114 protein-coding genes, 2 pseudogenes and 2 riboswitches (2 of these 118 cut by a window edge) are annotated in these 111,471 nt (G+C 69.7%); of the genes and pseudogenes, 54 read left to right on the forward strand and 62 right to left on the reverse strand.

Going from position 1 to position 111,471, the window contains the following annotated elements; all coding sequences use genetic code 11:
* On the forward strand, nt 1–423 hold the end of the coding sequence (locus AC069H_RS17295; RefSeq protein ID WP_478232968.1) for an APC family permease. Its footprint begins 1,023 nt before the window's first position; 423 of the gene's 1,446 nt are visible here — the last part of the coding sequence; its start codon lies beyond the left edge, outside the window; its stop codon occupies nt 421–423.
* Here the strand turns inward: AC069H_RS17295 and AC069H_RS17300 are convergent.
* Entirely contained in the window at nt 403–1,152 is a 750-nt protein-coding gene (locus tag AC069H_RS17300; RefSeq protein ID WP_478229589.1) for a GntR family transcriptional regulator, read from the reverse strand. The genes AC069H_RS17295 and AC069H_RS17300 overlap by 21 nt on opposite strands.
* 109 nt (nt 1,153–1,261) lie before the next feature.
* Here AC069H_RS17300 and AC069H_RS17305 point away from each other — a divergent pair, with 109 nt between their 5' ends.
* A complete protein-coding gene (locus AC069H_RS17305; RefSeq protein WP_478229590.1) occupies nt 1,262–2,131 on the forward strand; it encodes a Cgl0159 family (beta/alpha)8-fold protein in 870 nt (289 codons plus the stop codon).
* Nucleotides 2,132–2,151: 20 nt separating this feature from the next.
* A complete protein-coding gene (locus AC069H_RS17310; protein WP_478232969.1) occupies nt 2,152–3,636 on the forward strand; it encodes a CoA-acylating methylmalonate-semialdehyde dehydrogenase in 1,485 nt (494 codons plus the stop codon).
* Nucleotides 3,637–3,697: 61 nt separating this feature from the next.
* Here the strand turns inward: AC069H_RS17310 and AC069H_RS17315 are convergent, their stop codons facing one another.
* A complete protein-coding gene (locus tag AC069H_RS17315) occupies nt 3,698–5,086 on the reverse strand; it encodes an amino acid permease (protein ID WP_478232970.1) in 1,389 nt (462 codons plus the stop codon).
* A 170-nt stretch (nt 5,087–5,256) separates the two neighbouring features.
* Between AC069H_RS17315 and AC069H_RS17320 the strand changes: the two genes are divergently transcribed.
* From AC069H_RS17320 to AC069H_RS17335, 4 genes are read left to right on the forward strand one after another with little or no spacing between them, the layout of a single operon-like run.
* Nucleotides 5,257–6,162 (forward strand): glutaminase, encoded by a 906-nt coding sequence (locus AC069H_RS17320; protein WP_478232971.1) that lies wholly within the window; start codon nt 5,257–5,259, stop codon nt 6,160–6,162.
* A gap of 37 nt (nt 6,163–6,199) precedes the next feature.
* A complete protein-coding gene (locus AC069H_RS17325; protein WP_478232972.1) occupies nt 6,200–6,682 on the forward strand; it encodes an MSMEG_6728 family protein in 483 nt (160 codons plus the stop codon).
* Entirely contained in the window at nt 6,679–6,888 is a 210-nt protein-coding gene (locus AC069H_RS17330) for a hypervirulence associated TUDOR domain-containing protein (RefSeq protein WP_340688244.1), read from the forward strand. Before AC069H_RS17325 ends, AC069H_RS17330 begins: the two co-directional genes overlap by 4 nt.
* Nucleotides 6,885–7,211: a DUF3140 domain-containing protein gene (locus AC069H_RS17335; RefSeq protein ID WP_478229595.1), complete on the forward strand. Its 327-nt coding sequence runs from the start codon at nt 6,885–6,887 to the stop codon at nt 7,209–7,211. The genes AC069H_RS17330 and AC069H_RS17335 overlap by 4 nt, the downstream gene beginning before the upstream one ends.
* A gap of 1 nt (nt 7,212) precedes the next feature.
* Here AC069H_RS17335 and AC069H_RS17340 read toward each other — a convergent pair whose 3' ends face one another.
* The 3 genes from AC069H_RS17340 to AC069H_RS17350 are packed head-to-tail and all read right to left on the reverse strand — an operon-like array spanning nt 7,213 to nt 8,990.
* Nucleotides 7,213–7,629, reverse strand: a complete 417-nt coding sequence (locus AC069H_RS17340; RefSeq protein ID WP_478229596.1) for a hypothetical protein — start codon at nt 7,627–7,629, stop codon at nt 7,213–7,215.
* A gap of 29 nt (nt 7,630–7,658) precedes the next feature.
* A complete protein-coding gene (locus AC069H_RS17345) occupies nt 7,659–8,087 on the reverse strand; it encodes a winged helix-turn-helix transcriptional regulator (RefSeq protein WP_478232973.1) in 429 nt (142 codons plus the stop codon).
* 9 nt (nt 8,088–8,096) lie between these two features.
* A complete protein-coding gene (locus AC069H_RS17350; RefSeq protein WP_478232974.1) occupies nt 8,097–8,990 on the reverse strand; it encodes an MBL fold metallo-hydrolase in 894 nt (297 codons plus the stop codon).
* A 241-nt stretch (nt 8,991–9,231) separates the two neighbouring features.
* Here AC069H_RS17350 and AC069H_RS17355 point away from each other — a divergent pair.
* Nucleotides 9,232–9,786: pseudogene (locus AC069H_RS17355) on the forward strand (MBL fold metallo-hydrolase); the annotation flags it as partial.
* Here the strand turns inward: AC069H_RS17355 and AC069H_RS17360 are convergent.
* Genes AC069H_RS17360 through AC069H_RS17370 form a run of 3 tightly spaced genes read right to left on the reverse strand, consistent with a single transcriptional unit; the run spans nt 9,762 to nt 13,274 of the window.
* Nucleotides 9,762–10,535 (reverse strand): hypothetical protein, encoded by a 774-nt coding sequence (locus tag AC069H_RS17360; protein WP_478229599.1) that lies wholly within the window; start codon nt 10,533–10,535, stop codon nt 9,762–9,764. The pseudogene AC069H_RS17355 and the gene AC069H_RS17360 overlap by 25 nt on opposite strands.
* On the reverse strand, nt 10,522–12,057 hold the full coding sequence (locus AC069H_RS17365) for a vWA domain-containing protein (protein ID WP_478232975.1): 1,536 nt from the start codon (nt 12,055–12,057) through the stop codon (nt 10,522–10,524). Before AC069H_RS17365 ends, AC069H_RS17360 begins: the two co-directional genes overlap by 14 nt.
* The gene (locus AC069H_RS17370) at nt 12,054–13,274 is read right to left on the reverse strand and encodes a hypothetical protein (protein ID WP_478232976.1); all 1,221 of its coding nucleotides are present in this window, start codon (nt 13,272–13,274) and stop codon (nt 12,054–12,056) included. Before AC069H_RS17370 ends, AC069H_RS17365 begins: the two co-directional genes overlap by 4 nt.
* A gap of 171 nt (nt 13,275–13,445) precedes the next feature.
* Here AC069H_RS17370 and AC069H_RS17375 point away from each other — a divergent pair, with 171 nt between their 5' ends.
* Complete coding sequence (locus tag AC069H_RS17375) at nt 13,446–15,101, forward strand: glutamate--tRNA ligase (RefSeq protein WP_478232977.1); 1,656 nt, start codon at nt 13,446–13,448, stop codon at nt 15,099–15,101.
* 39 nt (nt 15,102–15,140) lie between these two features.
* Here the strand turns inward: AC069H_RS17375 and AC069H_RS17380 are convergent, their stop codons facing one another.
* The 6 genes from AC069H_RS17380 to AC069H_RS17405 form a co-directional block, all read right to left on the reverse strand.
* Nucleotides 15,141–15,854: a hypothetical protein gene (locus tag AC069H_RS17380; RefSeq protein ID WP_478232978.1), complete on the reverse strand. Its 714-nt coding sequence runs from the start codon at nt 15,852–15,854 to the stop codon at nt 15,141–15,143.
* A gap of 15 nt (nt 15,855–15,869) precedes the next feature.
* Entirely contained in the window at nt 15,870–16,703 is an 834-nt protein-coding gene (locus AC069H_RS17385) for a hypothetical protein (protein ID WP_478232979.1), read from the reverse strand.
* 180 nt (nt 16,704–16,883) lie between these two features.
* Nucleotides 16,884–17,117: a hypothetical protein gene (locus tag AC069H_RS17390; protein WP_478232980.1), complete on the reverse strand. Its 234-nt coding sequence runs from the start codon at nt 17,115–17,117 to the stop codon at nt 16,884–16,886.
* A 156-nt stretch (nt 17,118–17,273) separates the two neighbouring features.
* Entirely contained in the window at nt 17,274–17,570 is a 297-nt protein-coding gene (locus AC069H_RS17395) for a hypothetical protein (protein ID WP_478232981.1), read from the reverse strand.
* 114 nt (nt 17,571–17,684) lie between these two features.
* On the reverse strand, nt 17,685–18,263 hold the full coding sequence (locus AC069H_RS17400; protein WP_478233247.1) for a hypothetical protein: 579 nt from the start codon (nt 18,261–18,263) through the stop codon (nt 17,685–17,687).
* Nucleotides 18,264–18,341: 78 nt separating this feature from the next.
* A complete protein-coding gene (locus AC069H_RS17405; RefSeq protein ID WP_478232982.1) occupies nt 18,342–18,983 on the reverse strand; it encodes a TetR/AcrR family transcriptional regulator in 642 nt (213 codons plus the stop codon).
* A 112-nt stretch (nt 18,984–19,095) separates the two neighbouring features.
* Here AC069H_RS17405 and AC069H_RS17410 point away from each other — a divergent pair, with 112 nt between their 5' ends.
* Nucleotides 19,096–19,701 (forward strand): SRPBCC family protein, encoded by a 606-nt coding sequence (locus AC069H_RS17410; RefSeq protein ID WP_478232983.1) that lies wholly within the window; start codon nt 19,096–19,098, stop codon nt 19,699–19,701.
* A 26-nt stretch (nt 19,702–19,727) separates the two neighbouring features.
* Nucleotides 19,728–20,084 (forward strand): hypothetical protein, encoded by a 357-nt coding sequence (locus AC069H_RS17415; protein ID WP_478232984.1) that lies wholly within the window; start codon nt 19,728–19,730, stop codon nt 20,082–20,084.
* On the opposite strand, the gene AC069H_RS17420 is transcribed toward AC069H_RS17415, so the two are convergent.
* The 6 genes from AC069H_RS17420 to AC069H_RS17445 are packed head-to-tail and all read right to left on the reverse strand — an operon-like array spanning nt 20,017 to nt 27,541.
* Nucleotides 20,017–20,886, reverse strand: a complete 870-nt coding sequence (locus AC069H_RS17420) for an ECF transporter S component family protein (protein ID WP_478233248.1) — start codon at nt 20,884–20,886, stop codon at nt 20,017–20,019. The genes AC069H_RS17415 and AC069H_RS17420 overlap by 68 nt on opposite strands.
* A gap of 5 nt (nt 20,887–20,891) precedes the next feature.
* Entirely contained in the window at nt 20,892–22,487 is a 1,596-nt protein-coding gene (locus tag AC069H_RS17425; RefSeq protein WP_478232985.1) for an ABC transporter ATP-binding protein, read from the reverse strand.
* On the reverse strand, nt 22,484–23,596 hold the full coding sequence (locus tag AC069H_RS17430) for an energy-coupling factor transporter transmembrane component T (protein WP_478232986.1): 1,113 nt from the start codon (nt 23,594–23,596) through the stop codon (nt 22,484–22,486). The genes AC069H_RS17425 and AC069H_RS17430 overlap by 4 nt, the downstream gene beginning before the upstream one ends.
* The gene (locus AC069H_RS17435; protein WP_478232987.1) at nt 23,593–24,525 is read right to left on the reverse strand and encodes an ABC transporter substrate-binding protein; all 933 of its coding nucleotides are present in this window, start codon (nt 24,523–24,525) and stop codon (nt 23,593–23,595) included. Before AC069H_RS17435 ends, AC069H_RS17430 begins: the two co-directional genes overlap by 4 nt.
* Complete coding sequence (locus AC069H_RS17440) at nt 24,522–25,100, reverse strand: flagellar hook-length control protein FliK (RefSeq protein WP_478229613.1); 579 nt, start codon at nt 25,098–25,100, stop codon at nt 24,522–24,524. Before AC069H_RS17440 ends, AC069H_RS17435 begins: the two co-directional genes overlap by 4 nt.
* Nucleotides 25,097–27,541 carry a hypothetical protein gene (locus tag AC069H_RS17445; protein ID WP_478232988.1) on the reverse strand — a complete coding sequence of 815 codons (2,445 nt, stop codon included), beginning with the start codon at nt 27,539–27,541 and terminating at the stop codon, nt 25,097–25,099. The genes AC069H_RS17440 and AC069H_RS17445 overlap by 4 nt, the downstream gene beginning before the upstream one ends.
* 89 nt (nt 27,542–27,630) lie before the next feature.
* Nucleotides 27,631–27,698, reverse strand: a riboswitch (cobalamin riboswitch).
* A gap of 112 nt (nt 27,699–27,810) precedes the next feature.
* A riboswitch (cobalamin riboswitch) is annotated at nt 27,811–27,937 on the forward strand.
* Nucleotides 27,938–27,969: 32 nt separating this feature from the next.
* Between AC069H_RS17445 and AC069H_RS17450 the strand changes: the two genes are divergently transcribed.
* Nucleotides 27,970–28,974: a peptidase gene (locus AC069H_RS17450; RefSeq protein ID WP_478232989.1), complete on the forward strand. Its 1,005-nt coding sequence runs from the start codon at nt 27,970–27,972 to the stop codon at nt 28,972–28,974.
* A 185-nt stretch (nt 28,975–29,159) separates the two neighbouring features.
* Here AC069H_RS17450 and AC069H_RS17455 read toward each other — a convergent pair whose 3' ends face one another.
* Together AC069H_RS17455 and AC069H_RS17460 are read right to left on the reverse strand one after the other, a co-directional pair.
* Nucleotides 29,160–31,526, reverse strand: a complete 2,367-nt coding sequence (locus tag AC069H_RS17455; RefSeq protein ID WP_478232990.1) for a helix-turn-helix transcriptional regulator — start codon at nt 31,524–31,526, stop codon at nt 29,160–29,162.
* A gap of 47 nt (nt 31,527–31,573) precedes the next feature.
* On the reverse strand, nt 31,574–32,170 hold the full coding sequence (locus AC069H_RS17460) for a QsdR family transcriptional regulator (protein ID WP_478232991.1): 597 nt from the start codon (nt 32,168–32,170) through the stop codon (nt 31,574–31,576).
* Between the two features lie 141 nt (nt 32,171–32,311).
* Here AC069H_RS17460 and bdeA point away from each other — a divergent pair, with 141 nt between their 5' ends.
* Genes bdeA through AC069H_RS17490 form a run of 6 tightly spaced genes read left to right on the forward strand, consistent with a single transcriptional unit; the run spans nt 32,312 to nt 37,887 of the window.
* On the forward strand, nt 32,312–33,169 hold the full coding sequence (gene bdeA / locus AC069H_RS17465; protein WP_478229617.1) for a bis(hydroxyethyl) terephthalate hydrolase: 858 nt from the start codon (nt 32,312–32,314) through the stop codon (nt 33,167–33,169).
* Between the two features lie 59 nt (nt 33,170–33,228).
* Entirely contained in the window at nt 33,229–33,999 is a 771-nt protein-coding gene (locus AC069H_RS17470) for an ABC transporter ATP-binding protein (protein WP_478232992.1), read from the forward strand.
* Entirely contained in the window at nt 33,986–34,690 is a 705-nt protein-coding gene (locus tag AC069H_RS17475) for an ABC transporter ATP-binding protein (RefSeq protein ID WP_478232993.1), read from the forward strand. Before AC069H_RS17470 ends, AC069H_RS17475 begins: the two co-directional genes overlap by 14 nt.
* Nucleotides 34,691–34,701: 11 nt before the next feature.
* On the forward strand, nt 34,702–35,580 hold the full coding sequence (locus tag AC069H_RS17480) for a branched-chain amino acid ABC transporter permease (RefSeq protein ID WP_478232994.1): 879 nt from the start codon (nt 34,702–34,704) through the stop codon (nt 35,578–35,580).
* A 1-nt stretch (nt 35,581) separates the two neighbouring features.
* Nucleotides 35,582–36,583, forward strand: coding sequence for a branched-chain amino acid ABC transporter permease (locus tag AC069H_RS17485; RefSeq protein ID WP_478232995.1), 1,002 nt, complete (start codon nt 35,582–35,584; stop codon nt 36,581–36,583).
* Nucleotides 36,580–37,887: an ABC transporter substrate-binding protein gene (locus AC069H_RS17490; RefSeq protein WP_478232996.1), complete on the forward strand. Its 1,308-nt coding sequence runs from the start codon at nt 36,580–36,582 to the stop codon at nt 37,885–37,887. Before AC069H_RS17485 ends, AC069H_RS17490 begins: the two co-directional genes overlap by 4 nt.
* Nucleotide 37,888: 1 nt before the next feature.
* Here AC069H_RS17490 and fahA read toward each other — a convergent pair whose 3' ends face one another.
* The 3 genes from fahA to AC069H_RS17505 form a co-directional block, all read right to left on the reverse strand.
* Complete coding sequence (gene fahA, locus AC069H_RS17495; RefSeq protein ID WP_478232997.1) at nt 37,889–39,064, reverse strand: fumarylacetoacetase; 1,176 nt, start codon at nt 39,062–39,064, stop codon at nt 37,889–37,891.
* Entirely contained in the window at nt 39,061–39,903 is an 843-nt protein-coding gene (locus AC069H_RS17500; RefSeq protein ID WP_478232998.1) for a hypothetical protein, read from the reverse strand. Before AC069H_RS17500 ends, fahA begins: the two co-directional genes overlap by 4 nt.
* A gap of 80 nt (nt 39,904–39,983) precedes the next feature.
* Entirely contained in the window at nt 39,984–40,517 is a 534-nt protein-coding gene (locus tag AC069H_RS17505; protein WP_340688211.1) for a MarR family winged helix-turn-helix transcriptional regulator, read from the reverse strand.
* A gap of 518 nt (nt 40,518–41,035) precedes the next feature.
* Here AC069H_RS17505 and AC069H_RS17510 point away from each other — a divergent pair.
* From AC069H_RS17510 to AC069H_RS17520, 3 genes are read left to right on the forward strand one after another with little or no spacing between them, the layout of a single operon-like run.
* Nucleotides 41,036–41,650, forward strand: coding sequence for a DUF1989 domain-containing protein (locus tag AC069H_RS17510; protein ID WP_478232999.1), 615 nt, complete (start codon nt 41,036–41,038; stop codon nt 41,648–41,650).
* Nucleotides 41,647–42,768, forward strand: coding sequence for an oxidoreductase (locus tag AC069H_RS17515; protein WP_478233000.1), 1,122 nt, complete (start codon nt 41,647–41,649; stop codon nt 42,766–42,768). Before AC069H_RS17510 ends, AC069H_RS17515 begins: the two co-directional genes overlap by 4 nt.
* Nucleotides 42,765–43,634 (forward strand): polysaccharide deacetylase family protein, encoded by an 870-nt coding sequence (locus AC069H_RS17520; protein WP_478233001.1) that lies wholly within the window; start codon nt 42,765–42,767, stop codon nt 43,632–43,634. The genes AC069H_RS17515 and AC069H_RS17520 overlap by 4 nt, the downstream gene beginning before the upstream one ends.
* On the opposite strand, the gene AC069H_RS17525 is transcribed toward AC069H_RS17520, so the two are convergent.
* Nucleotides 43,622–45,181 (reverse strand): helix-turn-helix domain-containing protein, encoded by a 1,560-nt coding sequence (locus AC069H_RS17525; protein WP_478230118.1) that lies wholly within the window; start codon nt 45,179–45,181, stop codon nt 43,622–43,624. The genes AC069H_RS17520 and AC069H_RS17525 overlap by 13 nt on opposite strands.
* 117 nt (nt 45,182–45,298) lie before the next feature.
* Here AC069H_RS17525 and AC069H_RS17530 point away from each other — a divergent pair, with 117 nt between their 5' ends.
* Genes AC069H_RS17530 through AC069H_RS17540 form a run of 3 tightly spaced genes read left to right on the forward strand, consistent with a single transcriptional unit; the run spans nt 45,299 to nt 47,771 of the window.
* A complete protein-coding gene (locus AC069H_RS17530; RefSeq protein WP_478233002.1) occupies nt 45,299–46,501 on the forward strand; it encodes a serine/threonine-protein kinase in 1,203 nt (400 codons plus the stop codon).
* 56 nt (nt 46,502–46,557) lie between these two features.
* Nucleotides 46,558–47,184 carry a ClpP family protease gene (locus AC069H_RS17535; protein ID WP_478233003.1) on the forward strand — a complete coding sequence of 209 codons (627 nt, stop codon included), beginning with the start codon at nt 46,558–46,560 and terminating at the stop codon, nt 47,182–47,184.
* Complete coding sequence (locus tag AC069H_RS17540; RefSeq protein WP_016335566.1) at nt 47,181–47,771, forward strand: ClpP family protease; 591 nt, start codon at nt 47,181–47,183, stop codon at nt 47,769–47,771. The genes AC069H_RS17535 and AC069H_RS17540 overlap by 4 nt, the downstream gene beginning before the upstream one ends.
* 51 nt (nt 47,772–47,822) lie before the next feature.
* Here the strand turns inward: AC069H_RS17540 and AC069H_RS17545 are convergent, their stop codons facing one another.
* Both AC069H_RS17545 and AC069H_RS17550 read right to left on the reverse strand, forming a co-directional pair.
* Nucleotides 47,823–48,155: a helix-turn-helix domain-containing protein gene (locus AC069H_RS17545; protein ID WP_478233004.1), complete on the reverse strand. Its 333-nt coding sequence runs from the start codon at nt 48,153–48,155 to the stop codon at nt 47,823–47,825.
* Between the two features lie 45 nt (nt 48,156–48,200).
* The gene (locus tag AC069H_RS17550) at nt 48,201–49,145 is read right to left on the reverse strand and encodes a GlxA family transcriptional regulator (RefSeq protein ID WP_478230120.1); all 945 of its coding nucleotides are present in this window, start codon (nt 49,143–49,145) and stop codon (nt 48,201–48,203) included.
* A gap of 71 nt (nt 49,146–49,216) precedes the next feature.
* Between AC069H_RS17550 and AC069H_RS17555 the strand changes: the two genes are divergently transcribed.
* Entirely contained in the window at nt 49,217–49,552 is a 336-nt protein-coding gene (locus AC069H_RS17555) for a cupin domain-containing protein (protein WP_478233005.1), read from the forward strand.
* On the opposite strand, the gene AC069H_RS17560 is transcribed toward AC069H_RS17555, so the two are convergent.
* The 4 genes from AC069H_RS17560 to AC069H_RS17575 form a co-directional block, all read right to left on the reverse strand.
* Nucleotides 49,537–49,806, reverse strand: coding sequence for a dienelactone hydrolase family protein (locus AC069H_RS17560; RefSeq protein ID WP_478233006.1), 270 nt, complete (start codon nt 49,804–49,806; stop codon nt 49,537–49,539). The genes AC069H_RS17555 and AC069H_RS17560 overlap by 16 nt on opposite strands.
* Nucleotides 49,803–50,462, reverse strand: a complete 660-nt coding sequence (locus AC069H_RS17565) for a pentapeptide repeat-containing protein (protein ID WP_478233007.1) — start codon at nt 50,460–50,462, stop codon at nt 49,803–49,805. The genes AC069H_RS17560 and AC069H_RS17565 overlap by 4 nt, the downstream gene beginning before the upstream one ends.
* Nucleotides 50,463–50,555: 93 nt before the next feature.
* Complete coding sequence (locus tag AC069H_RS17570) at nt 50,556–50,732, reverse strand: CsbD family protein (RefSeq protein WP_340688199.1); 177 nt, start codon at nt 50,730–50,732, stop codon at nt 50,556–50,558.
* Nucleotides 50,733–50,991: 259 nt separating this feature from the next.
* Nucleotides 50,992–52,263: an MFS transporter gene (locus tag AC069H_RS17575; RefSeq protein WP_478233008.1), complete on the reverse strand. Its 1,272-nt coding sequence runs from the start codon at nt 52,261–52,263 to the stop codon at nt 50,992–50,994.
* Between the two features lie 89 nt (nt 52,264–52,352).
* Here AC069H_RS17575 and AC069H_RS17580 point away from each other — a divergent pair, with 89 nt between their 5' ends.
* The 3 genes from AC069H_RS17580 (at nt 52,353) to AC069H_RS17590 (ending at nt 54,396) form a co-directional block, all read left to right on the forward strand.
* Nucleotides 52,353–52,760 carry a helix-turn-helix transcriptional regulator gene (locus tag AC069H_RS17580; protein ID WP_478230125.1) on the forward strand — a complete coding sequence of 136 codons (408 nt, stop codon included), beginning with the start codon at nt 52,353–52,355 and terminating at the stop codon, nt 52,758–52,760.
* 87 nt (nt 52,761–52,847) lie between these two features.
* On the forward strand, nt 52,848–53,375 hold the full coding sequence (locus tag AC069H_RS17585) for an EF-hand domain-containing protein (RefSeq protein ID WP_478233009.1): 528 nt from the start codon (nt 52,848–52,850) through the stop codon (nt 53,373–53,375).
* 94 nt (nt 53,376–53,469) lie between these two features.
* Entirely contained in the window at nt 53,470–54,396 is a 927-nt protein-coding gene (locus tag AC069H_RS17590; protein ID WP_478233010.1) for a hypothetical protein, read from the forward strand.
* 82 nt (nt 54,397–54,478) lie between these two features.
* Here the strand turns inward: AC069H_RS17590 and AC069H_RS17595 are convergent, their stop codons facing one another.
* The gene (locus tag AC069H_RS17595) at nt 54,479–55,114 is read right to left on the reverse strand and encodes a helix-turn-helix transcriptional regulator (RefSeq protein WP_340688194.1); all 636 of its coding nucleotides are present in this window, start codon (nt 55,112–55,114) and stop codon (nt 54,479–54,481) included.
* Nucleotides 55,115–55,196: 82 nt separating this feature from the next.
* Nucleotides 55,197–55,448 carry a hypothetical protein gene (locus AC069H_RS17600; protein ID WP_478230128.1) on the reverse strand — a complete coding sequence of 84 codons (252 nt, stop codon included), beginning with the start codon at nt 55,446–55,448 and terminating at the stop codon, nt 55,197–55,199.
* 277 nt (nt 55,449–55,725) lie between these two features.
* Here AC069H_RS17600 and AC069H_RS17605 point away from each other — a divergent pair, with 277 nt between their 5' ends.
* The 5 genes from AC069H_RS17605 to AC069H_RS17625 all read left to right on the forward strand — a co-directional run bounded on the left by AC069H_RS17605 (nt 55,726) and on the right by AC069H_RS17625 (nt 65,603).
* Nucleotides 55,726–57,789: a BTAD domain-containing putative transcriptional regulator gene (locus tag AC069H_RS17605; RefSeq protein WP_478233011.1), complete on the forward strand. Its 2,064-nt coding sequence runs from the start codon at nt 55,726–55,728 to the stop codon at nt 57,787–57,789.
* A 60-nt stretch (nt 57,790–57,849) separates the two neighbouring features.
* Nucleotides 57,850–61,503, forward strand: a complete 3,654-nt coding sequence (locus AC069H_RS17610) for a BTAD domain-containing putative transcriptional regulator (protein WP_478233249.1) — start codon at nt 57,850–57,852, stop codon at nt 61,501–61,503.
* Between the two features lie 20 nt (nt 61,504–61,523).
* Nucleotides 61,524–62,783 carry an ABC transporter substrate-binding protein gene (locus AC069H_RS17615; protein ID WP_478233012.1) on the forward strand — a complete coding sequence of 420 codons (1,260 nt, stop codon included), beginning with the start codon at nt 61,524–61,526 and terminating at the stop codon, nt 62,781–62,783.
* An 11-nt stretch (nt 62,784–62,794) separates the two neighbouring features.
* Nucleotides 62,795–64,156 (forward strand): GH1 family beta-glucosidase, encoded by a 1,362-nt coding sequence (locus AC069H_RS17620; RefSeq protein ID WP_478233013.1) that lies wholly within the window; start codon nt 62,795–62,797, stop codon nt 64,154–64,156.
* 211 nt (nt 64,157–64,367) lie between these two features.
* Nucleotides 64,368–65,603 carry an HNH endonuclease signature motif containing protein gene (locus AC069H_RS17625; protein WP_478230132.1) on the forward strand — a complete coding sequence of 412 codons (1,236 nt, stop codon included), beginning with the start codon at nt 64,368–64,370 and terminating at the stop codon, nt 65,601–65,603.
* A gap of 250 nt (nt 65,604–65,853) precedes the next feature.
* On the opposite strand, the gene AC069H_RS17630 is transcribed toward AC069H_RS17625, so the two are convergent.
* The 8 genes from AC069H_RS17630 to AC069H_RS17665 all read right to left on the reverse strand — a co-directional run bounded on the left by AC069H_RS17630 (nt 65,854) and on the right by AC069H_RS17665 (nt 73,475).
* On the reverse strand, nt 65,854–66,681 hold the full coding sequence (locus AC069H_RS17630; protein ID WP_478230133.1) for a carbohydrate ABC transporter permease: 828 nt from the start codon (nt 66,679–66,681) through the stop codon (nt 65,854–65,856).
* A gap of 2 nt (nt 66,682–66,683) precedes the next feature.
* Nucleotides 66,684–67,577: a carbohydrate ABC transporter permease gene (locus AC069H_RS17635; RefSeq protein ID WP_478233014.1), complete on the reverse strand. Its 894-nt coding sequence runs from the start codon at nt 67,575–67,577 to the stop codon at nt 66,684–66,686.
* Nucleotides 67,574–68,335 (reverse strand): DeoR/GlpR family DNA-binding transcription regulator, encoded by a 762-nt coding sequence (locus AC069H_RS17640; RefSeq protein ID WP_478233015.1) that lies wholly within the window; start codon nt 68,333–68,335, stop codon nt 67,574–67,576. The genes AC069H_RS17635 and AC069H_RS17640 overlap by 4 nt, the downstream gene beginning before the upstream one ends.
* 147 nt (nt 68,336–68,482) lie before the next feature.
* On the reverse strand, nt 68,483–69,664 hold the full coding sequence (locus AC069H_RS17645) for an RNA polymerase sigma factor (protein WP_478233016.1): 1,182 nt from the start codon (nt 69,662–69,664) through the stop codon (nt 68,483–68,485).
* A 5-nt stretch (nt 69,665–69,669) separates the two neighbouring features.
* A complete protein-coding gene (locus AC069H_RS17650) occupies nt 69,670–70,023 on the reverse strand; it encodes a YciI family protein (protein ID WP_478230137.1) in 354 nt (117 codons plus the stop codon).
* A gap of 27 nt (nt 70,024–70,050) precedes the next feature.
* Nucleotides 70,051–71,871: a glutamine--fructose-6-phosphate transaminase (isomerizing) gene (gene glmS / locus AC069H_RS17655; RefSeq protein ID WP_478233017.1), complete on the reverse strand. Its 1,821-nt coding sequence runs from the start codon at nt 71,869–71,871 to the stop codon at nt 70,051–70,053.
* 42 nt (nt 71,872–71,913) lie between these two features.
* Nucleotides 71,914–72,186 (reverse strand): hypothetical protein, encoded by a 273-nt coding sequence (locus tag AC069H_RS17660; protein WP_478230139.1) that lies wholly within the window; start codon nt 72,184–72,186, stop codon nt 71,914–71,916.
* Nucleotides 72,187–72,398: 212 nt separating this feature from the next.
* The gene (locus AC069H_RS17665) at nt 72,399–73,475 is read right to left on the reverse strand and encodes a M20 family metallopeptidase (RefSeq protein ID WP_478233018.1); all 1,077 of its coding nucleotides are present in this window, start codon (nt 73,473–73,475) and stop codon (nt 72,399–72,401) included.
* A gap of 50 nt (nt 73,476–73,525) precedes the next feature.
* On the opposite strand from AC069H_RS17665, the gene AC069H_RS17670 reads away from it, so the two are divergent.
* Nucleotides 73,526–74,713, forward strand: coding sequence for a cytochrome P450 (locus AC069H_RS17670; protein ID WP_478233019.1), 1,188 nt, complete (start codon nt 73,526–73,528; stop codon nt 74,711–74,713).
* Nucleotides 74,714–74,717: 4 nt separating this feature from the next.
* Here the strand turns inward: AC069H_RS17670 and AC069H_RS17675 are convergent, their stop codons facing one another.
* Together AC069H_RS17675 and AC069H_RS17680 are read right to left on the reverse strand one after the other, a co-directional pair.
* Nucleotides 74,718–76,283, reverse strand: coding sequence for an adenylate/guanylate cyclase domain-containing protein (locus tag AC069H_RS17675; RefSeq protein ID WP_478233020.1), 1,566 nt, complete (start codon nt 76,281–76,283; stop codon nt 74,718–74,720).
* Nucleotides 76,284–76,343: 60 nt separating this feature from the next.
* On the reverse strand, nt 76,344–77,144 hold the full coding sequence (locus AC069H_RS17680; protein ID WP_478233021.1) for a class I SAM-dependent methyltransferase: 801 nt from the start codon (nt 77,142–77,144) through the stop codon (nt 76,344–76,346).
* A gap of 115 nt (nt 77,145–77,259) precedes the next feature.
* Between AC069H_RS17680 and AC069H_RS17685 the strand changes: the two genes are divergently transcribed.
* Nucleotides 77,260–77,514 carry a hypothetical protein gene (locus AC069H_RS17685; protein WP_478233022.1) on the forward strand — a complete coding sequence of 85 codons (255 nt, stop codon included), beginning with the start codon at nt 77,260–77,262 and terminating at the stop codon, nt 77,512–77,514.
* Nucleotides 77,515–77,727: 213 nt separating this feature from the next.
* Here AC069H_RS17685 and AC069H_RS17690 read toward each other — a convergent pair whose 3' ends face one another.
* Entirely contained in the window at nt 77,728–78,438 is a 711-nt protein-coding gene (locus AC069H_RS17690) for a MerR family transcriptional regulator (RefSeq protein ID WP_478233023.1), read from the reverse strand.
* Between the two features lie 62 nt (nt 78,439–78,500).
* Between AC069H_RS17690 and AC069H_RS17695 the strand changes: the two genes are divergently transcribed.
* From AC069H_RS17695 to AC069H_RS17705, 3 genes and pseudogenes are all read left to right on the forward strand, one after another.
* A complete protein-coding gene (locus AC069H_RS17695) occupies nt 78,501–78,971 on the forward strand; it encodes a DUF6194 family protein (protein WP_478233024.1) in 471 nt (156 codons plus the stop codon).
* A 21-nt stretch (nt 78,972–78,992) separates the two neighbouring features.
* Nucleotides 78,993–79,743, forward strand: a pseudogene (locus AC069H_RS17700) (TioE family transcriptional regulator).
* Nucleotides 79,744–79,931: 188 nt separating this feature from the next.
* Nucleotides 79,932–81,089, forward strand: coding sequence for a S1 family peptidase (locus AC069H_RS17705; protein ID WP_478230148.1), 1,158 nt, complete (start codon nt 79,932–79,934; stop codon nt 81,087–81,089).
* A gap of 49 nt (nt 81,090–81,138) precedes the next feature.
* Here the strand turns inward: AC069H_RS17705 and AC069H_RS17710 are convergent, their stop codons facing one another.
* Genes AC069H_RS17710 through AC069H_RS17725 form a run of 4 tightly spaced genes read right to left on the reverse strand, consistent with a single transcriptional unit; the run spans nt 81,139 to nt 83,708 of the window.
* The gene (locus tag AC069H_RS17710; RefSeq protein ID WP_478233025.1) at nt 81,139–81,621 is read right to left on the reverse strand and encodes a DinB family protein; all 483 of its coding nucleotides are present in this window, start codon (nt 81,619–81,621) and stop codon (nt 81,139–81,141) included.
* Nucleotides 81,622–81,667: 46 nt separating this feature from the next.
* Entirely contained in the window at nt 81,668–82,639 is a 972-nt protein-coding gene (locus AC069H_RS17715) for an alpha/beta fold hydrolase (protein ID WP_478233026.1), read from the reverse strand.
* A 14-nt stretch (nt 82,640–82,653) separates the two neighbouring features.
* A complete protein-coding gene (locus AC069H_RS17720; RefSeq protein ID WP_478233027.1) occupies nt 82,654–83,118 on the reverse strand; it encodes a DinB family protein in 465 nt (154 codons plus the stop codon).
* Nucleotides 83,115–83,708: a class I SAM-dependent methyltransferase gene (locus AC069H_RS17725; RefSeq protein WP_478233028.1), complete on the reverse strand. Its 594-nt coding sequence runs from the start codon at nt 83,706–83,708 to the stop codon at nt 83,115–83,117. Before AC069H_RS17725 ends, AC069H_RS17720 begins: the two co-directional genes overlap by 4 nt.
* Nucleotides 83,709–83,776: 68 nt before the next feature.
* On the opposite strand from AC069H_RS17725, the gene AC069H_RS17730 reads away from it, so the two are divergent.
* Nucleotides 83,777–84,346: a helix-turn-helix domain-containing protein gene (locus tag AC069H_RS17730; RefSeq protein WP_478233029.1), complete on the forward strand. Its 570-nt coding sequence runs from the start codon at nt 83,777–83,779 to the stop codon at nt 84,344–84,346.
* Here AC069H_RS17730 and AC069H_RS17735 read toward each other — a convergent pair.
* Complete coding sequence (locus tag AC069H_RS17735; RefSeq protein ID WP_478233030.1) at nt 84,343–84,945, reverse strand: response regulator; 603 nt, start codon at nt 84,943–84,945, stop codon at nt 84,343–84,345. The two genes, AC069H_RS17730 and AC069H_RS17735, sit on opposite strands and share 4 nt — an antisense overlap.
* Nucleotides 84,942–86,045 carry a sensor histidine kinase gene (locus AC069H_RS17740; RefSeq protein ID WP_478233250.1) on the reverse strand — a complete coding sequence of 368 codons (1,104 nt, stop codon included), beginning with the start codon at nt 86,043–86,045 and terminating at the stop codon, nt 84,942–84,944. Before AC069H_RS17740 ends, AC069H_RS17735 begins: the two co-directional genes overlap by 4 nt.
* Before the next feature lie 118 nt (nt 86,046–86,163).
* Between AC069H_RS17740 and AC069H_RS17745 the strand changes: the two genes are divergently transcribed.
* From AC069H_RS17745 to AC069H_RS17755, 3 genes are read left to right on the forward strand one after another with little or no spacing between them, the layout of a single operon-like run.
* Nucleotides 86,164–87,045: an ABC transporter ATP-binding protein gene (locus AC069H_RS17745; RefSeq protein ID WP_478230154.1), complete on the forward strand. Its 882-nt coding sequence runs from the start codon at nt 86,164–86,166 to the stop codon at nt 87,043–87,045.
* 15 nt (nt 87,046–87,060) lie between these two features.
* A complete protein-coding gene (locus AC069H_RS17750; protein WP_478230155.1) occupies nt 87,061–87,780 on the forward strand; it encodes an ABC transporter permease in 720 nt (239 codons plus the stop codon).
* Between the two features lie 23 nt (nt 87,781–87,803).
* A complete protein-coding gene (locus AC069H_RS17755) occupies nt 87,804–89,228 on the forward strand; it encodes an alpha/beta hydrolase (RefSeq protein ID WP_478233031.1) in 1,425 nt (474 codons plus the stop codon).
* Nucleotides 89,229–89,602: 374 nt separating this feature from the next.
* Here AC069H_RS17755 and AC069H_RS17760 read toward each other — a convergent pair whose 3' ends face one another.
* The 4 genes from AC069H_RS17760 to AC069H_RS17775 are packed head-to-tail and all read right to left on the reverse strand — an operon-like array spanning nt 89,603 to nt 92,765.
* Nucleotides 89,603–90,391 (reverse strand): ABC transporter permease, encoded by a 789-nt coding sequence (locus tag AC069H_RS17760; RefSeq protein WP_478230157.1) that lies wholly within the window; start codon nt 90,389–90,391, stop codon nt 89,603–89,605.
* Complete coding sequence (locus AC069H_RS17765; RefSeq protein ID WP_478233032.1) at nt 90,388–91,338, reverse strand: ATP-binding cassette domain-containing protein; 951 nt, start codon at nt 91,336–91,338, stop codon at nt 90,388–90,390. The genes AC069H_RS17760 and AC069H_RS17765 overlap by 4 nt, the downstream gene beginning before the upstream one ends.
* Nucleotides 91,339–91,349: 11 nt before the next feature.
* Complete coding sequence (locus AC069H_RS17770) at nt 91,350–92,195, reverse strand: DUF4097 family beta strand repeat-containing protein (RefSeq protein WP_478230159.1); 846 nt, start codon at nt 92,193–92,195, stop codon at nt 91,350–91,352.
* 51 nt (nt 92,196–92,246) lie between these two features.
* Nucleotides 92,247–92,765, reverse strand: coding sequence for an Arc family DNA-binding protein (locus AC069H_RS17775; RefSeq protein ID WP_478233033.1), 519 nt, complete (start codon nt 92,763–92,765; stop codon nt 92,247–92,249).
* A gap of 402 nt (nt 92,766–93,167) precedes the next feature.
* Between AC069H_RS17775 and AC069H_RS17780 the strand changes: the two genes are divergently transcribed.
* Nucleotides 93,168–93,737, forward strand: coding sequence for a helix-turn-helix transcriptional regulator (locus AC069H_RS17780; protein WP_478233251.1), 570 nt, complete (start codon nt 93,168–93,170; stop codon nt 93,735–93,737).
* Nucleotides 93,738–93,743: 6 nt separating this feature from the next.
* On the opposite strand, the gene AC069H_RS17785 is transcribed toward AC069H_RS17780, so the two are convergent.
* Nucleotides 93,744–94,379 (reverse strand): helix-turn-helix transcriptional regulator, encoded by a 636-nt coding sequence (locus AC069H_RS17785; protein ID WP_478233034.1) that lies wholly within the window; start codon nt 94,377–94,379, stop codon nt 93,744–93,746.
* A gap of 93 nt (nt 94,380–94,472) precedes the next feature.
* On the opposite strand from AC069H_RS17785, the gene AC069H_RS17790 reads away from it, so the two are divergent.
* The 3 genes from AC069H_RS17790 to AC069H_RS17800 all read left to right on the forward strand — a co-directional run bounded on the left by AC069H_RS17790 (nt 94,473) and on the right by AC069H_RS17800 (nt 98,251).
* A complete protein-coding gene (locus AC069H_RS17790; protein WP_478233035.1) occupies nt 94,473–96,746 on the forward strand; it encodes an ATP-binding protein in 2,274 nt (757 codons plus the stop codon).
* Nucleotides 96,743–97,390, forward strand: a complete 648-nt coding sequence (locus tag AC069H_RS17795) for a TetR/AcrR family transcriptional regulator (RefSeq protein ID WP_478233036.1) — start codon at nt 96,743–96,745, stop codon at nt 97,388–97,390. The genes AC069H_RS17790 and AC069H_RS17795 overlap by 4 nt, the downstream gene beginning before the upstream one ends.
* 195 nt (nt 97,391–97,585) lie before the next feature.
* Nucleotides 97,586–98,251, forward strand: a complete 666-nt coding sequence (locus tag AC069H_RS17800) for a helix-turn-helix transcriptional regulator (protein ID WP_478233037.1) — start codon at nt 97,586–97,588, stop codon at nt 98,249–98,251.
* 295 nt (nt 98,252–98,546) lie between these two features.
* Here the strand turns inward: AC069H_RS17800 and AC069H_RS17805 are convergent, their stop codons facing one another.
* Entirely contained in the window at nt 98,547–99,128 is a 582-nt protein-coding gene (locus AC069H_RS17805) for a TetR/AcrR family transcriptional regulator (RefSeq protein WP_478233038.1), read from the reverse strand.
* Nucleotides 99,129–99,209: 81 nt separating this feature from the next.
* On the opposite strand from AC069H_RS17805, the gene AC069H_RS17810 reads away from it, so the two are divergent.
* Together AC069H_RS17810 and AC069H_RS17815 are read left to right on the forward strand one after the other, a co-directional pair.
* The gene (locus AC069H_RS17810) at nt 99,210–100,781 is read left to right on the forward strand and encodes an MDR family MFS transporter (protein ID WP_478233039.1); all 1,572 of its coding nucleotides are present in this window, start codon (nt 99,210–99,212) and stop codon (nt 100,779–100,781) included.
* Nucleotides 100,782–100,788: 7 nt separating this feature from the next.
* The gene (locus AC069H_RS17815) at nt 100,789–101,250 is read left to right on the forward strand and encodes a universal stress protein (protein ID WP_478233040.1); all 462 of its coding nucleotides are present in this window, start codon (nt 100,789–100,791) and stop codon (nt 101,248–101,250) included.
* Here the strand turns inward: AC069H_RS17815 and AC069H_RS17820 are convergent.
* On the reverse strand, nt 101,164–102,132 hold the full coding sequence (locus tag AC069H_RS17820; RefSeq protein WP_478233041.1) for a DMT family transporter: 969 nt from the start codon (nt 102,130–102,132) through the stop codon (nt 101,164–101,166). The two genes, AC069H_RS17815 and AC069H_RS17820, sit on opposite strands and share 87 nt — an antisense overlap.
* A 72-nt stretch (nt 102,133–102,204) precedes the next feature.
* On the opposite strand from AC069H_RS17820, the gene AC069H_RS17825 reads away from it, so the two are divergent.
* Nucleotides 102,205–103,119 carry a LysR family transcriptional regulator gene (locus AC069H_RS17825; protein WP_478230168.1) on the forward strand — a complete coding sequence of 305 codons (915 nt, stop codon included), beginning with the start codon at nt 102,205–102,207 and terminating at the stop codon, nt 103,117–103,119.
* Nucleotides 103,120–103,397: 278 nt separating this feature from the next.
* Here the strand turns inward: AC069H_RS17825 and AC069H_RS17830 are convergent, their stop codons facing one another.
* Both AC069H_RS17830 and AC069H_RS17835 read right to left on the reverse strand, forming a co-directional pair.
* Nucleotides 103,398–104,555, reverse strand: coding sequence for a serine hydrolase domain-containing protein (locus AC069H_RS17830; RefSeq protein WP_478230169.1), 1,158 nt, complete (start codon nt 104,553–104,555; stop codon nt 103,398–103,400).
* A 93-nt stretch (nt 104,556–104,648) separates the two neighbouring features.
* Nucleotides 104,649–105,008, reverse strand: a complete 360-nt coding sequence (locus tag AC069H_RS17835; protein WP_478233042.1) for a nitroreductase family deazaflavin-dependent oxidoreductase — start codon at nt 105,006–105,008, stop codon at nt 104,649–104,651.
* Between the two features lie 62 nt (nt 105,009–105,070).
* Here AC069H_RS17835 and AC069H_RS17840 point away from each other — a divergent pair, with 62 nt between their 5' ends.
* Nucleotides 105,071–105,712, forward strand: a complete 642-nt coding sequence (locus AC069H_RS17840; RefSeq protein ID WP_478230171.1) for a TetR/AcrR family transcriptional regulator C-terminal domain-containing protein — start codon at nt 105,071–105,073, stop codon at nt 105,710–105,712.
* 1 nt (nt 105,713) lies between these two features.
* Here the strand turns inward: AC069H_RS17840 and AC069H_RS17845 are convergent, their stop codons facing one another.
* Nucleotides 105,714–106,349, reverse strand: coding sequence for a TetR/AcrR family transcriptional regulator (locus AC069H_RS17845; RefSeq protein WP_478230172.1), 636 nt, complete (start codon nt 106,347–106,349; stop codon nt 105,714–105,716).
* A gap of 77 nt (nt 106,350–106,426) precedes the next feature.
* Between AC069H_RS17845 and AC069H_RS17850 the strand changes: the two genes are divergently transcribed.
* Both AC069H_RS17850 and AC069H_RS17855 read left to right on the forward strand, forming a co-directional pair.
* Complete coding sequence (locus AC069H_RS17850; RefSeq protein ID WP_478233043.1) at nt 106,427–107,383, forward strand: zinc-dependent alcohol dehydrogenase family protein; 957 nt, start codon at nt 106,427–106,429, stop codon at nt 107,381–107,383.
* An 82-nt stretch (nt 107,384–107,465) separates the two neighbouring features.
* On the forward strand, nt 107,466–108,527 hold the full coding sequence (locus tag AC069H_RS17855; RefSeq protein ID WP_478233044.1) for a hypothetical protein: 1,062 nt from the start codon (nt 107,466–107,468) through the stop codon (nt 108,525–108,527).
* A 10-nt stretch (nt 108,528–108,537) separates the two neighbouring features.
* On the opposite strand, the gene AC069H_RS17860 is transcribed toward AC069H_RS17855, so the two are convergent.
* Entirely contained in the window at nt 108,538–109,125 is a 588-nt protein-coding gene (locus AC069H_RS17860) for a TetR/AcrR family transcriptional regulator (RefSeq protein ID WP_478233045.1), read from the reverse strand.
* Between the two features lie 75 nt (nt 109,126–109,200).
* On the opposite strand from AC069H_RS17860, the gene AC069H_RS17865 reads away from it, so the two are divergent.
* Together AC069H_RS17865 and AC069H_RS17870 are read left to right on the forward strand one after the other, a co-directional pair.
* Nucleotides 109,201–110,028: an arylamine N-acetyltransferase family protein gene (locus AC069H_RS17865; RefSeq protein ID WP_478233046.1), complete on the forward strand. Its 828-nt coding sequence runs from the start codon at nt 109,201–109,203 to the stop codon at nt 110,026–110,028.
* Between the two features lie 28 nt (nt 110,029–110,056).
* On the forward strand, nt 110,057–111,471 hold the 5' portion of the coding sequence (locus tag AC069H_RS17870; protein ID WP_478233047.1) for a phytoene desaturase family protein. Its footprint extends 169 nt past the window's final position; only the first 1,415 of its 1,584 coding nucleotides appear in the window; it begins with the start codon at nt 110,057–110,059; its stop codon lies off the right edge, out of view.

Here is a 111,471-nt window from a genome sequence, read left to right on the forward strand (position 1 = left end):
CAGTTGGTCTTCGGTTCGTTGGTGGCGCTGGCGTTCCGGCTCGCCGGGCTCGACCCGGTCGCCGATCTCACCGCGAGCATGACCGGCTTCGGCACGCTCGGGATCCTCACTCTGCAGTTGTTCGCGGCGGTGGCGATTCTGGTCTACTTCCGCCGGACGCGGGATCACCGGGTCGCGAAGACGCTGATCGCCCCCGGGCTGGGCGCGGTGGGGCTCGGGCTGATCGTGACGCTGGCGATCCTCAACTTCCCGACACTCGCCGGCTCGAGCAACGGCGTCGTCCCGCACCTGCCGTGGCTGCTCCTGGTGGTCGCGCTGGCCGGGCTCGCGCTCGCCGGCTGGCTGCGGCGGTTCCGTCCTTCGGTGTACGCGGCCTTGGAGACCGACCTGGAACGCGAACCGTCAGACGTTGTTGGTCAGTGAGAGGTTGAACGAGTAGCGCGACGCGCGGTAGACGTGCCATCCGTACTCCACGACCTTGCCCGAGTCGTCGTAAGTGGTGCGGCGCATGGTGAGCAGGGCCGCGCCCGGCTCCTCGTCCAGCAGTTCGGCGTCCTCCTCGGTCGCCTGCCGGGCCCCCACGTTCTGCTGGGCGGCGTGCAGACGGACACCGGCCGAGCGCAGTAGCTGGTAAAGGCCCTTGTCCCGCAGTTCGTCGTCGGCCGGGGCGATCAGGCCGTCGGGCAGGTAGTTGTTCATGATCGCCAGCGGCTCGCCGCCCGTCGAACGCACCCGCTTCAGCCGCCGGACGTGGGTCAGGCCCGGTGTCTCGAGATGCTCGATCGCGTCGTCGCCCGCGGGTTCGATCCGGTTGACGAGGACGACGGACTCCGGCTTGTCGCCGAGTTCGCTGAGGTCGTCGAAGAGGCTGCTCAGCCGGAGCGGCCGCGCGACCTTGGTGCGCACGACCTGCGTGCCGACACCGCGTTTGCGGACGAGCAACCCCTGGTTGACCAGTGACTGGATCGCCTGGCGGATGGTCGGCCGCGACAGGTGCAGACGCGCGGCCAGATCGAGCTCGTTGTCGAGCCTGGCGCCGTTCGGCAGCCTGCCGTCTTCGATGGCGGCGCCGATCTGCCGGGCGACCTGCGAATACAGCGGCTCCGGACCGTTCGGATCCACCACGATCTCGCCGGGCGCCCAGGGTTTCATGCGCGGAGCCTACCGCGACCGGCCACTATGACCTTATGTCCATATGTCTTGACAAAGTCTCACGCCGCTTGCGATGGTCGCAGGACCACGCGAGCCGGGAGGTACGAAGTTGTCGGACACAGTGCGCCGGATCGTCACCGCGCGGGTGCGCGATCCGGGGGCCGTCGCGGTGGCCGCCGCGACCCGCGTCCGGGCGAAGTCGCCCTTCAACGACAAGGGCCGCACGATGATCATCGCCGCGGACCATCCGGCTCGCGGCGCGAACGGAGTCGGCTCCGACCCGCTCGCGATGGCCGACCGCGGCGAACTGCTCGACCGCCTCGGCCTGGCGCTGGAACGTCCCGGGGTCACCGGCGTGCTGGCGACGCCGGACATCCTCGACGACCTGCTGCTCCTCGGCGCCCTCGACGGCAAGACCGTCATCGGCTCGATGAACCGCACCGGACTCGCGGGATCGAGTTTCGAGATCGACGACCGGTTCGCCTGCTACGACGCCGAAACGATCGAGCGGATGCGGTTCGACGGCGGCAAGACGCTCACCAGGATCTGCCTGACCGACCCGGCGACGCCGAGCGTCCTCGAGAACACCGCGAAGGCGGTCAACGACCTGGCCGACCGGAAACTGATCGCGATGGTCGAGCCGTTCCTCGCGGACTGGGTCGACGGACGGCTCCGCACCGACCTCTCCCCCGACTCCGTGATCCGCTCGATCACGATCGCCTCCGCACTCGGCCGCTCGTCAGCCTATACGTGGCTGAAACTCCCGGTGGTGAAGGACATGGAGCGCGTGCTGGCCGCCTCGACGTTGCCCGCCGTCCTGCTGGGCGGCGAGGTCAAGGATCCCGACGCCGCGTTCGCCGCCTGGCAACGCGCGCTCGCGCTGCCGACCGTGCAAGGCCTCGTGGTCGGCCGGTCCCTGCTCTACCCGCACGACGGCGACGTCGCCAAGGCCGTCGACACGGCCGTCGGACTGCTGTGAACACCTGTGGAGGACAACGCGTGAAGACCATCGACCACTGGATCAACGGCGCCGCGACCACGGCGGGCTCCACCCGGACCTCCCCGGTGTACGACCCGGCAGCGGGACGCGCACGGGCGGAGGTGCTTCTCGCGGAACCGTCCGATGTGGACACCGCGGTGGCCGCCGCGGGGAAGGCGTTCGAGTCGTGGGGTGATTCGTCGTTGTCACAGCGGACGAAAGTGATGTTCGCCTTCCGCGAGCTGCTGGTGAAGCACGAGGACGAACTCGCCCGGATCATCTCCGCCGAGCACGGCAAGGTGATCGACGACGCGCGCGGCGAGATCGTCCGCGGGCGCGAGATCGTCGAGTACGCCTGCGGGATCGCCGACGCGCTGAAGGGCGGATTCTCCGACCAGGTCTCGCGGGACGTGGACGTGCACGAGTTCCGGCAGCCGCTCGGGGTGGTCGCCGGGATCACGCCGTTCAACTTCCCGATCATGGTGCCGCTGTGGATGCACCCGATCGCCATCGCGGCGGGCAACACGTTCGTCCTCAAGCCCAGCGAGCGGGTCCCGTCCGCGTCCCGGCTGGTCGCCGAGCTGTACGCCGAGGCGGGGCTTCCGAACGGCGTGTTCAACGTGGTCAACGGGGACAAGGTCGCGGTCGACGCGATCCTGGAGCATCCCGATATCGCCGCCGTGTCGTTCGTCGGGTCCACCCCGATCGCCAAGTACGTCCACGAACGCGCGACGGCGTCCGGCAAACGCGTGCAGGCGCTGGGCGGGGCCAAGAACCACGCCGTCGTCCTGCCCGACGCCGACCTGGAATACGCCGCGAACCATCTCACGGCGGCCGCGTTCGGTTCGGCCGGGCAGCGCTGCATGGCGATCTCCATCGGTGTCGCCGTGGGGTCGGCCGGTGACGGGCTGATCGAGATCCTCGAGCGCAAGGCAGCCGAGATCAAGGTCGGTCCCGGCCACGAGGCGGGCAACGACATGGGCCCGGTGGTCACGGAGGCCGCGCGACGACGGGTGATCGACTCCGTCACCCTCGGCGCGGAACAGGGCGCGACCGTGGTCGTCGACGGGCGGGAGCTGCGGGTCGCCGGGCACGAGGACGGGTTCTTCGTCGGACCGTCCCTTTTGGACCATGTGACCACCGAGATGGCCGCCTACCGCGACGAGATCTTCGGCCCGGTGCTCGGGATCGTGCGGGTGTCCACGCTGGACGAAGCGATCGCGCTGATCAACGCGAACCCGTACGGCAACGGGACCGCGGTGTTCACCGGCAGTGGCGAGGCGGCGCGGCGGTTCCAGCGGGAGGTGAAGGTCGGGATGATCGGGGTGAACGTGCCCATCCCGGTGCCGATGTCGTACTACTCCTTCGGCGGCTGGAAGGACTCCCTCATCGGGGACAGCCCGATCCACGGCCCGGCGGGCGTCCGGTTCTACACGCGGGCGAAGGTCGTCACGACGCGGTGGCCGCACTCCGCCGCCGGTTTCCACTTCCCGACCTCCAGCTGATCACCGCATTTCGTCCTCTGAATGCGGCAACGCATTCAGAGGACGAAATGCGGGTCATCAGTCAGCGCACCTCTTGCCGCTGTCGTTTCCCGACGATCCGCCAGCCGACCGCCAGCACCACGACCAGGACCGGGATCGAGTAGAAGGCGATCTTCTCGGCACCGTCGGAGAAGCCCATCAGGACGACCACCAGCGCGAGGAAGCCCAGCGTCGCCCAGCCGCTGTAGGGCGCCCAAGGCATCCGGTAGGACGGCCTTTCCAGCTCGCCGCGCAGCGCCGCCTGACGCAGCCGCATCTGGCAGAAGATCAGGGTCGCCCAGGTGGTGATCACGCCGAGCGAGGCGATCGCGATCGCGATGTCGAAGGCGTCCTTCGGCACCAGGTAGTTGAGCACCACGCCCAGCACGTACGCGCCCGAGGTGAACAGGATGCCGCCGTACGGCACGTGGCGGCCACTCATCCGGCCGACGAACTTCGGCGCCTCACCCTTGTCCGCGAGTGCGCGCAGGATGCGGCCGGTCGAATAGAGCCCGGAGTTGCAGCTGGACAGCGCGGCGGTGAGCACGACCGCGTTCATCACGTCGCCGATGCCCGGGATCCCGAGCCTGCTGAACACGGTGACGAACGGGCTCTCGCCGCCGTTGTAGAAGGGCCACGGCAGGAGCATCGCCAGCAGCAGCACGGATCCCACGTAGAACACGCCGATCCGCCAGACGACCCCGTTGATGGCCTTCGGCAGCACCTTGCGGGCATCCTTGGTCTCGCCGGCGGCGATACCGACGACCTCGATCGCCGAGTACGCGAAGATGACCGCCTGCAGGGTCATCAGCGCGATGCCGATGCCGGCCGGGAAGAATCCATTGTGGGCGGTCAGGTTGTGCACGCCCGCCGTGGTGCCGCCGATGTCGGCGCTGGTGAGCACCAGGCCGGCCGCGGTGACCAGGAAGACCACGATGGCCAGCACCTTGACCACCGAGAACCAGAATTCCAGCTCGCCGAACAGTTTCACCGAAAGCAGGTTCACCAGGATCAGCACACCGAGCGCGACCAGGGCGGTGATCCACTGCGGCACTTCGGGCAGCCACTTGTGCACGTAGATGGCCACCGCGGTGATCTCCGCGATCCCCGTCATCGCCCAGTTCACCCAGTACATCCAGCCGGAGGCGAAACCCGCCCACGGCCCGATGAACTTGCGGGCGTAGGTGACGAAACTGCCGGAAGTCGGCTCGTGCAGCACGAGCTCACCGAGAGCGCGCATCACGAAGTACGCGGCGATACCGCAGAGCGCGTACGACAGGACCAGAGACGGCCCGACCTGGTGGAGCTTGCCACCGGCACCGAGGAACAGCCCGACGCCGATCGCGCCGCCGATGGCGATCATCTGCACTTGGCGGTTGCCCAGTGCTTTTGAGTAGCTTTCACCTTTTTCGGTGAGCAGCGAGGAATCCATGGTTGCCAGACGCTAGAGCGTGTGCGGCAGGTCACCAACGGTGCTAAGGAAGACTTAAGGTGTGCGGACCGTCACTCTGGTGGTTTTACCGGAATTTCCCTTTTCGATTTGACAAGTTCGCCGGCGAACCCCGACCTTCGCGCGCGAAGGAGCGCTTCTACGCTACAGCCGTGGACCTCGCAGCGCTGCTGGACCGGATCGCCGACGACGTCGCGCCGGAGATCGGCCGCGGCTTCGTCGCGGACTACATCCCCGCCCTGGCCAGGGTCGAACCCGGACGGTTCGGCATGGCGGTGGCCGAAGTGGACGGTGGGGTGCACGGCGTCGGCGACTGGGAGACGCCGTTCTCCATCCAGAGCATGTCGAAGGTCTTCACCCTGGCGCTCGCGCTCTCCCACGGCGACGGGGTGTGGGAACGGGTGGGCCGCGAGCCGTCCGGCAACCCGTTCAACTCGCTGGTCCAGCTGGAGAACGAGGACGGGATCCCCCGCAATCCCTTCATCAACGCCGGCGCGCTCGTGGTGACCGACGAACTGGCGCACCACGGCGACGCGGCGGAGACACTGCTTCGGTTCCTCCGCGAGGAAAGCGGCCGCGCCGACATCGGGATCGACGCCGAGGTGGCCGCGTCGGAGGCCGCCCACGCCGACCGCAACCGCGCGCTCGCGTATTTCATGGCGTCGTACAAGAACATGCGTCATCCGGTGCCCGCCGTCCTCGATCAGTACGTGCGCCAGTGCTCGATCGCGATGAACTGCGGCGACGTCGCGCGCGCTGCGGTATTCCTCGCCCGACACGGCGTGCGCAACGACGGTTCCAGGCTGCTCGAGCGGAGCGCGGCCAAGCGGGTCAACGCGGTGATGCTGACTTGCGGCACCTACGACGCCGCGGGCGAATTCGCCTATCGTGTCGGGCTTCCCGGCAAAAGCGGGGTCGGCGGCGGCATCGTCGCGATCGTCCCCGGCCGGTGCGCGATCTGCGTGTGGAGCCCGGGACTGGACCCGCGCGGCAACTCCGTGGCGGGTGTCGCGGCGCTGGACCGGTTCACCACCCTGACCGGCTGGTCGATCTTCTGATCGGTTTGAACCCGCGACGACGCGGGAAGCCGCCGGTGTGCAGACGTTTCTCCCGTTCGCCGACTTCCGGGCCTCCGCTTCCGTCCTCGACCAGCGGAGGCTCGGAAAGCAGCGGGTCGAGACGATCCAGGTGCTGCGCGCGCTGACGGTGCCGGGGTACGGCTGGCGGCACCATCCGGCCGCGGCGATGTGGGCGGGCTACGAGGAAGCGCTCGTCCGGTACGGCTTGGACATCTGCGAGGTCTGGTGCGAGACCGGCCGCCAGGACACCTGCCGCGAAACACTGCGGCTGGATCTGCTCCGCACCACCGGACTGGACCGGATCCGCGCCCAGGACCGGCTCGCGGAGGCGAAAGAGCTTCCACCCTGGCTCGGCGACACGGACTTCCACCGCAGCCACCAGTCCGCGCTCGTCCGCAAACAACCCGAGCACTACCGCGCGAGTTTCCCGGACGTCCCCGACGACCTGCCCTACGTCTGGCCCGCGTCGGACCGTCCACGACGAGAAGGAGTGCGATGACCGAGCGATTCCGCAAAGGCGACAAGGTCCGCTGGAACAGTCACGGCGGGCACGCCGAAGGTGAAGTCCTGAAGGAGATCACCTCCGACACAGAGGCGGGCGGCCGCACCGTGCGCGCGTCCAAGGAGGAGCCGCAATACCTGGTGCGCAGTGACAAGAGCGGCGGCGAAGCGGTGCACAAGCCCGAGGCACTGGAGAAGCTGTGAGCGAAGACAAGGACATCCGGACCGAGTTCGGCGAAGCGGTCAACATGACCGCGGCGGAACTCGAGAAGTGGCTGACGACCGACGAGTCCCGCCGAGCGGGGCAGCACAAGGACGGAGGCGAGTCGGTCGGCCACGAGTCAGGCCGCCGGATCGTCACGATCCTGCGCACCAAGAAGGCGGAACTCTCCGAAAAGGACGAACAGCACATGCGCAAGGTGGTCGGCTACGTGCACCGGCACCTCGCGCAGCGACCGTCCGGCGACGTCGAGAACACGACCTGGCGGTATTCGCTGATGAACTGGGGGCACGACCCCTGCAAGTAGTTCAGCCGCTCGGCCGCCCCATCTCGTGGCCCGGCCGTCCCTCGGTGCGCCGTCGCCGCTTGATGCGTTCTTCGTGCAGGTGCCGCCGTCCGCCGGTCAGGTCGTCGGCGACGTCGCGCGTCATCCCCCGAAAAGCCGCGTAGTAGCCGTCGTCGTACTCCTCGATCAGCTGAAAGGTCCACCGCTCCGGCAAGACGTTGAGCCCGATCAGCTCGGTCTCGATCCGCTCCGCCCACTCGGCGTGCCCGGCCTTGCGGAGGCCCTCGACGGCCTCGCCGAGCGCGAAGTCGGCTGTCCCCGTGAGGTGATGGAAGGCGTACAGGTGACCTCGCGCCTGCTCGACCGTTTCGAGGGCGAAGACCAGCTTTCCGACGGCGTCGACGGTCGCGTCGTCGGGTTCCGAGGATGAGTCCGGCATGCCCGATGAATGCCCCGGAGCCGGTGTTTCTACACCTCGGCGTCGTACCGCGTCCTGGCGTCGTTGATCTCGTTGATATGGGATTCGGCCCAGTCCCGGATCACCGCCAACGGCGCGGTGAGAGTGCGGCCGAGCTCGGTCAACGTGTACTCGACCTTGGGCGGCACCGTCGGATGCACGGTGCGCGTGACCAACCCGTCGCGTTCGAGGCCGCGCAGGGTCTGCGTGAGCATCTTCTCGCTGACCCCGTCGATCGCGGCGCGCAGTTCGCTGTAGCGCTTGGTCCCCATGGAGAGGCAGCCGACGATGAGCGCGGTCCATTTGTCCGCGATGCGGTCCAGCACCTGTCGGGAGGGGCAGGGCGCGCTGTACACGTCGGCGGGCCGCCCGTCCGGCAACCAGGCCAGAACTTGGCCTGGAGTGCCTGGACGGGGACGGCGGCGTGGTGGTTCCGGCATGCCGCGACGCTATCCGGTGGCCGGGCCGGCGGCCCGGATCCGGCGCATCGCGGGCGGCAGGACCCGGCCGAACACCTGTCCGGCGAAATGCCCGCCGGCGAGGATCGTCCGGTCGTCCTCGATCTCCTTCAGCAGGTGCTCGCGGGTGGCGACGCCCTCCACTGGATCGACGTCGAACGCGAACGTCCAGTGGCTTTCGGTGATCTGCACCTGGCAGTGCATGACGTCGCCGAGCACGACGACGCGGCGGGGATCCTCCTCGGCCGGATCGGTGACCACGAGGCTGCTGTGGCCGGGCGTGTGCCCCGGCGTGGCGAGTATCCGCACCCCTGGCGCGATGTTGTCGCCGTCGCCGAAGAAACCGATCACCTCGGCCAGCGGACGCTGCACCGCGAGCGGATCCGGACCGACCGGGTCGTTCTTGCCGGACCAGTGCGCCCATTCGCGCTCGCTGACGAGATGCCGCGCCGCCGGAAAGGTCAGCCCGGTCACCGGCCCGCCCGCGCCGTCCGGTGTGGGCGGAACGTTCGTCGTCCAGCCGACGTGGTCGTGGTGCAGATGCGTGTAGATCACGGTGTCGACGTCTTCGGGTGTCAGGCCCTCCGCGGCCAGGGCGTCGAGCAGACCGCCGCCGTGGAACTCGGCGGCACCGGGCAGGGTGAACTCGGCCGCGCCGAGCCCCAGGTCCACCAGGATGGCCCGGTCTCCGACGCTGATCAGGAAGGAGCCGATGCTGACCGGGAACCAGCCGCGTTCGTCGAGAAACGCGTCGTGGGCCGCCCAGCCGGACGGGACACTCGACGGCAGGAAAACGGCGGGGTTGAGCCAGGCATGCCCGTCAGGCAGGTAGGTGACGGTGGTCCGGCCGACCTGGATCCGGGACCTGGCAGCGGGTCTCGACATGAAGTGGACTCCCTTGTGGATGGTGAGCGAAGCTGTACTCACTTTCGGGGAGCGGCTCTCCGGAGGGAAGTACGCACTTGCAAGTGCGGTCTAGCGGTGGCTTTCCACGGCGATCCGCGCGAACGAGCGGATCAGCGGGTTCTCCTGCGCGGTCACCCAGGCGACGACCAGCGGACTCGGGGGCATGTCGGTCAGCGGCACCCAGGTGAGCCCGTCGGGCAGTGCGTGCCCGAGGGGCGCGCTCGGCGCCCCGGTCGCACGGGCGCTGGACGGCGTCACCCTGGTCACCCCGGACGTGGTCTACGACGACGCGTACGAACTCGACCTCGGCGGACGGGTGGTGCGACTGGAGGCCACCGGACGCGCCCACAGCAAGGGCGACCAGGTGGTGACCGTGCCCGACGCGGGCGTGCTGTTCACCGGGGACCTGGTCGAGGCGGGCCAGTTCTCGACCTTCCCGTGGTTCCCGGCGTACGACACCGACGTCTCGGGACCGCGCTGGATCGAGGTCCTGCGACGGCTGACCGCCGCAGGGCCGGACATCGTCGTCCCCGGCCACGGTGAAGTCTCCGGACGCCGGATCGTCACCGACGTCCGCGAGTACCTCGAACTCCTGCGCGACGAGACCTGGACGCGGCGCGACTCGTCCCTCCTCGAAGAGACCATCGCCGCGGAGATCGAAGCGCTGATGATCGAACGCCACCCGGAGTGGGAAGGCCGGGACTGGATAGCGAAGGGCGTCGGGTGCTTCTGCGCCGACGCCGGGGAAGATCATTTGAAGATCGCGATGGGGTGAACGACGAGCTCACCGGTTTCGGGGTCCCAGTCCTCGACCTTGCCGAGACACCGCGCCCGGAACGCACCGGCGGGCGCGGTGTCCCGCAGGTCGCTGGTGACGCAGGTGAAGCGGATCCGCCTGCTGCGCTCCGGATCGTCCGGATTGCCGTACGGCGCGACGAAAACCGTCTCGGTGTCGGTCTGGGAGCGTTTACGGAACAGGCCCTTCACGGAGACGAACGCCTCGACACCCCTCAGCCGGGTCTTGAGCTGCCGGGTGCTCTCGGGGCCGTCGGCCCAGCCGAGTTCCTTCACCAGCGCCCGGTTGTGGACCAGTTCCTGCTTCGCCAGATCCACGTAGATGATGTCGTGGTGCTTCTCCAGCACCTTCATCACGATGCCGATCACGGTGATCGGCTCGGCCTTGCGGATGTACCGCCGGAACTCCTCGTCGGTGTCGGTGCGCTCCGATTCCCCTTTGAGCGGGCCGAATCCGGTCGAGCCCCAGAACCGCCAGCCGCGGCTCTTCCGCTTCTCCACCTCCTGTTCCAGCGCCTCGTTGTAGCGATGCAACTGATACAGGCCCATCACGGATTTCGTGTGCAGGTAGAAGCCGATGCCCCGGATCATGCCCTGATCGCCATCGGAACGCGCACGGCGCCAGTGCCGCACGAAAACGACGACCGCGACGAGGAAGGCGACCGCGGTCAGCACCCAGACCGCGAGCCACAGTCCCCAGACGTCCCACCACAGATTATCGGCAGCCACGGATCTCCTTGAAGGCCTTGAGCAGGGATGTCGCGTTCGCGTCGACCATCCGGCCACCGGTGGCCACGGCCGCGCGCTCCAGTTCGGCGGGATCGGCCTCGCCGTACCGGATGGCGTACGTGTGCACGCCCGGATCCCTCGGCGCGCGCAGGAATTCTTCGATGCCCGGCCCGGTGTTGCTCTCGCCGTCGGTCATCAGCACGATCGAGACGCTCCGGTCCGGTTCGGCACGGCGATGGGCGCCAGCCTTCGCGTAAGCCTCTCCGAGCGCCGACCAGACCGCGGTGCTGCCGTCGAATTCGTCGGCGGCGATGAAGGCCCGCAGCGCGTCGAGATCCTGGGGTCCGCCGACGGTGAACTCCCTGTCCCCCAGTATCTTCCCGCCGAAACGCAGGACCGTGAGCCGCTCGCCGCGGTAGAAGCGGTCGAACCCGCCGTCCGGTCCGCCGCTCAGCCCGGCGAAGGTCGCCCGGAGCGCGGCGATCCTCGGTCCCTTCATCGAACCGGAGAAGTCCAGCACGAAGATCACCCGCCCGGGAGCGCGGCCGGCGGTGGCCACGTAATCGGCGAGGAGTTTGTCCACGACGGCCTGTTCGTCGGGGAAGTACAGCGAGTTCCCGATCGAGGCCGGCAGCCTCGGATCCAGCCCCACGTCGCCGGTGATCGGCCGCCGGAGGGTCCTTTCCATCAGTTTCTTCTGCGTCGCCGGGCTCCTGAGCCAGGAGACGACCTTGTCGTACACCTCCCGCTTGGCCGGGTCGAGCAGCAGGACCGGGTAGTCGGACTGGACGATGCCGTCACGCGGGTACACCAGCTCCAGCGGCGTCTTGAGCCTGCCGCTCGCGTTGAGCGAGAGCAGCGTGGACTCGTACCCGATGATCGCGTCCACGTCCTGGCGCTCGGCGAACCGCTCGGCCACCGCGGCCGACGTGTCCGCCGTGAGCGCGTGCCCGGTGCGGAAGCCCTGGAGCTTGTCGCATTCGACGTCCTGGAGGCGCAACGCGGCACCGGTGCCCGCGGCGGCCGTCGCCACCCCCACGAGCGAGGTGAGCCCGCTGGTCGACTTGGCCGGATCCGCCATCGCGAACCGGAAGCCGCCGCCCGCGGCCGCGTCCGCCAGATCCGCCCACGAGAGCTTGCCGTCCGGTTTGCCGCGGCGCAGTTCCGCCGCCTTCGCCGGGGTGATCCCGACGATGACCGGCGACACCATGGTCTTGGTCGCGAGCGGCCGTTCCCCCTTGTCGCCCGATTGCCGGTACTTGAGCTGGAAATACCGGTCGGTGGAAAGCCAGGCGAGATCGTGCGTCGCCTTCCCCGGCGTGAGGGAACTGCTCGCGTCGACGGTTCCCCGGAAATCCATTTCCAGTTCGATTCCCGTTTCCCCGCGAAGGTCGTCGAGAATCGGGCCGAGGTCGGCCAGTTCGGAACTGGCCAGCACGCGCAGTTTCACCTTCTGGCCGCCGCTCGTACAGGCGGCGACCACCAGGAGCAGGCAGCACAGGACCGCGAGCAGCCGCTTCACGGGCAGTCCCCGACCGTCTTGATCATCTCTTCCAGCACCAGATTGTCCGGCAGCGGCGTGGTGCTGTCGTTGTCCGCGATCTCCGGGGTCGGCAGGCCCTGTCCGCGCAGGAAGTCGTACAGCCGCGCGCTCTTCGTGCTGCCCGCGGGGGTCGCGACGCCGAAGCCGAGCTCCATCGCGCGGCGCTGCAGATCGGGATCGAAGGTGATCAGTTCGCCCAGCCGCTCCGCTTCCGGCTTCAGGGCGAGGAACTGCGGTTTCGTCAGGATGTTGTCCTTCGGGTACAGCAGCACCCGGTCGTGGTCCGGCTGCCCGCTCTGCGCCTTGGCCCGCAGCTGCATGGCGAGGTACTGATGCTCGTAGATGACGACGATCGGCTTGTCGCCCTCGGCCAGGTTCGCGTAGGACTCCGACAGATCCGCCGACGGGAAGCCTTGCGCCGCCACGAGGGGTTTGACCCGGGCGGCCAGCTCCTTCGCGTTCGAAAGGTTCGGCGGCCCGGCCGGCCGCGGATCGACGACCGGGACCTGACGGCCGTTCTCCAGGAACGCCAGCAAGATCAGGTACGTCGCGCCCGAATTCGAGTCACAGATGTTCGAGGTCTGCGCCAGCACCCGGTTGCCGTTCGCGGCGCCGTGGTCCCGGACGCCCAGCGAATCCCAGGTCTCACCCCGCTTCATCACCTGGATGAACTTGTCGGTGTCCAGCGTGTAGTAGAGGTCCTGACCTGGCGGCTTCGCCGCGATCCCTTTGCCCAGCAGCGTTTCCGCGTAACGACGGTACGTTGCGAGGACGATCGGGCTGGTGAACGGCTGCCGTGCGCTGCCCGTCCACTCGTTGGCCCTGGACCGCCGGACGAGGCTCGCGGCGGGCTCGCCCGACAGGAACACGAAGTCGTACTGGCTGAGGTCGTGCGTGGCGATGTCCCGCGATCCCGTCCTGGTCACGTGGACCCGGATGTGGTGACGCATCAGGATTTCCTGGACTTTCGCGTCCTCGAAGAGATCCGATTTGGAGCCCATCTTGCCGCGCAGGACCAGCGTCTGCTGGAACGGCACCACGACGGTGCCGCTCACGAGCAGGACGATCAGGCCGCTGACGGCCAGTACCAGCGCGGGCCCGAAAGTGCGGAGAAAACGACGGCGCAGAAAGAACGCCGAGGGCTTTGGTCGGATGGTGAGCTGGGGTTCTTCACGAAGCGAGCTATCGGTGGTCACCGATTTCCTCCCCGAATGTCCGGCAAGGCCTATTTTACCGGGGTGCACCGACGGAAAAGCACGTCTCGATCCGGCTTCGGGACCACCCTCACCAGGCCGGAAGGCCGGGCGGTTAGGCTCTTCGGTGGCGAAAACCGCCATGCACCACGACGCCGGGAGATCTGAACCGCCATGCTGGACCGAGCAGTCATCGACGCCCTCTTCCCCGCCGACCTGCCCGAGCCCGAGCACTGGGAACAGCGTTATCCCGCCCGCGCGCTCCCCGAGGGTGCCCTGGTCACCCGTTTCGGCCCCTCGCCGACCGGCTTCGTCCACATCGGCGGCGTCTACGTCGCCACCATCGACCAGGACGTCGCCCGCCGCAGCGGCGGCCGCTACCTCGTCCGGGTCGAGGACACCGACCGGTCCCGCGAGGTCGAAGGCGCCATCGACCAGTTCGAGCGCGGGTTCGCCTACTTCGACCTCGTCGCCGACGAGGACATCCACCGCGGCGGCGACTACGGTCCGTACCAGCAGTCCGAGCGCGAGCAGATCTACCTGACCTACGTCCGTCACCTGCTCCGCGCCGGCCGCGCGTACCTCGACTTCGCCACCAAGGACGAACTGGCGGCGATCACCGCCCGGCAGCAGGCGACGAAGCTGCCGACCGGCTACTACGGCTCGTGGGCCATCTGGCGCGACGCCGACCCCGCCGACGTCCAGGCCAAGCTCGACGCCGGAGACCCGTACGTCGTGCGCTTCCGCGCGCCCGACGACACCGGCGCCCGCGCCCGCTTCACCGACGCCATCCGCGGCCCGCTGGAGGCCGAGGCCAACCGCAACGACGTCGTCATCCTCAAGAGCTCCGACCAGAGCCCCCGGCTGCCGACCTACCACTTCGCGCACGCCGTCGACGACCACCTCATGCGCGTCAACCTGGTCATCCGCGGCGACGAGTGGATCTCGTCGGTGCCGGTGCACCAGCAGTTGTTCGACGCGCTCGGCTTCGAGCCGATCACGTACGCGCACATCGCGCCGCTGATGAAGCAGGAGGGCGGCAGCAAGCGCAAGCTGTCGAAGCGCAAGGACCCGGAAGCGAGCGTCGACTTCTACATCGAGTCCGGCTACCCCACCAAGGCCGTCCTCTACTACCTGCGTGGCCTCGCCAACGGCCGTCTCGCCGAGATGCCGCTCGACCAGGCACTGGCCGAGCCGATCAACCTCGACGAATGCGGTGTCGCCGGCCCGCTCGTCGACCTGGTCAAACTCGACGACATCTCGGCCGACCACATCGCCACGCTGACCGGCGCCGAGATCCTCGAAGAGGTCCGCGGCTGGGCGGAGCGGTTCGACCCCGAGCTACGGGCCGTCCTCGACGCCGAGCCGGACCTCGCGCTCCGCGCGCTCGCCGTCGAGCGTGACGGCGCCGAGAACCCACGCAAGGACCTGAAGAAGTGGAGCGAGTTCCGCGCCGTCTACGGCTTCTTCTTCCCGCAGCTGCACGCCGCCGTCGCGAGCGCTGACGACGAGCGGATCGCCGCCCTCGGCGTCGACTCCGAGGTCGTCCGGGCCGTGGCACGGGACTTCGTCGAGAACTACCAGCAGCTCGACGATGGTCAGGAATGGTTCCAGCAGATCCGCGAGGTCGCGGCGAAGCACGGTTTCGCGAAGAACGCCAAGGAGTTCAAGAAGAACCCCGAAGGCTTCCCGGGCTCCATTCGCGAGGCCTCGCAGATCATCCGGATCGCGATCACGGGCTCGACCCGGAGCCCGGACCTGCACGCGATCACCCAGGCGCTGGGGCGCGAGGAGACGCTGGGCCGGTTCTCCGGTCTCGTTGGCGAGTGACTCGTGAGTGGTAAGGACGGTTAGAACCGTCCTTACCACTCACGAGGAGGTCAGGAACTGATCGTAGAACGCCGTCTTGACCGCGACGACCGCCTGCTCCGTCTCCCGGAACCGCTCCCGTGCCTCGCTCGAATCGATCAGCTGCACGAGCCGCAGCCCGAGCTGATCGGAATGGGTGAGCGAAAGCGGCGACGCGGCGGCGAGCGGGCGGGACTTCGCGTCGTGCACATGGTGCGGGTAATAGAAGACGGACTTGTCGCCGAGCACCGGACCGATGCGGCGCCACAGTTCGCCGTATTCGACGGAGACCAGCACCTCGCCCCAGAAGCGCAGGATGGTCAGCAGTTCGACGTCGGAGTGCTCCGAGTCACCCGCCGAGGCGATCAGCTCCATCGTGGTGTCGACGCAGGCCGTCGTGGCCAAGGACCTCCGCGACCGCACCAGCGCTTCCCGCGGGACGCCCAGCGCGAGGATGTCCGCCATCATGTCCTCGCGGTGTGAAGGAGTGCTGCCGGGCGACGCGTTGTCCGGGTACTCCTCACGGATGATGACGCGGGCGATCCGCTTGGACTGCTCGTCGGTGAGCAGGTCGATCGCCAGGTCGTAGGCCATGGTGAAGGCCAGCGACAGGAAACGCCGCTGCAGCAGGACGGTCTGCAGGTCCTCCGGTGAGAGCTCGGTGACGCCACGCAGCGCCGGGTGATTCCGGAACCGCTCGATCAAACCGTCTTCGAACTCGTCAAGTTCGCGCATCACTACACCTCTTGCTCAGAAACGGATCATGTCGATGCTTCGGTTCCAGTCGCCGAGGTCCACGTCGCGGCCGATGTCCCACAACGTGTCGAGCTCGCGCTGGATCTGTTCGCCGAGCACGGTGTCGTGCGTGCCCTCGATCTCGAACTGCGGTGAATCGATCGCCAGCTGGCCGTGCAGGAACATGCTGACCAGGTAGCGCCCGTCCGCCCGGTACACCGAAACCGAGGCCTGCGAGTTGAACACTCGCACCTTCAGGTTGGCCTGACGCTTCGCCAGCCGCCGGTGCAGGCGGGCGAGGGTATCCAGGCACTCCACGATCCCCGTGCTCACGAAGGTCTTGCCCGCGCCGTCGCTCCGGTGCAGCGCCGCTTCCCTTAGCCCCACCAGCATCGAGTTCGGGTGCAGCAGCATGATGCGCACTTGGGCGCGCCGGTCGACGATCGCGGCTTCCAGTTCCTTTTCCAGGCGTTGCAGGTTGGGGATCCAGGTGTTCAGGATCGTCACCTGCTTGGCCTTCGCGATATGCGCCGCGAACTCGTCGTCCGGAAAGCGTTTGTGCACTTCGACCACGCCGCCGTAGTGCGAACGGCGCCGGCTCGCGGCGATGGTGTCGATGTCGAGGCCGGCGAGACGATCGCGGATGTCTTCCAGCGCGCGCAACGGGGTCAGCTCGACGAGCAGCACCACGACCACACCGCTGACCATGATCAGCGTCAGCGTGGAGATGCCTTTCGGCGCGACTTTGTCCAGCAGGCCGAGCTGTTCGGAGATCCCGACCGCGAAGCCGACCACCGCCAACCCGCCGAGACTGAGCAATTCGAGCCAGCGACGCATTCTGCGGAGCATTCACCCTCCGGGATCCGGCGACCTCGACCCTCATGTTCTCACGATGAGAGAGGTACCTGTGATCGGGGTCACCGCCTTTGGTGTGACGCCATCCCCTTCCACGGAATTCACGAAAAGAATCGAATCCGGCGCGGGAATCCGCAGCGCGGAGAGTGCGCGGCACAAGGCCGGCATGACTCCCTACTCGTCGCCCGCCCGGTATTTGCGCTGGAACTTCTCGTCCTGCTCACGCGGCGGCTTTTCCGTCCAGCGCCCGTGGACGAGGTCGTTCTCCGTGTAGTCGGCACGCCGCGAGGCCCAGCCCGGCAACATGATCTTGCGCGTCCCGCCCCGACCTCGATCGCGCAGATCGGTGACGACGGCGACGCCGATCACCAAGGCGAGCGTTCCGAGGGCTATCCAGATTCCGACCATGGTCCGCTCCCCCGCAGATCAGTCAGTTTCGCCAAGACTAGCGGCGAACGACAGTCGGCCGGGCCTCATTTTTCCCGGCACCCGAACGCCGGAACGGGGTACCACGACATGACGGTCTCCCCGGTATCCACGGGATACCGGGGAGACCGGGGGCGGTCAGCCCCGGGCGTTCGGGTCGATCACGTCGCCTGCCAGCCCGGTGGCGGCGTCGCCGAGGGCACCGGCGGAGTCGACGACGCCCTGACCGGCCGCGGTGGCCGAGTCGACGGCGTCCTGGCCCGCGGTGGTGGCGCTCTCGGCGAGCCCCTGGCCGGTCTCGGCCAGTCCGCCGGCCGACTGGGTGACCTGGTCGGCGGCACCGGAAAGGTCGACGCCGGTCAGTTCGCTGACCTTGTCGCCCGCGCCACCGAGAAGCTCGGCGGCCTTTTCCTTCAGCGAGTCGAACAGGCTCATCAGGGGTACTCCTCGGATCGGTCGTCCGCAGGCGGCTGAATGTTCACCGTACAGGACAAAACGGGCACGGTGCGCGACATCGCCGGCTCCGGACAGGTGAATACCGAGGAGTGGTCAGAGACAGGGCGGCCGGTAGCGATCGATCGAGAGGCCGCGGAAATCGAGTTCGTTCGGGGTTTTGCCGACGAAGACCAGGCCTCGCGCCTCGGTCAGCGCCGAGGCGAAGGAGTGGCCGGGCGTCCCCAGCTCGGGCAGCGTCGTCCAAGCCTCGGGCTTGAAGCTGAAGAACTTCTTCACCCTCTTCCCACCGGTCGACGGCACCTTCGTGAGCCACTTGTTCCCGCCGCTCCACTGCGAGGCTGGACGCAACTGGACGTAGAGGTCGTCGGTCGCGCTGTAGGTCATCCAGAAACCGGCGGATTCCGAGAGATCGGCTTGCGCTTCGAACCGGTTCCCCAGCCAGAGGACGACCACATGCCATTCCGCGTTGAGGAAAGTCACTTTGGCCGCGTAACCGCCGCGTTCGCGGACGAGCAGGCTGCCGGTCGGCGGCACCGTGGTGCCCTCACCGGAGGCGAGCCAGTGCTGCAACCGGTCGATCGACGGAGTGGCGCATTCACAGCCGTGCCGGCCGGAGGCGTTCGCGACGGCCCCCGGGCCGATCAGCGAGGACAGAAGCACCGACGCGATCACGGCGAGCGTACGACCGAAAGGAACCCTGGATCCTTTGCGCATCCCCGGAAGTTAGCACAGCGGGCGACGATGCCCCGTTCAGCGGGAATTGTCCTTTGTGGACAATTGCTCGAGTTCGGCGGCGAACAGCCTGCCGGGGTCGAACCCCATACCGGCGAAATGCCCGGCCAGCTCCAGGGACAGGACGCCGTGGATCCGGATCCAGAACGTCACGGCACGACGAAGTACCGCTGCGGACACCGGCAGCCCGCCCGCCCACTCGCGATGCTCGTCGAGATGGCCGTCGAACGCCGCCGGCCGCCCGTCATCCGGAGCCGTCGCGTGCACCCTGAGCAGCACGGCCATGATCTCGTTCGAGATCTCCGTGGTGTCGCCGGGTGCGCGATAACCGGGGATCGGCGTTCCGCAGACGAACAGGTATCGCTGCGGATCCGCCAGCGCCCATTCCCTGATCGCGTAGGCGACTTCGGCCACGCCACCGGCTTCAGCCGCCGCCCGGACGACGTCGGCGAGGCTTCGATAGGCGTCACGGACGAGGTCCGTGATCAGGTCGTCGCGATTGGGGAAGTACCGGTACAGCGCGGGTCCGCTCATGCCCACGTGTTTGGCGATCCCATTGAGGGACAGCGCGGAGACGCCGGTCGTGCCCAGCTGCTCCCACGCGCACCGCTTGATCTCGTCGCGCACCTGGGCCCGGTACCGCTCACGCGAGGTCTTCACGGCGACTCCTTCCAGGCTCGTTCAGTTAGAGGCTATCACTTTCACTATTGACACTCACCGACTTCTGGTTATAGCTTCTAACTATCGCGATCACCGATAACAAGGAGTTCACGTGACTCTCCGCCGCACCGTCGCACTCGCTCTTCCTTTGGTGTTCGGCCTGCTGGGCGGCACCGTGACGCCCGCGCAGGCCGCCACCACCTCTCCCGCCCCGCTGTCGTGTCAAGGCAAGACCATCGACACGAAGGCTCCGATCCACTACCGGAACGAGACCCTGATCAAGGCGCCGCTGAGCAAGATCTGGCGGCTTCAGACCGACGTCGAACGCTGGCCGTCCTGGCAGGAGCCGGTGCTGAGCAACGAACGCCTGGACCTGGGCCCGCTCCGCGAGAACTCGCGGTTCCGCTGGACCACGCCGGCGCCGCCGACGGCCACGAACCCCGCCACCACGCTGTCGATCACCTCGACCGTCCACCAGATCCAGCGCGGCAAATGCCTCCGCTGGAGCGGGCCCGCGGTCGGCGAGGGCCTCAGCATCGACAACGGCGTCCACGTCTGGACCTTCACCGAGGTCAAGGGCGGCGTGCTGGTCCGCACCGAGGAGAACTGGGCAGGGGCCCAGGTGGACGCCGACGTACCCACCGCGACCCAATACCTCGGCTGGGGCCTCGAAGCCTGGCTGAAGGACCTCAAAGCCACCGCCGAATCCCACTGCTGACCGCATTTCGCGACCCGGAGGAACCGATGTCCACCCACACGCTCGACCGCGAAACCACCGTCCGCCACGCGCCGCGTTCCGTCCTCGTCTCGGCCTGGGCCGTGCCGGTCATGATCGTCGGCCAGTTCGCGATGCTCGCTGTCGTCCCGGTCGCCCTCGTCCTGATCGGCACTCTGCGCGGCACCCGGCTCAAGGCGCTCCGCTGGGGCGCGATCGCCCTCACCGCGGCCTACGCCACGCCCTTGGCGCTCTGGGCGATCGGCCCCGAACGCGCGCAGAGCCTGTCCAAGGACATGCATCCCGTCTTAACCGCGATCATCGTGGCCGTGGGGGTGGCGTTCGCCGTGGCGTGCCACGTCCTGCGCCGGAAGCAGGCTCGGTAAAGGAAGGAATCACCCCGAAGGAAGCCTTCCGCGAAGCCCGGCGCAACGTCGCGAGCACGGCGGGGCCCAGCACCAGGATCGCCACCGCGTTGGTGATCGCGCGGCCCGTGTCCCAGCCCGCCGTCGAGGTCAGCAGGGTGAACACGGCGAACCGGTGCAGGTTCTCCAGCAGCGGGGCGCCGGGCACGTAGGAGATGTGCCCGTCGTGGTACGGCACTTCGGCGTCGGTGATGAACGGCCAGAACCACAGGTTCATCAGCAGTCCGAAGACGTACGCCACGAGGATTCCGTACCCCACCAGCATCGCGATCTCGGCTTTGCCGGTGACGCGGCGCGGCAGCAGTCCCGCGCCCATCCCGATCCACGCCGAGCACATCATCTGGAACGGCAGCCACGGTCCCACCCCGGCGGTCAGCAACGCCGAAGCGAACATCGACGTGCAGCCCAGCACGAAACCGAAACCGGGACCGAGCACTCGCCCGGCCAGCACCAGCAGGAAGAACACGGCTTCGATGCCCGCGGTCCCCGCGCCGAGGGGCCGCAGGGCGGCGTTCACCGCGGAAAGGACGCCGAGCATCGCGAGGGCCTTGGAATCCATGCCCGCTTCGGACATCTCGGCCAGCACGATGACGATCAGGATCGGCAGGATCCCGATGAACACGAACGGCGCGTCCGGGCCGTGCTGCATCGACTGCGGCTCGACGCGGACCAGGAGCGGCCAGACGAACATCATCAGCCCCGCGAGCGACGCGAGGCCGAGCACCGTCGCCGAGCGCGGGCCGAGCCGGACCGCCGGTGCCATCGTGGTCACGGGACCTCCTGCGGAAGCGCCGACCGGACCTCTTCGACGGTGAGCCAAGGCTCGCCGAGGATCTTCGCGATCTGCGTGGCGAACGCCGGGGAACCGCCGAGCACCTCGCGCGTCGGGCCGTCCGAGACGACCTCTCCCTCCGCCATCACGATCACCCGGTGCGCGATCGTCGCGACGAACTCGACGTCGTGGGTGGCCACCACGATCGCCTTGCCCTCGGCCGCCAGCGAAGCGATCATCCGCGCCAGCGCCGCCTTCGCGGTGTAGTCGAGGCCGCGGGTCGGTTCGTCCAGCAGCATGATCTGCGGGGCGGCCGACAGCTGCACGGCGAGCACCAGCGCGAGACGCTGGCCCTCCGACAGGTCACGCGGATGGGACGCGGGATCGATGCCCGGAGCGAGCCTTTCGAGCAGGTTCCGGCAATGCCCCGGCTCCGCACCCGATTCCGCGTCGGCGGCTTCGCATTCGGCGGCGACCGTCTGCAGGTACAGCAGGTCGCTCGCGGTCTGCGGCACCATGCCGACCAACGCGCGGGCCTCGGCACTGCTCAGCGTCTTCGGGTCCTTGCCCTCGACGGTGACCTTGCCGCCCTGCCGGGGCCCGGAGCCCTGCACCGCCCACAGCAGCGACGACTTGCCGGAGCCGTTGCGCCCCATCATCGCCAGCACTTCGCCGGCACGCAGGGTCAGATCGACCTCCCGCACCGCGACCTTCGGCCCGTACCGCACGACCACACCGGACGCAGTCAGCAGCTCCTCGCCGACGGCGGTGCTCCGCACGGTGGGAGCCCCGAGTGTCAGTGACGAAGCGCGCCGCCGGGCGTCACGCACCGACATCGGCAGCGGATCCCAGCCCGCCAACCGTCCCAAGTGGACGATCGGCGGCGCGATCGGCATGTCCTTCAACACTTCCGGCGGTGTCCCGTCGACCACTCCGCCGCTGCCCGGGACGTGGATCATCCGGTCCGCGAACGGGATCACGCGTTCCATCCGGTGCTCGGCCATCAGCACCGTCGTGCCGAGGTCCTCCACCAGCCTGGCCAGCGTCGCGAGCACTTCCTCGGCCGCGGTCGGGTCCAGCGCGGACGTCGGCTCGTCCAGCACCAGCACCTTGGGATGCGTCGTCAGCACCGAACCGATGGCCACCCGCTGCTGCTGCCCACCCGACAGCGTCCGCAGCGCGCGCCTGCGCAGTTCCGCGATGCCGAGGAGATCGAGGGTCTCTTCCACCCGGCGTCGCATCACCTGCGGGCTCAGGCCGAGCTGCTCCATGCCGTACGCGAGTTCGTCCTCGACCGTGTCGGTGACGAAGCCCGCGAGCGGGTCCTGCCCGACGACGCCGACCAGATGCGCGAACTCACGAGGCGGCCGGGAACGCGTCGTCACGCCGTCGACGGACACCGTGCCCTCGAGATGCCCGCCGGTGAAATGCGGGACGAGACCGTTGATCGTGCCGAGCAGTGTCGACTTGCCCGCCCCCGTCTGGCCCGCGAACAGCACGAGCTCGCCCTCGCCGATGGACAGCGTCACGTCGGACAGCACTGGTTCGGTGCGGCCGTGGTAGGTGAAGGAAACGTGGTCGAGTTCGATCATGCGCGGACTTCTTCTTCGAGTGCGGCGTACGGGGGTTCGGGGGCCGGGGTCAGGAACGCGGGCACCACGCCGAGCAGCACCCCGAGCAACGGCCCCCAGGACAGCGCCGGCCAGGACAGGTCGATCAGGGACGGGTTCATGTTCATCGGGTTCACGCTGGAGGTCACGAACAGGGTCACCGCGACCCCGATCCCGCTGACGGCGACGACGATCTCCGGCAGGTGCCAGCGATCGGGCCGGTAACGCGTGCACCGGACCCGCTTTCCCGCCGACCAGAAGCCGATCAGCCCGACCACGACTCCCACCGCGAGCACCGGCCCGGCGAGGTATCGGGGCGTGGAACCGTCCAAAGTGGAGTAAACGCCGACGCAGACACCGAGCAGGCCGGCGATCATCAGCGTTCCCGTGATCAGCCTGGTCCGCGCCTCGACCAGCCCCGCGCGGCCGTAACCGCGCGAGTCCATCGACGCGGCCAGCTGCAGTGAACGCGAAAGCGCGTCCTCCAGCACCGGGATGAGCACCGTGTGGAGGGCCTTCATCTTCTTCTTGCCCGAACCGCCGCGCAGTTTGCGGGCCCGCCGGACCCGCAGCACGCTCTCGGCCAGCTGCGGGAACACCGACAGCGCGACGATCACCGCCGTGCCCACCTCGTACAACGCCGGCGGCATCGCCTTGAGCAGCCGTTTCGGGTTCGCGAGCGCGTTGGCCGCGCCGAGGCAGATCACCATCGCCGCCAGCCGCATCCCGTCGTAGAGCCCGCCCAGCAACGATTCCGCGGACACGTCGCCGAAGAGGCGGATACCCGCCGCCCATTCCGGCAGCGGGATCTCGGGCAGCCGCAGGATGATCGTGGATCCCTCGGCGCCGCCGAACACGACGCGGAAGAACACGCGGATCGCGACGATGAACGCGCCGAGGTACAGGTAGAGCCGGAACGCCAGCGCCCACGGCGCCTCACCGCGCCGGGCCACGACGACGTATCCCGCGACCGCCACGATGGTCAGCAGCAGCCACGGGTTCGTCGTTCGGGTCGCCGCGACGGCGAGCCCCAGCGCCCACACCCACCACGCGGCCGGATGCAGGTCGCGCGGCAGGAAGTAGGACGTCATCGAACTCCTTGTGCGCGTTTGCGTCTGCGGGCCACCAGGAATCCCGCCACGCACAGCGCCAGTATCGCGGCGCCCGCCGCCCAGGGCGCCCAGTCGCTGGCTCCGGACTCGCGTTCGATCACCGCGTTGACGTCCTCGGCGTTCTCACCGCCGGTGAACGCGACGTTCGACGACGGGTCCTGCGCCTTCGGCCGCGCCGAAGCGCTCGGACGCGGTTTGGGCGGCGGCAGCGCACCGGAAGCCGGCCCCTCGGCGGGGACGTCCCCGGCGCCCGGTTCCGCACCGGCCGCCGGCCCCGGACCATCGGCCTGACCACTCCCCGGCCGCGGCCGCTGTTGCTCGCCGGGATCGCCGGTGACCGGCTTGGCCTCCTCGCGCGGCACGCACGGCTGTCCCTCGGTCCCCGGTCGCACGGCGGAGACCCGCGGGACCGGGTTGTTCCGAGCGGTGGCGTTCAGGGAGAACGACCAGCCCTCGAACCCTCCCGGGGTGAGGTCCCGGTTCTTGAGCCCCCACTGGCTGTAGTCCCACGCGCAGTTGTTCGAGGCGTGCCAGTAGGACCAGTAGGCCTGCGCGGGAGGCGTGTCGACACACTGCTCCCGGTACGTCTCGCGGCCGCTGACCGGGATGTTCTCGGCCGCGGAAGGACGATTCTCGACCCGGCAGACGAACGACTCGCCCCAGCGCTGCACCCCGGCGATCTGGAAACCGGCGCCCTTGAGCGCGTCCAGTCCGGTGCCGCGCGTGGTCTGGGGATTGCAGCGGACGATGGCCGTGCCGCCGAGCTGCTGGAAGTCCACCACCACGGTGACCCCGGTGGCGTCCTTGCAGAACCCGGGATACCCCTTGCTCTGGTCGACGGCGTGCGCGGAGGGTGCCGTGGCGGCGATCAGGAAGACCGCCGCCACCGCGGGAAGAACCCTCCTCACGGGATGGCCGGGTTCCTCGGCGTGACACCGGGCGGCGGGTTGGTCGACGCCGACTTGTTCAGCGAGAACGACCAGCCCTCGAAGCCGCCGGGGGTCACGTTCCGGTTGACGGCGCCGGAGGTGCTGTAGGTCCAGGTCGAGCCGGAACCGTCCGCGTGCCAGTAACCCCAGTACGCGCCGGTGGGCGGAGTGGTGACGCACGCCTCCTTGTAGTTCGGGTTGGTCGACAGCGGGAGGGTCTCCGTCGCGGACGGGCGGCCTTCCACGCGGCAGACGAAAGCGAGCCCCCAGCGTGCGGTGCCGGCGACCGCGATCCCCGCGTCCTGCAAGGCCTTGATGCCCGTGCGGGCGGTACCCGGCGAGGCGTTGGGCGAGCAGCGGGTGATCGTCGGCGCGGCGGTCCCGCCGTTGCCGTCCAGTTCCTGGAAGTCGACCACGACGGTGACCCCGGTGAGCGCGTCGGCGCCGGTGCAGATCCCGGCGTAGCCCTTGGTCGTGTCGACCGCGTTCGCGGGTGCGGCGGAAAGCCCGATCAGTCCGATGAGGACGGACGTCACGGCCAGCATTCTCTTCATGGTGTTGCCCCCTTTTTCTTGGTGAAACGGCGAAGTACGAAAACCAGTGCGATCACGGTGAGCAGCAGCAGGACGGCCAGCCCGGCGAGTCCCCAGATCAGCCATGACGGCGGGGAGCCGGACTGCTCCGCGGCCAGTACCGGTGCGCCGGACGGATTCGCCTCGGTCAGCGGCAGCCGGATCGCGGGCGAGAGCGGCGAATCAGGTGCGGTCAGCCACGATCGGCCCGCGACTCCTTGCGCCGCGGCCAGACTGGTCGGGAAATCGGTCGCCCCGGCGGATCCCTTGGCTAGACCGCCATCGGCTTGGACCAGTTCGCCCAGTGACCGCGCCGTTCCGCTCGCGTCGAGGCCGGCGGTCTGCCGCGCGGCGGCGACGGCGGCGCTGAGCGCGACGTCCGGCTCTCCGCCCTCTCCAGTGACCATGCCCTCGCCGGTCGGCCGGACGCCGAGCGCGCCCACCGCGGAGACGAACGCCGACACGCGCCGCTCGCTCCAGCCGTCCGGGCGCCTGGACGGGGGCGCGGCGTCGGTGTGCGGACGGGCGGCGAGCGCGGTGACCGCGGCGGCGGTCGCGGCGAGGTCGCCGGAGCCGCACTCCACGGTGTCGAGATGCTTCGGGAAGGTTCCGTCGGCGCACTGGCGCGAAAGGAGCAGTTCGACCGCAGGACCGGGATCGGCCACGGTGGCGAGCACCGCCCAAGCGTGCCGCTCCACCGTCTCGTCGGCGTCGGCGAACGATCCGGTGTCGGTGAACTTGCCGTCGGTGCCGCGCAGCTTCACCAGATCGGAGCGCAGTTGCCCGGCGACGTCGGCCTTCGCGAACTCGGCGACGAGCACGAGTTTCGCGAGCGGTTCGGCATACGACGCCTCACCTTGCTCGTAGGGCGCGCCGTGGGCATAGGCCCGTACGGCTTCCGGCTTCACCAGGAACTGCGACGCGCGGGCGACGGAGTCCGGCTGCTGGTCCAGCGCTCGCAGGGCCAGCACCACGTCGGCGGTGGCGTCGTAGTCGACGTAGGTCTTGCCGTCCTCGGTCACCTCGACGTGGTCACCGCCGGTGAGCCGGTTCGCCAGGTAGGCGCCGAGACGGGCGGCCGGTGTCGCCGTATCCGGGGTGGCGATCGTGGCCGGTGGCTGGACGACCGTGGACGCCCTGGTCGTGCCTGCATTCCTGGGTCTGGGCGGCGGCGTCACCGACTTCGTGATGGTGGTCGTCGTGGGAGCCGGGATGCTGCTGGTAGGCGGCTGAGTTTTGCCCTTCGCGAGCGCGTAGAAGCCGATCTGGGACAAGCCGAGCGAAGCCTGGGCACCCGCGCGGATCCAGGTGTCGACCCCGCTGATACCCGAGGTGCGCGCGTCCTCGTAGGCGGCGGGGTTGTAGGCGATCGCGCCGATTTCGCCCGCGAGCCTGGTGCCGGAGTCGGCGGCGTTCGCCTGCGCGGATTTGAGGTACCGCACACCCTTGTCCACCGCCGCGTCCGCGCCGCCCGCGTCGGCGAGCGCTTGGACGATCATGCCGGTGCTGTTGGTGTTCGGTGCCTCGGTGCTGACGCCGCCGCCCCAGCCGCCGCCGGGATCCTGGTCCGCCTTGAGCCAGGAGACGGCTTTGGCGATCGGGGCGTCGAGTCCGGTCGCGCCAGCCTTCCGTGCGGCCAGCAGCGCCGAGAGCGCGAGACCGGTGGCGTCACCGTCGGTCGGGGAAAGGTCGAGCGGCTTGCCTTCGTCGCAGGTCGAAACCTTGTCGCCGCTCGGGGTGACATGGTCGCCGGTCTCGTTCGTGGGGATGTATTTGAACTCAAGGCGGAAGTAGCCCTCGGAACACTGCTGGGCCAGCAACCTGTCGATGGCGATCCGGTCGTTCTCGCCCGCCGCGGCGAGCCCGATGACGCCGAGCGCCTGTCCGAACGTGTTCGCGTCGTTGTTCACCGCGCCGGCGAGGTCCGGATCTTTGGAGTAGTCGCTGATCCGGCCCTTGTCGGGGCCCTTGCGCATGATCGCGGCATGGGTCTCGGCGACCAGGTCGTACCCGTCGACGTGTCGCGGGTCCCTGCCGGAAACCTGGGCGGCGACCAGCGTCTTGGCGAGCGAGCCCCCGACGATGACCTTGTCGTATCCGGCACCGGGGACCAGTCCGTCCCAGGTGAAGTAGTCGGTGGCGTGGCCTTCGTCGTCGAGGAACCTCATGATCGGCTCGGCCTTGGCGCCATCGCCCGACGCGTACAACGCGAAAAGCACGTCGAGCATCAGGCCGTGGTCTGGCAATGCGGCCCCGTTGGGGTTCTCGAGCGTGCCGTCCGGCTTCAGCTTCGTCGCGAGCCAGCGGGAATTCGCCTTCGCAGCGCCAGGATCGTTCGCGGCGGTGGCCGTCCCGGTGAGCAGCGCGGCGACCACGCCGACACTGACGGCGAACGCCACTGCGGCGAGGGACCGGCGGCGCATGACTCCTCCTTGCGGCATGACGGAGGACAGGCGCGGACGCCGCGGTCACCCCTGTTTATCGCGACAGTGGTTCGTTCATCCGCCCGTTCGGTATCCCGGCTCGCCCTGGTGAAGGGCCCACGGTTGCGCGACAGCGCCGGATTTCGACCGGCTTCCCCGTCACGGGCGGCGGTGTGCAGTTGTCGAGCCGATCGAGGTTAACACTCGATCACCTCCGGCAGGCACCGCTGACCAGGTCGGTTGCCAGGATCACATCGAAACTCGCGCTCTGGCGGTACTCTTCGGTTCGTCCGATTCAGCGCGGTCGTGGGGGAAGTCCGGTGAGAGTCCGGCGCTGTCCCGCAACGGTGTGCCCTCCAGGCGAGCCCGGTCACCCACGTCGCGCGGTGTCACCGACTCCTGTCGTGGAAATGCGGGAAAGGGTTCTCATGAGACGTTTGGTTTTCGCTGTCGCCCTGCTGTGCGGCATCGGGCTGGTCGCCGCTCCGGCGGCGGCCGCGGCCACCCACAACAAGGCGGACGCCGCCGCGGGCTGGCTCGCGAGGCAGCTGGCCGACGGGGAAAGGTTCGAGGCCGACTTCGGCGGCCAGAAGTTCCCCGACCAGGGTTTGACGATCGACGCGATCTTCGCGTTCGCCGCGGCCGGGGTGTCGGACACGAACGCGGGCAAGGCGATCACCTGGCTGGCGAAACCGGAGATCACCACGGGCTACGTCGGCAGCGGCACCGAGGCGTACGCGGGCGCGCACGCCAAGCTGTTGCTCGCCGCGCAGGTTCGCGGCAAGAACCCGGCGTCGTTCGGCGGCGTCGACCTGAAGGCGGGCCTGCTCTCGCTGCTGACGCCGTCCGGGCGGTTCTCCGACCGGTCCGAATACGGCGACTACTCCAACGCCCTCTCGCAGTCACTCGCCTTGCTGGCGCTGGACCGCACCGGCGACGTCCCGGCGCAGGCCGTGACGTTCCTCGCGGGCACCCAGTGCCCCGACGGCGGTTTCCCGCTGAACTTCGGCGAAGCGACGTGCACGAGCGACGTCGACGCGACCGCGACGGTCGTGCAGGCCTTGCGCGCCACCGGTGACCCGGTGAACGCCGGGGAGGGCACCTCCTGGCTGGTCACCAAGCAGCACCCGAACGGCGGCTTCGGTTTCTCCACCAACGCGCCGAACGCGAACAGCACCGGTCTCGCCGCGCAGGCGCTGGCCGGGCACCGCCCCGCCGCCGCCATCAAGGCGCGGGAATTCCTGCGGTCACTGCAGACCGGCTGCGCCGGCGCCGAGGCGGACCGCGGCGCGATCGCCTACGACGCCACGGGCCTGAACCCGTCGACCGCCCCGCGCGCGACCGCGCAGGCGATCCTCGGCCTGGCCAGGGTTCCGCTGAGCGACCTGCACGGCGGCGGGCGTCCGCAGGCCCCGGTCCTCGCCTGCCCGTGACGTGAGACTGGCCCCGTAACTCGCGTGCTCAGAGACGGAACACGCGTGCTTGAACGCCGAACTCGCGTGCTCAGAGGCGGAACTCGCCGCGCGGACCTCCACGCGGCATATTCCGCCTCCAGGCACGCGAGTTCCGCCTCTGAGCACGCGAGTTCCGCCTCCAGGCACGCGAGTCACGAGCAGCGTCACTCGCCGGCGGCGACGCGGCGCGCGAGTTCCACCCGGGACCGCACACCCAATGCCGTGAAGATGTTCCGCAGGTGGTGATCCACCGTGCGATGGCTGATCACCAGCCGCCGCGCGATCTCCTTGTTCGTCTCCCCCGCCGCCACCAGGCGGGTGATGGCGTCCTGCTGCGGTGTGAGGCCGGCGAGCGATCGGTGCGGCGAGTCGACGGTCTCGCCGGTCGCTCGCAGCCCGGCCCTTGCCCGTTCGGCGAACCGGGTCGCGCCGACGTTTTCGAAGCCCCGCAAGGCATCGCGGAACTGGTCGCGGGCGTCCCGGGTCCGCCGATGCCGTCGCAGCAAGGTGGCGTAGGCGAACCGGGTCCTGGCGAGTTCCATCGCGCCGCCCGCCCGCCGGTGCGCCTCGATGGCCAGGACGAAACGCCGTTCCGCCACACCGGGATCCGGCGCGGTCAGCGCGTGACAGCGGTGGCTCAGCGCGAGCCAGCAGGGTTCCGCGCCCGCGAGGGTCCAGCGGTCGAACGCCTCCAGCGCGGTCAGTGCGCGTTCGGGCCGTCCGGAACAGACGGCCGCCTCGACGAGTTGCGGGGTGGCCAGCACGCGGATCACCGGCTGGTCGCCGGAAACACCCGAAGCGAGGTCTTCGAGCCTGCTCAGCGCGTCGTCGGGCCGGTCTTCGGCCAGGTCCAGACAGGCGTTCGCCCACGCGGCGACCGCGGCGGGCCTGCCGAGACCGCGTTCGGCGATGCCTTCGGCCGCCTCGTCCAGCTCCGGTACGCGGTCACCGAGCAGTGCGGCGGCCAGCCCCAGCAGCGTCAGATGCTCCATCCGCAGGTTGTGCGGTGCCCGCAGGCCGTCGCGGGACGCCGCCCGCGCACAGGGGATGCGGTCGAGCGCGATGGCCGAGAGCGACAGATAGATCAGCGCCCACGGCAGTTCCGCGTGGCGTTTGCCGAGCCGCGCGCGGCTCACGGCCGCGGCCGCGTATTCGTGCGCCCGTTCGGCATGCCCGCGGGCGAAGGCCGCTTCGGCGGCCCAGACGGCCCCGGCGACGTCCGAGCCGGCCATCCCCTTGGCGACAGCGTCCTTCAGCGGAGTGACGGCGTCCTCGTGACGTCCGGCGTAAACCGAGGTCAGACCGTGGAAATGCGCGGAGACCAGCTCGTCACCCGCCGGGACCGTCCTGGCGAGGGCCCGGTAGCCGCTCAGGTCACCGCCGAGCCTGCGCGCCTCGCCCGCCAGCAGGAGCGCGCCCGCCGGATCGGGCAGCAGTTCCGCCGCCGCGCCCAGTTCGTGGGTGGCGACGGCGGGATCGCCGTCACGCAGCTCGATCTCCCCGTGCAGCAACGCCACCGCGCCCGGTTCAGCGTCCACTCTGGACAGCAGCAGCCGTGCCCACCCAGGTCTGCCCGCCTGCCAGGCCGCGTCCGCCGCGGCCAGCAGCCGGGTCGCCCGTGTGGCCGGATCGGCGGTCAGGGCGGCGGCGCGTTCGAGCTGCCGGGCCGCGGCCGCGTGATCCACCGCCGGTGCCGCGGCGAGTGCGTCCGCGAGGGGCTCGGACGGCATCACCGTCGCCATCGCGCGATGCCAGAGCGCGTCGGGCCCCTCCTCCGCGGAGGCCAGGCGCGCGTGCGCCGCCCTGCGGTCGGCCGGGGACGCCGCCGCGTACCAGGTCGCCTTCCTCGCGGAAGAGTCCATACAAGTGGCGAGAAAACGGAGACGTTCGTCGACCCGCATCGCTTCGAGCTCGGCCGTGTAGCGAGGCAGACGCTCCCGCAGGATCGGCGAGACCGGCTCCCGCCCGGCCGCCTGCGCAGGCGTCAGCGAAGCCGCCAGCGCGACCAGGTCGGCGGGGTTCCCGTCGCCGAGTTCGACCAGCTGCGGGCGCACCCCGGCGGGCACGCCGCGGTCACGCAGCACCTGATCGGCGGCGGAAACGGGCAACGGCGGCAGCTCGACGGAGTCGAATTCGTCGGATCCGGATCGCGAGGCGAGCACCATCCCGACCGGCGCTCCCGCCAGTCGCCTGGCGGCGAACCCCAGCGCCGCCAAGGACTCCGGATCGACCCAGTGCGCGTCGTCGACCCAGCAGATCGTCGGCGCCGAAACAGCGCCGAGCCGGTCTCGTGTCTCCGCGCCGCTGGAGACCGGCGCGCCGAACATCCGCTGCAGGGCGCCGTAGGGCAGCTCGCTTTCCGCTCGCAGGCCCCGCACACCGACGAGGCGAACGCCGAGGGTGGCGCGCAGCTCGGTGAGCAGGGCCGATTTGCCCAGGCCTTCCGCACCGCGGACCAGCACGGCACGCCCGGCGACCGACCTCAGCCCGCCGAAGAGGTCGTCCCTCCCCCGCAGCGGGTACACAGGCATCGGCGCCTCCTCCAGATCCTCTCGATGAAACACCAGGCGCAAGTGTTTCACAAGGTCCTGCTCGGCACCCGTCCTTCCACGAGCGCTCCGAGCAGCGTCGACGCCGCTTCGAGATCGGGGGTCCGGGAGGCAAGGACGTCCGAGTACAGGAACGCCTCCCCCAGCCGCACGATGGCGTAACAGAGGCTGTCCAGGCTGACCGCGGGCACGAAGCCGCCGTCCTCGACGTCGCGGCGAAGGAGCTCGACGTGTGCCGCGATCACTCGCGGCTGGACTCGGCCGTCCGGGTCGGTCAGCAGCCGGATCGCCAGCACCGGCTCGTCGTCGAGGAAGCGCCGGAACCCGGCACTCGCCGCCAGTACGGACCGGTACTCGCGCATGATCGAAAGACAGCGCAGTTCACCGGCCGCGTTGCGCACCACGTCGCCCTCTTCGCGCTCCCAGGTGCGCGCGGCGGTCGTCAGGGTGCGCTCGGACAGGTAGTAGAGGGCATCACCGAGCAGGTCTTCCCGGTTTCCGACGCGGCGGAACAGGGTGCTGCGCGAGATGCCCAGATCCTGGGCGAAGGCGGAGGTGTCGACGCGGACGCCGCGATCGATCCACCGCGCCGCGGTGCGGACTATGTCCTCGGCTGAGGGGTTCACGATCGCCGATCGTACGGGCGACCGGCCCGGCGGGAACTCCTCGCGGATCAAGACTGGCGATTTCACCGATGCAGCCCACTCCGGCCGTTTGCCACAGTCCATCACCACGGACCGTGTTCAACGGCGAACGGAGACGGCACCATGCGTAGTACGACCCGGATCCTTTGTGGACTGGCCACCGTCGCGGCACTCACTGTCGCCCCCGCGGCCTACGCCGCCGAGAACCCCTACGAACGAGGACCCGACCCGACGGAAAGCAGCATCGAAGCCTCCCGCGGCTCGTTCGCGGTATCCCAGACTTCCGTGTCGAGACTGGCCGTCACCGGCTTCGGCGGCGGAACCATCTACTACCCCACCAGCACCGCGCAGGGCACGTTCGGCGCGGTCGCCATCTCGCCGGGGTTCACCGCGACCCAGTCGAGTATCGCGTGGATGGGCCCGCGGCTGGCGTCGCAGGGCTTCGTGGTGTTCACGATCGACACCAACACGATCTACGACCAGCCCGACAGCCGCGGTGACCAGCTGCTGGCCGCGCTCGACTACCTGACCCAGCGCAGCACGGTCCGGTCCCGCATCGACACCACGCGGCTCGCGGTGGCGGGCCACTCGATGGGCGGCGGCGGTTCGCTCGAAGCCGCGCAGGACCGGCCGTCGCTGCAGGCCGCGGTGCCGCTCGCGCCGTGGAACACGCAGAAATCCTGGTCCTCGCTGAGGGTGCCGACGTTCATCATCGGCGGCGAGTCCGACTCCGTCGCGCCGGTGGCGTCGCACTCGATCCCGTTCTACACCAGCATTCCCGCTTCGGCGGAGAAGGCGTACATGGAGCTGGACAACGCGAGCCACTTCTTCCCGAACACGGCGAACACGACCATGGCCAAGTACACGCTCTCGTGGCTGAAGCGGTTCGTGGACAACGACACCCGCTACGAGCAGTTCCTCTGCCCCGCCCCGGACGACCGCACGATCAGCGACTACCGGGACACGTGTCCGCACGCCTGAGTGTCACCGGTCCCGGCGCGCCCGCGCCGGGACCTCCTCTCTCCGTTGGGAGTTCTTGCGTGACCCTGTCGACCTTCGAGATGTCCGGCGTGTCGGTGACCTTCGGTGGTCTCGTCGCCCTGTCGGACGTCTCCCTGACCGTCGCGCCGGGCCGGGTGCTCGGGGTGATCGGCCCGAACGGGGCGGGCAAGACCACGCTCTTCAACGTCGCGTGCGGTTTCGTCCGCCCGGATACCGGCACGCTGACCTGGCGCGGCACGGAACTACGACGGCTGCGCCCGCATCATCTCGCCGGCCTCGGCATCGCCCGCAGCCTGCAGGAACTCGGCCTGTTCGACCGGATGACCGTGCTGGAGAACGTCCTCGCGGGGGCGGGCAGGCACGCGAAATCCGGCTTCTGGTCCTCGTTGCTGGGGTGGGCGAAGGACGAGAAGGCGCTGACCGAGCGCGCGATGATTCAACTGGATGCCTTCGACATCGCCGACGTCGCCCATCGCTATCCCGCGAGCCTTCCTTACCCGGTACGGAAGCGCGTCGCGCTGGCGCGAGCGCTGGTGAGCGAACCCGACCTCCTGCTGCTCGACGAACCGGCGGGCGGCCTGTCGTCGGCGGAGATCGCCGAGGTCGGCGAATTGGTCCGCGGGCTGACCGAACGCATGTCGGTGATGCTCGTCGAGCACCATATGGATCTGGTGATGGGCGTCTGCGACGAGATCGTGGTGCTGGACTTCGGCAGGGTCATCGCCCGCGGCACCCCGGACGAGATCCGCGCGGATCCGGCGGTCCAGGCAGCCTACCTCGGCGAGGAGGTGGCCGGTGCTGACCGTTGAGAACCTTTCGGCGAACTACGGTCCGGTGCGCGCACTCGATTCCGTGAGCCTTTCGGCCGCGGAAGGCGAGATCACCGCGGTGCTCGGCGCGAACGGCGCGGGCAAGACCACCTTGCTGCGCACCATTTCCAGACTCGTGCCGCCGTCGGGCGGCGGTATCTCGCTCGCGGGCCGGGACCTGAGCCGGGTGTCCACAGAGGACCTGCCGGCGCTCGGGCTCGCGCACGTCCCCGAGGGCCGCGGCGTGCTGGCCGAACTGACCGTCGAGGAGAACCTGCGGCTCGGCGCGCTCGGGGCACGCGGGCGCGCGACGGCGGCCGACCTCCGCCGGATCTACGACCTCTTCCCGGCGCTGGCCGACCGCAAGAACGGACTCGCGCACGTCCTTTCCGGCGGGGAACGGCAGATGCTGGTCATCGGCCGCGCGCTGCTCTCCCGGCCGAAGGTGCTGCTGCTGGACGAACCGTCCTTGGGGCTCGCGCCCCGGATCGTGGCACGGATCTTCGGCCTCCTGCGCGGTCTCGTGCACGACGAAGGACTGGCCGTCGTGCTGGTCGAGCAGAACGCGCGCAGCGCGCTGTCCATCGCCGACCACGGCGTCGTGCTCAACCTCGGGCAGGTCGTCGTCCGGCGGGACGCCGCCACGCTCGTCGCGGACGACGCCCTCCGGCACGCCTACCTCGGATTCTGAAAGGGAGCCCTGTGCAGCAACTGCTGACCACCGCGCTCACCGGCCTGACGCTGGGCGTGGTCTACGCCGCCTTCGCGCTGGCGCTCGTGCTCATCTGGCGGGCGACGCGGATCGTGAACTTCGCGCAGGCGCCGATGGCGATGATCACCACCTACCTGGCGCTGGTCCTGATCGACGCGGGCTGGTCGTACTGGGCCGGTTTCGCCGTGGCCCTGGCCTCGGGACTCGTGCTCGGCGCGCTGGTGGAACGGTTCGTCGTCCGGTTCGTCGACGGCAAGGCCGAAATCAACGCCGTCATCCTCACGCTGGGGCTGTTCATCGTGTTGCACGCGCTGGCGGCGCTGGTGTTCGGCTCACGGTACCGGTCGTTCCCGGCGCCGTTCGGGCTCACCGGGTTCCGGGTCGGCGACACGACGATCGCGCTGACCGGGTTCGGCGTGTTCACCATCGCCGCCGTCGGCGTCGTGCTGATCGGGCTCGTGCTGTTGTTCCGCGGTACCGATCTGGGCCTGCGGATGCGGGCCGCGGCCTTCGACCGGGAGGTGGCCCGCCTGCTCGGCGTGCGGGTCGGGCGGATGCTCACCCTGGGCTGGGCGCTGGCCGCGCTCGCCGGTTCGCTGTCCGGTCTGCTGATCGCCGGCGGCGGTCTCGTCCATCCGTCCTATATGGACGGTGTGGTGGTGTACGGCTTCGTCGCCGCGGTGCTCGGCGGGCTGGACAGCCCGGGCGGCGCGGTCGTCGGCGGCGTCGTCCTCGGCCTGTCGTTGAGTTTGGTGAGCGGCTACGTCGGCTCGGAACTCGTCCCGCTCGCTGCGCTGGCGCTACTCATGGTGGTGCTGCTCCTGAAGCCCGGTGGCCTGTTCGCGAGTGTCCGTGAACGGAGGGTCTGACGTGCCACGCCGCTCTCTGCTGGGCGCGCTCGCCGCGCTGCTCGTCGTCGTACTGGTACTGGAGAACTCCGGGCCGTTCTTCACCTCGCAGCTCACCACGATGGCGTACTTCGCGATCGCGGCGGGCGGCCTGACCGTCCTGACCGGACTCAACGGGCAGCTGTCGCTCGGGCACGGCGCCTTGATGGCCGTCGGCGCCTACTCGACAGCGCTCCTGTTGAAGTCGGAATTCCTTCCGCTGCCGGTGATCCTGGTGCTGGCGATGGTGATCACGCTGGCCGTCGGAGCCCTCGTCGGCGTCGCCGCGGCCAGGCTGCACGGGCCGTATCTCGCCGGCGCGACACTCGCGCTCGCCGTCGCCGTTCCCGGGATCCCGTTGTTCTTCGGTGAAGTGCTCGGCGGTGAGCAGGGCTTGCCCGTGCGCATGCCGGAAATCCCCGGCTGGCTGGCGGACGCCGCGTACTTCGTCACCGGGAAGGAACTCACGTCGATCCGTTATCTCGCCTACCTTTCGTGGCTCGCGGTGATCATCGTGTTCGTGCTGCTGGCGAACCTGTCCCGCGGCCGGGTCGGACGCGACTGGCGAGCGGTACGTGACGAGGACGTGGCCGCCGAACTGGCCGGGATCGACCTCGGCCGCACGCGGGTGCGGGCGTTCGTCGTCAGCTCGGGATGCGCGGGGCTGGCCGGAGCGCTGATGGCGTTGTCGGCGCGGCTGGCGGCGCCGAGCGGGTTCGCGCTGACGTTGTCGCTGCTGCTGGTGTCCGCGGTGGTGCTCGGCGGTCTCGGGAGCCTGACCGGAGCGCTCGCCGGCGCCGCGCTGCTGACCTTCCTGCCGCCTCTGGTGACCGGCGCGGGAACGGATCTTGGCCTCTCCGACGTGCAGGCCGCGCATCTGGCGCCGTTGATCTACGGCCTGGTCACCGTCCTGATCGTGCTGCTCGCACCCGCCGGTCTCGCCGGCGGGCTGCGGAAACTCATCCATCGGAGGAGAACTTCATGAAACGCTGGACCAAGGCCGTGGCCGTCTTCCTGGCCGTCACGGTCACCTCCGCCTGCGGCGCGGGCGGCAGACCCGAGGGCGAGCAGAAGGGCTCGACGATCGGCGTCACCGACACGACCATCAAGATCGGCGCGCATTTCCCGCTGACCGGCGTCGCCGCGCCGGGCTACAGCGAGATCCCGAGCGGTCATCAGGCCTACTACGACTATGTGAACGCGAACGGCGGCGTCAACGGCCGCAAGATCGAGTTCGCGGTGAAGGACGACGGCTACAACCCGACCACCACGAGCGCGGTCACCGACGAACTGGTGCTCAAGGAGGAGATCTTCGCGATGGTCGGCGGCCTCGGCACGCCGACGCACAGCGCCGTCGTCGACTTCCTGAACAACTCCAAGGTGCCGGACCTGTTCGTGTCGTCGGGTTCGCTGCGCTGGGGTGATGATCCGAAGAAGGCGCCGTTCACCTTCGGCTGGCAGCCGGACTACGAGATCGAAGGCAAGATCATCGGCGACTGGGTGCGGAAGAACCTGCCGAACGCCAAGGTCGGCCTGTTCCTTCAGGACGACGACTTCGGCCGCGACGGCGAGAAGGGCGCCCGGCGGTACCTCGGCCAGCAGATCGTGGAGGTCGCGAAGTACTCCCCGGGCAACACCGACATCGCGCCACAGATCGCGAAACTCAAGGCCGCGGGCGTGGATCTGGTGCTGGGCTTCACCGTTCCGTCGTACACCGCGCTTTCCCAGCTGGCGTCGCTGAAGATCGGTTTCAAGCCGAAGTGGGTCTACAGCAACGTCGGCTCCGATCCAGCGCTCGTCGGTTCACTGCTCGCGCGGTTCTCCGAAGGCAAGGTCACCAACGGCGCGTCGCTCATCGACGGCGTGGTCACGACCGAGTACCTGCCGGGCGTCGACGCGCCGGACAACGCGTGGACAAAGCTGTGGCAGAACGTCTGGAAGGCGCACGGCAAGGGCGGCGACCTGACGAACTACCGCATTTACGGGATGGCGCAGGCGTACACGTTCGTCCAGGCGTTGCAGGCGGCCGGGAAGGACCTGACGCGCGAGCGCCTCGTCGACGTGATCCAGCAGTCCGGGAAGACGTTCGAAGGACCGGGTCTGGCGCCGTTCCGCTACTCCGGCGACAGCCACCTCGGCATCTCCGGAATGTCGGTGGTCGAGCTCAAGGGAGGCGTCGGCAAGGATCTGACGCCGGTCCTGGTGACCGACCTCGGCGACGCGCCCATCAAGGCGGACGACTCCGCCGCGAACGACGGGCCGCCGCCCAACGGGATTCCGGGCAGCTGAGTCACTTCGCCGGCAGAACGCGCCCCCGCACCTCGCCGAACCCGATCCGCGAGCCGTTCGCGCCGGGCGCGGTGGCGGTGATCACGACCTCGTCGCCGTCCAGCAGGAAGGTGCGCTCCTCCCCCTTGACCGTGAGCGGTTCCTTACCGCCCCAGGACAATTCGAGGAACGCGCCGCGCTGGTGCTTCTCCGGCCCGGAGATCGTGCCGGAACCGTACAGGTCGCCCGTGCGCGAGGAAGCGCCGTTGACCGTCAGGTGCGCGAGCATCTGAGCGGGCGACCAGTACATCTCGCGGAACGGCGGGCGGCTGACCGCCTCGCCGTTCCATTCGATGACGAGGTCGATGTCGAGTCCCCACGGGTCGCTTTCCCGCAGGTACGGCAGCGGCTCCGGATCCGTTTGGCCGGGCAGCGGGATCCGCGCGGCCTCCAGCGCCAGGATCGGCACCACCCAAGGGGAGATCGACGTCGCGAAGCTCTTGCCGAGGTGCGGGCCCAGCGGGACGTATTCCCACGCCTGGATGTCGCGGGCCGACCAGTCGTTGAGCAGGACCGCGCCGAAAACGTGGCGGGGGAAGGAATCCGGGGTGATCGGGGTGTTCAGCGGGGTTCCGGTGCCGACGATGAAGCCCATCTCGGCCTCGATGTCCAGCCGCGTGCTCGGCCCGAACACCGGCGCCGCTTCGGCCGGGGCCTTGCGCTGACCGCTCGGGCGCACGATGTCCGTACCGGAGACCAGGACGGTGCCGGACCGCCCGTGGTAGCCGACCGGGAGGTGCTTCCAGTTGGGCAGCAACGGTTCCGCGTCGGGACGGAAGAGCCTGCCGACGTTCGAAGCGTGGTGTTCGGAGGCGTAGAAGTCGACGTAGTCCGCGACCTCGATCGGCAGGTGCAGGGTCACCCGTTCGATCGCGTGGACCGCGCCATCGGGGATCTCGCCGGCGACCAGGTCGCGGATCCGTTCGCGGACCGCCACCCAGCGGTCGTATCCCTGCGCCATGAACGGGTTCAGCGTCGGCGCGGCGAACACGTCGTCGCCGAGCGCCGCGGCCAGGTCGAGAACGGAGTCGCCGACGCGCACGCCGACGCGCGGGGAATCGCCGTCGACGGAGAAGACGCCGTACGGCAGGTTGTCGATCCCGAACAGCGAGCCTGCGGGGATGTCGATCGTGGTCATGCCTCTCCTCGGGGCGCCTCGAGCAGGCCGAGTCCGGCCAGTTCGGTCAGGGGGTCGGTGATGCTGCAGGTGCCGAACGACGTGAAAGCCGCGCGGAGGGCGGCGACGCGATCCGCGTCCAGCTCCCGAAGCCGTCCGGCGATGACGGCGCCGTTTCGTTCGGCGAGAACGGCTTCGGCGTCGCCATCGGTGTGGACGGCGTCGGTGGCGAGCATCAGGTTGAGGAAGCCGTGCTGTTCGAAGCCGGTTTCCGGATCGGTGTTGCGGAGGGCATGGTGCAGCCCGGCGGTGGCCTTGAACGGAACGCCCGCCCCGACGGCCGCCTGGACCGCGGCGGCGAGTTCCGCTTCGCCGGGGTACAGATCGGCTCGGACGCCACCGGTGCGGAACTTCGCGTGGTGACCGGTCCCGGAAAGAGCGGTCAGCAGCGGGACACGTCGGTCGTCGCGCGGGATTTCGACGAAAACCGGTGCGGTGGCACGGGAAATCGCGGCGAGCACCTCGTCCGGGCCCATCCCCTCCGGGACGGCGATCTCGAGCGCGTCGAGTTTCACCGGGAGCTTCTCGACGGCGTCGAGCACGCCGTCGAGCTGCGCGGGCCCGCCGGGCAGGGTCACCGAGACCGGCAGCGGAGTCGCCCGGTCGCCCAGCACTTCGGCGAGGTCGCCGAGCGCGGTGGCGGCGACCACCAGCGGCCCGACGAGGTCGGCGTACCAGGCGGAGACGTGTTCGTCGTGCGCCGCGACGGCGTCCGGCAACGGGGCCAGCCCCGGCGGGAACACCGCGGCGTCGTCGCACAGCCCGGCGAAGAGCGCGGGAATCCGTCCGCCGTCCACCATGGTCTCCTCCTCGCCGATTTAGTTCACGCTTTTACTATCCATCGAGCAGCGTAGTCCGGTCTTCCTCGCGGCGGGAAGGCCTACTTGCGGCTCCGGGTGCCGAACTCGGCGCGGCTCGTGATCAGCTTGCCCAGCAGCATGACGAGGATGCGCTGTTCGGTCTCGGTCAGCGCGTTCGTCCAGCCGAATTCGCGCTCGTTGTGCTCGCGGAACACCGAGACCATCTCCTCGTGCCCCGCCTCGGTCAGCGACAACTGCACCGAACGGCCGTCCCGTTCGTCCGGGACGCGGTGGAGCATCCCCTCCGCGACCAGCGTCTTGACCAGATTCGACACCGCCGCCCGGCTCATCCCGGTCAGCCGGGCGGCACTGGTCGGTTCGAGCGGACCGGCGAGCCAGACCACGAACAGCAGCCGGAACGCCGACCACGACCGGCCGCGCGGCCGGTGCACCGCGGCTTCGAGATCGTAAGTCACCAGGTCGGAGGCACGATTGAGGGTCAGCAGGACCTCGGTCGCCAGCTGGTGCCGGAAGCCGTACTCGTGCGCGAGCCGCCGGTTCGCCAGCGCCACGAACGACCAGAAGTCCAGTCCGGCCGCGTCCACGTCTTCCATCGCCGAACACTAACCCCGCACCGCGAAAATGGTCAAAGTCGAAAGTATCAAAGCGTAGTCGACCAGTGACTCAGCATCGGTACAGCTGGTCGTGAGTGGCGATTCGGGTCAGGGCCGAGAGCGTCTTGGGTGCCTGCTGGATTTGGCTGGGGCTGATCATGTGTCCGTGAAGGCCTCCTTGCCTACCCTGAAGGTAGTGAAGGAGGCCTTCACGGACCTTCAGGGTCGCTGCTCTCGTCCCAGATACACCAGCGGCCACAGCAGGCACAGCGGCCGCGCGTGAAGGACCCCTTCCCTCGACTCAGCCGAGGGAAGGGGGCCTTCATGTACTTCAGGCGGGCACGGGCGCCGGTGCCGAGTGGGTCACCGGGGTCGTGAGTGGCGATTCGGGTTAGAACCCGAATCGCCACTCACGACCATCTGTACCGACGCACTCCTGGAGACTCCTCCAACCATGCTGCTTGATCCTGGAGACTCCTCCATAGCGAGCCATCGGCCCGCCCCTGTTTGCTGGTGGCATGAGCAGAACGGAAGTGCCACCGGGGACCGCCAAGGCCGTCCGGGTGGCCGCGGGGGATCTGGTGCGGGTGATCGACGTCGACGGCGGTCAGGTCGGCGACGTGTTCGCCTTCGCGGGCAACGGGACCGAACTGTCCGAGCACCACAGCGCGGCGCACACCCGCGCCGGGATCGACAGGCTGTTCCCCGCGGTGGGCGAGTCCTTCCTGACCGACCTGCGCCGCCCGATCCTGACGCTGGTCGACGACACCTCACCCGGCGAGCACGACATGCTCATCCCGGCGTGCGACCCAGCCCGATACGCGGCGCTGGGCGCTCCGGGCCACCGGTCCTGCGCCGCGAACCTGCGTGAGGCGCTGGCGGACGAAGGCCTCGGCTTCACGGGCCCGACGCCGCAGCCGATCAACGTCTTCATGCGCGTCCCGGTCGGCGAGAGCGGGCGGCTGACGTGGCTGACCGCGAACTCGCGGCCCGGCGACGCGGTGACCCTGCGCGCCGAGATGGACTGCGTCGTCGTGGTCTCCGCCTGCCCGCAGGATCTGGTGCGCATCAGCGACGCCGGACTCTCCCCGCTCGCCATCGAAACCGTCCACAATGGAGGAACCCGGTCATGACGACCACCGTCGAACACCCCGCACTGGCCCCGATCGCGCTCGGCGGCCTCGCCCTGCGCAACCGCTACGCCGTCGCCCCGATGTCCCGCGTCTCGGCCGGCCCCGGCGGCACCCCGACCGGCGAGATGGCCGACTACTACGCCGAATTCGCCCGCGGCGGCTTCGGGCTCGTATTCAGCGAGGGCACCTACCCCGACACCGCGGCCAGCCAGGGCTACCTCAACCAGCCGGGCCTCGCGCGGGACGAGCACGTCGCGGGCTGGCGAGTCGTCACCGCCGGAGTCCGCGCGGCGGGTGGCCGGATGATCGCCCAGCTCATGCATGCCGGGGCGATCTCCCAGGGCAATCCGCACCAGGACCACACCGTCGCTCCTTCGGCCGTCCAGCCGCGAGGGGAGATGATGCGCGCGTACGGCGGCTCCGGGCCGTGGCCGGTCCCCCGCGAACTCACCACCGCCGAGATCGACGACGTCGTCGATGGTTTCGCGGCCGCGGCCGTGCGGGCCCGTCAGGCCGGGTTCGACGGCGTCGAGGTGCACGCGGCGAACGGGTACCTCCTCGACCAGTTCCTCACCGATTACACCAATCGGCGCACCGACTCCTACGGCGGACCGGTCGCGAACCGGATCCGGCTGACCGCCCGCGTCGTGACCGCCGTCGCGGAGTCGGTGCCGGAACTGGTGACCGGGGTGCGACTGTCGCAGACGAAGGTCAACGACTTCACCTACCGCTGGCCCGGGAGCCGCGACGACGCCGAGGTGATCTTCGCCGCGGTCGCCGAGGCGGGCGCGCAGTACCTCCACATCGCCAGCGAGGGCCGGAACTGGCTCGAGACGGCGAAGCTGGCCGACGGCGGCACCATCACCGCCCTCGCCCGGCAGGTCACCGGGCTGCCGGTGATCGCCAACGGCGGGATGCACGACCTCACGCAGGCGCGGGAGGTGCTCACCGGCGGGCACGCGGACCTGCTCTCACTCGGGCACGGCGCGCTGGCCAACCCCGATCTGCCCGCCCGCGTCGCCGCGGCGGAACCCCTGGCCGAGTTCGACCGGGCGATGGTCTCCCCGACGGTCACGGTGGCGAACGCGCGCCGCTGGCGGGAGAGTCGGCAAGCGTGACTGAACCCAGCTGGCACGGCGGCGCGGCCGCGGTGGCGACCCTGACCTTCGACGTGGACGCGGAGTCCCCGATCCTCGCGCGAGGACGGGGCTACGCCGGCCACCTCTCGACCATGTCCCATCAGGCGTACGGACCCCGGGTCGGGGTGCCGCGCATCCTCGACCTGCTCGACGAACTCGCCGTACCCGCGACGTTCTTCGTGCCGGGCTGGGTCGCCGAACAGCGGCCCGGCCTCGCCGCCACGATCGTGGAACGCGGGCACGAGGTGGCCCACCACTCCTACAGCCACCGTCCGCCGACCACGATGACCGCTGCCGAGCACCGTGCCGATTTCGAGCGGGGCATGGCGGTCTTCGCGGCACAAGGCATCGAGATCAGCGGGCATCGTGCGGCGGGCTGGGAGTCCACTTGGGACACTCCGGCGCTGGTGGCCGAGCACGGGCTGAGCTACGACTCGTCGCTGATGGCCGACGACCGGCCGTACCTGATCGACACCGGGGCCGGCCGGATCGCGGAGCTGCCGGTGCACTGGTCGCTCGACGACTGGGAGCAGTACGCGTTCCTTCCCGCGCCGCAAGTGGGCTCGGTGATCACGTCCCCGGTGCGGGTGCTGGAGATGTGGCGCGCGGAGCTGGACGCGATGCGCCGCTACCGATGCCTGTTCAACCTGTGCCTGCACCCGTTCCTTTCGGGCAGGCCGGGACGGCTCGCGGCGGTGCGCTCGCTCATCGAGTTCGGGCTCGGCCTCGGCGACGTCCGGTTCGCCCGGTGCCGAGACGTGGCCGCCGCGGCGCTGGCCGACCCCGCCTTGCCCGCGGAACCCTTGCGGCGCCTCGAAATCGACCCGGCGGTCTACCCGGACTGAGCCGCCTCCAGTGCCAGGAACAGGTCGACCCGGTCCGCGGTCCGGCCGACGTCGCGGCCGGTCAGCTCGGTGACCTTGGCCAGCCGGTTGCGCAACGTGTTGACGTGCACGTACAGCGCCGCGGCGGTGGCCGCCCACTGGCCGTCGTGGTCGAGGAACGCCCGCAGGGTCGTCTCCAGGTCGCCGTCGCGGACGCGGTCGTGCTCGCGCAGCGGGCCGAGCAGGGCGTCGGCGAAGGTCTGCCGCCACTGCTCGTCGTGCGACTCCAGCAGCAGGCGATAGCTGCCCAGCTCCGCGAAACTCGCCGCGACCGGGCCGCTACGCCTGCCCCTGAGCGCGCGGCAGGCTTCGCGGCTGCGTGACAGCGGCACCCGCAGTTCGGCCGCGCCGGGCACGGGATCGGCGAGCCCGACGACCACGCGCCCTCCGGCGAGGCGGTGCGACACCGCCGCCGCCAGCCGGGGCGCGAAGGCGGCGGGCGACTGCCGTCCCGAACGGAACGGCAGCACCGCGACGACGTCCTGGCTGCCCGCCGCCACGACCGCGGGCAGCCCGTCCGCGAGCAGGAAGTCCGTCACGGCCTCCGCCATCCCCGGCGGGGTCGCGGCGTCGTCACCGGCGAACGCCAGCGCGATCACCGCCAGCGGCCCGTCAGGGTCGACGCCGAAGGCACGCAGCCTGCCGGGTACCTCCGCGGCGCGCTGCGCGCCGGACAGCACCATGTCCAGCAGTTCGACGGCGAACCGCATCTCGATCGCCTGCACCGCCTGATGCCGGGCCACCTCCAGGCTGAGGTAGCGGGCGGTCTGCTCCAGCGCGTCCCGCTCCTCGCGCGTCAGGTCGGCCACGGGCCGCAGGCACAGCAGCGCGGCGTCCGCGTCGCCGATCGCGCCCACGGGGAACAACGCCACCCGCGTCCCCGCGCCGAGATCCGCCTCCAATGGCGGTGGATGCCCGGCCAGCGCCTCCGCCGCGGCGCGCGACTGCCCGGCGTCCAGCCCGGCACCGGCCGACGCGAGTTCCCGGCCCATCCGGTCCACGACGGCCAGCGGAAGCTCGTGCTCACGACGGAGGACCGCGAGCACCCCGGACGCGCCCGCGCCTCGCGACAGCGCCGAGGTCAGCTCGTCCCCTCTGCGTACCAGAGACAGTAAAGCGTTCTGCCGGTCAGTGGCCTGGATCGCCGCCGCGGCACGGGTGACCGCCGTGAACGGCACCGCCACCGAGATCTCCAGCAGGGGCAACCCGGCTTTCCGGCAGGCGTCGGCGAGCTTCGGAGGAGTGTCGCGTTGCTCCACCCGCAGGCCGAAGATGATCCCCGCCGCTCCGGCGCCGGCCACTCGCGCGACGAACTCCGCCGGCTCGACGCGGTCCAGCCACAGGCCGTTGGTCAGCACGACCTCGTGTTCGCGCACGTACGGCCCGGGGTCGGGAAGCTCGGTGTTGTGCACCCACAGCACCTGTTCGGCCAGTGCCCCGTCGCGGCCGGGGACGACCACCCGCAGTTCGAGCGCCGGGTCGTCGGCCAGGGCCGCCAAGGTCAGCATGACTGTGAATATATCCAGCCGGGTACGTCCTTTATGGATGAACGGCCATTTCATCGTTTTGTCATGAGCGCTGGTTAGCGTCCCTCGAAGACCCTTCAGGATTCGAGGAGAACCACTGTGACGGCAGTTTCCCGCACGATCGCCGAGCGCTACACCCTGCTCGAGGAGCTGGGTCGCGACGGGACGGCCGTGCTGTGGCGTGCCGAGGACGGGCCGGACGGCCGCCAGGTCGCGATCAAGGAGCTGCGGCTTCCCAGCCACGAGCCCGCCCTCGTCGAGCGGCTCCAGCGCGAAGCCCGTGTCGCGGTTGGTCACCCGTCGGTGGTGCCCGTCCACGAAGTCGTGGTGACGGACGGGACGGCGTTCATCGTGATGGGCCCCGTGGAAGGGCGGACTCTGGAGGACGTCGCGTCCGCGGGTCCGCTACCGCCGCGGTTCGTGGCGGACATCGGCGGACAGGTACTGGGCGCGCTCGCCGCCGCGCATACGGCGGGCGTCGTGCACGGGGACGTGCGGCCCGCGAACATCCTGGTGGCTCCCGACGGCACCGTGAAACTGACCGGTTTCGGGATCGCCAAGGCCCTCGACCCGGCCGGCACCCCCGCGTTCCTCGCCCCCGAAACGATCGCGGGGCACGAAGCCGCTCCCCATTCCGATCTCTGGTCGCTCGGCGTGACGCTGCTCAGCGCGAGCGAGGGCGGGAACTTCTTCCAGCGGGCGAACGTCGCGGCCACGCTGTACGCCGTCGTCAACGAGCAGCCGCCCTTCAACCGGACCCCCGCGCCGCTCGCGGACGTCCTCCGCGGGCTGCTGGCGAAAGCGCCGCAGGCACGCATGCTGCCGGACCAAGCGCTCCCGCTGCTGGCACTGGCCGCGAGCGGGGTCGAAACCCCGGTGCCGCAGCCGCCTTCTCCCGGGCTCGAAACGCCTTCGATGCCCGCGATCCTGGCCGGCGTGGCGAGCATCCTGTTCGGCTTCTACGTCCTGACCGACGCGATGATGATCCACCAGGCGTACCTGTTCGACGTGTTCTGGCCGCCGATGCTGCTCGCCCGCGTCGGCATCGTCCTGGCGGGCGTGTTTTCGATCGTCGGTGGCGGTCTCCTGTTCGCCCGCGTCCGCCGCGGGCAGGTCATGACCGCCGTCGGCGCGGGGCTGACGTTACTCAGCCTGCTCCTGCTTCAGACGTTGGACGAACGGGAATACCTGGGCATTCCCCTGTATCCGGGGCTCGCTCTCGATCTCGTCGCCCTCGTCTTCGCCGCCGTGCTGGTCATCGGCGTGTGGCTGGTTCCGGCCAAACGCCCTGCTGTGGGCTGATCCGCTCACAGCAGCGAAACCGGCGGGCGGCCGCGCCCCGGCGGCATGGTCGGGGCATGACCGACAACGAGAAGCAGCCACTCTTCGACCAACGGCTCCGGGAACGGTTCTTCAGCCAGCGTGTGCTGGTCCTCGACGGCGCGCTCGACGACGACAACGGCACGGTCCTCACCACCCAGCTCCTGTCACTGGCGAGCGAGGACCCGCGCAAGGACATCGCGTTGTGGATCCATTCGCCGGGCGGTTCGGTCCCCTCGATGCTGGCCATCCGCGACGTGATGCGGCTCGTACCGTGCGACGTCGCCACTCTCGCGCTGGGACTCGCGTGCAGTGCCGGGCAGTTCCTGCTTTCCGCGGGCACCCCGGGCAAACGGTTCGCCTTGCCGCACGCGCGGATCCTGATGCACCAGGGTTCGGCGGGCATCGGCGGGTCGGCCGTCGAGGTGGAGGTGCAGGCGGACGACCTGCGCTACACGCGGGACACGGTGCTCGGCCTCATCGCCGACGACACCGGGCAGCCCATCGACCGGATCTTCGCCGACTCGCTCCACGATCGCTGGTTCACCACCGAGCAGGCGCGCGAATACGGCTTCATCGACCACATCGTCGAGAGTCTCGACCAGGTCGTCCCCGTCCGCACGCACAAACTCGGCCTCGGCACGGAAAGGAGTGCGGGCGCATGAGCACCTACACCATCCCCAACGTCATCTCCCGCAGTCCCGCCGGCGAGCGGATCATGGACGTCTACTCGCATCTGCTGTCGGAGCGGATCATCTACCTCGGCACCGCGATCGACTCCGGGGTCGCCAACGCGCTGATCACCCAGCTGCTGTACCTGGAGGCGGACAACCCCGAGCAGGAGATCAACCTCTACATCAACACCGAGGGCGGCGACCCGTCGGCGATGCTCGCGTTGTACGACACCATGCGCTTCATCAAGGCGCCGGTGGCCACGACCTGTGTCGGCCAGGCCGTCGCGGCGGGCGCGATCCTGCTGGCCGCGGGCGAGGCGGGGCACCGGTTCGTGCTGCCCCACACCCGGGTGGTGCTGCACCAGCCCGCCGCGCAGGGCCGCGGCACCATCCCGGACCTCATCCTCCAGGCCGACGAGGTCGTGCGGGTGCGGACGCAGCTTGAGGAAATCCTTTCCGCGCACACCGGCCGCGCCGTCTCCGATCTCCGGCACGACACCGACCGGGACCGCGTGTTCGACGCTGCGGGCGCGGTCGCGTACGGGCTCGCGGACCGCGTTCTCGACGAACGAGCTTAGGCGCTGTCCGGTGAGTCTGTTCGATGGTCTTCGTGACTTGCCGGACAGCACCTAGGCGGCCATGAGCACGGGCCCTCGCGGACGGCGGCCGACCGCGAGACCCGTGCTGCCGCCATGGCTGATCGTGCCCGCGATACCGAAGAGCAGATCCGCCAGGTCGATCCCGAGCGCGCCGGTGACCGCGGCGATCATCTCGCTGGACGGTTCCTTGCGGCCGCGTTCGATCTCGGACAGGTACTGCGGCGAGATCCCGGCGCGTTCCGCGACGTCGACGAGGCGGCCGCCCTGGTCCTCCCTCGCGGCGCGCAGGCTCTTCCCCAGCACGTCACGCCACAGCGGCTCCGGTTCGGGACGCTTCTGGTGGAAAGGGAGGATGTCCGCCATACGATCATCGTGACATTCCGCCAGGGCGCGCGTGCGCCGTTCCGCTCAAGGCGAAACCGAGCCCCGGAAGGCGCGCCGGTACGCGCCCGGCGTCGTGCCCACCTGATCGCGGAAACGCCGCCGGAGGTTCACGGCCGACGTCAACCCGACTCGGGTCGCGATCACCTCCACCGGCAAGCCGGTCTCCTCCAGCAGGGTGCGCGCCTCGGTCACGCGCCGCGTCAGCAGCCATGCCCCCGGTGTGGTCCCCAACTGGTCGGCGAAACGCCGGGCGAGCGTGCGGGGCGAGACATTCAGGTGCGCGGCCAGATCGCCCACCGACAACGGTGTCCCGAGGCGTTCGCCCGCCCACTCGAGGAGGCCGTCCAGTTCGTCGCCGGGCGGCGGCGCCGGGACGAACTGCGCCTGACCACCGTCGCGGTGCGGCGGCATCACCATGTGCCGGGCGACGAGGGCGGCGTGCGCGGCCCCGTGGTCACGCCGGACGAGGTGCAGGCAGAGATCGATCCCCGCGCCCGCCCCGGCACTCGTGGCGACGTCGCCGTGGTCCACGTAGAGCACATCCGGTTCCACGCGTACCCGCGGGAACTCTTCCCGCAGCCGGGAAGCACGCGCCCAGTGCGTGGTCGCCGCCCTGCCGTCCAGCAGTCCGGTGCGGGCCAGCGCGAAAACGCCGGAGCAGATCGTGACGAGCCGCGCTCCCCTGGCGTGCGCGCGCAGGAGCGCCCTGCGCACGGGGGCCGTCAAGGGTGCCTCCACCGGCGACCAGCCGGGGATGAGCACCGTGTCGGCGCCGGCGAGCGCGGACAGGCCCCGGGTCACGGACATCGCGTACCCGGCCGTGGTGGGCACCGGGCCGGGTTTCTCCGTGCAGACGTCGAATTCGTAGTACCGCGGCACCCCCGGGCGCTCCGTGCCGAAGACCTCGGCGGCGATCCCGAGTTCGAAGGTCGACTGCACGGGCCGCACCAGTGCCATCACGCGATGCATGGCAGGAAAGTACCCCATGGTGTCTTCCCTGACACTGTCCGGCGGCAGGGCGGTCGCGGCACGATGAAGTCATGCACCCCGAGATCCTCGCCCAAGAGGGCTACACTTCCTTCCCCGTCAAGGAATCCCCGGTTCGCGAGCTGTTCCCCGGGATCCGTCTTCGTCCACTGTGGACAGGAGCCGACGGCGCGCACGCCAACGTACTGGAAATGGATCCCGGCACCTCGTGGCCGCACCGCGACGTCCACGAACCGGGCCCCGAAGAGGTGTTCGTCGTCTCCGGCACCTTCAACGACGGTGCTCGCGACTATCCGGCAGGGACCTTCCTGCACGCTCCGGCCGGTTCGTGGCACGTGCCCGCGTTGGCGACCGGGTGCACGCTCTTCCTCTTCTACCCGGAGGGCTGAATCTCCAGGAACTCCAGAACCCGTTGCCAGGTCAGGGTCGCCGCGTCGAGCCAGCCGGGGAGCGCGCGGGTGGCGACGGTGGACCACCCGATCCGGTCCTTCAGCGTGAAACCGTCTTCGAGCGTGGACGCGGTCTCGCCGCGGTAGAGGTCCGGGGTGGTGACCTCGTGACCGGCGGCGCGCAGCCGCTCCGCCGCGTCCAGCTCCGCCTGCCGTAACCCCAGTACCGAGTGGAACAGCACGACGTGGGTCATCCGACGACCGACAATCCACTCTCGGTCGCCAGGATCCCCGCGACCGAGACGGCTTGTTCGCCGGTGATCTTCGCGCCGCGCAGGGTCACCAACCCACGGACACCGGACAATCGCGAGCCGCGGAGATCGCAGTCCAGTGCGCCGGTCGCGGCGAATTCCGTGTCCGTGAACTCACAGTCCACAAAGGTCAGCCGGGACAGGTCGCCGGAGAACACCGTCTCCCGGAACGAACAGCCGGAGAACACGACCGAACCCTTCACCCGCTCGACCGTCACCGACGCGTAGTCGAACCGCGCGTTTTCGACGTAGAGATCGACGGCCGACGTGATCGCCACCCCCAGCCCGATCGCCCGGCAACGAAGGATTTCGACCCGGCGCGCGGTCAGTTCGCGGATCGCCGCGTTCGACAGGTCGGCCCCTTCGAGGATCACGTCGGAGAGCGCCAACCTGTCGAGGCGCGCGTTCGCCAGGCTCACGTCGGAGACGAGGGAATGCGCGATCTCGCCGCCGCCACGGACCCCGTCCTGGTCGCCGCCGTCGAGACGGACCGAGTCGAAGTCGAACTCGCCCCGGAACACGGCGGGTTCGCTGTCGAGGCCGTCGCCTTCGACGGAAGGGCGCCGCACCTTGATGCCGTCGAAATCCCGGAAGTCCATGATCCGGACCGTACCGCAGCCCAGCGCGTGAAGGCCCCCTTCCCTTCGCTGAGCCGAGGGAAGGGGGCCTTCACGTGCTGGGCAGGCCGTAGGTCAGTCCCGGACACCCTTTACGGCGTCCTTGATCTTCTCGCCGGCCTGCTTGACGTTGGCCTTGCCCTGCTCGGTCTTGCCTTCGGCCTGCCACTGCTCGTTGTCCGTGGCGTCCCCGGCGGCTTCCTTGGCCTTGCCTTTGAGCTCTTCGACCTTGTTCTCGGCCTTGTCGTTCATCAGGGCCTCCCTTCGTTGTCCGCCGCCTCCGGATACCCCGCTTCCGCCTCCGGAAACGGCGGATCCGCTGTTCACCGGCCGTTCGCGACGGCCCCGGTAGGGGCGAACCGCTCCGCAGAGGGCGATGACCCGCTCACCGAGGCCGGGGTCCGGATTGCAGACAGGACAGCAGGCGTGGGCCGCCCGTTCGATTTCGGCCGTCATCCGCCACCTCCAGGTTCGGCTTGGTGTCCGGCCCTGTAGGTCGTTATACATACTTTCAGTCCTTTTCGCCGCAGGGCGGTACGGCATCGGATCCGAGTGCGACGCGTCCGCCGTCCCGAATCCTCCGCAAAGGGTTCACGAGGACGAATACCGCGCCACAGCAGATGATCCCGGCCGACAGCACCAGTCCGGTCAGCGTGCCGAAGACCGTGCCGACGAAGCCGGCGGCAAGGCCACCCAGGGTTCCGGTGCCGAAGACCACGGAGAGCGCGGTCCCGTTGACCCTGCCCATCAGTTCCGGTGGCGTGATGCGCTGAACCAGGCTGAGCACGTGGATGTTGAAGACCGAGTCGGCGAAACCGATGAGGAACTGGCTCACGATCAGCGTGGTCAACGCGGCTTCGTTTCCACCGATCGGCAACAGCAGGAAGCCCGATCCGGTCAGCAGGATCGAGGTGGCCAGCGTCCGGCCGAGGGTGATCCTGCGGGCGATCGCACCGGACGACACCGCGCCGAAGATCAGGCCGACCGTGCCGATCGCGAACGCGAGACCGACGGCCCCCGGGCTCAGCTTTCCGTCCCCGTAGGCGAAGACCAGTACTAGGGCGTTCCCCGTCGCCACGCCGAGATTCACCGTCGTGCTCGCGAACATCAGATTGCGCAGCCGGGCGTCCGACAACAGCATCGCCAGGCCCTCCCTGGCCTCTCTCAACGCCGATCGCGGCTCCCCGGCCCTCGCCGGGGGCGGCTCGCGGTGGCGCATCAGCGTCAGTGTCAGCAACGAAGCGAGAAAGGACAGGGCGTCGGCCAGGATCGCCAACGCGGTGCCGAGGATCTGCATCAGCCCGCCCGCGGCGCCCGCACCGCCGACCTCGGCGACCGCGCGAGAGGTTTGCAGCCGTTCGTTCCCCGCCACGATGCCCTCAGGTCCGGCGAGTACCGGCAGATAGGACTGGACGGCGATTTCGAAGAAGACCGTCAGGACGCCGACCACGCCGGCGACCACGAACAATTGGGTGAGGGTGAGAACGTCGAACAGGTAGGCGACCGGGATCGACCCCATCGCCACCAACCTGCCGGCGTCGGCCCCGATCATGGTCTCGCGAAGCGGCAGCCGGTCGACCCACACACCCGCCAGGGTGCCGATCAGCACGAACGGCAGAAATCTCAGCGCGGCCAGCAGTCCGACGTCCCATGCGGTCCCGCCGAGCCCGAGCAAGGCGGCGGTCGGCAACGCGATCCGCGAAACCTTGTCGCCGAACGCGCTGATCGTCTGGCCGATCCACAGGCGCCGGAAGTCGCCGGGGAACGCGAAAGATGAAGGCATCGAAATCCGATCACTGGAAGGAAAATCGAGCCTAAGATCCAATAGACGTCAACGCCGGGTCGGTTATTCGAAGTCGAGGAGAGCGGGAAATGCCCCAGCGGCCGGTCGGTTCCGGGGGAATCGCGGGAATGATCCAGCTGCACCAGGCGGCGCCCCTGATCGAGCGACAGCACGCGATCATCGAGCTCCTGCGGGTTCGGGCGCCGCGCCGGGTGACGGGCGCGAGGCTCGCGGAGGGCACCGGGGTGAGCCTGCGGACCGTGGAACGCGACATCGCCCGTCTGCGCGAAGCGGGCGTTCCCATCACCATTCACCGCGGGCCGCGCGGCGGCTACGGCATCGACGCACGACCCGTGCTGCCGCCGATCTCTCTGACGCCGGGCGAAGCCTCGGCGCTCATAGCCTCCTTGGTCGCCGTCGGTCCGTACACCTCGGCGGTGGCACAGTCCGCGCTGGGCAAGATCCTCGAAGCGCTCACCGGAAATGACCTCCGGTAACGAGTGAACGGCCATCCCCGATCGTGGCTCACCGGGCCCTGAATGGCCGATGTGCCTCTACGGTGTCAGGTTCCATCGTTCCGACGCATGGCTAGCGACTTGCAACGGCGCAAGATCTCGGGCGTCTTCGCCGCGATGGATGCCGACGGCGACGGTTTCCTTCAGGAGCAGGACTTCCAGGCGTTGGCCGAGCGCTGGGCGCGGCTGCGCGGCCCGGGTGACGAGCGGCGCCTGACCGGCATCATGCTGAGCTGGTGGACGACGTTGCTGGCGTCCTCGGATCTGAACCGCGACGACAAGGTGACCCTGGACGAGGTCCTGCTGGTGGTGGACAAGCTCCCGGACATGCCCGAGGCCGTGACCGCGACCGCCGACGCGATGTTCGAAGCGATCGACGAGAACGGGGACGGCCTGATCTCCGCGGCGGAGTACCGCCAGTTGATCGAGGTCTGGAACGGCCGCCCCGCCGACACCGACGCCACCTTCCCGCTGCTGGATTCCGATGGCGACGAAATGCTGTCCCGGGACGAGTTCGCCGCGCTGTGGCTGGAGTTCTGGGCGGGTGACGACGCCGAGGCGCCGGACACCCTGGTCTTCGGACCACTCGCGGCCTGACCCGTCGCGGCTTTCGGGCCGACCCGGCGTCCATACGGGCCAGACCCCGCCGGGTACCACGTCATGAACGCCCTGCCGGCTCACGATGGCGGACGTGGACGCCGTACGGGAAACCGGCTCGATGGTCTCGAGCGCCATCGCGCTGTGTCTGCGGGACCGGTGGACGGAAGCGGCCGAACTGTTGGCGGAAAACGATTCCTGGCGCACGGAATCGGCGGTTTCCGCCATGTTGGGTGAACTCTTCGGCGGCCTGGCCGAGCTCTGGGACGGCCGTTGCGCGCGGTTCGGCGCGAATCTGACCGAGCGCGAGCGGTGGCCGTTGAGGACGGTGCCGCGGCACCGGAACGACCAAGTCACCTCGTACGTCACCGCGTTGCTGGTGCTGGGCGAACGAGCCCGCGCGGAAAAACTGCTCGCCGACGAGGCCTTTCCCGAAACCAGCCTGCGTGACAGCGATCGTTCGATACTCGCGGCCATGCGCGGCCGGCCCGCCCGCGCGATCGACTTCGCCCGCCGCTCCGTCGCCGACCGTTCGCGGCGCGGCTACGACATCGGCTCGGCCGCGGCGCACCTGTCGACCGTGTCGGTCCTGCTGTCACAGGGACGGTCCACCGAGGCACGGGGATTGCTGGCCGCCGCCCGCGCCACGGCGCCGACGCTGGCGCATCTGCTCGACATCGCGGAAGCCCGCGTCGACGTCGCGTCGGGCGAAACCGACCGCGCCGTCCGGCGCCTGCACGCGGCCACCCGCGGACTCGCCGTCGGCACGGACATCGCCTGGGCCGAACTCGCCGAGCTCGCGTTGCGAAGGAACGACCGCGCATCGGCGAAGCAGGCACTCGACGCGCTGGAGGACCTCGCCACCGCGATGCCGACGGGCCGGGTGTTGCTGCATCGCCATCTGGTCCGGGCCTGCCTCGGTGAGGAGCCCGCCGGTGAATGCCTCTGGCTGGCCCGCGAACGCGACCAGCCGCTCGAACTGGCCGTCGTCACCGAACGCCTGGCCCGGCACCGCGCGTAAGACACGTGCGTGAAGCCGGATCTCGCGTGTTTCCAGCCGGAAGACGCGGTGCGGCCTCCGATCACGCGAGTTCGGGTTCCGGTCAGATCACCCCGGCCCGCACCGCGTACGCGACGGCGTGCGGCCGGTTGCGCAGCTTCAGCCGTCCGGTGATGCCCTGGATGATGTGCTTCACGCTGCGTTCCGAGTAGCTGAGCTCGCCGGCGATCTCGACGGTGTCCTTGCCCTCGGCCATCAGCCGCAGGACGTCGATCTCCCGGGTGGTGAGCCCGGCGGTGTTGACGCCCATCGGGTCGAGCACCTCGCGTTGCAGCCGCTCGACGTGCTTGAGCAGTTCGCCGAGCAGGCTCGGCGGGAGTACTCCGCCGCCCGTGGCCGCCGCGCGGACGGCGTGCGCCAGCCGTTCGCCGGTCGTGGCCGACCGTGGCAGGACCGCCACCACCCGGCATTCGATGGCGGGCACGAGTTCCGCCTCGCTGATCTGGCTCACCACGAGTACCACCGGCTTGCCGTCCTCGGCGGCGAGCCGCCGCAGCCAGAGCACGATCTCCGGCGTCAGGCATTCGGCGGCGAACACCAGTACGTCGGTCTCGGCGCGCCGCTCCCAGTCCCTGATGTCGATCCCCTGCTGCGTGCCCAGCTGGCTGGCCAGGCCGGCAGTGGTGATCGGGTCGGGCGCGTGCACCGCCACGGTGATCTGTCGGGTTTCCGTGTCCACTTCGTCCCCTCCGCTTGTCCGCGGCCCCAGTCGGATGGGACACAGTCTGCGAAGGAGCTCTTCACGAAGTCTCCACGAGTTCTCAACGAGGCGTGAAGGACTTCGTGGCCTGCTGAAACGCGTCGACGTACTTGGGAAGCTCGTCCAGGATCTCGCGGAGCCTGCCCTCGGGTCCGGTGTAGTCCGGGTCGGCGAGAAGGGCGTAGCCGAAGGCCAGCGTCCGCCGAAGCTCGGTGATGCGGGCTTCGGCCTCATCTGCGTCGAGGACCAGCCTGCCGTTCCGGGCGAGGCTGAGCAGGACATCGCCGGCGAAGTGTTCCTGATCCTGGCTCACTGTCACAGCATGCACAGCCGCGCATGCCTTCGAACAGCGCCGGAGGACATTCTGCCCCTGGGAACGCCCGGCTTTGCCCGGTCGCCCCTCGCCTGAACGGGGTCTGAAACCCACATGAACGGACATCCGACTGTCCACGAACCGGCATGATCCGGGCTCAAGGGCCGAAACCCACACGGTGAGTGCCCGATTGATTGCGAAACCCACATCGCCGCCACTAGGCTTTCCGCTGAGCAGGACACTCTTTTTCGGCAGTCGGACGCACAGGCGGCAGGTCATGGACGAGGTTTCCTCGCTGACGGTGCGGCTGCTGGGCGGTTCCCCCGCCCGCCACGGCGGAGGCGAGATCGCGCTGGGTCCCGCCCAGCGTCAGGCGGTGTTCGCCACGCTCGCCCTGCGTGCCGGCCAGTTCGTCTCCCGCAAGGAGATCATCGACGCCGTCTGGGGCGAGCGGCCCCCGGACAGCGCCACCGGCATCGTGTACACCTACGTCTCCGCGCTGCGCCGCGCGCTGGAGCCGGCGGGCGAACCGCTCGTCGCCAGCCGTGCCGGCTACAGCCTCGACCTCCCGAAGCAGCAGGTCGACGTCCATGTCTTCGAAGCGGAGCTGGAGCGGGCCCGCGCGCACCGGCTCGCCGGCTCGCACGAACGGGAGCTGGAATCGCTTCGCTCCGCGCTCGGGCAATGGCGGGGTTCCGCGCTCGACGGGATCCCCGGGCCGTTCGCCGAGACCCAGCGCACCCGGCTGAACGAGCTGCGGATGAGCGCGCTCGAACGCCAGGCCGAGGTCGCGCTGCGCCTTGGCGGCTACCGCGAGCTCGTGGGCGAGCTCGCGGTGCTGGTCGAGCGCCATCCGTTGCGCGAAGGCCTGCACCGGATGCTGATCACCGCGTTGTTCCGGTCCGGCAGGCAGGCCGAGGCGCTGGCCGCGTTCGACCGCGCCCGCGAGACGATCATCGAGCAGTCCGGTCTCGAACCCGGGCCGGAACTGCTCATCCTGCGGCAGCGGGTCCTGGACGACGATCCGGCACTGCACCAGCAGGACCGGCCGGCACGGCATCGGCAGGCCCATGCCGTGCCCGAACGACCGTCCACCCTCGTCGGCCGGGAGTTCGAACTCCGCCGGGTGCGCCGTCACCTGGCCGCACTGCTGGACGAAGGCCGCGGCGGGACGATCTGGCTGGACGGCGAGGCGGGCGGCGGCAAGAGCGCGTTCCTGGCGGAGGCCCTCGCCGACGCGAGGAGCCGCACGCGCTGGGTCGAAGCCGACGAGCTGACCGGCGCGGTCCCGCTGAGCCTCATCGCCGACAGCCTCGGCGGCGAAGCACTCGAAGATCTCGGCAAAACGGTCACCGAACTGTGCGAAGACGGGCCGCGGGTGCTCGTCTTCGAAGACCTGCACTGGGCCGACGAGGAAAGCCTGCTCGCCTGGCAGCAGCTGCACCGGTTCACCGCGCACCTGCCACTGCTGCTGATCGGCTCGGCGCGGCCCCTCCCCCGGCGCCGCACCCTCGAAGTCCTCCGCTCGCGGCTCGACGGGGACGTCATCTCGCTGCCGCCGTTCGACGGCCCGGCCGTCGCCGCGCTCGCCGAGGAAACCTTGGCCAGGGACCCGGGCGAAGACTTCCTCGGGTTCGCCGCCGGGTACAGCGCCGGGAACGTCGGCTACCTGTGCGAGCTGTTCGCCGGATTCGCCGACGGGCGCGAGCCCGACGTCACGCCGCACAGCAGGCTCGCCGCCGTGGTCGAAGATCATCTCGCCGCGCTTTCCGTGCCGTGCAAGCGAACGCTGAACTCGGCGGCACTGCTCGGCTCGTCGTTCACGGTCGCCGACCTGACGGGTGTCACCGGCCGCGAGCTGCGGGCGCTCATCGGAGCGGTCGAAGAGGCGCTCGCCGCGCGCGTGCTGGAAACCGAGGGAGAACGGCTGCGGTTCCGTGTCCCGCTGGTGCGGGAGGTGTTCGCCGCGAACACCCCGCCCGCCATCCGCGCCGTGCTGCACCAGGAGATCGCCGCGACCATGGCGGGCTCCGGCGCGCCCGCGGACCGCGTCGCCGAGCAGCTGCTCCAGGTCGGCGACGAGCTGACGGCCCGTTGGATCCCGCAGTGGCTGCTCGACAACGTCCGCGCGCTGCCAACCGGACCGGCGGCCGAACTGCTCCATTTGCTTTCCCACCAAAGAAATCTGACCGAGGATCAGCACCGGAGCCTGGCGGGCGAGCTCGCCGCGCTCCTTTTGCCCGAAACGGGGGCCACGCCCTCCTGGTCCGCGCGGCCCTGGTGCGCGCCGCTGCACACACTCGCCCGGGTGCGCGACCGAACCGCACCGAGGACGTCCTAAACTGCGGGGACACAGTAGTGATCCGGCCACTTTCGGTGCATGACGAGAAATGGAGCCGGCGTGACGAACGGGCTGCGCGTCGAGCTGCTCGGGCCGCCTCGTGCCTGGCTCGACGACGTCGAGCTGAAGCTCGGGCCCGCCCGGCAGCGCGCGGTCTTCGCCACCCTGGCGGCGCGCCGCGGCCAGGCGATCTCCCTCGGCGAACTGATCTCGGACGTCTGGGGCGAGTCGGCGCCCGCCAGCGCCACCGGCAGCGTCCACACCTACGTCTCCGGCCTGCGCGGCGCGATCCGCAAGGCGGGCGGTGAGGCGCACGAGGTCCTGAGTTCGTCCGGGTCGAGTTACGTACTGCGGCTGGACAGGGAAGCGCTCGACGTCAGCCGGTTCGAACAGGACGCGGCGGCCGCCCGGCGGCTGCTCGCCCACACCGATCAGCAGGGCGCGGCCGCCCGGCTCACCACCGCGCTCGATCTCTGGCGCGGCGAGGCCTACTCCGGCGTGCCGGGCCCGTTCGCCGAAGCGGAACGCGTCCGGCTCACCGAACTCCAGCTCACCGCCACCGAACTGCGCGCCACGGCCCTGCTCGGCATCGGTGACCACCGCGAAGTGGTGGCCGAACTGACCGCGCTGGTGCAGCGGCACCCGTTACGCGAGTCGTTGCACGAAACGCTCATGCGCGCCCTGCACGCCAGCGGGCGGCAGATCGAAGCGCTCAGCGCGTATCGCGAGGCCAGGCGAATACTGCGGGACGAACTCGGCGTCGAACCCGGTGCCCCGCTGCGTGAGCTGCACCAGCGCATCCTGGACGGCAGCGAAAAACCTGTCACCCGACCGAAACCGGTTCCGGTCCGCGTCGTGCCGCCGCCGGTCGCCAAGGCGATCGAACGTGGCGGCCAGGGCCGCCTGCCCGGCCGCGCCCGGCAGGTCGAGCGGCTGGACGGCTTCGTCACCGACGTGCTCGCCGGCCGCGGCCGCCCGGTCTGGCTCGAAGGCGAACCGGGCATCGGCAAATCGGAACTGCTGATCGCCGGGCTGGCGGGCGCCGCGGCGCGTGGCTGCCAGCTCGCCTGGACCGCGGCCGACGAGCTGCGGCAACGGTTCCCGCTGCAGGTGATCATGGAATGCCTCGGGGTGCACCACGGCGCGGCCGATCCGGCCAAGGCCAAGCTGGCAGGCGAGCTGCACGCCGAACCCGCGCACGGGAACTGGGGCCCCGCCGACCCGATCTTGTCCACTGTGGACAAATTGCTGGCGCTGGTCGACGAGACCTGCGCGGCGGGCCCGCTGGTGCTGGTGATCGACGACCTCCACTGGGCGGACGAGGCGAGTGTGCTGCTGTGGCAGCGACTGGCCGCCGCCACCCGCCAGCTGCCGCTCCTGCTGGTCGCCGCCACGCGCACCGGGCACGGCCGCCGCGACCTCGCCCAGCTCCGTCGCGGGGTCGAGGCGAGGGACGGCGAGATCATGCCGGTCGAAGTGCTGACCGACGACGACATCGCCGCCGTGTTCGAGGTGGTCCTCGAAGCCAAGCTCGGGCCGAGCCTGCGCCCGCTGGTCCGGCGCGCGGCAGGGAACCCGCTTTACGCCAGGGAGATCGCGCACGACCTGGTCCGCACCGGCTCTCTGCGGATCAAGGACGGCGTGGCCGAGGTGACGCTGGACGGCACCGAGAACGCGCCGCGGTCGCTGCTGGCGGCGGTGGCCAGGACGCTGGAATGCCTCGACCCCGGCACGACCGAGATCCTGCGGACGGCCTCACTGCTCGGCGCGGAGTTCGCCGTCGAGGACCTCGCCGCGCTGGCGGACAAGGGCCCGCTGGAGGTCCTGCGGGAGCTGGAGCCCGCCACCACCGCGGGCGTCATCGAGTACGCCGGCGACAAACTCGCCTTCCACCATCCGTTCCAGCGTCAGGCGCTCTACGGCGCCATCGCGGAACCGATCCGTGCCGCGTTGCACCGGCGCGCCGCCGAGTCGCTCGCGCGGGCGGGCGCGCCGATCAAACGGGTCGCCGAGCAGCTGGCGGCCGGGCCGGTGCCGTTCGATCCGTGGCTGGCGGGCTGGCTCACCGCCAACCACGTCGCGGTGTCCAACCGCGCGCCGCATATCGCGGCCGACCTGCTCCGCGGCGCGCTCGACAGCACGGTGCCCACCCGCGAGCAGCGGGAGACGCTGATCGCGGCGCTGGTGCGCGTGCTGTTCCGGCTCGAACTGGCGCCCGAGGCGGAAGCCGAGCAAGCGGTGAAGACCGTCACCGACAAGGCGGATCTGGCGCAGATGCGGCATTTCCTCGCCGCGCTGCGGTACCGGCGGGGCGACACGCCTGGCGCGATCGAGGCACTCGCCGACACCGCGGACGACCCGTCGATGCCGGAGCTGTGGCGCACCAGCACCCGGACACTGCTCGCCAACTTCCGGCGCGGCACGCTCGCCGATCTCGACGAGACCGAGCGGATCGCGCGGGGGCTGCACGCCGAGGCGGCGAAGGCGGGCGAACGCTATCCCGCCGCGCACGCGCAGCAGACGTTGTGGCTCGTGCACTCGATCCGCCGCGAGCACGACCGGGCGCTGACCGCGATCGACGCGGCGCTCGAGACCACCGGCGACGAGGCCGACCTGGCGACCCTGCGGTTCGACCTCCTCGACAACCGCCTGTTCACCCTGCAGAACCTCGACCGGCTCGCCGAGGCCGACGCCACGCTGCACGCCGGGTACGAGACGGCCGCGCGGCACGGCCTGCCGACCGGTCCGCAGGTCTCGGCGGCCGTGCACTACTACTGGACCGGCCGCTGGGACGAGGCGCTGGCCGAATTGGACTCGGTCACCGAGGACGGCCCGGCGATCACCTTCTACGGTGTCCGCGAGCCGGGCGCCGCCGCCCTGCTGTTGCACGGGGTCGCCGCCCTCATCGCGGGCCATCGCGACGAACGCGTCGCCGTCCGCGCCCATCTGGAAGCGGCCGAGGCGCACTCTCCGTCGAACTCGTCCGAGCGCGAGAGCTGCGACTTCTACCTGGCGGCACAGGCGATGGCCGCCGAGCAACGCGGCGAGCTCGACGACGCGCTGCGGCTGTTCGCGCCGGTGCTGCGCCCCGACTACGCCCGGATGATGCTGCGCCACCAATGGCTTCCCGACGTCGTCCGCGTCGCGCTCGCCGCCGGGAACGACGCCGTCGCACAGGACGCGCTCGCCGTCTGCGCCGAGGAGGCGAGCCAGGAGACCGTTCCCGCCAGGGCCACCGCGGCCGCTCTCCGGTGCCGGTCGCTGATCGACGGCGACCCCGAAGGCATGCTGGCCGCGGCCGATCACTACCGCGAGGTCCACCGCCCGATCGAACTCGCGGCCGCGCTCGAGGACGCCGCCGAACTGCTCGGCCGCGCCGGTTACCTCGAAGCGGCGACCCGTTCGCTCACCGAAGCGTGCGAGGTGCTCGGGGAGGTCGGGGCCACCTGGAGCATCCGCCGGGCGGAAAGCAGGCTGCGCCGCTACGGCGTGCTGAGCCGCGCCGAGCGGAGTCCCCGGCACAGCGGGGCGCTCTCGCCGCTGGAACTGCGGGTCGCGCGGCTGGTGGCGGCGAAGCTGTCGAACCCGGAGATCGCCGCCGAGCTGAGCCTGCCGCGGCGGACGGTGCAGTCGCTGGTGTCCAGGGTTCTGACCAAACTGCACGCCGATTCCCGGCTCACCGTCGGCGACCAGCTGCCGAGACGACTCGCGTGACCGCACGACCGAGGAGAACCATGACCCGCGTACTGGCCGGCTTGACGGCCCTTGTGCTGCTGCTCGCCGGCTGTTCGAGCACGCCGGAATCCGGCGGCCCGATCAAGCTCACCGTCGCCACCTTCGGCGAGTTCGGGTACGAAAAACTCTTCGACGACTACGAAAAGGCTCACCCGGGGATCACCGTCGAGGGCAGGGTCGCCGACTTCGAGACGCATCACCGCCAGCTCGCCACCGGGCTCGGCGCCGGGCGCGGCAGCGCGGACGTGGTGGCGATCGAGGAGCAGTACCTGCCGAAGTTCCGCCAGTCGACGGACAAGTTCACCGATCTCTCCGAGTTCGGCGCGCAGGGCCTCCGCGAGCAGTGGCCTGCCTGGAAATGGGACCAGGGCACCGCCGAAAGCGGCAAGTTCGTGATGGGCCTCGGCACCGACATGGGCAGCCTCGCCCTCTGCTACCGGCGCGATCTGTTCGCGAACGCGGGCCTGCCGTCCGACCGCGACCAGGTGGCCGCGCTGTGGCCGACGTGGGAGAAGTTCGCCGAAACCGGCGAGCGGTTCAGCGCCAAGGCACCGGACGACGTAAAATTCGCCGACTCGGCGGGCACCGTCTACACGGCGATGCTCAACCAGGCACAGGAAAACTACTTCTCCAAGGACGAGCGGTTCATCGCCGACACGAACCCGAACGTGCGCAAGGCCTTCGAGCTGGCGGGCGGGATGGCGCTGAAGAAGGAGACGGCCGCGGTCACCACCTTCACCCAGCCGTGGACGGTGGCGATCAAGCAGAGCCGGTTCGCCGCCATCACCTGCCCCGCGTGGATGCTCACCCAGATCGAAGAGGCGGGCGGACCGGAGCTCGCGGGCAAATGGGACGTCACCTCGGTTCCGGGCAAGGCCGGCAACTGGGGCGGCTCGTTCCTGACCGTCCCGAAGCAGGGCGCGCACCGCAAGGAAGCCTACGACCTCGCCGTCTGGCTCACCGCGCCCGAACAGCAGAAGCGGATCTTCCTGGAAAGCGGGCTGCTGCCGAGCGCGCTGGGCGCGTACCAGGACACCGCCGTGCTTTCCCACACCAGTCAGTACTTCAGCGGCGCGCCGATCGGCAAGATCTTCGCGGCCTCCGCCGAGGCCCTGCGGCCGAACTACCGCGGGCTGCGCGACGGCGAGGTGCGGCCGGTGTACGGGCACGCGCTCGGCCGCGTCGAAGAGGGGAAGCAATCGCTCGACCAGGCGTGGAGCCAGGCGGCGACCGAAGGCCGCGCCGCGGCCGCCAACTGAGCGGGGACGGCGTGACACGCAGGTTTCCGGCCGGGTTCCGCTGGGGCACGGCCACCGCGGCGTACCAGATCGAGGGATCGACGACGGCGGACGGCCGCGGACCGTCCATTTGGGACACTTTCACCGCACAGCCCGGCCTGGTGCTCGACGGCGCCACCGGAGACCCGGCCTGCGACCACTACCGGCGCTACCGTGAGGACATCGGACTGCTGAGCGGCCTCGGCGTGCCCTACTACCGGTTCTCAATCGCGTGGTCGCGGATCATGCCGGACGGCCGCGGGGTCGAACCACGCGGCCTCGCCTTCTACGATCGCCTTGTCGACACCGTGCTGGAACACGGGATCACCCCGATGGTGACGCTCTACCACTGGGATCTCCCGGAAGCGCTGCAGGCGGAAGGCGGCTGGCCGCACCGTGACCTCGCGAGCCTTTTCGCCGACTACGCACTGACCGTCCACAATGTACTCGGTGACCGGGTGCGGCAGTGGACCACGATCAACGAGCCGTTCTGCGCCGCCTTCATCGGCTATGGCAACGGCGATCACGCGCCGGGCATCCGCGACGAGGGCGCGGCACTGGTCGCCGGGCACAACCTCCTGCTCGCGCACGGCAAGGCCGTGCAGGCGTTGCGGGCGAACGGCAGTGGGCAGGAAGTGTCCATCGTGCTCAACTTCGCCCCGGTGCTGACCGATGTGGACGACGCAGCGCACCGTGAGGCCGCACGCAAGTTCGACTTCCTGCACAACAGGTTCTTCCTCGATCCGCTACTGGGCCGCGGCTATCCGCCCGAGCTGCTGGCGGATCTGGCGCATCTCGGCACGCTGGAACCGGCGATCGCCGACGGCGATCTGGAGATCATCGCGCAGCCGCTGGACGTCCTCGGCGTCAACTACTACGCGCCCGCCCGCGCGGTCCCGCTCGAAGACCCCGAGGCCGACAGCAACTGCCCGCTGCCCGGTCTGCGCGGAATGGACGTCCAGCCGCCCCGCGGCGACCTGACCTCGCTCGGCTGGGAACAGCGGCCGGAGTGCTTCACCGAACTGTTGCTGTGGCTGCACGAACACTGCCCCGGCCTGCCGCTCGTGATCGCCGAGAACGGTGCCGCGTTCGAGGACGAGGTCGTCGACGGGCGGGTGCACGACGAGAAACGCGTACGGTACTTCGCCGAACACCTCGCCGCCGTGCACGACGCGATCCAACGCGGCGCCGACGTCCGCGGCTACATGGCCTGGTCGCTGCTGGACAACTTCGAGTGGGCGATGGGCTACACCCAGCGGTTCGGCCTCGTGCACGTCGACTTCGAAACGCAGGAGCGGGTGCTCAAGGACAGCGCCCGGTTCTACGCGGATGTGGTGGCGCGCAACGGGCTGTGACGGCGTTGTTGCCGGAAAACGGCGACGCACCGGTGGCTGCCGGTGGCCGGGCGCATGCCCTGTGGTCACACACTGCGGTTCGGCCTCAACCACTCAAAGACAGCACCCGGTTCAATGCGGATGCGTTGGCGCGCAACAACCTTCCGTCGTCGCCGAAAACGGCGACGCACTGGAATCGAAAACTGTCGGTGGTCGGTTGTAGCTTCTGTGTGTGGACACACGCAACGCCACTGTGGCGCTACTCAAGGAAATCACTGCTTCTGATGTGTTGAAGGAGGTCAATGCCGGGCTGGATTCGTTGGAGGACAAGGATGCTGTCGACGCGGCTGTCGCGGCGTCGGAGGGGATCGCACGGTTGGAGGCGGTCCGGTTCCGTGCGTTGGCTCAGCTGAATCGTCACCGTGGCGGGGCGTCGAGTGTGGTGCAGGAGGTCGCGTTCGCTCTGTCCGTTGTGGACGGTCATGCGGCCGGTCTGGTGTCGACTGCGGCGGCGTTGACCACCCGCCTGCCCCGGACACTCGGGCTGCTGGATCGCGGCGAGGTGGGTGGTTATGGGGCGATGAAGGTCGCCACCGCGACGGCGTGGCTGTCGGACGAGGATGCCCGCGCGGTGGACGAGGTGTTGGAGGACCGCCTGCCGGGTAGGAATTCGGATCAGATCCGGAAGGCGGCGAATCATGCGGCGGTGATGGCCGACCGTGACGGCGCGGCTCGACGGGCGGAGCGGCACCGTGGCGGGCGGCGGTTGTCGATCCGCCACGGCGAGACCGGGGTCGCCTCGATCGAGGTCGAAGACGGCCCGGTGGAGAAGGTCGCCGCGGCCTACACGCGGATCGATCGTGAGGCGCGGGCGCTCAAGACCGGGGACGAGACCCGCACCCTGGATCAGCTGCGCGCCGACATCGCCCTCGATCTGATGTTGGGCGGCCAGGGTGGCAAGGGGGAACGGTCCGAAGTGTTCCTGTACATGGACCTGAATACCTACCTGGGATTGAACGAGGATCCCGCCGAGTTGGCCGGACACGGCCACATCCCCGCCTCACTGGCCCGGCACATCGCGTCCGGGCCGGACACGGTGTTGCGGCGGATCATCACCGACCCCTTGTCGGGGCAGGTCCTGGATTTGGGCCGCGATCGGTATCGGCCGACGGCGGGACTGGGCGAGTTCGTTCGGGTCCGGGACCGGGAATGCCGAAGACCCGGCTGCCACCGTGTCGCCCAAGCCTGCGACCTCGACCACTCCGTGCCCTGGCAGCACGGCGGCCACACCGCCAACACCGAACTCGTCGACCTCTGCCGCCGCGACCACCGCCTGAAAGACGAACCCGACTGGATCTACCACCTCACCGAAGACGGCACCCTCACCATCACCACACCCACCGGACGCAGCTACCACAGCACACCACCACCACTGCACGAACCCCGCGCCGAAGAGCCACCGTTCTGAACCGTCACCGAAAAACGGCAACGTGTCCACAACCAGCGGCGCCGACCTGGTCGCCGGAATACGGCTACGGCCCGATCGGGCTGGACTCCGCTCGTGATCACGCCGTGGGCCTTCCTGACGCCGAAAACGGCCATGGCCCAGCCACTCGACACAACCGCGGCCGCACCAAGCGACAACACAACACCCTGCCCTCGCCGAAAAACGGCAACCACCCGGCCACGAGAACAGGGCCCAAACCCGACCGCGGTCGTCAGGCCCGCGGCGCGCCCCGCATCACGCCGTCGACCACCTTCCTGGCCAGCAGGATGAACAGCACGATCACCGGAAGCACACCGATGGTTGCTGCGGTGAGCATCAGCGAGTAGTCGGTGAAGTAGCCGCTCGCCAGCCGCGACAACGCCACCTGGACGGTCGGATGCGCGTTGGGGTCGAGCACGATCAGCGGCCAGAAGAAGTCGTTCCACGCGGTCATGAACGTCAGCATCGCGAGCACGGCGGCCTGAGGGCGGATGGCGGGCATGGCGACGTGCCAGAACAGCCGCGCCGCCGAACAGCCGTCGACGCGTCCGGCGTCGAGCAGTTCGCCGGGGATCGCCTCCTCGCACGCCTGCCGCATCCAGAACACGCTGAACGCGCCGATCAGCCCCGGCACGATCACCGCCTCCAGCCGTCCGTACCAGCCGAGTTCCCCGACCACGAGGTACAGCGGGATGACGCCGAGCTGGGCCGGCACCATGGCGGTGCCGATGACCACCAGGAAGAGCGAGTCGCGGCCCGGGAAGCGCAGTCGCGCGAAGGCGAAGCCGGCCATGCTGGAGAGCAGCACGTTCGACACGGTCACCGTGCCGGCGACGATCAGCGAGTTTTGCATCGCCAGCCAGAAGTCGACGGTCCCGAAGACCCTGCCCACGTTCTCGATCAGGTTGCCGCCAGGCAGCAATGGCGGCGTGGTCTCGCCGAGGGCGGAGTTGTCCTTCGAGGACACCACGAACGACCAGTACAACGGGAAGATCGACGCGACGGCGACGGCGAGCAGCAGCCCGTAGACGACGAAACCGGTCCGTTCCCTGGCCGCCACGGTCACTCACCGCCCCGCATCCGGCGCACGAGCGAGAAGTTGACCAGCGCGAACACGGCCGAGCACAGGAACAGCAACCACGCGATGGCCGCCGCGTATCCGGCGTCGAACTCGCCGAACCCCTTTTCGTACAGGTACATGGCGAGGGTCTGGAACTGCCGGTCGGCGCCGCCCGTCCCGTTGACGCCGGTGTCGTCGAACAGCTGCGGCTCCGCGAACAGCTGCAACCCGCCGATCGTCGAGACGACGACGGTGAAGGCGATGGTCGGACGGATCGCGGGCACGGTGATGGACCAGAAGGTCCGCCAGCGCGAGGCACCGTCGAGCATCGCGGCGTCGTAGCGTTCCTGCGGCACGGATTGCATGGCCGCGAGGTAGAGCAGCGCGTTGTAGCCGGTCCAGCGCCACATCACCATCGTGCTCACCGCGACGTGCGAGGCGAACCGGTCCGAACGCCAGTCCACCGGGTCGAGCCCCACCAGGCCCAGCGCCCAGTTGACGACGCCGTAGTCTTCGGCGAACAGCTGACTGAACACCAGCGCCACCGCGACCACCGAGACGACGTTGGGCAACAGCACACTGGCACGCCACAGGGTCCGCGCCCGCAGGGGACGGTCGAGGAGCGCGGCGAGCCCGAGCGCGGCCAGCAGTTGCGGGACGGTCGAAAGGACGAAGATGCTGACCGTGTTGAAGAGCGCGTTGTAGAAATACGGATCCTGGAGCAGAACGGCGAAGTTGCCGAGGCCGGCGAACCCGGTGTCACCGTTGACCAGGTGCCAATGGTGCAGCGCCACCCAGGCGGTGTAGAGCAACGGGAAGAGACCGAACACGCCGAAGAGGACGTAGAACGGCGCTGTCATCAGATATCCGGCGAGCCGCTCGCCCGTACGCTTCAAACGATGATCACCTTGACGCCTGCCCGGCTGATGTCGTCGATCTCCCGGGATTCGGCCCCGCTGTCGGTGATCAGGGTGTCGACGTCGCGAAGGCCCCCGAACCGGGCGAAATGGTCGTCGCCGATCTTCGTGTGATCCGCCAGCAGCACCGTCCGCCGGGCGGACGCGATGGCCGCGCGCTTCACCATCGCCTCGGCGGTGTCCGGGGTGGTGACCCCCCGCTCGACGGAAAGACCGTTGGTACCGAGGAAAGCGACATCGACGTACGTGTCCTTGAGTGCGTCGAGCGCCCAGCCGTCGACCGCCGCCATGGTGTGGCCGCGCAGCCGTCCCCCGACCAGCATCAGCGTGACGCCGGGCCGGTTGGCGAGCGTGAACGCGTTCGGCAGCGAAGGCGTGACCACGGTCAGCCCGCGATCGGCGGGGACGAGGTTCGCCAGCCGGGCCACCGTGGTGCCCGAGTCCAGCAGGATCGCGCCCCCGTCGGGGATCTGTTCCAGCGCCGCGGCGGCGATGCGGTCCTTTTCCGCGCTCATCACCGCGTCGCGGGCGTCGAGCCCCGGCTCGATGCCCAGCCGCTCGACGGGGATCGCGCCGCCGTGCACCCGTCGCACCACTCCGCTGCGCTCCAGCGCCGTCAGGTCACGGCGGACGGTCTCGCTGGTGATCTCGAAAGCCGCCGCGAGCGTCGACACGTCGACCCGGCCCTTCTGCCGGACCTGCTTGAGGATGGCGCGCTGCCGCTCTTCGGCGTACAACGGTCACCTCCTGCCTGGCGGATGAGCGGTCATGGCGACAATAGTTGGTTTCTCCCCGGTCCGACAACGGAACCCCTCACCGGACCACGACGCTCTGTCCATTGAGGACACAGCGGGCGCGGCGTTTTCGTCGGCAGTTGCCCGAAACTACGACAGGACTGCCCGTTTGGCCCGCAGGAAAGCCCGTTCCGTGTCGTTGGTGGCCAAGGCGATCGCCTCGTCGTAGGCCGCGACGGCGTCCGAGGTCCGGCCGAGACGGGACAGCAGGTTCGCCCGTGTGGCGGGCAGATGGTGATACCCGGGCAGGTCCAGTCCCTCGATCGCGGCCAGTGCCGCCGCCGGGCCGTGCACCTCGGCGACGGCGACCGCGCGGTTGAGCGCGACGACCGGCGTCGGGGTGAGCCGCCACAGCTGGTCGTAGAGCGCCAGCACCTGTGTCCAGTCGGTCGACTCGCCGTCCGTGTGCACGGCGTTGATCGCGGCCTGCACCTGGTATGGGCCAGGACGGCCGAGGCGCAGGCATCGCCGCACCAGTTCGTGGCCCTCGGCGATCAGTTCCCGGTTCCACGACGACCGGTCCTGCTCCGCGAGCACCACCAGCTCACCGGAAGGCCCCACCCGCGCGGGGCGCCGGGCTTCGGTGAGCAGGAGCAGTGCCAGCAGCCCGATCACCTCCGGCTCGCCGGGCATCAGATCGGCGAGCGCCCTCGTCAGGCGCACCGCCTCCACGCACAGGTCCGTCCGCAGCAGGTCGCCCGACGTGGACGCGTACCCCTCGTTGAAGATCAGGTAGAGCACGGTGAGCACGGAGTCCAGCCGATCCGGCAGTTCACCGCTCCCCGGCACCCGGTACGGGATGCCCGCGTCGCGGATCTTCTTCTTGGCGCGGACGATCCGCTGGGCCACGGTCGGTTCCGGGACGAGGTACGCCCGCGCGATCTCCCCCACCTCCAGCCCGCCGATCAGGCGCAGGGTGAGCGCGGTCCGCGCGAGCGGCGAAAGCGCCGGATGGCAACAGGTGAAGATCATGCGGAGCTGGTCGTCGCGGACCGGTCCCACCTCCCGCGGCTCGTCCTGGGGGTGCAGGAGCAGCGCCTGGGCGTGCCGGGCCTCGCGGGAGGATTCCCGGCGAAGGCGGTCGATCGCGCGGTTGCGAGCGGTGGTCACGATCCACGCGCCCGGATTGGGCGGCGTCTCCGCCCACTTCTCCACCGCCGTCGCGAACGCGTCCTGAACCGCCTCCTCGGCGAGCGAGATGTCGCCGAGGAGGCGGGTCAGGGTGGCCACACATCGGCCGTACTCCGCCCGGTAGATCCCGTCGAGATCCATCGGCGTCACCGAGACGGGTCGCCGAACGGCCGCACTTCGATCGGCTGCCCGCAGGCGAGCGCGCATTTCTCGGCCCAGGCCAGCGCCTGGTCGAGGTCGTCGACCTGGATCACCCAGAACCCGCCGAGCTGTTCCTTCGTCTCGGCGAACGGCCCGTCGGTGATCGTGATCGTGCCGCCTTCGGGGCGGACGACCGTGGAGACGTCCGAGTGCTCCAGACCGCCCACGAAGACCCAGGACCCGGCGGCCTTCATCTCGTCGGTGACCTTGCCCGTCCTGGCCAGCATCGCCCGGACCTCTTCCTCGGGCGCGTCCCGTTCGCTCTCGTCGAGCTGGACGGCGAGCAGGTACTGCCTCATGTCGGCCCCCTTCGACGGCTCAGGAGATCATTCCACGGTGACGGACTTCGCGAGGTTACGCGGCTTGTCGATGTCGTGACCGAGGATCAGCGCCGCGTGGTAGGCCAGCAGTTGCAGCGGAATGGTGAGCAGGATCGGGTCGAGTTCCGGCTCCGATCGCGGGACCACGAACCGCGGCACGTCGAGATCGCCGAAGTCCACGTCGTCGTGGGTGATCGCCAGCACCTGCCCCTTGCGCGCCTTGATCTGCTGCATCGCGGCCAGGTTGCGGTCGGCGAGGTCGTCGGACGGCACGATCGCGACCGTCGGCAGCTCCTCGTCGATCAGCGCGAGCGGGCCGTGCTTGAGCTCCGAGGTCTGGTAGGCCTCCGCGTGCCGGTACGAGATCTCCTTGAACTTCTGCGCGCCCTCCCGTGCCACTGGGAAGCCGCGGACCCGGCCAATGAAGAACAGGCTCCGCGCGTCCGCGCAGATCTTGGCGTGCTCGGCGATCCGGTCCTCCGCCTCGACGATGGCCGCGACCTGCTTCGGCAGCGCGCGGAGTGCCGCGACGATGCGCTGTCCGTCCGCGTTGGACAGATCGCGGACGCGGCCCAGCGCCAGCGCGATCATCGCGAACCCGACGGCCATGTTGGTGAGCGCCTTGGTCGACGCGACGGCGATCTCCGGGCCGGCGTGCAGGTACAGGCCACCGTCGCAGGCCCGCGCGATCGTCGATCCCACGACGTTCACGAGGCCGACCACCCGGCCGCCCTTGCGCTTGACCTCTTCGACGGCGAACGCGGTGTCCGCCGTCTCGCCGGACTGGCTGACCGCGATGTAGAGGGTGTCCGCTTCGATGATGGGGTTGCGGTAACGGAACTCGGACGCGGCCTCCGCGTCGGCCGGGACCCGCGCCAGGTCCTCGATCATGGTGGCACCGATCTGGCCCGCGTAGTACGCCGAACCGCAGCCGAGGATCTTCACCCTCGCGAAGCCGCGCAGATCACGGGGAGTCAGGTTCAGACCGTCCAAACGGGACACTCCGAACCGGTCGTCCAGCCGTCCGCGGATCATCCGCTCCAGGCATTCCGGCTGTTCCTGGATCTCCTTGTACATGTAGTGCCGGTGCCCGCCGAGGTCGAGGTCGTCGGCCTGGATGTCGATCGCCGTCGCTGCCTTGCCGGTGTCGCTCTCGTCGACGGTGAAAGTGCGGTAGCCGGTGGCCGAGACGCTGGCGAACTCGCCGTCGTCGAGGTGCACCACCTGCGAGGTGTGCCGGACCAGCGCGGACAGGTCGCTGGCCACGAACATCTCCCGGTCGCCGACGCCGATGATCAGCGGCGAACCGTTCCGTGCGACCACGACCCGGTCGGGGTGTTCGGTGTCGGTCACGGCGATGGCGTACGTACCGGTGACGCGGGAGACGGCCTCGACGACCGCGTCTTCCAGTGTCTTCGCGCTCGACCGCGCGATCAGGTGGGCGAGCACCTCGGTGTCGGTCTCGGACGACAGCGTCACCCCGGCCTGGGTGAGCTGCTCGCGCAGCGCGTCGGCGTTGTCGATGATCCCGTTGTGCACCACGGAGATCCGGCCGTCCTCGGAGACGTGCGGATGGGCGTTCGCCTCGGTCGCCGGGCCGTGCGTCGCCCACCTCGTGTGCCCGATGCCGACCTTGCCCGCGAGCCGCTTGGGCAGCGCGGCCGTCAGATTCCGCACCCGCCCCACGATCCGGTGCACCTGGGCGCCTTTACCGCCCAGGACGGAGATCCCGGCCGAGTCGTAGCCGCGGTACTCCAGCCGCGTCAGCCCCTCGATCAGGATCGGGGCGGCGTTCTGGCCGCCGATGTAGCCGACGATTCCGCACATGACGAGTCAACCTCACAAAAGAAAACGGACGGGCGTGTTCCGTCAGCCGTAGACGATGCGGCGCAGTTGCCGCTCGGACAGGTCGGGAGGCGCGACGAGACGACGGCTCAACTCGCCGGCGATACGGGGGAAGATCTCCGGGTTCTTCCTGCCATCGGCCTGCAACCGGGCATGCCGCTCCCGGACGTACTGCTCGACCGGCTGCCGGTAGAACGCCAGGACGTCCTCGACGACACGGGCGGCGATGGCCGTCGACAGACCCGTCGACAAGGCCACCTGCTCGACGATGTCCGCGTCCTCCACGGAGCCCATCATGCACATCGGGCTATCGAAACGCCAGTTCTTGCCCGAAATCGGGCAAGAACTGGCGAGTCACCCCTCGCGCTTAGTCGACTGAATGCGGCGGCGGGATGCCCGGCCAGTCCGTGAAGGCCTCCTTCACTACCCTGAGGGTAGGAAACTCGACCCTCATCCCTTGCCGCCCGCGAGACCGAAGTCCCGCAGTCAGTCGACTGAATGCGCGGCGATCAGTGGCCCCGGATCGCCTTCACCAGCCCGGCGGCCAGCTCTGCCCGTTCCACCATCGACTCGACCAGCAGGTACTCATGATCGGCGTGCGCGCCACCGCCGACGGCGCCGAGCCCGTCGAGGGTCGGGACGCCGATCGCGGCCGTGAGGTTGCCGTCGCTCCCGCCGCCGACGGCCACCCCGGCGACTCCGGGCAGCAGCCGTCGCGCGACGGCGAAGAGGTCCGCGGCCGCCGACTCGGGCATCGGCGGCCGGTGGATCCCGCCCCGCACCACGAGTTCCGCCCCTCGCAGGCGCGGGGTGAGCGCGGCGAACCCGGCTTCGACGCGCTCCTTCTCCTCGGCGGACTCGACCCGCACGTCGACCACGACGGTCGCGGACGCGGGCACGACGTTGCTCGCCGTTCCCGCCGAGGCGACCGTCGGGGTGACGCTCGTCCCGGCCTCGGGCCGGTCGAGCGCGGCGATCGCCAGCACCTGATGCGCGGCTTCGGTCAGCGCGTTGACCCCGGCCGCGGGCTCGAGGCCGGCGTGCGACGCCCGGCCGGTGACGACGACCTCGAGCGTGCCACAGCCCTTGCGGCCGATCTTGAGGCCGCCGCCGTCGGCCGCTCCTTCGAACACGAGCACCGCGCCGCACGCGCGGGCGCGCTCCTCGATGAGCGCGCGGGATTCGTGCGAGCCCGTCTCCTCGTCGGCCGTCACCAGGATCTCGACCCCGGTCCTGTCGCCGAGCGCGGCCAGGCCGTGGATCGCCTGCACCAGCCCGCCGAGCATGTCGAACACCCCGGGTCCGGTCACCCGGCCGCCGGTCACCGCGAACGGTCGGCGGGCCAGCGTGCCGACCGGGAACACGGTGTCGTGGTGCCCGAGGATCAGCACGCGCGGTTCGCCGCCGCCGGACCACCGGACGTGCGGTCCCGCCGCGCTCTCCACCAGGCTCGCCGTTCCACCGAGTCGAGCCTCGACGAGGGCGGCGACCGCCTCGGCCGACGCCGTCAAAGCCTCGATGTCCCCCGAAGGCGACTCGATCTCGACGAGGGTCCTGAGGTCTTCGATCATCGCGTCGACAGTCATGCCGATACTTTCGCGCAGGCGAGAACGCCGTCGCGCATAGGATCGGGATCATGCTCGAAAACCTGCTCGCACCGGAGACCAGAGCCGATCCGTATCCGTTCTACCGCCAGGTCTTCGCCCGCGGTCCGGTGTTCGAGGCCGCCGACCGGTTCTTCGTGGTCAGCGGGTTCGAAGAGGCATCGGCGCTGCTGAGGAACCCCGCGTTCGGGCACTCGGAGCCCGAGGTACTGCCGGATCCGCACGAGAACGAGCCGGTCGACGAGCAGGGCCGGGTGATCCGGTCGTTCCTCGCGCTCGACCCGCCCGATCACACGCGGCTGCGGCGGCTGGTCTCCAAGGCGTTCACGCCGAGGATGGTCGAGCAGCTCGCCCCGAGGATCGAAGAACTGGCGAAGGAACTGGTGTCGAAAGCGCTCGAAATGGGCGAATTCGACCTGATAACCGAGGTCGCGAAGCCGTTGCCGGTCGTGGTCATCAGCGAGCTGCTCGGGGTACCGCTGGCCGACCGCGACCGCTTCGAAGGCTGGTCGCACGCCATGGGGCGCGCGCTCGACCCCTCTTTCCTGATCGCGAAGGAAACCGTCGCCGCGGCCGTCGCCGCCCGGCGCGAATTCGTCGCCTACTTCCGCGAGCTGGCGAAGGAACGGCGGAGGCGGCCGACCGGCGACCTGTTCTCCGATCTGGTGTCGGTGTCCGACGAGGGCGACCGGCTCAGCGAAGGCGAACTGGTGATCACCGCGATGCTCCTGCTGGTCGCCGGGCACGAAACGACGACCAACCTGATCGGCAACGGGATCCTCGCGTTGCTGAACCATCCGGGCCAGCACCGGGAACTGGCCGAAGACCGCTCGAAGATCCCGAACGCGGTCGAGGAGATGCTCCGGTACGACTCTCCCGTCCAGCTGACCACGCGGCTCGCGCTGCGGGACACGACCGTCGGCGGCCAGTCCGTCGGCGAGGGCGCACAGACGGTCGTGCTGCTGGGAGCGGCCAACCGCGACCCGCGCGCGCACGAGGACCCGGACCGCTTCGACGTCGGCCGTCCCTCGCCGAGACATCTCGCGCTGGGGCAAGGCATCCACTTCTGCCTCGGCGCCCCGCTGGCGCGGCTGGAGGGCCGCACCCTGTTCGAGGCGCTGCTCGGCGCCGGCCGCGCCTTCCACCGGACCGCGGATCCGGTCTGGGTGAAGCAAGTGACGCTGCGCGGCCTCGAAAGCCTGCGGCTCGAATTCGCCTGACGGGTCAGGACTTGGGTGTCGCGAGTGTGGTGGGCCGGGTGCGGCCTCGCAGGGTGACGTCCTCCGTCGCCCTCCAGTGCGCGGCCTCGCCCTCGGCCGCCGACTCGATCGCCGTCCACGAAGCGAGCAACCGGGCTTCGACGTTCTTCGCCAGTTCGGTCAGCCGGGCGGCTTCGTTGACCGGATCGCCGATCACCGTGTACTCGAACCGCCGCGGGTCGCCGACGTTCCCGGCGACCACCTCACCCGTCGCCACGCCGATCCCCGCCGGGCATTCGGGTACCTCCGCCGCCAGCCTGCGCGAAATCGCCCGGCCCGCGGACAGCGCGAGGGTCGCGTGGTCCTCCAGCCGAACAGGTGCGCCGAAGATCGCCAGCGCGGCGTCACCGACGAACTTGTTGACCAGTCCGTGGTTGCGGTCGACCTCGTCGACCACCACCGCGAAGAACCGGTTGAGCAGGCCGACGACCTCTTCGGGCGGACGGCTGGCGGCCAGCGCCGTCGAACCGATCAGGTCGACGAACAAGACCGACACCGTCCGCACCGTGCCGCCGAGTTCGGTCGACGTGCGCATCGCCTCGCTCGCGACGTCCTCGCCGACGTGCCTGCCGAACAGGTCGCGCAAGCGTTCGCGTTCGGCGAGACCGACGGCCATCCCGTTGAAACCCGCTTGCAGCAGACCGAGTTCGGTGCCGTCGTAGACCGGGATCTCCACGGCGAAGTCACCGGCCCGGACCCGGCCCAGCGCGTGCTGCACCGACCGGATCGGGTTCACCACGGCGCGGGCGGTGAACACAGTCACCAGGAGACCGAAGACCAGCACGACGAGGCCGAGCGCGATGACCGAGATGGCGAGCTTCGTGGTCGACACGTCGCCGCGCACCCACGCCAGCACCGCCGTGACCACCAGCCCGGCCACCGGCACCCCGGTGCCGAGGCACCAGAACAGCAGCATCCGCAGGTTGACCCCGCCGCTGAGCGGCCGGTCCGGCGAGGTGCCCGCGAGGGCGAGGGCCGCGTACGGCCGCAGGATGAACTCCCCGGCCAGGTAGGCGATCGCGCAGACGACGATCCCCGCGAACGCGACCACGAGCAGCTCGGTGAGCACGACCCGCGGCTGCACCAGCGCGGCCAGCACACCGAACACCGCCGTCGCGACGCCCCACAACACCGCCTGGACCAGCGTCAGGCGCAACGGGACACGAAGGCTGGCCACGCGCTCCTCGTCGCTCGGCGTCCGGCCGTCGGCGGCCCAGCGCAGTGTCCGCAGCGCGCCGCGGGTGCCCCACAGCGCGCCCACGACGACGGCGGAGACCACGTAGACGGGGACCGCGATCGCGGTCACGCGGACGAGGTCGCCGGACATACCGGGCGCGGGCATGAGCAGCGCCGCCAGCCCGACCACGACCAGCGCGCCGATGACGTTGGTCGCGATCAGCGTCCCGGTGAGCAGTCCTTGGACGCGACGGCGCAACACGGCCGAATCCTGGTCGAGCGGGCCGAGCAGCCAAGAGCCGAACGGCCCCTGCCCTCGGCCCCGGACAGAGGAGTCGTTGTTGTCTGGTCGCACCCGTGTCCCGCCGTTCACCCGGTTTGAGTGAACGACTGTACACCGAAGCGGGCGCGGTCGTCAGCGGACGGTGCCGGAGCCGATCAGCGTGGTGGCGTCGAGTTCGGTCACGCCTTCGGCCAGCAACGAATCGAGGTAGCGCTCACGCACCTGTTCGACGACGCCGGGTTCGAGGTCGTCAAGCAGTCCGCGGAATCCGGAGCCGATGACGACCAGCCACGCGATCTCCGGTGTCATGGCCAGCCGCAGCTCGTTCACCACGACGTCCACATCGGACAGACGCCGCCCGGAAAGCCATTCGGAGTAGGGACCGGCTTCGTTGATGCGGTCGATCAAGCCCGGCTCACGCTCCGGCGGCGCGGAATCGGTCACGGCCGCCACCGCGCGGCCGAGATGGCGGCCGGCCGTCACCATGGACCCGCGGCGCCAGATCGTGAACACGGCCCGGCCGCCGGACCGGGCCCGGCCGATCAGCCGCTCGGCGCCGTCCGTCATGTCGGGAAAGAAGAAGATGCCGAGCGCGGATTGCACGACGTCGTAATCGCCGGTGTCCCACGCCGTCGCGTCGGCCTCGTGCGCGCGCAACTGCGGCAGATCGGCCGAAAGGCGGCGCAGTTCGCCGATCATCGGCCCCGAAAGATCGATCGCGTCCACCACGCCACCGGCACCGACGGCACGCGCCGCGGGAATCGCCGACGCTCCGGTGCCGCAGCAGGCGTCGAGGACGCGGTCTCCTTCACCAATTCCGGCGGCCGCCACCGTGGCGGCGCCGATCGGTTCCCAGAGATGCCTGCCGAGCGAGGCGAAATCGGCGGCGGCCGCGTCGAAGGCCCGCTGGGTTCCCACTTTGCGAGAAGACATGCCGCGACGATAGCCGTTTCGCGGCCCGTACGAACCCGGCTGCGACGGACGGAGGCCGCGGAACCGTCCATCCAGTGGGCGAATCGCGCACCGTTCCGGCCCTAGCGTGGCCGGCATGAGGAAAACGTTGCTCGCGCTGCTCGGCGCGGCCGCCATGATGGGCACGATCGCCACCCCCGCAGCGGCGAGTGTCCAGGAGACCAGGGAATTCGTCGGGCACGGGTCGAGCGACTTCGGCCTCGCGCTCTTCTACGCCCGCCACGACGCCAGGACCCAGGCGGAGCGGGCCGGGTTCACCGACTGCGAGGAGTACTTCAAGCTGGTCATCTCGCCCTACACGGCGACGGTCTTCTGGCGCTGCACGCGCTGAGACCTCGTGAGTGGCAAGGACGGTTCTAACCGTCCTCACCACTCACGAGACGTGGCCATCCTGCCACCGCCGCCCTTGCTCGCCCCTGAAGTACATGGAGGCCTTCCTGTCCGTGAAGGCCTCCTTCCCTACCTTCAGGGTAGGCAAGGAGGCCTTCACGGACCTGCGACCAACTGCCACCACATCCAGTAGGTACCTAAGACACCCTTGGCACTAACCGTCCTTACCACTCACGACGCGGGAAAGCTCGGCGGTACCGTCGAAAAGCGCCCGCGAGCGCGCCGTGATCCCGGCGTCCCTGGCGGCGAGCGCGGACGCGACGTCCTCCAGCCGCCGAGAGCGCCGCAGTTCCGGCATCAAGGCACGAAGCGGCGCGACGCGGTAACCGGCCAGCCGTAGCTGCTGCACGATCCGCGCGTCCCGCACCTGGGAAGGCGTGTACCGCCGCGTTCCCCGCTGATCCCGGCCGGGGACGACGAGCCGTTCCGTGTCCCAGTGCCGCAGCGTCGACGGGCGCACGCCGAGCGCCGACGCGAGCTCGGAGACGCCCATCGAGTCCGACCCGCGCACGTCTTCGATCGGTTCGCGGGAGATCACCCGGACCGCTTCCCTGGCCTCCCGGAGATCCGCGCGTTCGGCGTCGAGCCCGGCGTGGGCGGCGTCGAGGAGCGCGAGCACGTCGGGGAGCGGATCCCGGTGTACGGCGCGGACGATCTTCTTGGCCTCGACCGGCCCCACCCCGGCGGCGAGCGCGCGGTAGGCCAGCGCGGACCGGAAATGGATCTCGCCGTAGCTCCGGTAGCCAGAGGCCGTCCGCGACGCCGCCGGGAGCACGCCGTCGCGTTCGAGGTTGCGCACCTGCTGGACGGAGCACCCCGCCAGGCGCGCGACCTCGGCCGTGCGCATCGATTTGAGACTTGGCACCTGCACTCCGTCGAAAACCCGCTCGAACCCTCCACAAGCACTTTAATGCCACGCTTGAGCACATGACCATCGAAGAGATCATCGGCCTCGTATCGGGCCTCGACGGCGTCCTGACCCTCACCCCCGGCCCTGGCGACGAATGGCCGGAACTCAGCTGGGGCGACGCGTTCTTCTATTACTCGCCCGACGGTGTCGTCCCGACGAACGTCCAGCCCTTCGCGACGATCGTGACCAAGAACTACCCCGGCGACGAGAGCTCGCGGCTGGACCGCCCGGACACGTTCCGCGTGAACGTCCACGCCGGCAAGGAGGAGTTCACCCGGCGGCTCGGCCACACCCCCAAGGAGACGACCCCGGCCGACGCCTCCGGCACCGACACCCTGATCGCCCACCCCGTGTACGGGACCGCGGGCTGGGTGGCGGTGGTGAACCCGGCGTCGAAGACCGAAACCGCCGTCCGCGAACTGCTGGAAACCGCGTACCGGCTGGCTCGGGCCCGTTACGAACGACGGGCGGATTCCTCTCGCGGCTAGCGGAGCGAATATCGTTGGGCGGTGGGCCGGAACCTTCAACCCCGTGAGCGGCTCAGGCCGGTCGACCTGGCGCGCGAACACGGCCTGTCCACGCAAGCCGTCCGCAATTACGAGGCGGACGGCATCCTGCCCGCCGCCGAACGCGGTCCGCAGGGCTATCGCACCTACACGCCACTGCACGCGCGAGCCTTGCGCGCGTTCCTCGCCCTCGTGCCAGGGCATGGCCACGCGACGGCGACGTCGATCATGCGGGCGGTCAACCAGGACGCGGTCGAGGAAGCTCTCCGGCTCATCGACGAAAGCCACGCCCAGTTGCTCGACGATCGCCGCACCCTTCAGGCCGTCGCGGCCGCGCTCCGCGATCTCGAGCCCGTGGCGCAGGAGCGGGGCGAGATGTTCGTCGGCCCGCTGGCCCGGAAGCTCGGCGTCCGGCCCGCCACCCTGCGTGAATGGGAACGAGCGGGTCTTCTGCGGCCCGAACGCGACCCGAAGACCGGCTATCGCGTCTACAGCGCGGCCGACGTGCGCGACGCGAAACTGACCCATCAGCTCAGACGCGGTGGCTATCTCCTGGAGCGAATCGCGCCGGTGCTCGACCAGGTCCGTTCGGCAGGCGGGGTCGTTCCGCTGGAGTCGACGCTGCGCGACTGGCACTCGCGTCTCTCGGCCAGGGGCCGCGCCCTGCTCTCCGGTGCCGCCGCGCTGGAGAGCTATCTCGACCATACCGGCGCGCACTGACACTTTTGCGTCAATGACACCTCCGCGCAATTGAATACGCGGGCATTCCACGTTTTCCGCATACGAAAGTAGGTCCGTGATCACGGATCCTACTTTCGGCGCTACGGCATGCCGTACGGGCGCTCGTACTGTGCGTGACGTCGAGATGAACCGCCCGGTCCCCTGCGCTTTCCGAACATATTCCGGCGGTTCGTCGTTCCCTCCTTATCGAAGGAAATTCGCATGCGAATTCGCGGACCCGTCATGCTCACCCTGCTGAGTGTCTGTGCCGGAATCGGCGCGCTCGCCGTGCCGGCGACCGCCGCGCCGGTCACCGCCTACGACCAGACGATGCTCGAAACGCTCGCCGCCCAGCTCAAGGTCAGCCCGCTTCAGGCCGCCCAGAAGCTGGACCACGAAAAGAACCTGATCGCATCGCTGGACAGCATCAGAACCCGCGGCCTCCACACGGACGGCGCGTACTTCGACGACGCCGGCGCCCTCGTGGTGAACGCCGACGCCGGCTCGGCCAAGGAGCTGCGCTCGGCCGGGCTGACCCCGCGCACCGGCGCCCGCGGCGAGAACGCGCTGAACGCCCTGTCCGCCAAGGTCGGCACGGTGATCGGCAAGGACGTCGGGCAGGTCCAGTCCTGGGGTCCGGAACTCGCGGCCGACCAGGTCGTCGTCACCGTGCAGCCGGGCGCCGACAGCGCCCTCGTCCGCCGTCTCACGGCGCTGCCGGGCGTGTCGGTCCAGACCGGTGTCGCCAACGGGAACACCACGCAGGCCGACGTCATCCCCGGCCAGATCATGGACCTCGTCCCCGGCACCAACTGCTCGCTCGGCTTCCCCGGCACCACCAGCAGCGGCAACAACGTGATGCTCACCGCGGGACACTGCGTCGAAGGCAACCCGGACATCCTCAACCGCAACGGCGTCCACATCGGCCGCGGCGTGGCCACCCAGTTCCCGTCGGCCGACATGGGCCTGATGGACATCGACGCCGAGGACACCGGCCGCGGCTACGTGGACACCCGCATGGGCACCACGGTGCGGATCACCGGCAGCTCGAAGGCACCGGTCGGCACCACGCTGTGCAAGGCGGGCAACACCACCGGCTGGACCTGCGGCAAGATCACCGCGTACAACCAGACCGTCCGCTACAGCGGCGAAAGCGTCGCCACCACCGGGCTGGCGAAGTCGACCGTCTGCACCGAGGGCGGTGACAGCGGCGGCGCCTACATCGCGGGCAACACCGCGCAGGGCATGACCTCCGGCGGCCCCGCCGACGGTCACGACTGCGGCTGGAACCAGGGCTCCAACGCCACGGGTTCGTACTCCTACTACCAGCCCGTCGTGGACGCGGCGAACAAGTACGGGGTCACGCTGACCCGTTCCTGACGAACGACGCGCGATGACCGGGGAGCGACCGCTCCCCGGTCATCGTCGTCTACCGGGAACTGAGGATCTGCTCGCGCAGGATGTCCGCGTGGCCGCCGTGCTGAGCGAGCTCACGCAGCACGTGCAGGTAGACCCAGCGCAGCGGAAGCGGGCCGCGCCGGTTCCCGTGGAGCAGGTCGTCCAGGCCGAGGGCGGCCGCCGCCTTCCGCGACGCCTCGCAGGCCTCGCGATACGCCTGCCGCACCGTGGCGATCGTGTCCTCCTCGCCGAGGATGAACGACTCGTCGGGCGTGGCGGGGAGGCCGATCTCGGTACGCGGGCGGCAGGTGACGGCTTCGTCGAACCACACCTTCTCCACGAAGGTCGCGTGCTTCACCAACCCGAGCAGGGTCGTCCGGGAGGGAACGAGTGACCGGCGGGCCTCCTCCTCGGTCAGCCCTTCCAGCGACTCGTCGAGAACACGACGGTGCTCGTCGAGGAAGACCTCGAACTGCTCGCGGAACGGGTGGCCGAGGACTTCCAGCGTGGACATGGGGGAAGCATCGCAAAGACCGTCGATCCCGGGCAACCACGTTGTCCTACTTCAGGAAGCCGACCAACTCGGCGCTCACGAACTCCGGATTCTCCTCGGCGAGCCAATGTCCCGCCCTCGGCACCTCGACGGCGCGAGCCAGGTCGGCGACGCGAGGCGCCAGGGTGGCCTTCTGCGGCTCGAGCAATCCTTCCGCGGTCATCAGCAGGGTGGGAGTCGTGATGGGCTTCGCGCCGGCGTTCGCGGTCGCGTCCTGCGCAAGCGTGCGGTAGAGCTCGAAACCGCCGTGCAGGACCTCCGGCCTCGTGTAGGTGCGGGCGTACTCGTCGATCTCGGCGTCGTCGAACGGCGACGGCGCCCCTGGTCCGCCGAAAGCCGTCCCCGAGTAGGCGACCTGCGGATAGAACAGGGACAGGTACTCGCGGACGTCGTCGCCGACGACGGCTTCGGGAACCGTCTTCTGCGAGTGGAAGGCGATGTGCCAGCTCAGGTTCCGGTAGGCCGTCGCGTCGAGCGCGGGGCCTGGCAGCGGCAGATCGAGGTACGCGAGTTTGGTGAGATCGCCGGGGAACTGCGCCGCGTACTGGAAGGCGACCGCGGCACCGAGATCGTGCCCGGCGATCCGGACGTCGCGCAGGCCGAGCCGTCCGGCGACGAGGCCGTGCACGTAGCGGGCGAGGGTCGCCTTGTCGTAGCTGGGCGGCGAACCGGCGCTGTCGCCGAGGCCCGGCAGGTCGAGGGCGTACACCGTGAAGTGCTCGGCCAGCGCGGGCATGACCCGGTGCCAGCCGTACCAGGTCTGCGGCCAGCCGTGCAGCAGGACTAGCGGGGCGCCCTTGCCACCGGTGACGTAGTGCATCTTCACGCCGTCGACGTCGGCGAACTCGTGCCGGAACTGCCGAGCGAACGCCGCGTCGCCGCGGGTGACGTTCTCGTGGGGCGGGGCGGCGGCCGGGGGCGAACCGCAGGCCGTCAGCAGGACGAGGGCCGCGACGAACGCGGCGGCTCGGTGGAACATGGGGGATCTCCGTTTCAGCGCCCGGTGGCGCCATCGATCAGTTCGCGCAGGATGTCGGCGTGTCCCGCATGCCGTGCGGTTTCTTCGATCAGGTGGGTCAGCGTCCAGCGCCGTGATCCCCGGCGGGGTCCGGTCGCGGCGAGGTCGTCCCAGGACGCGATCTCGGCGTTCGCCTCGGCGACGGTTTCCCGGTAGGCGGCGAGAATCGACGCCGTCGTGTCGTCCGGACCCGGCTGGAACGTGGCCTTCCAGTCGGTGACGCGGTGACCGAGCAGCCAGTGGCGTTCGACGTGGGTCAGGTGTTTGACCAGGCCCAGCAGATTCGTGCCGGACGGCACGCCGGGAGTGCGGGCGCGGTCTTCCGGCACCCCTTCGGCCTTGGCCATGACCGCGGCGCGGAGATAGTCGAGGAACCCGGCGAGGACGTCCTTCTCCCCGGCACCCGTCGCAGGCGGCCCGGCGTCGCGTTCACGGCTCATCGCCCGGCCCGCCGGAGCACCAGGACGTGGTCGATGACGGTCGCGGTCCGGCCCGCCGGGCCGGTGGCCAGGCGCTCCGCCGCCTCCGCGCGGTCGATCGACCAGTCCATCGGGTCGAGCTCCAGTTCGGCCGCCACCTCGCCGGGAGTGGGGTAGTCGGCGTCCTGGTCCCACGACCAGGGCGCGGCGGAGCCGTGGTCGACCACGACCAGCCGCCCGCCGGGATTCACCGAGCCCGCGGCGGTGCGCAGGACGCGGGCCCTGTCCAGTTCGAACGGTGTGTGGAAGTACTGCGCCGACACCAGGTCGAAGGCGCCGTCAGGGAAATCGTCGGCGAGATCGACGCGGAGCGCTGTGATCGGCGCGCCGCGTGCCTGGAGCGAGCGCACGGCCGCTCCGGAGATGTCCACCGCGGTCACTCGCCACCCTCGCGCGGCCAGCCACAACGCGTCTCCCCCGCCACCGCAGCCAAGGTCGAGCGCGGTGCCCGGGGCCAGCGGGCCCGCGATCTCGGCCAGTCTCGCGTTCACCTTCGGCGCTTCGGCGACGCCCCGTTCGTAGAGTTCGTCCCAGAATTCCGTCGCGTTCATGACCGCCACCTTCGCCCCGGAGCATCCGAATTGGCACGAAAACTTGCCGACCTGGCAAGATCGGCGACATGGACGAGACGGACGAGGTGCTCGACGCGGTCGGCCCCCGGCTGCGGGCGCTGCGCAAACACCGGGGCCTGACCCTGGCCGAGCTGTCTGCGACGACCGGGATCTCGGAAAGCACCTTGTCGCGGCTGGAAAGCGGCGGCCGCCGTCCCACGCTGGAGCTACTGCTGCCGCTGGCCCGCGTGCACGGCGTGCCGCTCGACGACCTCGTCGGCGCTCCCCGGACCGGCGATCCACGCATCCACCTCCAGCCGATCCACCGGCACGGCATGACGTTCCTGCCGCTCACCCGGCGGACCGGCGGGGTGCAGGCGTTCAAGATGCTCATCCCCAGCCGGGCCGAACCGGCGGAGCCCACGCCGCAGACCCACGGCGGTTACGAATGGGTGTATGTCCTCAATGGACGGTTGCGGCTGGTGGTCGGCGACCGCGACATGGTCCTGCCGCCCGGCGAGGCCGCCGAGTTCGACACCGCGCTGCCGCATTGGCTCGGCTCGGCCGACGGGAAGGCCGTCGAAACCCTTGTCCTTTTCGGACCGCAGGGCGAGCGCGCGCACGTCCGGGCGCGCTAGAGCCAGTCGTGTTCGCGGGCGTACCTGGCGGCCTGGTGCCGGGTCTGCGTCTGGGTCTTCTGCATGGCGTTCGAGAGGTAATTCCGCACCGTGCCCTGCGCGAGGTGGAGCTGGGCGGCGATCTCGGCGACGGAATAGCCCTCACCGGTCACCCGCAGCACCTCCAGCTCCCGCTCGGTCAGGGGACAGTCGTCGACGACGGCGAGCGCGGAGACGTCGGGGTCGATCCAGCGTTTGCCCTGATGCAGGGTGCCGATGACGAACGTGATGTGCGACGGCTCGGCGGCCTTGCTCACGAAGCCCTGGACACCGAGTTTGAGGGCCTTGCGGAGTACCCCGGGCTTCGCGTGCCGGGTCAGCATGAGGATGACCTGGTTCGGCCGGGTGCGGCGGATCTCCGCGACCGCGCCCAGCCCGTCCACCCCGGGCATTTCGAGGTCGATGACGAGAACGTCGGGCTCGTGCCGCAAGGTGGCCTCGACGGCTTCCTCGCCGTTCTCCGCCTCGGCCAGGACGGTGATCTCGCCTTCGAGCGGGAGCAACGCGGCCATCGCCTTGCGCAGCAGGGCTTCGTCGTCAGCGAGCACGACCGTGGTCATCGTTCCTCCCCGCCCGGGAAGGACGCGGCCGTCACGAACTGCCCGTCTTCCTGTTGCACCGTCAGTTCACCACCGTCCGCGACGACACGCTGTTCGAGCGCGGCCAGCCCCCGGAGTTCGGGCAGCGGCGCTCGCTGGGCACCGTCGTTGACGATACTGATGCTCCATTCCGACAGCGTGATCCGCACGCGGGTGGCCTGCGCGTGGCGCAGGATGTTGGTCGTGGTCTCGCGCAGGACCTGGCCGAGCAGCCTGCCCGCCGCCGGATCGACGTCCGCCTCCCGGTTGACGCGCACGCGGATCCCCGCGGCCTCGAAAAGGTTCCTCGCGTTCTCCAGTTCGGCGGAAAGGTTGAGCCGGCGCTGGGCGTAGGCGAGTTCCTTCGTCTGGGTGATCGTGTCGGCCACGAGCGCGTGGATCTCCCCCAGTTCCTGTTTGGCCCGCTCGGCGTCGATGTCCACCAGCTTCCTGGCGAGCGCGGCCTTGAGCTTCACCACGTGCAGCGTGTGGCCCTGGATGTCGTGCAGGTCGCTCGCGAACCGGACGCGCTCCCTGATCACGGCCAATTCCGCCTCCCGCTCGCGCGACTCTTCGAGCTCCTTGACGACGTCGTAGAACCGCTTGTTGGGGAACATGAGCCCGAGCACGACGGCGGTGATCGCCGCGGGGACGAACACGAAGCTGACCAGCTCACCGGAGACGTCCTCGTGGGAGACCAGCAATCTCAGCGCACCCACCCCCGCGACGTACGCGACCAGCGCGACGGCCGCCGCGATCCGGTGGCGGGGCAATTGGGGAACGACCAGGGAACCCACGAGGAAGACGCCGAAGAACGACGAACTCCCGCCTGCCACCAGCACCGAGAACGGCCACACGGCCGCCGTGACGACCAGGCACGGGATCGCCACCCGCAGGACCTCGCCCGCCGCCCACCGCACGAAGGCCACCATGGCCGCCAGCACGCCCACGCCCAGGACGACCGCGTGCCACCAGGTCCGCGCGTCGGACACGACCACGATCACCCCGCCGACGACCAGCAGCGGGAAGAACATGGTGAGGTTGAGCCTGCGCAGCTTTCCCTTCGCCGGCTCGCTGTCCACATCAGACATGAGTCCAGTATCGGCCCTCCGCCGCCGCGGACAACAGTGACACCACGTCATATCCGATCATGACGTGACCGCACTGGCCGGCGCGCGGCCGAGCGGCTGAAATCGTGCCATGACTTCGACAGCAATCGACGTTGACCGCCTGAACCTCAAGTACGGCGACTTCCACGCCGTGAAGGACCTGTCCTTCCAGGTCCGGCAGGGCGAGTTCTACGCCCTGCTGGGCACGAATGGCGCCGGGAAGACCTCGACCCTGGAAACCCTGGAAGGACACCGGAACCCGACGTCGGGCACGGTGCGCGTGCTGGGCAAGAGCCCGCGGGACCGCGCCGCCGTCCGCCCCGAGATGGGCATCATGTTGCAGGAGAGCGGTTTCTCCCCGGATCTGACGGTGAAGGAATCGATCCGCCTGATCGGGAGCCTGACCCGGCGCACGGACCGGCTCGAACGGGTCCTCGGCATCGTGGACCTGACCCGCAAGGCCGGCACGAAGGTGTCCCAGCTTTCCGGTGGCGAGAAGCGGCGGCTCGACTTCGCGACCGCGGTGTACGGCTCGCCGCGGCTGGTGTTCCTGGACGAGCCGACGACAGGTCTGGACATCCAGTCCCGGGACGCGCTGTGGGACGCGGTCGACAAACTCCGCGAGGACGGTTCGACCATCGTGCTCACCACGCATTACCTGGAAGAGGCCCAGCAGCGCGCCGACCGCATCGGCCTGATGCACCGGGGCACCTTCCACCAGGAGGGCACGGTCTCCGAACTCACGCGGACGCTGCCCGCCGTGATCCGGTTCTCCCTGCCGCCCTCGGCTCCGGCGTTGCCGCTGCAGGGCAGGCGTGAACACGACGGGAAGTTCGTCATCGAGACCTTCGGCCTGCAGAAGGACCTGCACGTCCTGCTGCGGTGGGCGCGGGACAACGCGGTCGAACTGCGGGACCTCGAAGCGGGCCCGACCCGGCTCGACGACGTGTTCCGCGCCATCGACAACGACTAGCCACAAAGGACTCTCATGCTTTCGATAGCCCGTAGCGAACTGATCCAGATCTTCCGGAACCGCTCGGTCCTGATCACCAGTTTCGTGATGCCACTGGCCATCTCCGCGTTCTTCGTCTACCAGCACGAAGTCTTCGCCAAGATCGGCAGTCTCGGCTACATCGCGGCGATCGTGATGTTCACCGTATGCGCGTTCGGCCTCTACACCAGCGCGGTGACCACACTGGCCTCGCGGCGGCAGAACCTCTTCCTCAAGCGCTTGCGCTCCACCGCGGCGGGTGACGCGTCCATCCTGGCCGGCCTGGTGCTGCCGGTCACCGTCATCTCGCTCGTCCAGGTGACGGTGATCATGGTCGTGCTGGGCGCGATCACCGGAGCACCCGCCGACGTCGCCCTGCTGGTGGCGGCGGTGCTCGCCAGCGTCGCCATGATGATCGGCCTCGGCCTGGCCACCGCGGGCCTGACCAACTCCCCCGAGCACGCCCAGGTCACCACCTTGCCGGTCAGTCTCGGTGTGATCGCCGTCGCCAGCTGGGTCGGCATCTCCGGTACCGACGAGCTGACCTTGCTCAAGCGGCTGCTGCCCGGCGGCTCGGCCACCGAACTCGCGGTCAACGCCTGGAACGGCGGCGTGGCCATCACCGATTCACTGCTCTTGCTCGCTCCGACGCTGGCGTGGGTCGTCGTCGCTGTCGTCCTGGCGTCGCGGCTCTTCCGCTGGGAGCCGCGCCGATGACCGTCCGAAGTGGAGGAACACTCATGCGCAAAGCCCTCCTTCCCGTTCTCGCCATCGTGCTGGTGGCCGCGGCGACCCCGGCGCTCGCGTCGACAGCGCCGAATTGGGGGCCGTGCCCGGAAGAGGCGGCGGGCCTCGGACTGGAGTGCGGCACGATCCAGGTCCCGCTGGACTACCGCGACCCCGGCGGCAGGACCATCGAGATCGCGATCTCCCGGCTGGCGAGCACCGAACCGGAGAAGCGCCGCGGCGTACTGCTCACCAACACCGGCGGCCCCGGCGGCGAAGGGCTGGCCTTTCCGGCCACCCTCAAGAAGTTGAACATCCCGCAGGAGGTGCTGGACAGCTACGACGTCATCGGGATGGATCCGCGCGGGGTCCACAACAGCACGCCGGTGACGTGCGGGCTGTCCCTCGCGGAGCATCCGACCAACATCCCGACGTACGCCAGGAACTCGGCCGACGTCACGAGCGAGGCCCAGCGGGTCGCCGCCGTCGCCGCGAAATGCGGCTCCTCGGCCACCGCCCCGCTCCTGCCGTACATGACCACCGCCAACACCGCCCGCGACATGGACCGGGTGCGCGAGGCGCTCGGCGAGCGGAAGGTGAACTACTTCGGCATCTCGTACGGCACGTACCTCGGCTCGGTGTACACGTCGTTGTTCCCCGAGCGCAGCGACCGGTTCCTGCTCGACAGCGCGACCGGCCCCGGCGGCTGGGACGCCTCCTTCTCGCGCCTGTTCGGCCAGGGCGTCGAAGACCGCTTCCCGGACTTCGCGAAGTTCGCCGCCTCCAAGCCCGAATACGGCTTGGGCCGGACGTCGGCGCAGGTGACGGCGAAGTACTTCGAGCTCGCCGCGCGGCTGGACAGGACACCGAGCCCGGACGGCTACAACGGCCAGGTGTTCCGCCACGTCACGTTCGCCGATCTCTACTACGACAAGAAGCTGCCGCACCTCGCCGAAACCTGGCGCGCGCTCGACACCGGGAAGCCCATCCCTTCGTCCTCGTCCAGTGCGGGCTACCCGTCGGACAACTACATCGCGAGCCAGCTGCACGTGATCTGCAACGACTCCGACTGGCCGGAGGACGTCGAGACCTACCGGCGCAACGTCGCCATCGACCGCTTCCGCCACCCGCTGTTCGGCGCCGCGGCCGCGAACATCACGCCGTGCGCGTTCTGGCCTTCCGAACCGATCGAACCGCCCGTGAAGATCACCGACCGCGGCCCGTCGAACGTCCTGATCGTGCAGAACCTCCGCGACCCGGCCACTCCGCCGGCGGGCGCACGGAAGCTGCGTCAAGCCTTCGGCGACCGGGCCAGGATGGTCACCGTCGACCAGGGCGGACATCTGGCGTACCTGTACAAGGACAACCAGTGCGCGAACGACCTCGCGACGGAGTTCCTGGTCGGCGGGACGCGACCGCGGGATGATTTCGCCTGCTGATCCGCGTCCGTCAGCGGCAGGTCCCGGTCCGGGCGGGTCGTGACCGGCCCTCTCGTACAGGACTGTGTGGATTTTGGGGCGTTGGATGACCCGAAATCCACACAGTCGTGCGTGATCGGCCCGGTCACGCACATTCGAGCCAGTGCTGTGGCATTCCGAAGGGCTCGTCGCTGGCGTGGCTGACAGGCAGATCGAACACGAGTTCGTAATTTTAAGCGAGAAGCGAAACGCCGAACAACACCGAAGGATGAATCGACCACAAACGTCGAATCACTCAGCGCGAAGCCCCGCGATCAGTCGACTGAATGCGAGAAAGACCAAGCGCCCCGGGCCGGAGTTCCCGGCCCGGGGCGACCCCCAGTTCAGGTCCCGGTTCAGCGGTCGCGTTCCTTGGCGAACAAGGACTTCGACCACACATACCCGGCGACCGAGAGCAGGACGCACCAGCCGATCGCGAGCCAGCCGCTGCTGCCGATCGGAGTGCCGAGCAGCAATCCGCGAAGGGTTTCGATGACCGGCGTGAACGGCTGGTAGTCGGCGAACCAGCGCAGCCACGCGGGCATCGAGTCGGTGGGCACGAACCCGCTGCCGAGGAACGGCAGCAGCATGAAGATCATCGGCGTGTTGCTGGCCGTCTCGACGCTCTTGGCCGCCAGGCCCAGCGCCACGGAAAGCCAGGTGAGCGCGATGGTCAGCAGCAACAGCAGGCCGGCGACCGCGAACCATTCGCCGACTCCCGCCGTCGGCGAGAAGCCGATGAGCAGCGTGACCCCGAAGACCACGGCGAGGGCGATCGTCGTCTGGATGAGCGCGCCGACGACGTGCCCGGTCAGCACCGACGCCTTGCTGATCGCCATCGTGCGGAACCGCGCGATGATGCCTTCGGTCATGTCCGTCGCGACGGAGATCGCGGTGCCGAGAGCGGCGCTGCACACGGTCACGAGCAGGATGGCGGGCGTGACATAGCCGACATATTCGGCTCTGCCGCCTCCGCCGCCGAGCCCGTTCCCGAGTGTGCCGCCGAAAACGTAGACGAACAGCAGCAGGAACACGATCGGCTGGCCGATCAGCATGAGGGTGAGCGACGGATACCGTCGCATATGCCGGATGTTGCGGCGCAGCATGGTCGCCGAGTCGCGCATCGAAAGGGACAGGGTGCTCATCGGGCCAGCTCCTTGGTGGCGTCGGTCCGGTGACCGGTGAGGCTGAGGAACACGTCGTCGAGGTCCGGCGTGTGCACGGTGAGGCTGTCGACGGCGACGGCTTCGGCGTCGAGGCGGTCCAGCACGGCGCGAAGGGCGGCGACGGTGCCGTCGGTCGGCACGCGAAGCGCCAGCGCTTCTTCGTCCGAAGTGGACACTCGAAGTACGCGGGTGGCGTCACGCAAGGAAATCGCGTCGGGGAACTTCAGCTGCATATGACCGCCGGGGACGCGTCGCTTCAACTCGTCGGGCGTGCCCTGCGCGACGATCCGGCCGCCGTCGAGGACGGCGACCCGGTCCGCGAGCTGATCGGCCTCCTCCAGGTACTGCGTGGTGAGGAAGATCGTCACGCCGCTGTCGACGAGGTCCCGGATGATCTGCCACATCGTGCGGCGGCTGCGCGGGTCGAGGCCGGTGGTCGGTTCATCGAGGAAGATGACCTTCGGGTCGCCGATCAACGTCATCGCCAGGTCGAGTTTGCGGCGCATGCCACCCGAGAAGGTGGACGGCGTCTTCTTCGCCGCGTCGGACAGTTCGAACCGTTCCAGGAGTTCGGCGGCGCGCTTGCGCCCCGCACGGCGCGGCAGATGGTGCAGATCCGCCATGAGGAACAGGTTCTCCTCGCCGGTGAGCAGATTGTCGACGGCGGAGAACTGGCCGGTGAGGCCGATGGCGGCGCGGACGCCGTCCGGGTCGGTGCCCAGGTCGGCTCCGGCGATGGTCGCCGCACCGGCGTCCGGAGTGACCAAAGTGGACAGGATGTTGACCGTGGTGGTCTTGCCCGCCCCGTTGGGGCCGAGCAGCGAGAAGACGGTGCCGGTCGGGACGTGCAGGTCGATGCCGTCCAGAACGACCTTGTCGCCGTAGGACTTCCGCAGTCCGGTCGCGGAAATGGCCGGGTGTCTCATGGGTATTCCCTTCAGGAACGGTGGACGACGATGTCGCCGACGGAGGTACCGGCGCGGACTTCGACCTTGTCGGCCGCGTCGCCGGGCGCGGTGGCGGCGGTCATGTCGTTGATGACGCGGCCGAAGCGGGTGTTCACGTCGAGCCAGGCCGCGCTGCCCTCGCGGATGCCGACCTCGATGTCCCCCAACGACGTCTCGAGGGTGAGCGTGCCCCGCGCGGCGTCGAGCACCCGGACCGAACCGTTGGCGGTCTTGGCTTCGACGCCGCTTTCGGCCTTGTCGACGGTGATGTCGCCGTTGGCCGAACGGATGCGGATCGCACCGGCGGCGGCCCCGATCGTGGTGGGCCCGTTGGAGTTCTTGACCACCGCGGTGCCCTCGATCCCGCCGACGTGCACGCGGCCGGAGCTCGTGCTGATGTCGGCGTTGCCCTCGGCGTGCTCGACGACGATGTTCCCGGACGCGGAGTGCAGCTTCAGCTCCCCGGTTCGGTCGAGGTGGATGTGCCCGGTCCCGGACCGGTAGCGGCAGCCGCCGATCCGCCCGGTCACGGTCAGGTCACCGAGCCCGGTACTCCCCTGCACCCGGGAACCGGCGGGCAGTTCGATGGTCACGTCGATCGACCTCGTCCGGTTGGAGAAGTCGAGCAGGCGCATCTTCGGCGCACGGACGGTCAGTGTGCCGCCGGAGAATTCGACGACGGTCCGCTTCGCCGCGTCGACGTCGGAATCGTTGTTCTCGTCGAGCGGGGCCACTTCGACGACCGTGTCGGTGCGGTCGCCGGCGACGATGCGGACATTGCCGACGACTGGCTCGAGGTCCGCGAGAATGGGTTCCGGGGTGGCGAAAGAAGGCATGGTTGTCCCCTCGAAGGTGATGTGATCGGTGTTTGTGCTGGTCTTCGGGGTCTAGCTGACCCAGCCGGTGTAGCGCTGCGAACCGCGGTGACCGCCGCTCGCCGGGACGGGCGGCGTGGGCCGGTCCGACGGGTTCAACGCCGCGGACGCGGCACGCACGAGCCACGCGTTGACCGAACGGCCTTGCGCGGCCGCGGCTTCCTCGACGCGTGTCTTGAGGTGTTCCGGAAGCCGGAAGTTGATCCTGGCCGTCGCTCCTTCGTCCTCCGGCAGCGGCGCCGCCGGAGGCTCGGGCGCGGCGGCCGCGACAGGCTCGGCCTGGTCGACCGCGGGCAGCGCGACGGCGAAGCTGGCTTCCCCGGCACGCAACCGGACCTCGACCGAACCCGGCGCGAGGTCACGGGTGATCTCGTCCGACGCGGCGGACAACGCGTCCAGCAGCGCGAGACGAATGGCCGACGCGAGCGGCGCGGTCAGGCGTTCGGCGAGCGCGCTCGCCTCGGCTCCCCCTGCCTCGGCGGCGACGGCGAGTTCCCGGCGAACGTTGTCCACAAAGGGCGTCAAATCCATGATGCCATCATGGCACCACCATGGCACCGTGGCAAGGTCAATTTGGCGCCACAATGTGCCAAAGTGGCGTCAATGCAGGTCAGAGCCGGTTTTTGCCCCTTCGGCCAGTCTCCGCTGGCGGGGGAAGCAGGACGCGGGCGTACGCGTTGCCGGGATCGTTCACGGCGGGCCAGAATCGCCACGAGCCGCGCGGAAAGGAAGCGACCCGCCATCGAGTGTGGGGGTCACCCGAGGCGGGCCGCTACCCGGTTCCCACCGTACAAGAGCACCACTCGCTCATGCGGGCAACGCTTTATGTCCCTGCGGCTCTTGACAAATCGAAGATCCACAGTGGACAGAAGAGAGCATATGCGACCAGTTCGGGTGAGCGTCTGCGCACTGGACCCCATCACGAAGGCCGGAATGGTCGACCTTCTCGAAGCGCGCCCGTCCGTGCAGGTGGCCGCAGACCGGGCACGGGACGAAACCGATGTCGTCGTCGCCGCGTTCGACCGGCTTTCCGGCGACGCGGTCACCGCGTTGCGTGCGGCCACCGCCGAATTCGGCAAGCCGATCGTGCTGGTGACCGACCGGATCGAGGAGGGAGGTCTCGCGGTGGCGGTGGCGTGCCGGGTGGTCGCCATCCTGCCGAGGTCGGCGATGACCGACTCCCGGGTGGCCGACAGCGTCCGTGTCGCCGCGTCGGGCGCCGTGGGCCCACCGCGGGAGCTGCTCGGCAGGCTGGCCGAACACGCCGAGCGGCTGCACCGGGAGATGCTCGCGCCGAACGGGCCCGCCGGGGCGGCGCTCTCCTTACGGGAGATCGATGTCCTCCGCCTGATGGCCGACGGGCTCGACACGCAGGAGATCGCCACCGAACTCGCCTATTCGGAGCGAACGGTCAAGAACGTCATCTACGCCGTCACCGACCGGCTACGGCTGCGGAACCGGTCGCACGCGGTGGCCTACGCGATCAGGGAAGGGGTCATCTGAAGACGCTCAGATGAGACCCTCGCGCAGCGCGTACGCCACGACATGGGTGCGGTTGCGCAGATTGAACCGGCTGAGCAGGCCGTGCAGGATGTTCTTCACGGTCCGGTCGGAGTAGGCCACCCGCCGGGCGATCTCGGCGGTGTCGAATCCTTCCGCGAGCAGCCGGAGCACTTCGGTCTCGCGCGGCGACAGACCGCTGAGCGTGAGCTCGTGGGGCTCGAGGACTTCCTTGTGCAGCCGCGAAATCCCGCGGAGCAGGCTGCCGAGCTGATCGGCGGGAAGATCGCCCCGGCCGGCGTGGGCGTCGGCGACCGCGCGCAGCAGCCGCCCCGGCGTCGCCTCGGAGCGCGCGACGACGACGGCGAGCCCGCGTTCCACCGCGGCCCACAGTTCGGCCTGGTTGGGCTCATCGGCCACCAGGACCAGCCGCGCGGACCCGGCCGGGATACGCCGCGGGTCGTTCCCCGCGACGGCGACGAGGACGTCGGCCCGCGCCGGGTCTTCGCGCAAGCTGATGCCGGGCCCGTCGCCGAGCACGCTGCGCAGCCCCGCCCGCACCAGCGGATCGGCGGCGTGCACGGCGACCCGGATCTCCTCGGTCCGCACGACCGGGCGGACGGGCGTCGTCATGATCGTCGACATGCCTTCCAGGTAACCGGCCCGCGAGAAGGCCGGACAAGCGGAAGCAGGGGGCAGCTTTTCGTCATCGGAAGCCTGCCGGTTGAATGGGCCGCGGTGGAGGCGAACGAAAAGCGGTCGGTGTTCGGCAAGCTCCTGCTCGAACACCGGCGGGCCGCGGGGTGGACACAGGGGCGCCTGGCCGAGGCCTCCGGCATCAGTGTCCGTGCCCTCCGCGAGCTGGAGCGCGGCCGCGCGCGAGCCGCCCAGCAACGCTCCGCCGAGGTGCTGGCCGACGCGCTCGGCCTGACCGGCGGCGACCGGGAGTTCTTCCTGACCGTCGCCAAACAGGGACGTCGCCGGAATCCGGCGCTGGCCGCCCAGGCCGCGGCGACGTGCGCGCTGCCCGCGCCCACCGCGGATCTGTCCGGCCGCGAAAGCGAGCTGGAGCAGCTGTCCGCGAAGGTCGCCGAAGGTGGTGGCGTGGTCGCGATCGTCGGGCAGGCCGGGGTCGGGAAGACCGCGCTCGCGGTGACCGCCGCGGATCTGTGGCGCGCGGAGTTCCCGGACGGGGGCTACGCGGTGGACCTGCGCGGGATGGACGAACGACCGCTGAGCGCCGGGACCGCGCTCGACCGGCTGCTGCGCGCGCTGGACGTCGCGCCGGGGCAGGTGCCCGCCTCCGAAGCCGAACGGTCGGCGTTGCTGCGGATGCTGCTCGAAGGCCGCAAAGTCCTGCTGCTGCTCGACAACGCGGCCGACGAAGCGCAGATCCGGCCACTGCTGGTCACCGGGCCCTGCTCCCTCACCCTGATCACCTGCCGCCGGACGCTCGCCGGGCTCGAAGGCGCCCGGTGGCTCGGGCTCGAAGCGCTTTCGGACGACGGCGCGACCGGCCTGCTCGCCAAGATCGTCGGCGCCGACCGGGTGCGGGCGGAGCCCGCCGCGGCACGCGAACTCGCCGAGCTGTGCGGGTATCTGCCGCTCGCGCTCAGGATCGCGGGCAACCGGCTCGCCACCCGGCCGCAGTGGTCCCTGGCCCAGCTCGCCGAGCGGCTGCGCGACGAAAGCACCCGGCTGCGCGCGCTCGCGGCGGGCGATCTGCGGCTGCGCTCGGCTTTCGACCTGTCCTACCGCGCGGTCTCGCCCGAGGCTCGGCGGCTGTTCCGGTTGCTGGCGACCGTGCCCGGCGCCGACTTCGGTCTCGAACTCGCGGCCGTCGGCTCCGGCGCGTCGCCCGCCGACGTCCGCGACCAGCTCGACGAACTCGTCGACGCCAGCCTCCTGCAGACCACGGCGGAACCGGAGCGGCATCAGTTCCACGACCTGATCCGCCTGTTCGCCGAGGAACGGTTCGAGGCGGAGGAAGACCCGGCCGCACGGGACACCGTGCTCGCCCATCTGCTCGGCAAGGCGGCGGAGGCGGCCAGGCTGTTCTACCCCAAGGCGCCGGAGACCGGCCGGTTCGGCTCACGGGAAGAGAGCGCCCACTGGCTGGACGTCGAAGGCGGGAACTGGGTCGCCGCGCACCGCGTGGCGGCACGGAAGGGTATGCATCGGGAGGTCAGGGACCTCGCCGTCGCGTTGCACTGGTACTCCGACGGGCGGAGTGCCCAGCGGCCGTGGTGGGAGATCTTCTCGCTCGGCGCGGCCGCGGCGAACGCGCTCGGCGACGCCGGGGCCGAGGCGAAGCTGCTCAACTTCGTCGGCTGGGCCGCCAGCGTCTGTCTCGGCGACGACGAGGGCGCTGTGGCGGCGCACCGCCGCGCGCTGGACATCGCCGCCGGGATCGGCGACCGCGTCGAGCGGACCTGGGCGTCCATCTATCTCGGCCAGGTGCTGCGGTTGACCGGAAGAGACGATGAAGCGTTCGAGTTCGCGAAGCGCGGGTACGAGCTGGCGCGCGAACTCCCGTTCTGGGACGGGCAAACCACGGCACGAAACCTCTACGGGCGCGCGCTGCTCAACGCCGGACGGCATTCCGAAGCGCTCGCCGTGCACCGGGCCGTGCTTTCCGATGCCGAGCGGCTGGCGGGCGAGACGTACCCCGGTTTCCATCGGCTGCTGAAGGCCCTGACCCTGCGCGCCATCGGCGACGTGCTCGGCGATCTCGCCGAATGGCGGGAGGCGGCGGGCCACTACCGCACCGGCCGATGGCTCGCCTGGGAAGGCGGTTTCGACGCCTTGGAGGCGACCTGCGCCTTCCGTGAGGGGCGGGCCTGGCGGGAGGCCGGTGCCTTCGAGGAAGCCAGGGAGTGCCTCACCCTGGCCATGGACCTCTCCGCCGGGCCGTCGTCCGGCGCGTTGCGCGAGCAGGCTTCGGCCGAACTGGCGCTCCTGCCCGCGGAGCGCCGACTAAGCTTCGGACCGACAGAGCGGGAGGGCCGATGACGGACGCGGACGGGCAGAGCCCGCGGGAGCGCTATCGCGACCAGGTGCGCGCGGAGATCAAGCAGCACGCGTGGGAACAGATCGCCGCCGCCGGGGTGCCCGCGCTGTCGCTCAACGCGATCGCCAAACAGGTCGGGATGAGCGGTCCCGCCCTGTACCGGTACTTCGCCAGCCGCGACGATCTCGTCACCGCGCTCATCCGCGACGCGTACCGGAGCCTCGCCGACACCGTTCGCGCGGCGTTCGACGGCGGCGCCGATCTGGCCGGGCTCGCCGTCACCATCCGGGACTGGGCCCGGAGCGACCCGCAGCGCTACTTCCTCATCTACGGCACGCCCGTTCCCGGCTACCGTGCGCCCGAGGACACCACCGCCATCTCGAGCGAGGTCATGGCCGTGCTGCTCGAAGCGTGCCGCGCGATCACCGTGGACAAGCCGGAAACCCCGTTCGACGAACATCTGGACGGCCATCGCGACTGGGCGGGCGACGATCCGGCCCCGTCCTCGGCGCTGCACCGCGCGCTCTCGTTCTGGACCCGCCTGCACGGCGTGCTCTCGCTCGAACTCGCCGGCCACTTCGCCGGTATGAAGTTCGACCCCGACCTGTTGATCGCGGACGAACTGAACGACCTCACCTCCCGGTGACACAGCGCCTGGCCCGATCACCTTCGCAGTGAACCTTTCCCGCCTGCCGGGCGTCTTGCCCTGTGACGACGCGGCCGCCGCTGTTGACATACAACGTTGTAAGGTTATAGCTTCTAATCAACGCAAGAGCTATTAACGACGCCGACCGGCCTGGCCGCTTCAGGGTTTCCGAGCGCTTCGGATGGGGACTTCGCCATGATTCACGGGGAGAAGATCAGCAGGACGACCGATCGCGTCAGAGTCGCCGTGTACGCCCCCGATCTGCTGGCCGGGCTCGGCACGACGAGCATCCTCGGCGCCGACGATCGGCTGGACGTGCTGCCCGGCACCGACCTCGGGCCCGCCGAAGTCATCGTGACGGTCGGGGATTCGATCGGCGACAGGGTTTTCACGTTCCTCCGTCAGGTTCGCGCCGCGTCGTCACTCGCCACGCCACCGAGATGCGTGATCGTCACCGACCATTTCCCGGTCCAGGTGCTGATGACGGCGATCGAATGCGGTATGGCCGCGTTGCTGCCGCGGCGCGAACTCGACGGCGAGCACCTGGTGCGGACGATCCTCGCGGTCAGCCAGGGCGCGGGCGTGCTGCCGCCGCGCCTGCAGGGCAGCCTGCTCTCCCAGCTCGAACGGATCCAGGAAGACCTGCTGGTACCCAACGGCCTCGCGTTGTCCGGCCTGTCCGACCGGGAACGAGAAGTCCTCCGCCTGCTGGCCGACGGCCATGGCACGGAAGATATCGCGACCAAACTCGCCTATTCGGAGAGCACCGTGAAGAACGTCCTCCACCGGGTGATGTCTCGATACGGCCTGCACAACCGCACGCACGCCGTCGCCTTCGCGTTGCGCACCGGCTCGATCTGATCGCCTGCCGAAGGGCCGGACGCTGCGGAAATGGGAGCCGCTGCCTGACCTCCTCGTGAGTGGTAAGGACGGTTAGAACCGTCCTTACCACTCACGAGGGGACCTGGACCAGCCTGAACGTGCCGTTGCCGGCGTTCTGGTGTCCGTGAAGGCCTCCTTCCCTACCTTGAGCGTAGGGAAGGAGGCCTTCACGGACCCGCGATCGACCGGCAGCCACCTCCGGTAGGTACGCAAGACACCGTTGGCTCTAACCGTCCTTACCACTCACGAGGTTGACGACGGCCTACGCCCTCGGTCACCGGAGCCGAACGCGGCCCAGCAACCGGTCGACCAGCTCGGGAAGCGGCTGCTCCTCCGGACCTTCCAGCCACAGCACGTTCCCTGTCCGCAACGTGGCAAGGAAGGTCGCCGCGGTGAGCCGGGCCAGCTCCTGATCGAGGCCGTGCCCCCTGGCGAGCAGCACCGCGATCAGGTCGCGTTCGAGAGCGAACTGATCGCCCGCCTGCCGCGCGAGCAGCGACGGATGCCGCCGCAGCAGGCGTAGCTGCGCCACCCATTCACGGTCGGGGACGGGGTGCGCCCGGTACAGCTCCCGGCACGCCGCCCGCAGCGCCTGCCAGGGCTTCTCGCCCGGCGGCCTGCCCTCGACCAGCGACACCAGCAGCCCGGTGCGCTCGCGGTCGGCGTGCAGGATCGCGTCCTCTTTGTTCGCGAAGTAGTTCGAGAACGTCCGCCGGGAGACGCCCACCGCGTCGGCGATGTCCTCGACGGTCACGCCGTCCAGCCCGTGCTCCATCGCCAGCCGGAGCGCGGCCTCGTGCAGCGATTGCCGCGTCGCCGCCTTCTTGCGGGTGCGCAGCGTGTCGAGGGTGTCCACCAGGACAGCGTAGCGAGGGGAATAAAGTTCTCACTGTGCAAGTTTGCACAATGAGCAACAACTGCCGCTCGAAAGGACGCCATGAAGACCGAGGGAACGACGGCGGAGGCACCGTCAGGGGCGATGGGACACCGCCAGGTGCTCGAATCGCTGTCCGGTCTGCTGCTCGCGCTGCTCGTGGCGATGATCAGCTCGACGGTCGTGTCGACCGCCCTGCCGTTGATCATCGGCTCGCTGAACGGCACGCAGACGCAGTACACGTGGGTGGTCACGGCCACCCTGCTGGCGGCGACGGCCACCACCCCGATCTGGGGCAAACTCGCCGATCTGTTCAACAAGAAGACGCTGGTGCAGATCGCGATCGTGATCTTCGTGATCGGTTCGACGATCAGCGGGTTCAGCGAGAACACCGGGCAGCTGATCTCCGCCCGGGCGTTCCAGGGCATCGGCGTCGGCGGCCTGCAGGCGCTGGTCCAGGTCGTGATCGCGGCGATCATCCCGCCGCGGGAACGCGGCCGCTACAACGGTTACCTCGGCGCGGTCATGGCGGTCGCCACCGTCGGGGGGCCGCTGCTCGGCGGCCTGATCGTGGACGTGCCGTGGCTCGGCTGGCGCTGGTGCTTCTTCGTCGGCGTGCCGATCGCGGTGGCGGCGTTCATCGTGCTGCAGCGGACCCTGAAGCTGGAGACCGTGCGCCGGGAAGGCGTCCAGGTGGACTACCTCGGCGCGGGTCTGATCGCGGCGGGCGTGAGTGTCCTGCTGATCTGGGTCTCGTTCGTCGGCAACGGCTTCGACTGGCTGTCCTGGCAGACGGCCGTGATGGTGGCGGGCGGCGTCGTCCTCCTCGCCTTCGCCGTGCTGGTGGAGCGAAAGGTCCGTGAACCGGTCGTCCCGTTGCACATCATCACCCGGCGCACCCCCGCGCTGGCGATCATCGCGAGCCTCGCGGTCGGGATGGCGATGTTCGGCGGCGCGGTGTTCCTCGGCCAGTACTTCCAGGTCGGCCGCGGCTACTCCCCCACCGAAGCCGGTCTGCTGACCATTCCGCTGATGGGCGGCGTGCTCGTCTCGTCGACCGTGTCCGGGCGCCTGATCAGCCGCACCGGACGGATGAAGCCGTACATCGTGGCGGGCACGATCACCCTGGTGATCGGCTTCCTCGGGCTGGGCACCGTCGACCACGCCTCGCCGCTGTGGCTGGTCGGCGTCGCGATGGCGATCGTCGGCGTAGGTGTCGGCATGACGATGCAGAACCTCGTCCTCGCCGTGCAGAACACCGTGCCGCTGCGGGATCTGGGCGCGGCCAGCGCTTCGGTCACGTTCTTCCGGTCGCTCGGCGGCACCATCGGCGTCTCGGTGCTGGGCGCGGTGCTCGCGAACCGGGTCACCGCCGACCTGTCCACCGCGCTGCCCGTACCGGCGGGCCAGGCGTCGACGGGCAGCGTCAGCGCGCTGAACCTCAAGGCGCTGCCGCCGGAGGTCCAGACGATCGTGCACAACGTGTACGGCGACGCGACCGCGCACATCTTCCTGATCTCCGCGGCGGTGGGTGTCGTGGGCGTGATCGCGGCACTGCTGCTCAAGCCGCTCACCCTGCGCACCACGCTCGACGTGGAGACGGCAGCCCCGGCGTCCGACGCGGTCGTCAGGTAGGCGCGCGATGAACGGGGCCTTCGAGTCCACTGTGGAGCGTTTCGGCCCGCCCCGGCACCACACGGGGCGGGCCATCCTGGCCGGGGTCGACGGCTCCGACACGGCGATGCGGGCGGCCGCCTTCGCCTTCGGCATGGCCCGGCGCGAGGGCGGCAGGCTGATCGTCGCCTTCGTCTGCCGTCCGGCGCTCGGTCCCGCAATCGCGGCGACGGTGGAACACGACACGGCAGTGCGGCTCTACGAAGAGATCCGCGAGCAGATCCGCACGGCGGCCGAAGAGCTGGAAGTGCCGGTCAGCTTCCTGAAGACCTTCGGCGATCCGTACACCGCGCTCCGCGACACCGCCGACCGCAGCCAGGTCGACACCGTCGTGGTCGGCGCTTCACAGAAGGCCGGTCACCGGTTCGCGGGGTCGGTCGCGACCAAGCTCATCAGGACCGGGCACTGGCCGGTGCTGGTGGTTCCCTGACGACCGGCCGCCGAGGAACGAGACGGCGCCCACCGCGGCGACGACGAACGCGCAACCCGCCAGTTGCAGCGGGGTCGGCCACTGGCCGAGCAGGGCGGCACCGAACAGGATCGCGGCGGCGGGTTGCAGCATCAGCACGGCGGACCCGCTGCTCGCGGGCAGGGCGGACAGGGCCTTCCCGATCAGGAGCCAGCCGAGCACCTGACCGGTCACGGCCAGCACGAACAGCCACAGCAACGCCCAAGCCGGCGGCGTGACGTCGAGGTTTCCGGCGAGCAGACCCGAAAGCCCGCCAACGCTCGCCGACGCCGCGGTCGCGGTGGCGAGCATCGCCGTGCGCCCGCCGCCGTCGGATCCGGCGCGGCGCAACAGGATCAGGTAACCGGCGTAGGCGACTCCCGCCAGCACCGCCATGACGGTGCCGTACCAGGGATCGCTGCCCGCGGCACCGCCGTCCGCCAGCCCACCGGCCAGCGCGGTCCCCGCCAGCATCACCGGAATGGACAGCCAGAACGCCCGCGACGGCCGCTCGCCGAACCACAGCAGACCGGCCAGGGGGACGAGGACGACCTGGACGTTGACCAGCGCCGTGGCGACGCCCGCGCCGACGGAGAGGATCGCCTCGCTCCACAGCACCATGTCGACGCCGAGCAGGACACCGGCGAGCACGTGGCGCCGGCGTGCGGCCGGGGTGGGACGGTGCCCCCGCTCCCTGGAACGCGCCAAGATCACCAGGATCGGCAACGCGAACAGGCAGCGGAAGAACGTCGCCGTCGTCGAGCTGACCCCGGACAGGGCGACGAGCGGGGCGGACAGGGCGATCGCGAGCGCGCCGAGGACTCCCTGTGTCCTCGGATCGACGAAGAATCCGGTGTGCCGCATGCCTTCGATTCGATCGCACGGCGGCGGGCAGGACCAGCGAGATCCTCTTACCCCGATGGTTAAGCTCGGCTAATGAGTGGCGATCTGTCCAATGTGGAACGGCTGCGGATGCTGCACGCGGTGTGGCGGCGGGGATCGCTCGCCGCGGCGGCCGAGCTGCTGCACGTGACGCCGTCGGCGATCTCCCAGCAGCTGACCAAACTGGAGCGGGAGGCAGGCACCGGGCTCCTCGTCCGGCACGGGCGCGGCGTGCGGCTCACCCCGGCGGGGCTGCTGCTGGCGCAGCGCTCGGACCGCGTGCTCGCCGAACTCCGCGCCGCCCGCGCGGATCTGGACTCCCTCACCGGGGAGACGACCGGTGTGGTCGAGATCGGCGCCATCCCCTCCGGGGTGCACACGTTCATCGCGCCGGCGCTCACCGGCCTCGCCGTCCGCCACCCCGGCATCGAGGCGCGGCTGCACGAGGTCGAACCCGAAGTCGCCCTTCCCGCGCTGGCCGACGGTGTCTTCGACGTCGTGGTCGTCGAGAGCTGGGAGAACCTGCCGCTCACCCGCCCGCCCGCGACCCGCTGGACCGGACTGCGCGACGACTCGGCGATGATCGTGCTCCCGGCCGGGCATCCGCTGGCCGGCGCGGATTCGGTCCGCGCCGAAGACCTCGCGGACGAGATCTGGGTCGCCTGGGCCCGGCCGACGCTGGCGAACGCCTGGATCCGCCAGACGCTGCGTGAACGCGGGATCGAACCGATCGTGCGGCATACGGTCAGCGGGTTCGGCACCCAGTTCGCCGTCGTCGCCGGGCTCGGCGCCGTCACGCTGGTGCCGGGCATGGCCACCACGATCGCGCCGCCGACCGTGGTGTGCGCCCCGCTCGAACCGGTCCTGCATCGGCAGCTCTACGCGGTGCAGCCGCAGGGGGAAACGCGGCCCGCTGTCGCGGAGTGCGTCACGGCCCTGGTGGAGGCCGCGAGATCTTGGGGCTCATGAGCGGCAGTACGGCCCGGTACATGAAGGCCTCCTTCCTGTACCTAGGCGCAAGGAAGGGGGCCTTCATGTACTCGGCAAGGTGTGAAGGTCGAGTTTCCCCGGCTGAGCCGAGGGAAGGGGCCTTCACGCGCTTCTGCTGTGATTGCTGGTGCATGTGGGGCGAACGTGACGATTACCGAGTCCGTGAAGGCCCCCTTCCCTACCCTCAAGGTAGGCAAGGAGGCCTTCGCTACCTTCTGCCCGAGGGATGGGGGCCTTCATGTACTCGGGAGTGAGGATCAGCCGCGACCGCAGAGGGCGTGGTCGATCACCGGATCCAGCGGGTTCCCCGCCGGCGGTTCGGCACCGGGGTGGTACGGCGTGAGCGTGTTCAGCGAAACCATCACGCTGCGCTTGCCGTCCTCGGTCACGCCGTTGCCCGTCAGGTAGCCGGGCAGCGCGCCGCCGTGGCCCCAGTAGTCACCGCAGGAAACGGTCGACTTCACCAGGCCGAGCCCGTACGCGCCAAGACCCGGCGCGGGCACGGTCTTCTTCATCTCCGCCAGCATCGACGGCGGGAGCACCCTGCCGCCCAGCAGTGCCCGGAGGAACTTGTTGCCGTCCTCGGTGGTGCTGTTGATCGATCCGTCCGCTCCCCCGCCCATCGACGGATTCATCAGGGTCACGTCCACCCGCCGTCCGAGCCGCGGCGGATTCGAGCCCTCGACGACGAACCGGTCGTACCCTCGCGCGTGCGGAGCCGGGATGAACGGCGACGTGTACGGCAGGGTGGTCTCGCGCAGGTTCAGCGGGCGGACGATCCGGTCGATGATCTCCTGCTGCCAGTCCCGGCCGGTCACCTTCTCGGTGATCATCCCGGCGAGCACGTAGTTGGTGTTGGAGTAGCCCCAGCTCGTCCCGGGTGCGAACTCCGGCGGCTTGCCGACCGCCAGCTTCACCGCGTCGGATGCGCTGAGCTCGTCGAACCGGTGACGCAGAAAGCCCTTCTCGGTGAAGAGATCGAGTTCCGCCATGTAGTCGTGCAGCCCGCTGGTGTGCTGCAGCAACTGCCGGACGGTGATGGCGTTGCCGTCGTTGCCGTTCCCGCTCACCACCCCCGGCAGCCACCGATCCACGGTGTCCCCCAAGGAAAGCCGTCCCTCTCCGACGAGCTGGAGCATCGTCGCGGACAGGAACGTCTTGCTGAAACTCGCGATCCGGAAATGCCCGTCCCACGGCACCGGTGTCCGGGTCCGCAGATCGCCGTGGCCGCTGCGCACCTTGACGCTGCCCCTGGCCGTACTGACCTCCACGAGCGCGCCGGGTGAACCGTTCGCCACGAGTGTGTCGGCGTCGCGCTGCAGTGTCCGCTGCAGCGGTGGCGTCGCGGACGCGACGGCCGGGGAAACGAGCGTTGCCGCGCAAATCGCGGCGATGACCACTGAAGTTCGTTTCATACCGGCAAAACTACGAAGCGACGGTGCATCGGGCATCGGCTTGAAGAACGATGCCGCATACCTCCCTGGTACTAGCCGCGAACAGGGGGCGTCTCAGGGTTTCAGGTCCATCCGGAGAAATTCGGTGACGCGAAGCAGTTTCGACGGGCGGGTCATGCCGTCGGGGAATTCGTCCGCCCCGACGAGCCGCGGACCGGTGAGGTCCACTTCCCGCCCGTCGATCCGAAGCCGCGCTTGCCCCGCGGCCATGATGTTGCGCACCCAGTCCGCCTGCGGGCCGTACACCGGGACGAACAGGTAGCCGCCGTCGACGGGATGCGCGTCGAGCGGCGTGTGGCGGGTCTTTCCCGAGGTGCGGCCGACGTGGATCAGCACCGGGTACTTCCCCGCGGCGATCGCACGGGGGTTGAACACCCGCTTGGTGACGTGGCCCCACCATCTCGGCATCGGCATCGGACTCTCCTCTCGATGGCCTTACACTCGTAAGGTTGACTTACACCTGTAAGGTTGTCAATGTGCCGCCTCGCCGATCACTCACCAGGGACCGCGTACTGAAGGCCGCGATCGAAGTCGCCGATCGCGGTGGCGTGGAAGCGATGACGATGCGCCGGGTCGCGCAGCACCTGGGCGTGGAGGCCATGTCTCTGTACCACCACGTGCCGAACAAGGACGCGATCCTCGACGGCGTCGTCGACGCGGTGTTCGCGGCGATCGAGCTGCCCGGCACCGAAATCGCCGATTGGCGTGACGCGATCCGCGCGCGTGCTTCGTCCGCACGCGAGGTCCTGTCGCGGCACAGCTGGGCGCTGGGCCTCATGGACTCCCGCCGGAATCCGGGGCCGGCGACGCTCCGCCACCACGACGCCGTCCTCGGCGTCCTTCGGCGAGCGGGATTCACGCTGCCGATGGCGGTGCATGCCGTCTCGCTCATCGACAGCTACATCGGCGGATTCGTACTGCAGGAGTCGAACCTCCCGCTGAGCGAAGACGTCCCGGGGGTCGCGGACGACATCCTCGACACCCTGCCGCGTGACGAGTTCCCTTATCTGGCCGAGGTGATCACCGAGCACGCCCAGCGGCCGGGTCACGACCACACGAAGGAATTCGCCTACGGCCTCGACCTCATCCTGGAAGGCCTCGAAGCTCGCAGGAAATGACTCAGCGGCCCACTCCCGGCAGCGCGAGGGCCAACCGCGCCACTGGCGGCAGCGGCGACCGTTCCGGCACGGCCCGGAATGCCTGGATCACGAGCGCGGCGAACCGGCGGGACGCCGCCACCTGCGCGGCCGCCGAAGCGGCCTGGATCCCGTTGTTGGCCATGAGCATGAGGATCAGGTCGTCGAGGACGAAGTCGGGGCGCAGTTTCCCGGCGTCCTTGGCCCGGCCCGCCAGCTCGGCGATCGCCTTGAGCGCGTAGTCGCGATCCGCGGTGAAGTCCACCGCCTTGGGAAAGGCCGAGACGAAAGCGGCCGTGAAGCCCCGGTCGCGTGAATGCACCTCGCAGATCTTCTCGATCACGGAACAGAAGCCGCGCCATGGATCCGGATCGGCGAGCCCCTCGTCGACGACGGCGTGACAGGTGCGCATCTGCTCGGCGAACGCCTCCGTCGCCAGGATCTCCTTGGTCGGGAAGTGGCGGTACAGCGTGGCGGGGCCGACTTCGGCGCGGCGCGCGACCTCCCGCAGCGGCACGTTCAGGCCCTCGGTGGCGAACAGCACGCGAGCGGCTTCGAGGATGCGTTCGCGGTTGTCCACGGCGTCGGAGCGCGGGATCCGAGACAAATGATCGGTCACCGCTCTCACTTTAGCCAAAACGGACGGGTGCGTCCGTTAACGTCCGCCGGACCAGTGATCAACGACCAGGAGACGAAATGCGCGCAGTCGAGATCCGGACGTTCGGCGCCCCCGAGGGCCTCGCCGTGATCGACGTCCCCTCCCCCGTTCCCACCGAGGGAGAAGTGCTGATCGGCGTGGAAGCGATCGGTGTCGGCGGCGTCGACACCGTGATCCGCAGCGGCGCTCTCGCCGGTTTCGGTTTCCAGGAAGGATTCGTCCCCGGCAACGAGGTGGCCGGTACCGTCACGGCGGTCGGCGGCGGCGTCGATCCGGCCTGGGCCGGGCGGCGCGTATGGGCGTTCACCGGCGAGGGCGGCGGCTACGTCGAACAAGCGGCCGTCCCGGCGGAGAAGATCGTCCCCCTTCCCGAGAACCTGCCGGCCGCCGACGCGGTGGCCGTCGGGACTTCCGGCATGGTGGCGCATTTCGCTCTCGCCCGCGCCCATTTCACGGCGGGCGAGTCGGTGCTGGTGCGCGGTGCGGCGGGCAGCATCGGGATCATGGCGGCGCAGCTCGCGGCACACGGTGGCGCGAGCGCCGTGGCGGTCACGACGTCCTCGGCCGAACGCGGCGACCGCCTGCGCGAGCTGGGGGCGACCCACGTCCTCGACCGGTCCGGCGAAGGGGACGGGCCGGCCGGTTACGACGTCATCATCGACATCGTGTCCGGTGTGGACATGCCATCCTTCTTCGACCGGATGAATCCGAACGGCCGCATGGTCGTCGTCGGCGTCGTCGCGGGCATGCCCCCGGCGGACTTCGGCGCGAAGCTGATGGCGACCTTCCGGAAGTCCCTGTCGTTCGCGGCCTTCAGCGCGGACTCGATCCCCGAGCCGGACCGGCGGGCGGTGAGCACGGAACACTTCGGCGCGGCGGCGCGCGGCGAACTGCGCGCGGTGGTGCACGAGGTGCTGCCGCTGGAGAAAGCCGTTCTGGCGCATCGGAAGATGGACGACGGCGACGTGTTCGGCAGGATCGTCCTGACCCCGTAGACCGGTCCATTGTGGAGTGCCGTGTCACCCGGTCAGTGCAAGTTTCCCCATCGCGTGCGCCGTCGCACTAGGCTGCCCACTCGTGCCCGATCCGATACCCGAAGGACCTGGATTCACTGCGGTCGGCTTGCGGCCGCTCTCGGACGGCGAAAGCACCGGCGCCTACTGCGTGAACGACGCCGGGGTGATCGTGGGCGAGTCGGGGTCGCGGCCGGTGCGCTGGGACCGCGACGAGGATCCCACGCCGTTGCCGATCCTCGACGGCTGTTCCGGCGGACGCGCGGTCAGCGTCAACGCCGCGGGGGTCATCGCGGGTTCGCTCCTCGCCGGAGAGCAACTCCGGCCCGTGTGCTGGCGGCCCGACGGCCGGGTGCGCGCGCTCGAACTCCCCGACGGGGCGGTCTCCGGCACGGCGTGCCGGGTGAACGCACGCGGGTCGATATTGGGGAACGCCATGTGGCCGGGCTATCGCTGGCGGGCACTGCGCTGGGAACCGGGCGGGGAAACCGTCGAACTCGCCGCCCTGCCCGGGGACGGCGAGACGCAGGGGGAGGACCTGAACGGGCTGGACGAAGTCGTCGGATCGGCCAAAAACAGCTCGGGCGTCCGCACCGCGGTGCGCTGGTCGTCGTCGGGGAAGATCAGCACACTGCCCCCGCCCCGCCGCGCGACGGCGTGCGGGATCACCGACTCCGGCGCCATCCTCGGCGACGGGGTCGTGTGGAACCGTGACGGAGGCACCGTCCTGCTGACCGGGGGGCCGGAGTTCTCCGCGGGACAGGTCGTCCGGATCACCGGAGGAGGTGTCGCGATCGGCTGGGGCCTGACCCCGGACCGGCGCGGCATCGGCGCGCGCTGGGATCGCGATGGACGGCCCACCGTGCTCCGGCCCCTGCCTTCGGACGTCGCCAGTACGTGTTTCGACATCGACGAAGCCGGGACCGTCGTCGGCGAGTCCGAGAGCCGGGAAACGACGCGGCCGGTGTGCTGGGACGCGGACACGACACCCTTCCCGCTCCCGTCCCCTCGCGGTATCACGGCGATCATGGCCCAGCACATCAACGCGAGCGGCACCGTCATCATCGGCTACGGCTTCGCGGCGGACAGCTCCGCATATCGCGGGATCGCCTGGCACCGTTCGTGAAGCCGCCCGGTCAGGCCGTCGCGAGCTCGATCGCCCGCCGCATCGCCTCGTCGAGCGGAGTCCCGAGGCGGAGGGCCGTTCGCCCGGCGGCGAAGACCGCCCCGGTGGCCGAGCCGACCAGCGCCGCGGCGTCGAGCTCGTCGATCTCGCAGGCTTGGCACAGCGCGGCCGAAAGCCGCTCCTGAGCGTCGAAGGCCCGCTGCAGCATCGTCGCGCGCAACGACGGCACCGACGTGATCAGGTCCAGCCGGATCCGCTCGGGCGCGGCGGCCGGATCGCGGAGCCCAGCGCCCGCCTCGGCGAGCATCCCGAGCATCGCGCGCCGCAGAAGCGTTGCAGGTGTCTCGCCCGCCTCTCGCGCGGCGAGCACGTCCAGTCCCACGCGCAGGATGTGCTCGCCGTCGCCGGTGAGGACCAGGTCTTCCTTCGTCGCGAAGTGGTTGAAGAACGTCGCGGTGGACACCTCGGCGGCCGCGGCGATCTCGGCGGTGGTCGTCCGGTCGTAGCCCTGCCGTTCGAAGAGCCGGTACGCCGTCTCGATCAACACCTTCCGGGTGCGCCATTTCTTCCGTTCCCGCAAACCCACCGGCTCGGTCATGACGCGAGCGTACTGGATCGACATCAAAATTAAAGCTACTCTAATTTTAGAGTCCCTCTATCCAAGGAGAGCCGCATGATCCTCGACGCGTTCCTCGACCGGCTGGAGTACCGTGAGCCCGTCCGGCCGGATCCGGCCACGCTCCGGAACCTGCACCGCGCGTGGCGGCTGCGAGTGCCCTACGAGAACCTCGACCTCCAGCTCGGCAAGACGATCCTGCTCGACCCGGAAGCGTTGATCGACAAGTTCACGCGCCGTCGGCGGGGCGGGCTCTGCTATGAGATGAACGGCGCGCTCGCCCTTTTGCTGCGGGCGGCCGGATTCGAGGTGACCGTCGTGGAAGCCGCCGTCCTGCGCTCGACTCGCGGCGAAGGCCAATGGGGCAACCACATCGCCCTGCTGGTCGACGTCGACGGCGAGACCTGGCTCGCCGACACCGGGATCGGAGACGCGTTCCTCGAACCCCTTCCGGTGCGGGAAGGCACGTATCGGCAAGGACAACTGCCGTTCCGGATCGAGCGCCTCGATGACGAGACCTGGCGGATGCACCACCATCCCGGTGGCACGGTCGACTCCTGCGACTTCCGCACCGTGCCCCGCGAGGTCACCGAATTCGCCGAACGGGACGAGATCAGGTCGCCGGAGTCCCCGTTCGCCAGGGTGCTCATGGCTCAACATCATCGTGACGGACGCGAGCTGGCACTTCGCGCGCGCACGGTCAGACGCGGCGACGGCGAACGCCGCACGCTGTCCTCTCTCGACGAGTTCGCCGAGACGCTGCGGGAGTTCCGTATCCCGGTGGAGAACATCGGCGCCGGGGAACTGGCGGCCCTCTGGGCCAAGACCGAAGAGCAGCACGAGGCGTGGCTGGCCATCCAGGCGAAGTCGGACGACAGGGGTTGAACCCGCCTGTCCGGGGTATGCCCTGATCATGGAAGTCGACGCCGTGGTGATCGGATCGGGGCCGAACGGCCTGGTCGCGGCCAATCTCCTGGCCGACGCCGGCTGGGAGACACTGGTCATCGAGGCCACTGCCAAGCCCGGTGGCGCGGTACGGACCGAGGAACTCACCGCTCCCGGTTTCCGCAACGACGTCTACAGCGCTTTCTACCCGCTCGGTGCGGCGTCACCGGTGCTCGCCGGGCTGGATCTCGAAGACCACGGCCTGCGGTGGCGGCACGCCCCGGCGGTGCTGGCGCATGTGCTGCCCGACGACCGGTACGTCCTGCAGTCCCGTGACCTTGACCGCACCGCGCGTTCCGTGGCGGAGTTCGACAAACGGGACGCGGACAGGCTGCGGGCCGAATACGCGAACTGGCGGCGTCTGCGCGAACCGCTGCTCGACGCGATCGTGCGCCCCTTTCCGCCGGTGCGGCCGGGGGCACGGCTGGTCAAGACGCTCGGCACGGCGGAATCGCTCCGGCTGGCGAGGATGCTGACCTTGACCGCCCGTGGTCTCGGCAAGGAGAAGTTCGACGGCGAGGGCGCCCGTCTGCTGCTCGCGGGCAACGCCATGCACACCGACCTCGGCCCGGACCAGGCCGGGAGCGGTGTCTTCGGCTGGCTGCTGACCATGCTCGGTCAGGACGTAGGATTCCCGGTCCCGGAAGGCGGGGCCGGCTGTCTGACCGACGCGCTGGTAAACCGGCTGTCCGCCAAGGGCGGAGAGATCGTCTGTGGCACGCCGGTCACCGAAGTGACGCTGTCGGGCGGCCGTGCGGTGGGTGTCCGGGACAAGGACGGCCGACGGGTGCGTGCCCGCCGGGCGGTGCTCGCCGACGTCCCCGCTCCGGTGCTCTACCGGGATCTGGTCGGCGCCGGGCACCTTCCCTCGCGGCTGGTGTCCGATCTGGACCGGTTCGTCTGGGACGACGCCACCATCAAGGTGGACTGGGCCTTGTCCTCGCCCATCCCGTGGAGCGCCGCCGAAGTCGGCGAGGCTGGGACCGTCCACATCGGAGCGGATCTCGACGGCCTCGCCGGGATCGCCAACGACCTCGCCTGCGGGCGAGTGCCCGGCGACCCGTTCCTGTTGCTCGGGCAGATGACCACCGCGGACCCGACCCGCTCCCCCGCCGGGACCGAATCGGCCTGGGCCTACACGCATGTGCCGAGGGGCGAGATCTGGTCCGCTTCCCGGTTGCGCCGCCACGCGGACCGGATGGAAGAGGTCATCGAGAGGCACGCACCCGGTTTCCGCGGCCTGATCGCGGGCCGGGCGATCGCCGGGCCCGCCGAACTGGAGGAAGGGAACCACAGCCTGGTGGAAGGTTCGATCAACGCCGGGACCGCGGCCATCCAGCAACAGCTCTTCTTCCGGCCCGTCCCCGGTCTCGGCCGGGCCGA

It is taken from the genome of Amycolatopsis sp. NPDC043887 (genome assembly GCF_056435665.1).

Bases quoted from the DNA above. Each gene is read 5' to 3' on its own strand.
- AC069H_RS17300 (WP_478229589.1), bottom strand. From the start codon at position 1,152: ATGAAACCCTGGGCGCCCGGCGAGATCGTGGTGGATCCGAACGGTCCG.
- AC069H_RS17315 (WP_478232970.1), bottom strand. From the start codon at position 5,086: ATGGATTCCTCGCTGCTCACCGAAAAAGGTGAAAGCTACTCAAAAGCA.
- AC069H_RS17330 (WP_340688244.1), top strand. From the start codon at position 6,679: ATGACCGAGCGATTCCGCAAAGGCGACAAGGTCCGCTGGAACAGTCAC.
- AC069H_RS17340 (WP_478229596.1), bottom strand. From the start codon at position 7,629: ATGCCGGACTCATCCTCGGAACCCGACGACGCGACCGTCGACGCCGTC.
- AC069H_RS17345 (WP_478232973.1), bottom strand. From the start codon at position 8,087: ATGCCGGAACCACCACGCCGCCGTCCCCGTCCAGGCACTCCAGGCCAA.
- AC069H_RS17350 (WP_478232974.1), bottom strand. From the start codon at position 8,990: ATGTCGAGACCCGCTGCCAGGTCCCGGATCCAGGTCGGCCGGACCACC.
- AC069H_RS17375 (WP_478232977.1), top strand. From the start codon at position 13,446: ATGCTGGACCGAGCAGTCATCGACGCCCTCTTCCCCGCCGACCTGCCC.
- AC069H_RS17380 (WP_478232978.1), bottom strand. From the start codon at position 15,854: ATGCGCGAACTTGACGAGTTCGAAGACGGTTTGATCGAGCGGTTCCGG.
- AC069H_RS17385 (WP_478232979.1), bottom strand. From the start codon at position 16,703: ATGCTCCGCAGAATGCGTCGCTGGCTCGAATTGCTCAGTCTCGGCGGG.
- AC069H_RS17390 (WP_478232980.1), bottom strand. From the start codon at position 17,117: ATGGTCGGAATCTGGATAGCCCTCGGAACGCTCGCCTTGGTGATCGGC.
- AC069H_RS17395 (WP_478232981.1), bottom strand. From the start codon at position 17,570: ATGAGCCTGTTCGACTCGCTGAAGGAAAAGGCCGCCGAGCTTCTCGGT.
- AC069H_RS17415 (WP_478232984.1), top strand. From the start codon at position 19,728: ATGTCCACCCACACGCTCGACCGCGAAACCACCGTCCGCCACGCGCCG.
- AC069H_RS17420 (WP_478233248.1), bottom strand. From the start codon at position 20,886: ATGGCACCGGCGGTCCGGCTCGGCCCGCGCTCGGCGACGGTGCTCGGC.
- AC069H_RS17425 (WP_478232985.1), bottom strand. From the start codon at position 22,487: ATGATCGAACTCGACCACGTTTCCTTCACCTACCACGGCCGCACCGAA.
- AC069H_RS17430 (WP_478232986.1), bottom strand. From the start codon at position 23,596: ATGACGTCCTACTTCCTGCCGCGCGACCTGCATCCGGCCGCGTGGTGG.
- AC069H_RS17440 (WP_478229613.1), bottom strand. From the start codon at position 25,100: ATGAAGAGAATGCTGGCCGTGACGTCCGTCCTCATCGGACTGATCGGG.
- AC069H_RS17445 (WP_478232988.1), bottom strand. From the start codon at position 27,541: ATGCGCCGCCGGTCCCTCGCCGCAGTGGCGTTCGCCGTCAGTGTCGGC.
- AC069H_RS17450 (WP_478232989.1), top strand. From the start codon at position 27,970: ATGAGACGTTTGGTTTTCGCTGTCGCCCTGCTGTGCGGCATCGGGCTG.
- AC069H_RS17455 (WP_478232990.1), bottom strand. From the start codon at position 31,526: ATGCCTGTGTACCCGCTGCGGGGGAGGGACGACCTCTTCGGCGGGCTG.
- bdeA (WP_478229617.1), top strand. From the start codon at position 32,312: ATGCGTAGTACGACCCGGATCCTTTGTGGACTGGCCACCGTCGCGGCA.
- AC069H_RS17490 (WP_478232996.1), top strand. From the start codon at position 36,580: ATGAAACGCTGGACCAAGGCCGTGGCCGTCTTCCTGGCCGTCACGGTC.
- fahA (WP_478232997.1), bottom strand. From the start codon at position 39,064: ATGACCACGATCGACATCCCCGCAGGCTCGCTGTTCGGGATCGACAAC.
- AC069H_RS17500 (WP_478232998.1), bottom strand. From the start codon at position 39,903: ATGGTGGACGGCGGACGGATTCCCGCGCTCTTCGCCGGGCTGTGCGAC.
- AC069H_RS17505 (WP_340688211.1), bottom strand. From the start codon at position 40,517: ATGGAAGACGTGGACGCGGCCGGACTGGACTTCTGGTCGTTCGTGGCG.
- AC069H_RS17510 (WP_478232999.1), top strand. From the start codon at position 41,036: ATGAGCAGAACGGAAGTGCCACCGGGGACCGCCAAGGCCGTCCGGGTG.
- AC069H_RS17515 (WP_478233000.1), top strand. From the start codon at position 41,647: ATGACGACCACCGTCGAACACCCCGCACTGGCCCCGATCGCGCTCGGC.
- AC069H_RS17525 (WP_478230118.1), bottom strand. From the start codon at position 45,181: ATGCTGACCTTGGCGGCCCTGGCCGACGACCCGGCGCTCGAACTGCGG.
- AC069H_RS17535 (WP_478233003.1), top strand. From the start codon at position 46,558: ATGACCGACAACGAGAAGCAGCCACTCTTCGACCAACGGCTCCGGGAA.
- AC069H_RS17540 (WP_016335566.1), top strand. From the start codon at position 47,181: ATGAGCACCTACACCATCCCCAACGTCATCTCCCGCAGTCCCGCCGGC.
- AC069H_RS17545 (WP_478233004.1), bottom strand. From the start codon at position 48,155: ATGGCGGACATCCTCCCTTTCCACCAGAAGCGTCCCGAACCGGAGCCG.
- AC069H_RS17550 (WP_478230120.1), bottom strand. From the start codon at position 49,145: ATGCATCGCGTGATGGCACTGGTGCGGCCCGTGCAGTCGACCTTCGAA.
- AC069H_RS17555 (WP_478233005.1), top strand. From the start codon at position 49,217: ATGCACCCCGAGATCCTCGCCCAAGAGGGCTACACTTCCTTCCCCGTC.
- AC069H_RS17560 (WP_478233006.1), bottom strand. From the start codon at position 49,806: ATGACCCACGTCGTGCTGTTCCACTCGGTACTGGGGTTACGGCAGGCG.
- AC069H_RS17565 (WP_478233007.1), bottom strand. From the start codon at position 50,462: ATGGACTTCCGGGATTTCGACGGCATCAAGGTGCGGCGCCCTTCCGTC.
- AC069H_RS17570 (WP_340688199.1), bottom strand. From the start codon at position 50,732: ATGAACGACAAGGCCGAGAACAAGGTCGAAGAGCTCAAAGGCAAGGCC.
- AC069H_RS17575 (WP_478233008.1), bottom strand. From the start codon at position 52,263: ATGCCTTCATCTTTCGCGTTCCCCGGCGACTTCCGGCGCCTGTGGATC.
- AC069H_RS17580 (WP_478230125.1), top strand. From the start codon at position 52,353: ATGCCCCAGCGGCCGGTCGGTTCCGGGGGAATCGCGGGAATGATCCAG.
- AC069H_RS17585 (WP_478233009.1), top strand. From the start codon at position 52,848: ATGGCTAGCGACTTGCAACGGCGCAAGATCTCGGGCGTCTTCGCCGCG.
- AC069H_RS17605 (WP_478233011.1), top strand. From the start codon at position 55,726: ATGGACGAGGTTTCCTCGCTGACGGTGCGGCTGCTGGGCGGTTCCCCC.
- AC069H_RS17615 (WP_478233012.1), top strand. From the start codon at position 61,524: ATGACCCGCGTACTGGCCGGCTTGACGGCCCTTGTGCTGCTGCTCGCC.
- AC069H_RS17645 (WP_478233016.1), bottom strand. From the start codon at position 69,664: ATGGATCTCGACGGGATCTACCGGGCGGAGTACGGCCGATGTGTGGCC.
- AC069H_RS17650 (WP_478230137.1), bottom strand. From the start codon at position 70,023: ATGAGGCAGTACCTGCTCGCCGTCCAGCTCGACGAGAGCGAACGGGAC.
- glmS (WP_478233017.1), bottom strand. From the start codon at position 71,871: ATGTGCGGAATCGTCGGCTACATCGGCGGCCAGAACGCCGCCCCGATC.
- AC069H_RS17660 (WP_478230139.1), bottom strand. From the start codon at position 72,186: ATGATGGGCTCCGTGGAGGACGCGGACATCGTCGAGCAGGTGGCCTTG.
- AC069H_RS17665 (WP_478233018.1), bottom strand. From the start codon at position 73,475: ATGACTGTCGACGCGATGATCGAAGACCTCAGGACCCTCGTCGAGATC.
- AC069H_RS17670 (WP_478233019.1), top strand. From the start codon at position 73,526: ATGCTCGAAAACCTGCTCGCACCGGAGACCAGAGCCGATCCGTATCCG.
- AC069H_RS17680 (WP_478233021.1), bottom strand. From the start codon at position 77,144: ATGTCTTCTCGCAAAGTGGGAACCCAGCGGGCCTTCGACGCGGCCGCC.
- AC069H_RS17685 (WP_478233022.1), top strand. From the start codon at position 77,260: ATGAGGAAAACGTTGCTCGCGCTGCTCGGCGCGGCCGCCATGATGGGC.
- AC069H_RS17695 (WP_478233024.1), top strand. From the start codon at position 78,501: ATGACCATCGAAGAGATCATCGGCCTCGTATCGGGCCTCGACGGCGTC.
- AC069H_RS17705 (WP_478230148.1), top strand. From the start codon at position 79,932: ATGCGAATTCGCGGACCCGTCATGCTCACCCTGCTGAGTGTCTGTGCC.
- AC069H_RS17710 (WP_478233025.1), bottom strand. From the start codon at position 81,621: ATGTCCACGCTGGAAGTCCTCGGCCACCCGTTCCGCGAGCAGTTCGAG.
- AC069H_RS17715 (WP_478233026.1), bottom strand. From the start codon at position 82,639: ATGTTCCACCGAGCCGCCGCGTTCGTCGCGGCCCTCGTCCTGCTGACG.
- AC069H_RS17720 (WP_478233027.1), bottom strand. From the start codon at position 83,118: ATGAGCCGTGAACGCGACGCCGGGCCGCCTGCGACGGGTGCCGGGGAG.
- AC069H_RS17725 (WP_478233028.1), bottom strand. From the start codon at position 83,708: ATGAACGCGACGGAATTCTGGGACGAACTCTACGAACGGGGCGTCGCC.
- AC069H_RS17730 (WP_478233029.1), top strand. From the start codon at position 83,777: ATGGACGAGACGGACGAGGTGCTCGACGCGGTCGGCCCCCGGCTGCGG.
- AC069H_RS17735 (WP_478233030.1), bottom strand. From the start codon at position 84,945: ATGACCACGGTCGTGCTCGCTGACGACGAAGCCCTGCTGCGCAAGGCG.
- AC069H_RS17745 (WP_478230154.1), top strand. From the start codon at position 86,164: ATGACTTCGACAGCAATCGACGTTGACCGCCTGAACCTCAAGTACGGC.
- AC069H_RS17750 (WP_478230155.1), top strand. From the start codon at position 87,061: ATGCTTTCGATAGCCCGTAGCGAACTGATCCAGATCTTCCGGAACCGC.
- AC069H_RS17755 (WP_478233031.1), top strand. From the start codon at position 87,804: ATGCGCAAAGCCCTCCTTCCCGTTCTCGCCATCGTGCTGGTGGCCGCG.
- AC069H_RS17760 (WP_478230157.1), bottom strand. From the start codon at position 90,391: ATGAGCACCCTGTCCCTTTCGATGCGCGACTCGGCGACCATGCTGCGC.
- AC069H_RS17765 (WP_478233032.1), bottom strand. From the start codon at position 91,338: ATGAGACACCCGGCCATTTCCGCGACCGGACTGCGGAAGTCCTACGGC.
- AC069H_RS17770 (WP_478230159.1), bottom strand. From the start codon at position 92,195: ATGCCTTCTTTCGCCACCCCGGAACCCATTCTCGCGGACCTCGAGCCA.
- AC069H_RS17775 (WP_478233033.1), bottom strand. From the start codon at position 92,765: ATGGATTTGACGCCCTTTGTGGACAACGTTCGCCGGGAACTCGCCGTC.
- AC069H_RS17780 (WP_478233251.1), top strand. From the start codon at position 93,168: ATGGTCGACCTTCTCGAAGCGCGCCCGTCCGTGCAGGTGGCCGCAGAC.
- AC069H_RS17785 (WP_478233034.1), bottom strand. From the start codon at position 94,379: ATGTCGACGATCATGACGACGCCCGTCCGCCCGGTCGTGCGGACCGAG.
- AC069H_RS17795 (WP_478233036.1), top strand. From the start codon at position 96,743: ATGACGGACGCGGACGGGCAGAGCCCGCGGGAGCGCTATCGCGACCAG.
- AC069H_RS17800 (WP_478233037.1), top strand. From the start codon at position 97,586: ATGATTCACGGGGAGAAGATCAGCAGGACGACCGATCGCGTCAGAGTC.
- AC069H_RS17810 (WP_478233039.1), top strand. From the start codon at position 99,210: ATGAAGACCGAGGGAACGACGGCGGAGGCACCGTCAGGGGCGATGGGA.
- AC069H_RS17815 (WP_478233040.1), top strand. From the start codon at position 100,789: ATGAACGGGGCCTTCGAGTCCACTGTGGAGCGTTTCGGCCCGCCCCGG.
- AC069H_RS17820 (WP_478233041.1), bottom strand. From the start codon at position 102,132: ATGCGGCACACCGGATTCTTCGTCGATCCGAGGACACAGGGAGTCCTC.
- AC069H_RS17825 (WP_478230168.1), top strand. From the start codon at position 102,205: ATGAGTGGCGATCTGTCCAATGTGGAACGGCTGCGGATGCTGCACGCG.
- AC069H_RS17830 (WP_478230169.1), bottom strand. From the start codon at position 104,555: ATGAAACGAACTTCAGTGGTCATCGCCGCGATTTGCGCGGCAACGCTC.
- AC069H_RS17835 (WP_478233042.1), bottom strand. From the start codon at position 105,008: ATGCCGATGCCGAGATGGTGGGGCCACGTCACCAAGCGGGTGTTCAAC.
- AC069H_RS17850 (WP_478233043.1), top strand. From the start codon at position 106,427: ATGCGCGCAGTCGAGATCCGGACGTTCGGCGCCCCCGAGGGCCTCGCC.
- AC069H_RS17860 (WP_478233045.1), bottom strand. From the start codon at position 109,125: ATGACCGAGCCGGTGGGTTTGCGGGAACGGAAGAAATGGCGCACCCGG.
- AC069H_RS17865 (WP_478233046.1), top strand. From the start codon at position 109,201: ATGATCCTCGACGCGTTCCTCGACCGGCTGGAGTACCGTGAGCCCGTC.